The 114447-nt window shown below is 63.6% G+C and carries 101 protein-coding genes, 1 rRNA gene and 3 pseudogenes (1 of these 105 only partly in view); 50 read left to right on the top strand and 55 right to left on the bottom strand.

All coding sequences use genetic code 11. The features are described from left to right. Nucleotides 1–1639 carry the 5' portion of an Ig-like domain-containing protein gene (locus WH303_RS15075; protein WP_339519482.1) on the bottom strand. The gene continues 230 nt to the left of window position 1, outside the view, so the window shows 1639 of its 1869 coding nt (coding positions 1–1639); the start codon lies at nt 1637–1639; the stop codon falls past the left edge of the window. A gap of 447 nt (nt 1640–2086) precedes the next feature. On the opposite strand from WH303_RS15075, the gene WH303_RS15070 reads away from it, so the two are divergent. From WH303_RS15070 to WH303_RS15060, 3 genes are read left to right on the top strand one after another with little or no spacing between them, the layout of a single operon-like run. Beyond that, nucleotides 2087–2740, top strand: coding sequence for a TetR/AcrR family transcriptional regulator (locus WH303_RS15070; protein ID WP_021025220.1), 654 nt, complete (start codon nt 2087–2089; stop codon nt 2738–2740). Next, a complete protein-coding gene (locus WH303_RS15065; protein WP_339519481.1) occupies nt 2737–3417 on the top strand; it encodes a type 1 glutamine amidotransferase domain-containing protein in 681 nt (226 codons plus the stop codon). The genes WH303_RS15070 and WH303_RS15065 overlap by 4 nt, the downstream gene beginning before the upstream one ends. 11 nt (nt 3418–3428) lie before the next feature. Beyond that, complete coding sequence (locus tag WH303_RS15060) at nt 3429–4406, top strand: zinc-binding dehydrogenase (RefSeq protein ID WP_339519479.1); 978 nt, start codon at nt 3429–3431, stop codon at nt 4404–4406. Between the two features lie 15 nt (nt 4407–4421). Here the strand turns inward: WH303_RS15060 and WH303_RS15055 are convergent, their stop codons facing one another. The 6 genes from WH303_RS15055 to WH303_RS15030 form a co-directional block, all read right to left on the bottom strand. Beyond that, nucleotides 4422–5186: a DeoR/GlpR family DNA-binding transcription regulator gene (locus WH303_RS15055; RefSeq protein WP_339519478.1), complete on the bottom strand. Its 765-nt coding sequence runs from the start codon at nt 5184–5186 to the stop codon at nt 4422–4424. Nucleotides 5187–5253: 67 nt separating this feature from the next. After that, on the bottom strand, nt 5254–6150 hold the full coding sequence (locus WH303_RS15050; protein WP_339519476.1) for a dihydrodipicolinate synthase family protein: 897 nt from the start codon (nt 6148–6150) through the stop codon (nt 5254–5256). A 9-nt stretch (nt 6151–6159) separates the two neighbouring features. Beyond that, nucleotides 6160–7296 (bottom strand): iron-containing alcohol dehydrogenase, encoded by a 1137-nt coding sequence (locus tag WH303_RS15045; RefSeq protein ID WP_339519474.1) that lies wholly within the window; start codon nt 7294–7296, stop codon nt 6160–6162. A gap of 20 nt (nt 7297–7316) precedes the next feature. After that, nucleotides 7317–8315: a 4-hydroxythreonine-4-phosphate dehydrogenase PdxA gene (gene pdxA, locus WH303_RS15040; RefSeq protein ID WP_339519473.1), complete on the bottom strand. Its 999-nt coding sequence runs from the start codon at nt 8313–8315 to the stop codon at nt 7317–7319. Next, complete coding sequence (locus WH303_RS15035) at nt 8312–9667, bottom strand: four-carbon acid sugar kinase family protein (RefSeq protein WP_339519471.1); 1356 nt, start codon at nt 9665–9667, stop codon at nt 8312–8314. Before WH303_RS15035 ends, pdxA begins: the two co-directional genes overlap by 4 nt. 63 nt (nt 9668–9730) lie before the next feature. Further along, nucleotides 9731–10054: a hypothetical protein gene (locus tag WH303_RS15030; RefSeq protein WP_339519470.1), complete on the bottom strand. Its 324-nt coding sequence runs from the start codon at nt 10052–10054 to the stop codon at nt 9731–9733. On the opposite strand from WH303_RS15030, the gene WH303_RS15025 reads away from it, so the two are divergent. Beyond that, complete coding sequence (locus WH303_RS15025; protein WP_339519469.1) at nt 10053–11057, top strand: Bug family tripartite tricarboxylate transporter substrate binding protein; 1005 nt, start codon at nt 10053–10055, stop codon at nt 11055–11057. The genes WH303_RS15030 and WH303_RS15025 overlap by 2 nt on opposite strands. Nucleotides 11058–11318: 261 nt before the next feature. On the opposite strand, the gene WH303_RS15020 is transcribed toward WH303_RS15025, so the two are convergent. The 8 genes and pseudogenes from WH303_RS15020 to WH303_RS14985 all read right to left on the bottom strand — a co-directional run bounded on the left by WH303_RS15020 (nt 11319) and on the right by WH303_RS14985 (nt 24945). Beyond that, nucleotides 11319–12530: a S41 family peptidase gene (locus WH303_RS15020; protein WP_339519468.1), complete on the bottom strand. Its 1212-nt coding sequence runs from the start codon at nt 12528–12530 to the stop codon at nt 11319–11321. A gap of 35 nt (nt 12531–12565) precedes the next feature. Further along, a complete protein-coding gene (locus WH303_RS15015; RefSeq protein WP_339519466.1) occupies nt 12566–14023 on the bottom strand; it encodes a cryptochrome/photolyase family protein in 1458 nt (485 codons plus the stop codon). Between the two features lie 75 nt (nt 14024–14098). Next, nucleotides 14099–14689, bottom strand: a pseudogene (locus WH303_RS15010) (ABC transporter ATP-binding protein); the annotation flags it as partial. Nucleotides 14690–14881: 192 nt separating this feature from the next. Beyond that, complete coding sequence (locus WH303_RS15005; protein ID WP_158400442.1) at nt 14882–15715, bottom strand: ABC transporter permease; 834 nt, start codon at nt 15713–15715, stop codon at nt 14882–14884. Between the two features lie 14 nt (nt 15716–15729). Then, nucleotides 15730–18318: a phytanoyl-CoA dioxygenase family protein gene (locus tag WH303_RS15000; protein ID WP_339519463.1), complete on the bottom strand. Its 2589-nt coding sequence runs from the start codon at nt 18316–18318 to the stop codon at nt 15730–15732. Beyond that, a complete protein-coding gene (locus WH303_RS14995; RefSeq protein ID WP_158400444.1) occupies nt 18315–20717 on the bottom strand; it encodes a glycosyltransferase in 2403 nt (800 codons plus the stop codon). Before WH303_RS14995 ends, WH303_RS15000 begins: the two co-directional genes overlap by 4 nt. Nucleotides 20718–21032: 315 nt before the next feature. Then, a complete protein-coding gene (locus tag WH303_RS14990) occupies nt 21033–21968 on the bottom strand; it encodes a UbiA family prenyltransferase (protein ID WP_158400446.1) in 936 nt (311 codons plus the stop codon). Then, nucleotides 21961–24945 (bottom strand): hypothetical protein, encoded by a 2985-nt coding sequence (locus WH303_RS14985; RefSeq protein WP_339519461.1) that lies wholly within the window; start codon nt 24943–24945, stop codon nt 21961–21963. Before WH303_RS14985 ends, WH303_RS14990 begins: the two co-directional genes overlap by 8 nt. Nucleotides 24946–25336: 391 nt before the next feature. Here WH303_RS14985 and WH303_RS14980 point away from each other — a divergent pair, with 391 nt between their 5' ends. From WH303_RS14980 to WH303_RS14970, 3 genes are read left to right on the top strand one after another with little or no spacing between them, the layout of a single operon-like run. Beyond that, nucleotides 25337–26395, top strand: a complete 1059-nt coding sequence (locus WH303_RS14980; protein WP_339519459.1) for a UDP-glucuronic acid decarboxylase family protein — start codon at nt 25337–25339, stop codon at nt 26393–26395. Further along, nucleotides 26325–27239, top strand: coding sequence for a glycosyltransferase (locus WH303_RS14975; protein WP_158400448.1), 915 nt, complete (start codon nt 26325–26327; stop codon nt 27237–27239). The genes WH303_RS14980 and WH303_RS14975 overlap by 71 nt, the downstream gene beginning before the upstream one ends. Continuing rightward, nucleotides 27240–27842 carry a hypothetical protein gene (locus tag WH303_RS14970; RefSeq protein ID WP_339519457.1) on the top strand — a complete coding sequence of 201 codons (603 nt, stop codon included), beginning with the start codon at nt 27240–27242 and terminating at the stop codon, nt 27840–27842. Between the two features lie 33 nt (nt 27843–27875). Here WH303_RS14970 and WH303_RS14965 read toward each other — a convergent pair whose 3' ends face one another. From WH303_RS14965 to WH303_RS14940, 6 genes are read right to left on the bottom strand one after another with little or no spacing between them, the layout of a single operon-like run. Further along, the gene (locus tag WH303_RS14965) at nt 27876–28661 is read right to left on the bottom strand and encodes an SDR family oxidoreductase (RefSeq protein ID WP_339519455.1); all 786 of its coding nucleotides are present in this window, start codon (nt 28659–28661) and stop codon (nt 27876–27878) included. Between the two features lies 1 nt (nt 28662). Further along, nucleotides 28663–29700 carry an ABC transporter substrate-binding protein gene (locus tag WH303_RS14960; RefSeq protein WP_339519454.1) on the bottom strand — a complete coding sequence of 346 codons (1038 nt, stop codon included), beginning with the start codon at nt 29698–29700 and terminating at the stop codon, nt 28663–28665. A 40-nt stretch (nt 29701–29740) separates the two neighbouring features. Then, nucleotides 29741–30526: an ABC transporter permease gene (locus WH303_RS14955; protein ID WP_339519452.1), complete on the bottom strand. Its 786-nt coding sequence runs from the start codon at nt 30524–30526 to the stop codon at nt 29741–29743. Then, nucleotides 30523–31269: an ABC transporter ATP-binding protein gene (locus tag WH303_RS14950; protein WP_339519450.1), complete on the bottom strand. Its 747-nt coding sequence runs from the start codon at nt 31267–31269 to the stop codon at nt 30523–30525. Before WH303_RS14950 ends, WH303_RS14955 begins: the two co-directional genes overlap by 4 nt. 11 nt (nt 31270–31280) lie before the next feature. After that, nucleotides 31281–32783, bottom strand: a complete 1503-nt coding sequence (locus WH303_RS14945; RefSeq protein WP_445228294.1) for an acyl-CoA reductase — start codon at nt 32781–32783, stop codon at nt 31281–31283. Continuing rightward, nucleotides 32783–33865: a LuxE/PaaK family acyltransferase gene (locus WH303_RS14940; protein ID WP_339519448.1), complete on the bottom strand. Its 1083-nt coding sequence runs from the start codon at nt 33863–33865 to the stop codon at nt 32783–32785. The genes WH303_RS14945 and WH303_RS14940 overlap by 1 nt, the downstream gene beginning before the upstream one ends. 531 nt (nt 33866–34396) lie before the next feature. Here WH303_RS14940 and WH303_RS14935 point away from each other — a divergent pair. The 14 genes from WH303_RS14935 (at nt 34397) to WH303_RS14870 (ending at nt 49662) form a co-directional block, all read left to right on the top strand. Further along, on the top strand, nt 34397–35209 hold the full coding sequence (locus WH303_RS14935) for a class II aldolase/adducin family protein (protein ID WP_148293018.1): 813 nt from the start codon (nt 34397–34399) through the stop codon (nt 35207–35209). A 133-nt stretch (nt 35210–35342) separates the two neighbouring features. Further along, nucleotides 35343–36905 (top strand): ABC transporter substrate-binding protein, encoded by a 1563-nt coding sequence (locus tag WH303_RS14930; protein WP_445228293.1) that lies wholly within the window; start codon nt 35343–35345, stop codon nt 36903–36905. A gap of 130 nt (nt 36906–37035) precedes the next feature. Further along, nucleotides 37036–38010, top strand: coding sequence for an ABC transporter permease (locus WH303_RS14925; RefSeq protein ID WP_312530094.1), 975 nt, complete (start codon nt 37036–37038; stop codon nt 38008–38010). A 14-nt stretch (nt 38011–38024) separates the two neighbouring features. Further along, on the top strand, nt 38025–38924 hold the full coding sequence (locus WH303_RS14920) for an ABC transporter permease (RefSeq protein WP_339519442.1): 900 nt from the start codon (nt 38025–38027) through the stop codon (nt 38922–38924). A 38-nt stretch (nt 38925–38962) separates the two neighbouring features. Further along, nucleotides 38963–40621, top strand: a complete 1659-nt coding sequence (locus tag WH303_RS14915) for an ABC transporter ATP-binding protein (protein ID WP_339519627.1) — start codon at nt 38963–38965, stop codon at nt 40619–40621. Next, nucleotides 40618–41628, top strand: a complete 1011-nt coding sequence (locus tag WH303_RS14910; RefSeq protein ID WP_339519441.1) for a 2-hydroxyacid dehydrogenase — start codon at nt 40618–40620, stop codon at nt 41626–41628. The genes WH303_RS14915 and WH303_RS14910 overlap by 4 nt, the downstream gene beginning before the upstream one ends. A gap of 56 nt (nt 41629–41684) precedes the next feature. Further along, nucleotides 41685–43067: an aspartate aminotransferase family protein gene (locus tag WH303_RS14905; RefSeq protein ID WP_339519439.1), complete on the top strand. Its 1383-nt coding sequence runs from the start codon at nt 41685–41687 to the stop codon at nt 43065–43067. 8 nt (nt 43068–43075) lie between these two features. Next, the gene (locus WH303_RS14900) at nt 43076–44128 is read left to right on the top strand and encodes a histone deacetylase family protein (protein WP_339519625.1); all 1053 of its coding nucleotides are present in this window, start codon (nt 43076–43078) and stop codon (nt 44126–44128) included. Nucleotides 44129–44201: 73 nt separating this feature from the next. Beyond that, a complete protein-coding gene (locus WH303_RS14895) occupies nt 44202–45080 on the top strand; it encodes a DMT family transporter (RefSeq protein ID WP_339519623.1) in 879 nt (292 codons plus the stop codon). Further along, nucleotides 45070–45921, top strand: coding sequence for a GntR family transcriptional regulator (locus WH303_RS14890; protein WP_339519438.1), 852 nt, complete (start codon nt 45070–45072; stop codon nt 45919–45921). Before WH303_RS14895 ends, WH303_RS14890 begins: the two co-directional genes overlap by 11 nt. Next, nucleotides 45918–46949, top strand: a complete 1032-nt coding sequence (locus WH303_RS14885; RefSeq protein WP_339519436.1) for a histone deacetylase family protein — start codon at nt 45918–45920, stop codon at nt 46947–46949. The genes WH303_RS14890 and WH303_RS14885 overlap by 4 nt, the downstream gene beginning before the upstream one ends. Nucleotides 46950–47091: 142 nt before the next feature. Next, complete coding sequence (locus WH303_RS14880) at nt 47092–47787, top strand: hypothetical protein (RefSeq protein ID WP_339519434.1); 696 nt, start codon at nt 47092–47094, stop codon at nt 47785–47787. Between the two features lie 635 nt (nt 47788–48422). Beyond that, nucleotides 48423–49229, top strand: a complete 807-nt coding sequence (locus WH303_RS14875; protein ID WP_339519433.1) for a M35 family metallo-endopeptidase — start codon at nt 48423–48425, stop codon at nt 49227–49229. Then, nucleotides 49216–49662 (top strand): hypothetical protein, encoded by a 447-nt coding sequence (locus WH303_RS14870; protein WP_339519431.1) that lies wholly within the window; start codon nt 49216–49218, stop codon nt 49660–49662. Before WH303_RS14875 ends, WH303_RS14870 begins: the two co-directional genes overlap by 14 nt. 105 nt (nt 49663–49767) lie before the next feature. Here the strand turns inward: WH303_RS14870 and pdxR are convergent, their stop codons facing one another. After that, nucleotides 49768–51300, bottom strand: coding sequence for a MocR-like pyridoxine biosynthesis transcription factor PdxR (pdxR, locus tag WH303_RS14865; RefSeq protein WP_339519430.1), 1533 nt, complete (start codon nt 51298–51300; stop codon nt 49768–49770). A gap of 29 nt (nt 51301–51329) precedes the next feature. Here pdxR and WH303_RS23760 point away from each other — a divergent pair. The 4 genes and pseudogenes from WH303_RS23760 to WH303_RS14850 form a co-directional block, all read left to right on the top strand. Next, nucleotides 51330–51584, top strand: a pseudogene (locus WH303_RS23760) (2Fe-2S iron-sulfur cluster binding domain-containing protein); the annotation flags it as partial. 75 nt (nt 51585–51659) lie between these two features. Further along, on the top strand, nt 51660–53024 hold the full coding sequence (locus tag WH303_RS14860; RefSeq protein ID WP_445228292.1) for a M24 family metallopeptidase: 1365 nt from the start codon (nt 51660–51662) through the stop codon (nt 53022–53024). 577 nt (nt 53025–53601) lie between these two features. Continuing rightward, nucleotides 53602–54573, top strand: a complete 972-nt coding sequence (locus WH303_RS14855) for a ferritin-like domain-containing protein (protein ID WP_339519428.1) — start codon at nt 53602–53604, stop codon at nt 54571–54573. Between the two features lie 399 nt (nt 54574–54972). Continuing rightward, nucleotides 54973–56298 (top strand): Nramp family divalent metal transporter, encoded by a 1326-nt coding sequence (locus WH303_RS14850; protein ID WP_339519426.1) that lies wholly within the window; start codon nt 54973–54975, stop codon nt 56296–56298. A 104-nt stretch (nt 56299–56402) separates the two neighbouring features. Here the strand turns inward: WH303_RS14850 and WH303_RS14845 are convergent, their stop codons facing one another. The 4 genes from WH303_RS14845 to WH303_RS14830 form a co-directional block, all read right to left on the bottom strand. Next, nucleotides 56403–57455 carry a fibronectin type III domain-containing protein gene (locus tag WH303_RS14845; protein ID WP_339519425.1) on the bottom strand — a complete coding sequence of 351 codons (1053 nt, stop codon included), beginning with the start codon at nt 57453–57455 and terminating at the stop codon, nt 56403–56405. A 17-nt stretch (nt 57456–57472) separates the two neighbouring features. Next, the gene (locus tag WH303_RS14840) at nt 57473–58201 is read right to left on the bottom strand and encodes a right-handed parallel beta-helix repeat-containing protein (protein ID WP_339519423.1); all 729 of its coding nucleotides are present in this window, start codon (nt 58199–58201) and stop codon (nt 57473–57475) included. A gap of 150 nt (nt 58202–58351) precedes the next feature. Next, on the bottom strand, nt 58352–59524 hold the full coding sequence (locus WH303_RS14835; protein ID WP_339519421.1) for a hypothetical protein: 1173 nt from the start codon (nt 59522–59524) through the stop codon (nt 58352–58354). Nucleotides 59525–59627: 103 nt separating this feature from the next. Further along, on the bottom strand, nt 59628–60830 hold the full coding sequence (locus tag WH303_RS14830) for a serine hydrolase domain-containing protein (RefSeq protein WP_339519420.1): 1203 nt from the start codon (nt 60828–60830) through the stop codon (nt 59628–59630). Between the two features lie 145 nt (nt 60831–60975). On the opposite strand from WH303_RS14830, the gene WH303_RS14825 reads away from it, so the two are divergent. Further along, the gene (locus WH303_RS14825) at nt 60976–61908 is read left to right on the top strand and encodes a LysR family transcriptional regulator (RefSeq protein ID WP_339519419.1); all 933 of its coding nucleotides are present in this window, start codon (nt 60976–60978) and stop codon (nt 61906–61908) included. 74 nt (nt 61909–61982) lie between these two features. Here WH303_RS14825 and WH303_RS14820 read toward each other — a convergent pair whose 3' ends face one another. Further along, complete coding sequence (locus WH303_RS14820; protein ID WP_339519418.1) at nt 61983–62930, bottom strand: LysR family transcriptional regulator; 948 nt, start codon at nt 62928–62930, stop codon at nt 61983–61985. A gap of 109 nt (nt 62931–63039) precedes the next feature. Between WH303_RS14820 and WH303_RS14815 the strand changes: the two genes are divergently transcribed. After that, complete coding sequence (locus WH303_RS14815; RefSeq protein ID WP_339519417.1) at nt 63040–64002, top strand: DMT family transporter; 963 nt, start codon at nt 63040–63042, stop codon at nt 64000–64002. A 209-nt stretch (nt 64003–64211) separates the two neighbouring features. Here the strand turns inward: WH303_RS14815 and WH303_RS14810 are convergent, their stop codons facing one another. Together WH303_RS14810 and WH303_RS14805 are read right to left on the bottom strand one after the other, a co-directional pair. Further along, entirely contained in the window at nt 64212–64412 is a 201-nt protein-coding gene (locus WH303_RS14810; protein ID WP_312988968.1) for a hypothetical protein, read from the bottom strand. A 67-nt stretch (nt 64413–64479) separates the two neighbouring features. Next, entirely contained in the window at nt 64480–64653 is a 174-nt protein-coding gene (locus WH303_RS14805) for a hypothetical protein (protein ID WP_339519415.1), read from the bottom strand. Nucleotides 64654–65447: 794 nt separating this feature from the next. On the opposite strand from WH303_RS14805, the gene WH303_RS14800 reads away from it, so the two are divergent. Both WH303_RS14800 and WH303_RS14795 read left to right on the top strand, forming a co-directional pair. Further along, nucleotides 65448–66254 (top strand): glycine-rich domain-containing protein, encoded by an 807-nt coding sequence (locus WH303_RS14800; RefSeq protein WP_445228291.1) that lies wholly within the window; start codon nt 65448–65450, stop codon nt 66252–66254. Nucleotides 66255–66512: 258 nt separating this feature from the next. After that, nucleotides 66513–66881: a hypothetical protein gene (locus WH303_RS14795; protein WP_339519413.1), complete on the top strand. Its 369-nt coding sequence runs from the start codon at nt 66513–66515 to the stop codon at nt 66879–66881. A gap of 11 nt (nt 66882–66892) precedes the next feature. Here the strand turns inward: WH303_RS14795 and WH303_RS14790 are convergent, their stop codons facing one another. Continuing rightward, nucleotides 66893–67831, bottom strand: a complete 939-nt coding sequence (locus WH303_RS14790) for a DMT family transporter (protein WP_445228290.1) — start codon at nt 67829–67831, stop codon at nt 66893–66895. Between the two features lie 131 nt (nt 67832–67962). On the opposite strand from WH303_RS14790, the gene WH303_RS14785 reads away from it, so the two are divergent. Then, nucleotides 67963–68814 (top strand): LysR family transcriptional regulator, encoded by an 852-nt coding sequence (locus tag WH303_RS14785; RefSeq protein WP_339519411.1) that lies wholly within the window; start codon nt 67963–67965, stop codon nt 68812–68814. 73 nt (nt 68815–68887) lie between these two features. Next, nucleotides 68888–70252, top strand: coding sequence for a HipA domain-containing protein (locus WH303_RS14780; protein ID WP_339519410.1), 1365 nt, complete (start codon nt 68888–68890; stop codon nt 70250–70252). A gap of 12 nt (nt 70253–70264) precedes the next feature. Here the strand turns inward: WH303_RS14780 and WH303_RS14775 are convergent, their stop codons facing one another. The 8 genes from WH303_RS14775 to WH303_RS14740 form a co-directional block, all read right to left on the bottom strand. Next, complete coding sequence (locus tag WH303_RS14775; protein WP_339519408.1) at nt 70265–71548, bottom strand: cytochrome P450; 1284 nt, start codon at nt 71546–71548, stop codon at nt 70265–70267. Between the two features lie 17 nt (nt 71549–71565). Beyond that, nucleotides 71566–72339, bottom strand: coding sequence for an SDR family NAD(P)-dependent oxidoreductase (locus WH303_RS14770; RefSeq protein ID WP_027010856.1), 774 nt, complete (start codon nt 72337–72339; stop codon nt 71566–71568). Nucleotides 72340–72341: 2 nt separating this feature from the next. After that, nucleotides 72342–72599: an acyl carrier protein gene (locus tag WH303_RS14765; protein ID WP_021026678.1), complete on the bottom strand. Its 258-nt coding sequence runs from the start codon at nt 72597–72599 to the stop codon at nt 72342–72344. A 39-nt stretch (nt 72600–72638) separates the two neighbouring features. Continuing rightward, nucleotides 72639–74372: an AMP-binding protein gene (locus WH303_RS14760; RefSeq protein ID WP_339519405.1), complete on the bottom strand. Its 1734-nt coding sequence runs from the start codon at nt 74370–74372 to the stop codon at nt 72639–72641. Next, entirely contained in the window at nt 74365–75009 is a 645-nt protein-coding gene (locus tag WH303_RS14755) for a GNAT family protein (protein ID WP_339519403.1), read from the bottom strand. Before WH303_RS14755 ends, WH303_RS14760 begins: the two co-directional genes overlap by 8 nt. 44 nt (nt 75010–75053) lie before the next feature. Beyond that, the gene (locus WH303_RS14750) at nt 75054–75815 is read right to left on the bottom strand and encodes a SapC family protein (protein WP_339519402.1); all 762 of its coding nucleotides are present in this window, start codon (nt 75813–75815) and stop codon (nt 75054–75056) included. Between the two features lie 47 nt (nt 75816–75862). Beyond that, nucleotides 75863–78145 (bottom strand): autotransporter outer membrane beta-barrel domain-containing protein, encoded by a 2283-nt coding sequence (locus WH303_RS14745; protein WP_339519401.1) that lies wholly within the window; start codon nt 78143–78145, stop codon nt 75863–75865. Nucleotides 78146–78573: 428 nt separating this feature from the next. Beyond that, nucleotides 78574–79242: a GntR family transcriptional regulator gene (locus WH303_RS14740; protein ID WP_339519400.1), complete on the bottom strand. Its 669-nt coding sequence runs from the start codon at nt 79240–79242 to the stop codon at nt 78574–78576. Between the two features lie 333 nt (nt 79243–79575). On the opposite strand from WH303_RS14740, the gene WH303_RS14735 reads away from it, so the two are divergent. The 11 genes and pseudogenes from WH303_RS14735 to WH303_RS14685 all read left to right on the top strand — a co-directional run bounded on the left by WH303_RS14735 (nt 79576) and on the right by WH303_RS14685 (nt 89212). Beyond that, complete coding sequence (locus tag WH303_RS14735) at nt 79576–80697, top strand: phosphotransferase (RefSeq protein WP_339519399.1); 1122 nt, start codon at nt 79576–79578, stop codon at nt 80695–80697. Between the two features lie 21 nt (nt 80698–80718). Then, on the top strand, nt 80719–81969 hold the full coding sequence (locus WH303_RS14730; RefSeq protein ID WP_339519398.1) for an aspartate aminotransferase family protein: 1251 nt from the start codon (nt 80719–80721) through the stop codon (nt 81967–81969). A gap of 11 nt (nt 81970–81980) precedes the next feature. Continuing rightward, nucleotides 81981–82703, top strand: coding sequence for an SDR family NAD(P)-dependent oxidoreductase (locus WH303_RS14725; protein WP_021026670.1), 723 nt, complete (start codon nt 81981–81983; stop codon nt 82701–82703). Nucleotides 82704–82783: 80 nt separating this feature from the next. Further along, nucleotides 82784–83182, top strand: coding sequence for a hypothetical protein (locus tag WH303_RS14720; protein ID WP_339519395.1), 399 nt, complete (start codon nt 82784–82786; stop codon nt 83180–83182). Between the two features lie 75 nt (nt 83183–83257). After that, on the top strand, nt 83258–83605 hold the full coding sequence (locus tag WH303_RS14715; protein ID WP_339519393.1) for a hypothetical protein: 348 nt from the start codon (nt 83258–83260) through the stop codon (nt 83603–83605). After that, entirely contained in the window at nt 83602–85056 is a 1455-nt protein-coding gene (locus WH303_RS14710) for a TolC family protein (protein WP_339519392.1), read from the top strand. The genes WH303_RS14715 and WH303_RS14710 overlap by 4 nt, the downstream gene beginning before the upstream one ends. Nucleotide 85057: 1 nt before the next feature. Further along, nucleotides 85058–86443 (top strand): multicopper oxidase family protein, encoded by a 1386-nt coding sequence (locus WH303_RS14705; RefSeq protein ID WP_339519391.1) that lies wholly within the window; start codon nt 85058–85060, stop codon nt 86441–86443. A gap of 16 nt (nt 86444–86459) precedes the next feature. Next, nucleotides 86460–86955: pseudogene (locus WH303_RS14700) on the top strand (cupredoxin domain-containing protein). A gap of 26 nt (nt 86956–86981) precedes the next feature. Next, entirely contained in the window at nt 86982–87473 is a 492-nt protein-coding gene (locus tag WH303_RS14695; RefSeq protein WP_339519390.1) for a DUF411 domain-containing protein, read from the top strand. Between the two features lie 37 nt (nt 87474–87510). Then, entirely contained in the window at nt 87511–87879 is a 369-nt protein-coding gene (locus tag WH303_RS14690) for a copper-binding protein (RefSeq protein ID WP_339519389.1), read from the top strand. A gap of 109 nt (nt 87880–87988) precedes the next feature. Continuing rightward, complete coding sequence (locus WH303_RS14685; RefSeq protein WP_339519387.1) at nt 87989–89212, top strand: leucine-rich repeat-containing protein kinase family protein; 1224 nt, start codon at nt 87989–87991, stop codon at nt 89210–89212. A gap of 28 nt (nt 89213–89240) precedes the next feature. Here WH303_RS14685 and WH303_RS14680 read toward each other — a convergent pair whose 3' ends face one another. Both WH303_RS14680 and WH303_RS14675 read right to left on the bottom strand, forming a co-directional pair. Continuing rightward, nucleotides 89241–90077, bottom strand: a complete 837-nt coding sequence (locus tag WH303_RS14680; protein WP_116926979.1) for a MetQ/NlpA family ABC transporter substrate-binding protein — start codon at nt 90075–90077, stop codon at nt 89241–89243. Between the two features lie 250 nt (nt 90078–90327). Then, complete coding sequence (locus tag WH303_RS14675; protein ID WP_021026548.1) at nt 90328–90498, bottom strand: hypothetical protein; 171 nt, start codon at nt 90496–90498, stop codon at nt 90328–90330. A gap of 684 nt (nt 90499–91182) precedes the next feature. On the opposite strand from WH303_RS14675, the gene WH303_RS14670 reads away from it, so the two are divergent. From WH303_RS14670 to WH303_RS14645, 6 genes are read left to right on the top strand one after another with little or no spacing between them, the layout of a single operon-like run. Continuing rightward, nucleotides 91183–91950, top strand: a complete 768-nt coding sequence (locus WH303_RS14670; RefSeq protein WP_339519384.1) for an energy-coupling factor ABC transporter ATP-binding protein — start codon at nt 91183–91185, stop codon at nt 91948–91950. Then, nucleotides 91950–92543 (top strand): energy-coupling factor transporter transmembrane component T, encoded by a 594-nt coding sequence (locus tag WH303_RS14665; RefSeq protein ID WP_339519383.1) that lies wholly within the window; start codon nt 91950–91952, stop codon nt 92541–92543. Before WH303_RS14670 ends, WH303_RS14665 begins: the two co-directional genes overlap by 1 nt. Nucleotides 92544–92598: 55 nt before the next feature. Further along, nucleotides 92599–93195 (top strand): biotin transporter BioY, encoded by a 597-nt coding sequence (locus WH303_RS14660; RefSeq protein WP_339519382.1) that lies wholly within the window; start codon nt 92599–92601, stop codon nt 93193–93195. Beyond that, the gene (locus tag WH303_RS14655; RefSeq protein WP_339519381.1) at nt 93192–94685 is read left to right on the top strand and encodes an AMP-binding protein; all 1494 of its coding nucleotides are present in this window, start codon (nt 93192–93194) and stop codon (nt 94683–94685) included. The genes WH303_RS14660 and WH303_RS14655 overlap by 4 nt, the downstream gene beginning before the upstream one ends. A gap of 14 nt (nt 94686–94699) precedes the next feature. After that, nucleotides 94700–95896, top strand: coding sequence for a thiolase family protein (locus WH303_RS14650; RefSeq protein WP_339519380.1), 1197 nt, complete (start codon nt 94700–94702; stop codon nt 95894–95896). Between the two features lie 4 nt (nt 95897–95900). Continuing rightward, nucleotides 95901–97091 carry an AAA family ATPase gene (locus WH303_RS14645; protein WP_339519378.1) on the top strand — a complete coding sequence of 397 codons (1191 nt, stop codon included), beginning with the start codon at nt 95901–95903 and terminating at the stop codon, nt 97089–97091. 15 nt (nt 97092–97106) lie between these two features. Here the strand turns inward: WH303_RS14645 and WH303_RS14640 are convergent, their stop codons facing one another. Then, nucleotides 97107–97811: a nitroreductase gene (locus WH303_RS14640; RefSeq protein WP_339519376.1), complete on the bottom strand. Its 705-nt coding sequence runs from the start codon at nt 97809–97811 to the stop codon at nt 97107–97109. Between the two features lie 150 nt (nt 97812–97961). On the opposite strand from WH303_RS14640, the gene WH303_RS14635 reads away from it, so the two are divergent. Further along, nucleotides 97962–99086 (top strand): SLC13 family permease, encoded by a 1125-nt coding sequence (locus tag WH303_RS14635; RefSeq protein WP_339519374.1) that lies wholly within the window; start codon nt 97962–97964, stop codon nt 99084–99086. Nucleotides 99087–99159: 73 nt separating this feature from the next. Here the strand turns inward: WH303_RS14635 and WH303_RS14630 are convergent, their stop codons facing one another. Beyond that, the gene (locus WH303_RS14630; RefSeq protein ID WP_021025415.1) at nt 99160–99555 is read right to left on the bottom strand and encodes a helix-turn-helix domain-containing protein; all 396 of its coding nucleotides are present in this window, start codon (nt 99553–99555) and stop codon (nt 99160–99162) included. After that, the gene (locus tag WH303_RS14625) at nt 99552–99857 is read right to left on the bottom strand and encodes a type II toxin-antitoxin system HigB family toxin (protein ID WP_027010542.1); all 306 of its coding nucleotides are present in this window, start codon (nt 99855–99857) and stop codon (nt 99552–99554) included. Before WH303_RS14625 ends, WH303_RS14630 begins: the two co-directional genes overlap by 4 nt. Before the next feature lie 260 nt (nt 99858–100117). On the opposite strand from WH303_RS14625, the gene xth reads away from it, so the two are divergent. Next, entirely contained in the window at nt 100118–100894 is a 777-nt protein-coding gene (gene xth / locus WH303_RS14620; protein ID WP_339519371.1) for an exodeoxyribonuclease III, read from the top strand. A gap of 77 nt (nt 100895–100971) precedes the next feature. Here xth and WH303_RS14615 read toward each other — a convergent pair whose 3' ends face one another. From WH303_RS14615 to rrf, 12 genes are all read right to left on the bottom strand, one after another. Next, nucleotides 100972–102303 (bottom strand): dicarboxylate/amino acid:cation symporter, encoded by a 1332-nt coding sequence (locus tag WH303_RS14615; protein WP_312990328.1) that lies wholly within the window; start codon nt 102301–102303, stop codon nt 100972–100974. Nucleotides 102304–102707: 404 nt separating this feature from the next. Continuing rightward, entirely contained in the window at nt 102708–103634 is a 927-nt protein-coding gene (locus WH303_RS14610) for a hypothetical protein (protein ID WP_339519369.1), read from the bottom strand. Between the two features lie 131 nt (nt 103635–103765). Then, nucleotides 103766–105322: a nitrogen regulation protein NR(I) gene (ntrC, locus tag WH303_RS14605; RefSeq protein WP_339519368.1), complete on the bottom strand. Its 1557-nt coding sequence runs from the start codon at nt 105320–105322 to the stop codon at nt 103766–103768. 68 nt (nt 105323–105390) lie between these two features. Further along, nucleotides 105391–106464: a nitrogen regulation protein NR(II) gene (gene glnL, locus WH303_RS14600; RefSeq protein ID WP_052329739.1), complete on the bottom strand. Its 1074-nt coding sequence runs from the start codon at nt 106462–106464 to the stop codon at nt 105391–105393. A 30-nt stretch (nt 106465–106494) separates the two neighbouring features. Next, nucleotides 106495–107022 carry a hypothetical protein gene (locus tag WH303_RS14595; protein WP_339519367.1) on the bottom strand — a complete coding sequence of 176 codons (528 nt, stop codon included), beginning with the start codon at nt 107020–107022 and terminating at the stop codon, nt 106495–106497. Between the two features lie 266 nt (nt 107023–107288). After that, nucleotides 107289–108704 carry a type I glutamate--ammonia ligase gene (gene glnA / locus WH303_RS14590; protein WP_116927832.1) on the bottom strand — a complete coding sequence of 472 codons (1416 nt, stop codon included), beginning with the start codon at nt 108702–108704 and terminating at the stop codon, nt 107289–107291. A 400-nt stretch (nt 108705–109104) separates the two neighbouring features. Then, complete coding sequence (locus WH303_RS14585; RefSeq protein WP_339519363.1) at nt 109105–110019, bottom strand: EI24 domain-containing protein; 915 nt, start codon at nt 110017–110019, stop codon at nt 109105–109107. A gap of 82 nt (nt 110020–110101) precedes the next feature. Next, nucleotides 110102–111121, bottom strand: a complete 1020-nt coding sequence (locus WH303_RS14580; RefSeq protein ID WP_339519362.1) for a sterol desaturase family protein — start codon at nt 111119–111121, stop codon at nt 110102–110104. A gap of 67 nt (nt 111122–111188) precedes the next feature. Further along, complete coding sequence (locus tag WH303_RS14575; RefSeq protein WP_021024919.1) at nt 111189–112025, bottom strand: polysaccharide deacetylase family protein; 837 nt, start codon at nt 112023–112025, stop codon at nt 111189–111191. 49 nt (nt 112026–112074) lie between these two features. Beyond that, nucleotides 112075–113010, bottom strand: a complete 936-nt coding sequence (locus WH303_RS14570) for a YVTN family beta-propeller repeat protein (RefSeq protein ID WP_021024920.1) — start codon at nt 113008–113010, stop codon at nt 112075–112077. 164 nt (nt 113011–113174) lie between these two features. Beyond that, nucleotides 113175–113915 carry a 16S rRNA pseudouridine(516) synthase gene (locus tag WH303_RS14565; protein ID WP_021024921.1) on the bottom strand — a complete coding sequence of 247 codons (741 nt, stop codon included), beginning with the start codon at nt 113913–113915 and terminating at the stop codon, nt 113175–113177. A gap of 96 nt (nt 113916–114011) precedes the next feature. Beyond that, nucleotides 114012–114124: ribosomal RNA gene (rrf, locus tag WH303_RS14560) — 5S ribosomal RNA — on the bottom strand. Between the last annotated feature and the right edge of the window lie 323 nt (nt 114125–114447).

The following is a 114447-nucleotide window of genomic DNA, read 5'->3' as shown; positions in this document are numbered from 1 at the left end:
CGGGCGTGTAGCTGGCGGAGCCATCGGCGTTGTAGGCCACCGCACCATGCGCTGGCGCAGACACGCCTGTCGCCATCCCCCCCAGTGGCGCGCTGGTTGCGTCGCTGGAGGCATCATTGTCCAAAATGCGGATCGTCACGGGGGTATTGATCGCGGTGCTGGCTGAATCCGCCGTGGCAGTCACGCCCAATACCCTCACGGTCACGACTGCGGGCTTGCACTCAGAAGGTGCCGCCTCCAGACAGACCTGGTAGTCGAAGCTATCGGTGCCAGAAAAACCGGCATCGGGCGTGTAGACCATGTTGCCCGAGCCATCGACGCTCACGCTGCCATGGGATGGCTGCTGGCTGATGGATGGCACACCGATGCTCTGCGCGGCCGGCACCGTGGTGTCATTGGCGCGAACGTCGATACTGACAGGCTGCCCCTGTGTGGTGTAGGCCAGATCATTCACTGCACTCAACTCCGTCGGCCCGCTGACCGTCACGGTCGCTGTTGCTGTCGCGCAGTTATCAGGCTTGCTGATCTGGCAGTACTGGTAGTCCAAGGAATAGGTTCCCGGCGGAGTTGCGGGGCTCAGGCTCACGCTGCCGGTATTGGTATCCAGGACCATGGGAAAGCCCGCAGGGGACGTATTGGTCCCTGGCAGTTCCGCCATCGTCACGACGGATCCAAGCGTCGGCACCACCTGCCCATGCAAACCACCTGGATTCATATCATCGTTGGCCAGCACATTGCTGATGGCAATCCCTCCGGCCGCATCCATCGTGCCGGAGTCCTCCTGCGCAGCCAGCGGGGCTCGGCAGGCTGAGGGAGCCAGCAAAAACGCCTGCAGGTTCTTGATGACCTGCATGTTCGCATCGGTTTGGTTCGCTCCCCCTAGATTGCCGCCATCACCAAAATAAGTGATGCGTCCGGCATTGCCGTTCATATCTGCTTCGCCAAAGGCAGCCACACTGATCGGTGCCGCAGGATCGCTCAACGACATTTGGTAAGCCAGCCGATTCTGCGCAGGAATCGGGCCCAGCAACACACCGCCGTTATCAAACATGACCGAAGCACCTAACGAAAACGGAAAGGCATCGATATTCCCAATAGCCGCGCTGTTCACTGTCCAAGCACCACCATAAACCGAATTAGGCCCGGTTGCTATACTTCCACCGCCAGAGCCAGAGGCCACTCTGGCATTCATGACACCTACAGCCCATTCATTATAAAAATTATTGCCATAATCTTGGGTAAAGTGCACCCGGCCACCCCCGCCCAGGTAGGCGACCAATGCAGCGGCGTCCGCAACAGAAGGGGTACTCGCCGAAGAATAGGTTGCGTTATACCAATGCAGCCAGATGGCATCATACTGCGGCAAATTGGCGCTGGGGCCAGACAAGAAATTTGAAATAGCGGACGGCGAATTGGTGGGCACCACATTCACGCCATTGAGAATTAACGACTGCGCTGCAGGGTAGGTATTCAGACCATTGAACAATACCCGGCAAGCGGCAGCCTCTGCTTTACCCATGCCAGCCACGGCAACCAGCAAGAGTGCAGCAGCACCTGTAAATTTTGTCGCATTATTTTTATACATCATCATGGGCAAAGCCGTGTATTGATAATAAATAGCCGAACCAAGAGCATTCACGACATCTTGCCCATACGTCAAAAATCACACAGACCACCAGCAAGCAAACATCACCATACACCACAAATAGGGTGATAGGAATATATCCACTCTTCAGCCATTATCAAAAAATAGCCTCTTGATTCAGAAGAATGTCATTCCAGGCATGGAAAATTCAGCGGTAAAAAATAGCAGGAAGTCGCGTCCACCAATCTTAGCGGTGACAACTATAAAAATATTAATTAAAAAATCCAAAGGAAGATTTGTTAACAATTGTTTACATTACTATCCATTTGAAACATCGGGCAGATTTGTAGCGGTTTCTGCAGGATTCGGCTCAGACCAGCGTACGGTTGGGGCGCCGCAATTCGGGCGGATCACCAACGGTGAGCGCCCTAGGTTCAGGAACACAGGAACCAACACCCCGCCTTGTAGACGACCGGTCTATTTTTTACTACAATCGAGCCCATGACCTTGACCCCGAAAGCGCAAGCCACCCGCCAGCACATCCTCGACACCGGGCACCAGCTCGTGTTGCGCAAAGGTTTTGCGGCTGTGGGTCTGCAGGAAATTCTCAAGTCCTGCAACGTGCCCAAGGGCTCGTTCTACCACTACTTCCCGTCGAAAGAGGCCTTTGGCTGCGCGTTGCTGCAGCAGTATGTCGATGGCTATGGCCGCAAGGTGGATAGCCTGCTGGCAGCGGACGGCACCGGCAATGAACGCCTGATGCGCTACTGGGACGCCTGGATTGCGGCGCCCGGTGATGCGCACTGCGGCTGGGCCGAAGAATGCCTGGTGGTCAAGCTCGCGGCCGAGGTTGCTGACCTGTCCGAAGAAATGCGCCAGGTGCTCGATGGCGGCGTGCAGCGGCTGCTGGCCAGGATCGCTGCCGTCATTGACGAGGCGCGTGGCGATGGCTCGCTGCCCGCAGGCCCGCCGTCGCTCGTGGTCGCGCGCGTGCTCTACCAGATGTGGCTGGGCGCAGCGCTGCTGGCCAAGCTGAGCCAGGACCGATCGTCTCTGCTGCAAGCGCGGGCGGCCACGGTGCACCTGCTGACCTGCAGCGCATCGGCACCCTCCTCACCCCAACCCCTCCACCCATCCCTCAAGGAGTCCCCATGAAAGTTCTATTGGTACTGACCTCGCACGACCGTCTTGGCGACACAGGCCGCAAGACCGGTTTCTGGCTGGAAGAATTTGCCGCGCCCTACTATGCCTTCCAGGACGCAGGCGCCGACATCACACTCGCATCCCCGCTGGGCGGCCAGCCGCCGCTGGACCCCAAGAGCGATGAGCCCGATGCCCAGACCGCCGCCACCGAGCGCTTCCGCAAGGACCCGCAGGCACAGGCCGCGTTGGCAGCGACCACGCCACTGGTCCAGATCCAGGCCGATGACTTTGATGCCGTCTTCTACCCCGGCGGCCATGGCCCGCTCTGGGATCTCGCCAATGACGCCAAGTCGATTGCGCTACTGGAGGCCTTTGAGCGCGCAGGCAAGCCGCTGGGCCTGGTCTGCCATGCGCCGGGCGCCCTCATCCATGTCAAGGCCGCCGATGGCCAGCCCCTGGTGACAGGCCGCCGCGTGACGGGGTTTACGAACAGCGAAGAAAACGCAGTTGGCCTCACCGCCGTGGTGCCCTTTTTGATTGAAGATGAATTCAGCCGCTTGGGCGCTGACTACCAGAAGGGCCCGGATTGGCAGGTGCATGTCGAGGTCGATGGGCGCCTGGTCACCGGCCAGAACCCCGCCAGCAGCGAAGCGGTGGCCCAGGCCCTGCTGTCCATGCTCGCAAAATAAGGACAGTCACCATGCGCAGTGCCATTCACACCAGCTTCGGCGAGCCCGCCGAGGTCCTGAGCCTGGGCGAGCAGCCCATGCCCCAGCCGGCGGCTGGCGAGGTTCGTATCAAGACCTTGCTCGCCCCCATCCACAACCATGACCTCTGGACCATCCGGGGCCGCTACGGCTACAAGCCCGAGCTGCCGGCCATTGGCGGCAGCGAGGCCGTGGGCCTGGTCGATGCGCTCGGCGCTGGCGTCGAAGGCGTCACGCTGGGGCAGCGCGTTGCGGTGGCCGGCGTCCACGGCACCTGGGCCGAGCACTTTCTGGCGCCCGCGCGCCTGCTGGTGCCCTTGCCCGAAGCCATCCCCGATGAAGTGGCCGCCCAGCTCATCGCCATGCCGCTCAGCGCCTTGATGCTGCTGGAGTTTTTGAACGTGCAAGCCGGGCAATGGATTGCGCAGAACACGGCCAATGGCGCCGTCGGCAAGACCCTGGCCATGCTGGCCAGTGCGCGGGGTGTGCAGGTGCTCAACCTGGTGCGCCGCGATGCGGGTGTCGAGGAGCTCAGCCAGCTGGGCATTGCCAACGTCCTGTCCACCGCGCAAGCGGACTGGAAGCAAAGCGCCAGCGCGCTGCTTGGCCCCCAAGGTGCTTACGCCGCCGTCGATTCGATTGGCGGCGCATCCAGCGCAGCGCTATTGGCCTTGCTGGGCGAAGGCGGCACCCTGGTGTCGTTTGGCACCATGGCCGGCGAGCCGATGCAGATTGACTCGGGCGCGATGATCTTCAAACAGGCCATCGTCAAGGGCTTTTGGGGCAGCAAGGTGAGCGAGGCCCTGTCCGCACAGGACAAACGCCGCCTGATCACTGAGCTGATCCAACGCATTGTGGGTGGTGAGCTGAAGCTGCCGACCGAGGCCATCTATGACCTGGGCGACGCCGCCCAAGCGGCCGCAGCCAGCCTGCAGCCGGGCCGCAAAGGCAAGGTGCTGCTCAGGCCTTGACGGGGGCCCATGCCCTCAGGCGACCGGCACCACCGTCACAAAGGGGTGGTTGCCAAAGGCCTGCACGGCATGGCTTTCGGGTGCGGCATCGGTGATCAGGGTCCACTGGCGGTGGATGGGCGACCAGTTCATCTGCGACTTGCGGCCCAGCTTTTCAGCAGTGGCCAGCATATAGACCTCGCGCGTGCGGCGGAACAGCTTTTCCTTGAACCAGGCCTGCTCGATCGAGCCTTCGCAAACGCCAAACTCGGCATCGATGCCATCGGCGCTGCAAAACACCTTGTCGAATGTGAGGCGCTCGAGCGCCATGTCAGCGAGCGACCCGTACACACTCATGCTGCCCCGGCGCAGGTCGCCGCCGATCAAGGTGACGGGGATATCACGGCTGCTCAGCGTGTTCAGCGCCAGCAGGTTGTTGGTGATGATGCGCAGCGAATCGTCCTTGGGCAGCAGGCGCGCGAGCGCATCGGTGGTGGTGCCGCCATCGATAAAGAGGGTGTCGCCCGGCTCGATCAGGCTGATGGCCTTGCGCGCAATCGCGGCTTTGGCCTCGCCGTCATGCACCTTGCGCAGCTCCAGCGATTCTTCGGGCTCATGCCGAATCGGCGCCGCCACGGCGCCACCGTAGACGCGCAGCAGCCGCCCGTCCTGCTGCAGCGCCTGCAGGTCACGGCGCACGGTGGCCTCGGAGATGGCAAACCTCGCGCACAGCGCGGCCACATCGGTCATGCCCGAATTCACGGCATGCAAAATGGACTCTCTACGGTTGGCGACCTTCATGGGATGCGTGGGCTGGCTACAGCGCAATAGCGATAACGGATAAGAGCTTAACCGAGTCAGCAACGCCTCAACCCGATATGCCATGGGCCTGCAGGATTTCGCGCATCTGCGCCTCCTGCTCGGCGCTGATGCGCACGGGGTACTTGCTGTTGCCCACGTGGTAGCCCAGCAGTTGCACCGCGCGCTTGACGGCGGCCGGCGCAAAGCAGACCTTGTAGAGCGTCTCGCGCAGGCTGGTGACGGTCTCCTGCTGTTGGCGCGAGCCGGCAATGTCACCCGCGGCAAAGCGCGTCCAGATCGCATTGATCTCGCGCGGCGCGGCATTGGCCAGGCCCGATACGGCGCCGGCGCAGCCTTCGACAAAGCCCTGGTGGATCAGGCTGTCGGGCCCGTTGAACACGACAAAATCAGGCACTTCCTTAGCGACCTTCAGAAAGCCGCTCAGGCTTTCATGGCTGCCGGCGCTGTCCTTGATGCCGGCGATATTGGGGTGCGCGGCCAGGCGCTTGGCGGTCTCTGGCGCAATGGTGTTGCCGGTGCGCGCGGGGATGTTGTACAGATAGACGGGCACCTCCAGCGCATCGGCAATCGCGCTGAAATGCCCATGCAGCTCATCCTGCGACAGCGGCACAAACCAGGGCGTGATGGCGGCAACCGCATCCACGCCCAGGCGGGCAATCTCACGGCCGGCGCGGATGCATTCTGCCGTCGATACCTCGCCCACATGGCCGACCACGCTGGCGCGCCCAGCGACTTGCTCCATCGCAACCTCGGCCACGCGACGCTTTTCGCCCTCGGTCAGTGCAAAGAATTCGCCATTCGTGCCGCCGCAGAAAATGCCATTGCCCGCCTGGATCTGGCGGTCGATCTGCTCGCGGAACGGTGCCTCGGCAAAGCGGTCCTCCGCGTCCATGGGGGTGATGATGGCCGTCAGAATGCCTTGGAGTTTTTGCGTGTTTGCCATGGTGTTGTCTCAGTTGAACAGCTTCAGGTAGACCTTTTCGATATCGGCGCCCGTGACGGCCCCGGGCACATTCTTGATGAGGCGCTGCACATCGAGCGCGGCCTTCACCAGATCGGGCAGGTGGTCGCGGCCAATGCCCAGCTCTTGCAGGCTGGCCGGCAGGCGCAGGCGCTTGACCAGATCGGCAAAGTAAGCGACCAGCGCATGCGATTTGCCCTCGTCGTCCAGTGCCAGATTGGCACCGGGCACCAGCTCGTAAGCGCGTGCCAGCTTGGCAACGCACAGCGGGCGCAGCCACTCAAAGCAAGGCGCGAGCAAGATGGCATTGGCAACGCCATGCGGGATGTGGTACTTGCCGCCCAGCGGGTAGGACATGGCATGCACCAGGTGCGTGCCGGCATGGGCAATGCAGGCGCCGCCGTAGTACGAGGCCCAGAGCATGTTGAGCTTGGCTTCGAGGTTGTCGGGTTCGGCCACCGACAGCTCGATGTTTTCGAACAGCTTTTTCATGCCGATCATCGCGTAGTTGTCGGCGACCGGGTTGGCAATGCTGGCGGTAAAGCACTCGATCAGGTGGCAGAGCGCATCGACCCCGGTCGAGGCCGCAATCTTGTGCGGCATGGTTACCGTCAGCTCCGGCGCCAGCGCCACATAGTCGGGCAGCAGCACCGGCGAGATGATGCCCTGCTTGGTCTCGCGCGCAGGGATCGCCAGGATCGCATTGGGCGTCGCTTCCGAGCCCGTCCCCGCCGTCGTCGGCACCATCAGCGCCTTGACCCGCTGCGTGACCTTGGTGCCCGCCAGCAACTCGGCCAAGCTGGGCGACTCCGGGTGCGCCAGTGCCGACAGCAGCTTGGCCACATCCAGCACACTGCCGCCGCCTACGCCCACGACAAAATCCACGCCGCGCAGATCGCGCTCCTGCAGAATGCGCTCCACATCGGCATCGGATGGCTCGGGCGGCACATCGTCGACCACCAGCACCTCGGCCGCCGCGCGCCGCAGCTGGGCCAGCAGCGCCTGCACGCCTGCGATGCCGGAGATGTTCTGGTCGCTGACAAACAGCAGCTTGTGTTTGCCGCTTACCAGGTAGGGGATGTCGTCGAGGACCTTGTGGCCGCTCAGGACGGTGCTATGGATATGCATGTCTTTGTCTCCCGGATTTTTTAGATGCGCGTTGCGAGTTCTGCGCCCTGGCGCAAAGCCTCCAGCAGGCTGCGCTCATCGGCAATGCCCTTGCCGGCAATGTCAAACGCCGTGCCATGGTCCACCGAGGTGCGGATCACATCCAGCCCCACGGTGATGTTCACGCCCGCATCCAGGCCCAGCACCTTGACGGGGCCATGGCCCTGGTCGTGGTACATGGCGACCACCAGGTCAAAATCACCGCGCCCGGCGCGGAAGAACAGCGTGTCGGCCGGCAGTGGGCCTTCAATGTCCATGCCCCTCTCGCGCAGCTTCTGCACGGCGGGGATGATCTTTTCTTCTTCCTCGCCATAGCCAAACAGGCCGTTCTCACCGGCATGCGGGTTGATGCCGCACACTGCAATCCGTGGGTTGGCGATGCTCGCCTTGCGCAAGGTGTCGTAGCCGCGCTGGATGGTGCGCTCGACCAGGCCCGGCTCGATCTTGCGGATGGCATCGAGCAAGCCGATATGTGTGGTCACATGGATCACCCGCAGATTGGGCGCAACCAGCATCATCGAGACCTCTTCCACGCCCGTCAGGTGCGCCAGCATCTCCGTGTGGCCGGGAAACTTGTGGCCACCGGCATGCAGTGCCTCCTTGTTCAGCGGCGCGGTGCAAATCGCATCGATCTTTCGGGCCTTGGCCAGCTCCACCGCACGCTCGATAAAGCGGAACGCCGCATCCCCGGCCACGGGCGAGAGCTTGCCAAAGGCCAGGTCATCGGGGATCAGCTGCAGATCGATGCAGTCGATGACGCCCCGCTCAAAGGCGGCATCGGCAATGTCCTCTATGGCCCGCACACGCACCTGGGTGCCCAGCAGCGCATTGGCCTTCTGCAGCCGCTTGGCGTCGCCAATGACCACGGCTTTGGCCAGGCTGTACAGGCTGTCGTTCGCAAAGCTCTTGACAATGATTTCAGGGCCCACGCCGGCAGCGTCTCCCATGGTGATTCCGATGACGGGCAGAGAATGGCTCATCTTTGCTTGCTTTCTGTAGGGAGTGGGTCGGTGTGGCCGCCTGGGGGTTGGGCAGCCAGCAATGAATGGATGGCGCGGCTTGCGCGCTGCAGCGATGCGGGATGGCCAAAGGCTCCCGCCTTGGTGGCAATCCACTGGCACCGGGTGTCTTGTTCGATATCCTGGTTCTCGGTGATGCACAGCACCACACCGGGTTCGCTCTCGGAATGCACACGCAGGCTGCGCAGTTGCAGTTCTTCCAGTACCGCCCGGGCCGTCTCTCCACCGGTGATGACCAGGCCCGCTGCCGCGGCCATGGGCGCGTGCAGCAAACGCGCCAGCTGCCGGGCCAGCATCGGGCCTTCGGCCGGATCCGTCTGCGCGTCCGCTCCGAGGCTGACCACGACATCCAGGCCCTGGGCCACTTCGTCGCTGATGGTCTGTACCAGCGTCTGCACCAGCGGCTGCACCAGGGTCTGGCCTTGGGTCGTCTGCACGTCGCTGCGCAAGCAGCCAGGTGGCACCACATGCAGCCGCGTGCGTGGCTGCTCGGCCAAATACGCCAGCTGCTGCTGCGCAATCGCCGACATGCTGCCAACGACGGTGACCACACTGGGCAAACGCCCAGCGGCATGCGGTACATCCAGCGATGCGGCCAAGGCAGACACTGGCTGCACCTGCTGCGCCAGCGCATGCGAGAGGCCGGCAGAGCACACGCAAAAAGCCTGCTCTATCTGCAGACTGGCCTGGGCCAAGGTCTGCAGGTGTTTGTCAGTCAGCACATCAAACACCAGTGCCTGCACGCCCTGCTCACGTGCATTGGCAATTGCTTGTGCGGTCGCTTCTGGGCCGGCATCGAGCACGCTGGCGGGCAGGTTGTCGCAGCGCAGTCCTGCGGCCTGCAGCTGCTGCGCCGCGCGGTCCTCGCGGTCCGCATGCTCCAGCTGCCAGGTCGCGGTATCGGCCAGGCGCACGCCGTGCACATACACCACGCCGCCCTGCATCGTGCGGCCCATCTGCGGGAAGGCCGGAGCCACCAGCGCAATGGCATGGAGCGCAGCTTGCAACGCAGCCACCTCCTGCGCCCAGCCGCCCCGCAAGGTGGAATCGATTTTCTTGAGCACCCGGCGGCCCTGCGATGCCGGCGCAGCCAGCACCGCCTGCAGCTTGGCAGCAGCCTCAGCCGCCGTATCGCGCCGGCTGTTGGTGTCTACCGTGAGCACCGCCACATCACCCTGGGCACCAGCGCTGGCTTGCGCATCCAGCAGCACGCTCGTGGAGAGACCGGCGCTCGCAAACCCCGCAGCGCAGTCGGCTGCGCCGGAGAGGTCGTCGGCGACAACCAGGTAGTGCGGAAGGGAACGCGGGCTCATGCGGGGCTTTCGGTCGACTCAGTCATCACACCAAGCCTTAAAATTGATTGATTCAATCATAATTCATTCAAAGCGGGATAAAACAAGGGTTAACCCTTGATTCAACGCATCGAAAATGATCGATTTGATCGAGAAAGCAGTTAGTTTAGGTCGAAACCCACTACATCTAGCCCCCATACGCACCGCCAGTGTGCAGCGATTCCGCACGATGGTGCATGCACCAACTCGGGGAAAGTCCTGATTGGAGACTTTGGCAAAAAGAGTTCTGATCGAAGCGTTCAAAAAATTATCAATTTTGATTGTTTTGATCAAATAACCACCAAAAACCATTCCGTCTTCAGCCCTGAAGTCATTTCTGAACCACCAGCCCTTGAGGTGTCCCACCATGTTCGCTTCCAACCCTGCTTCTGCCGCCACGCGCCGCCGCTTCCTCCTTGCCAGCAGCCTGCTGCTGGGCCTCGCTCCGCTGGCCAGCCAGGCGGCAGATGCCGCCTATCCTGCCAAGCCCATCACCTTGATCGTGCCCTACCCGGCCGGCGGTGCCAACGATGCGGTGGGCCGCATCGTGGGCCAGAAGATGGGGGAGATCCTCAAGCAGTCCGTCATCGTTGACAACCGGGGCGGCGCAGGCACCACCATTGGCACCGCGCTGGCGGCCAAGGCGCCCGGTGACGGCTACACCCTGGTGCTGGGCTCCCTCTCCAGCCATGCGATCAGCCCGCACCTGTACCGCCAGCCAGGCTATGACGCGATCAAGGATTTCGCCCCGGTCGGCATGATCGGCGAAGCCCCCATCGTGCTGGAAGTCGCCACCAACTCGCCATTCAAGGATGTCAAGCAGGTCGTGGAACAGGCCAAAAAGACGCCGGCCACCCTCACCTACGGCTCGGCCGGCAATGGCTCGCCGCTGCATTTGAGTGCCGAGCTGTTCAAGCGCGCCGCCAATGTGGACATGACCCATGTACCCTACAAGGGCGGCAATGCCCACACCATGGACCTGATGGGCGGCCGCATCGACATGATCTTTGACACGCTGACGAGCGCCACGCCACTGATCACCTCTGGCAAAGTGCGGCCCCTAGCCGTTGCCAGCACCGAGCGCCTGCCCGAGCTGCCCAATGTGCCCACCTTTGCCGAGAGCGGCTACCCCAACTTTGTCGTGAACGCCTGGTACGCCCTCTACGCCCCCGCCAAAACCAGCCCCGAGGTGCTGGCCAAACTCCACCAGGCGCTGAACGAAGCCCTGGCCGATGCCGACGCCAAGGACCGCCTGACCAAGCTGGGCGTGCGCAGCAAGGCCAGCACCCAGGACGAGCTGGCCAAGTTCACCAAGGCCGAGCTGGACCGCTATGGCTCGGTGATCAGCGCGATTGGCTTGAAGATTGATTGATGGTTGAGTGGTTTTGTGTGGATCCCACCGGCATGGCGGGCTCTGCACGTCTATTCCGTTCGGGTTTTATGGCATTTAGACATGGTCATTGACTGGTTGATGGTTATATCGAACCCTTGCTGGAATCTCCGATATTTCCTCACTAACCTGGGCAATTGCGCGAAGCTGACTGGCCTACTACTGCTGCATCCTTCGTCTAGCTGGAAGCGCGACGAAAATCGAGTGAGAAGGACCTGTAACTCTGAACCCCTGCAAACCGAATCATTCTTTCCCTTGCTTTAGTTCTCTCAGTGCAACACGCATTGTGTCGGGTGCAGATGCATCTTCGACAATGTGGTCAGGGATTACTCCGACGCCCTGTATCTTGCGACCACTAGGCGGAAAGTAGTATGAACTGGTGAACTTGATACCGCCAATTTGCAAAGGCTGCACAGTTTCAATGCTGGCCCGCCCGAAAGTCGGACGTCCAATGATCACCGCCCTGTTGTGATCCTGCAGCGCGGCTGTCACTATCTCTGCACCGGATGACGTGGCGTTGTCGACCAACACTGCGACGGGCATGGTATGGACTTCTGTAGGCAAGCCAACCAACGGATCGGGGCTCCCTTTTCTTAGGTAGAACGCGGGAGCTGCCAGATAGGTGATGTTTGACTCAGTGCTAGCGCCTTCCGTCCGCACCACCATGGCATCTTTTGGCAAGAACATGGCAGCAAACCCCACCGAGGAGTCAAGGAGACCACCCGGACATCCGCGCAAATCGAGAACGATCGCCTGAAACGGCTCAGTTTGCCAAGCTGCCTTTAGAGCATCAGCTGCTTCCTGCAGGGAGGAAGCTGTGAAATGGGCAACGCGCAGGTGTACTACATTTGCCGCCAAGCGGGAAAGCTGGGCGCCTCGCACGGTAAAAGCTTTGCGCTCTACCTGGAAAGTGTGCACGGAAAGCGTGGATTCACGAAAAACGGTGAGCGCAACAGTGGTTCCAGGAGGTCCTGCTAGCTTCTCTGCCACCAGAGACGCATCGAGCCCCTTGATCCGAACACCATCAATTGCATACAGCTGGTCCGGGAACACAATTCCTGCCTGAGCCGCTGGACTACCCTCCAACGGTGCAAGAAGATATCGGCCATCTCGAAATTTGACTTCCGCACCAATTGACTCTAGGTTCGCTCGCCTAGGCTGACGATACGCTTCAAACTCGTCCGCGGTAAAGTATTCACCCGAATCCGGGTCAGCACCCCGAAGCATGCCCTTTGTGGCCGCGACAATCAGCGCGCGATCGTCTGGCTTCACCACCAGGGAGCGCTGGAGCACACCATATGCGGCAGAGAGAACCAGTAACTCTTCTTTCGGAAGAGGTCCAGCAGGCTGAGCGAAAGAACTTGCGGCTGCGAGTGTCCACAGCAGGGACCCTACTATCGAAGCTCGAAATGCAATCTTCAAAGTAACCACCTCTTTATCGTTGAATAGCTTCATTTAGTTAAAGGTGATGCTGCCAACCAGCAGCTCCCTCAATCCGGATTCTTCATAAAGTGAAACCGCATCAAGGTCCGCTCGCGCGCCCGGCCGTGGTCCACCACCGGCTGCGGGTAGTCGCGCCCCAGCTGCAGACAGCAGGCTTGTTGCTCCAGCGGCTTCATCGCAGCGGGAAAGTGGATATACCGGCCGGGCACCTTGGCGAGTTCTGGCAGATAGCGGCGGATGAACTTGCCATCTGGGTCAAAGCGCTCGGACTGGGTGATGGGGTTGAAGATGCGGAACCAGGGCTGGGCGTCGCAGCCGGTCGACGCCGCCCACTGCCAGCCGCCATTGTTCGATGACAGGTCATAGTCATTGAGGTGCTGGGCAAAAAAGCGCTCGCCCGCGCGCCAGTCAATGCCCAGGTCCTTGGTCAAAAAGCTGGCGACGACCATGCGCAGGCGGTTGTGCATATAGCCGGTCTGCAGCAGCTGGCGCATGGCGGCATCGACCAGCGGGTAGCCGGTGCGTGCCTCGCACCAGGCCTGCCACAGCTCGGGCGCATCGTCCCACTGCACCTTGTCGTAGATGGGGCGGAACGACTGGGTCACCACCTGCGGGTGGTGCCAGAGAATCATCGCGTAGAAGTCGCGCCAGGCCAGCTCCGACAGCCAGGTCTGCGCGCCCTCGCAGCCCGTGCGTGCCTGCGCAACGGCCAGGGCGGCCAGTTGGCGGATCGACACGGTGCCAAAACGCAGATGCACCGACAGGTAGGAGACGCCCTTGACCGCCGGAAAATCCCGTGCGTCCTGGTAAGCCGCCATGCGCGGCAAAAAATCCTGCAGCAGTTGCTGCGCGCCAGAGCTGCCGGTGGGAATCTTGAGCGACGCCAGATTGCTGGGCTGAAAGCCCAGATCGGCCAGCGACGGAATCGCTTCGCCCTTGGGCAATGCCGCCAGATGCCCGGCATAGCACGCCACCGGGTAGGCTTTGCACTGGAAGGCATCGAGCTTTTGCAGCCAGGCGCGCTTGTAGGGCGTGAACACGCTGTAGGGATGGCCTTGCTGGGTCAGCACCTCATCGCGGTCCAGCAGCACCTGGTCCTTGTAATCGCTAAAGGCAATGCCGGCCGCTTGCAAATCACCGGCCACGCGCGCATCGCGGGCAATGGCCTCGGGTTCGTAGTCGCGGTTGGTCAGCACCTCTTGCACGCCCAGCGCCTGCGCCAGCTGCACCACCTCCTGCGCAGCCGACCCATGGCGCACCAGCAGGCCCGCGCCGGTCGTTCCGCTGCCCGCTGCCAACTGGCGCAGGTCCTCGTCCAGCGCGAGCACACTGGCATGGATAAAGTCCACCCGCCGGTCCTCGCGCGTGGGCAACAGGTCCAGGATGTCGGTATCAAAAACGAAGACGCAATACACCTGCTCGAAGCGGCGCAAGGCATGGAAGAGAGCGGCATGGTCGTCGCAGCGCAAATCGCGACGCATCCATACCAGGGCGCGGCTGGCCATGGTGATCGGTTTCCTTGTCTGGCTATTTATTCGGAAGTAGGACAGCCGCAGCGTACAGCTAGCGCCGTCTACCACTCAGGAGTTTGCATGGTAGAAATCCAGGCACTCGTCGACGGTCCCCCGGTGCACTATTGTGCCTTGGTGCAGCACCAGCGCATGCGAGCAAAAGGACCTGAGCAGCTGTTCGTTGTGACTGGCCACCACCAGAATACTCACCCGAGACATCAGGTCATGCAGGCGCTTTTGCGCCCGCTCTTGAAACTTGGCGTCTCCAGCCCCGATAATTTCATCCATCAGCAAGATATCAGGCGTAATGGCGGTGGCCACAGCAAACGCCAACTTGAGCAGCATGCCGGTAGAGTAGGTGCGCACCGGCATATACAGCCGCTCGCTCAGCTCGGTAAAGGCGCCCATCTCTTCTACCCAGTCACCCGCTTGCCGTTTGGACAGCCCCATGACTATGCCGCGGGTGATGATGAAATCCAGGCCCGAGGCCTCGGGATCCATGCCCAGCATGATGTCGGTCAGGGCCGAGACGCTGCCGTGCTGGCGTACCTCACCCCGCACCGGCTCGTACACCCCGGAGAGCACCCGCAGCAAGGTGGATTTGCCCGCGCCGTTGTGGCCGATCAAACCGATGCGGTCGCCCGGCTGGAGCGACAGGTTAATGCCATGCAAGGCCTGCACCGAGCGCATCGGCGCAGGGCCCGCAGCGCGCCTGCCATGCAGGCCACTAAAGCGCACCAAGGTATTGATGAGGCCCAGGCTTTGGGCATCAAACACCGGGAACGCAATGTCGACATCACGGAGCTGGATAAAGGGTTGCATGCTGCCTTAGCTTGGGTTGTCTGGCAGGGCTTAGAGCCAGTAATTGATTCGCCGACGCGCAAACAGGTAGGTGAGACTGCACATCACCAGCAACAGCGCCAACACCAGCCCGGCCGCCAGCCAGGTACTGGGCGCTGGCGCAGCTCCCAGCAGCGGTTGGCGCATCAGATCCAGCCAGACGGCCAGCGGGTTGAGGGTCGTCAGCAGCTGTGCCCGGTCGCTGCTCAGTTGGCTGGCATGCCACATCACCGGGGTCACAAAAAACGCAATCTGCAGCACACTGGCCACGACCATGGGCACATCACGGTAGCGGGTGGCCAGCGCCGCCAGCACGGCCAGCACCAAGGTGGCACTGAGCACCGTAAGCGCCAGGCCCGCCAGCCAGACCAGCCACAGCGCTCCACCCAGGTAACCGCCATACCAGAGCACCACCACGATCAGCGGCAGCTGGTGCAGCAGCATCAGCAAGCTGCGCCACATCACCCGAAACACAAAGCTGAACTTGGGGTAAGCGGCTTGCTTGAGGAAGGCCGCTGCCTCGATGTAGGTGCGGCAACCCTCATTGAACATCGTCGTCAGAAAGCCGAAGAACACGTTGCCCAGACAGAAGTAAGGCACATAGGTTCTGGGATTTTGGTTGAAGAGCTGTGAACCGATCCAGCCAAAGGCTGCGGTGAATATCGCCATGTTGATGGCAATCCAGGCCGGCCCCAGAAAAGACCGGCGGTACTGCCGCAGCAAATCCTGCCAGCCCAGATGCATCCACAGCGGCCACTGCCGCAGCGACTGGGACAGGTCCTGCAGCAGCAACTGAGCCTGACGCTGCCAACGGCCATCGGGGGCCTGGCGCTCTGTGGGGGGCATGCTGTGGGGGGCCATCAGCGTTCCGAGCGCAGTATCAGGCGCTCATACAAGCGGCGCAGTGGCGCGGTGATGCGCCAGGAGGCCGATTGGTGCAGCGCCTCGATGCTGGCATTCAGATCAGCGACCTGCTGGCGTAAGCGCGCCACTTCCTGGCCGCCTCCACCGCCCTGCTCATATGCGGTTTTGAGGGCGTTGTTCAAATCCAGAATCTCCTGGCGCATCTGCACCACCGCAGAACCTGCGCGCCGCCCCTCTTGCGCTGCGCCGCCGCCTTGCTGCCAACGCGCCAGCTCGGCCTCCAGGCTACGTGCGTACTGCGTCGCCTCATCGATCATCGCCTGGCGCTTGTCATTGGTCGCCAACAGGTCCTGGGCATAGCGCTCCGCATTGCCAAATCGCTCGGTCTGCGCGGCAAGGTCCGCCTGCAGTTGCTGCACATAGGCATCGGGCACGCTGGGCTGCGAGCCGTACACCACCGGAAACTGCGCCCCGGTCAGCAGGTTGCGCGTGCGGGCATCCATGCAGCACATGGTGAAGGCGCGCCGGGGCGTGGGCGAGGTGTTGAGGCCCGAGCGGTGGATCAGCCAGTTGTGCATCAGCAGCGCATGCCCGGCTTTCACTTCCAACGGCACGGTCAGTTCGGGCGGGCAATGCGCACGCACCGCGTCTTCGGTCAAGGTGCTGCCCTGTGTGCTGAGCAGACCCAGCCGGTGCGAGCCCCGGATCGCATCCATGCAGCCATTGGCGGTATTGGCATCGTCCAGCGCCACCCAGATGGTGACCAAGGGATCGCGGTCCAGCTGCCAGACGGCGCCGCCATCCTGGTGCCAGGGCAGCAAGGTGCCGTGGCCGGCAGGCTTGTTCATCACCATCGCCCGAAAAATCGATACCGCCGCATGCGCGCCATACATGCCCGCGCAGATAGTCTTGAAGACCGGCTGGTCGATCAGCTGTGCATACAGCGGGTCATGCTCCAGGCCCTGGATTTTGCGGTAGCGCAGCGTGCCCTCCTCAAAGCGCTCGACGGCCCCGGGCAGCTCCTCGTAGGCGCCCCCGGTATCGAGCTGCATCTGCACCGCCGGGTTGTACACCTCCCCCAGCGCCAGCGCATCGGCACGCTGCCGCAATGCCTCCAGCGCCTCTGGGGCAAGCACCTGGCCCAGGTGCAGATAACCGTCTTGGGCGAATTGTTGCCAGTCGGCCTCGGTGACCATGGAAGACCTCCTTCGGAAAGCATTGGGAGACAGGAGCCGCGAGCTGGGCGTCTCCGAAGCGGGCTTGTCGACTGCAGCAGCCGGGGCCTGGCCAGCCTGGATGGCAGAAATCGGTACCTCGGGCATCTGCCCCGTTATCAGCAATGTCGCAAGCGCCTGTTGCCTGCGCGCTTCGTCGTCGACCAGCATCCGGCCCTGCGCGGCCAGGTAGGCCTGCCAAGCTTGGCGCCCCTGCCATAGCGCTGCGATGCGGCGGCTCAGCCGACCTTCGCGTACTTCCTGCACGCCACAGGCGGCATGGGCGCTTCCATGGTGCGCCAGCGCCCCTTGCATTTTGGTGCGGGTGTAGTGATCGCTCCAGATGCCCAGACAAGGCTTGGCTGCCGCCAGCCCAAACACCAGCGGGTGGTAGCGCGAGCTGACCACCAGATGAGCCTGGGCCGTGAGCCATGCCACCTGCTCGGGCAGCATCACCGGCAGCAAAACCACAGGGGTATGGCGCATGCGCGCCGCCACAGCTCGGCCCATGTCAGCATCTGACCAGGGCGCGCCATGTGCACCATCTGCCCTGGCATGCGGGATGAATACAGGCGCGCAGCCCGTCAGCTGCGCCACCTGCTCCAACTGCTGGGCCAGGCTGTCGAGCAAGGGATCGCTGCCATTCGGATCGCATAAAGGATGAAAGCTCAGCGCCATCCAGGGCTGGTCCATCGCAAACGGCATAGGCAAATAGGACTCGCGACTGGGCTGCTGCCCGAGGCCATGGGCATCGTCGAGCTGCAGAGACAGCCGGCTGGCATCCACACCCAGCGCCAGCGCCAACTGGTAGCTGCGCTGCTCTCGCATCCCGACCCATGTGGCCATCGCGAGCAGCTCGGCCAGCATGGCGCGGTGGCGGTCAGTCAACTCCGGGCCCAGGGTCTGGCCTAGGATCGCGACGGGTGCACCCAGGCGCTGTGCCTGGCGCGCCAAGGCCAGGCGTTCGTACAAAAATGCCGGCCAGATGCTGCGCAGATTGCCACCACCTGAGATGAGCAGGCCATCGTGCGCATCGCGCAAGGCCTCCATCGCCGCAGGCCTGCGCTGCGTCCAATGGGCATGTGACGGAGCGCAGAGCTGCGCCAACAGCGCTTCGCGCTCGGCCTCATTCGCGCAATCGGCAAAGCCCAGGCGCGGCACGGCCGCGATGCCGTAGGTGGCTGCCGTGAATGCCGGGTCCCGCGAGACGGCCACGCGCTGCGCTTGCGGGCACAGGCGCTGCAGCAGTTGCAGATTCGCAGCAAACATGGCCTCGTCACCGACATGGAACTGCGCCGCGCCGCCGATATCGCCAACGACCAGCCAGCGCCGCATGCCGGTAGCTGCTGTGGCGCTGGCCTGCTCCGTCATGCCGCCTCTCCCAGCCGCTCACCACCGGCCAACAACGCAGCGAGCCGGCGGCGCAGCCGCTGGGAGGTGGCATCTGCGCCAAATTCCGCCTCCAGCCGCGCACGCGCATGGCTGGCACGGCGCGCGGCCTCGGCCCGGTGCAGGTAGACCTGCCGCATCTGCCAGGCGGCATGCACCACATCCGGCTCGGCCCAGACCTGCCCCTGGTGGTACGGATAAGCACCTTCCGGTACGGGGACCAGCTTGCAGGCCACCGGCCATCCGGTGGAGGGAGAAACAAGTTCGGTGGTGGCCGAATAGTCAGTCGCGACCACGGGCAGCCCCAGCTGCATGGCCTCTGCCACCAACAGGCCCAGTCCCTCGCTGCGGTGCAGCGACACCACGGCGTCACAGCAGGCCATCAGCTGCAGGCTCTGAACCCGACCCAGCAGTTGGTCGACCAGCACCACGCAGGGATCGCGCTGCAGCGCTTCCAGCAAAGCCTGGCTGTGCGCGCCGGCCCGGTGGCCGTTGAGCGTCTTGATCACCAGGCAAACTTCTGCAGCGCCTTTAGATGGAAAGGCCTCGCGGAACGCGCGCAGCAAGGCCAGTGGATTTTTACGCTCGACAAAGGACAGAAAATCAAACGCAAAGAAAAACACAAAGGCCTGCTCAGGCACGGCCCACTGCGCGCGCGGTGCCGGCGGCGGCGGCACAAAGCTCAGTTGCGGCGGCATGTAAAGCACCGGCTTGTTCAAGCGGTTGACCAGCATTTTCTGCACATAGCGTGTCGGCGCCCACACCTCGTCCACCAGGTCGAAGGCCGGCATCCAGTCATCGGGAAAATGCTCCAGCTCCCAAAACGGCACCACCGACCGCCAGCTTTTGCGTGGCAAGCGCCCTCCCAGGTCGCGGATCACTGCGGGCAACTGGTCGGCATTGACGTTGAAGATCTGCACCTGGGCGGCCTGCTCCTCACTGATCCAAGGCGCCAGCTCCGCGTCGACTGCCTCGGGCAAGGAAGGCGGACGGATCGCCAGGCCCTGCGCGCGAAAACCCGCATGCACCGCGGCCCGCAGCGTCTGCCGCCCGGCCTCCCCAACGCCCGATGCCACCTGCAGGTAGCCCACCACGGTCAGCTGTGCCTCACCAGGCGCAGCCGGCGCTGGCAAGCGCGCTGGCGGCAGCGCATCAGACACGCGCGCCGCCCGCAGCTGCACCGGCTCCACCAGGCGTGCATCGCCCAGCTGGCTGCGGGCATGCAAACAGAACCAATCAATATAGGCAGCGACCCCTTGCGTCGAGCGCAGGTCAAAGGTCTGCTGCAACCAGGCCTCGCGCGCATGCAACTCGGCCATCAGCCGCGTGACATAGCCCCTGCCACTCAGGGGACTGCTGGGGCTGGGCAGTTGCAGGTAGGCCTCATAGGCCTCAAAAGGATCGCCGCCTGACCAGCAGCGATGCCCATCCCGGAACATGCGCCGCACAACCTCTGGAATCAGCGTGCCCGAGGCAAACCGCCCATAGACATAGCTGGCCGCCGGCACGCGGCCATGGCCATGAGCCAGCACCTGCCGGGCATAGCGCCGCATCAGGGCCGCCAAGGGCGGCGAGATGGCACCGAGGCCAAAGGCCGTGGTGTATTTGGAGAGCTGCCGCAGATCGGCCGGGTCAATGCCGCTGAAGTGGAAAAACCGCAGCGGCTCGCCATCCACCGTCCAGCCGTCGCCCTGCATCTGCAGGTCACGCTGGTGCAAGTTCCAGTACGCCAGGTTGTAGCCCGGCTCGCGCAGAATGCGCGCATCGGCGGCAAAGCCAGGTACCAGGTCCATGAACTTCTGGTCGACAAAGATGCCGCGCTCGGGCTCGTTCACACACTGGTACTGCAGCCGCCCACCCCACCAGGCGATGATACGCTCGGCCTCCGGGCATGCGCCCACCGCCAGAAAGCCCAGGTTAAAGACCCCCGCACGCATGATGCCCACATCGTCCGGAAAGGCGTCCCGCTCCGCGGGCTGGGTCAGGTGCGGGGTCAGCACCAGAGAAGCGCCATCGTCCAGCAAGGCAAAGACATGGTCCAGCGGCGCCAGCACCTCGATATCCGGATCGAGGTAGACCATCTGGGCATAGCCCTGCGCCATCAGGTGGCGGAACATGAACGGCTTGACCGCCGTGTTGAACTCCATGATCCCGTAGCGGAACGCGAACTCCTGAAAGTCGGGAATGCCCAGCGCGTCTGCAGTGACGACCCTGAAGTCGCCCGCATAGAAATCTGGTTCGTCGAGCAATGCATCGGCCAGGCAGAGATAGATATCCGCCTCGGGGTGCTGTTGGCCTGCACTTTGTAGCAACACCCTGGCCATGGGCAGGTAGTTGTTCGAGCAGATGGTAAAGATGGCAGGTGCGCTGGACGGAATCATGAAAGAGCCAGAGGATGCCTTGGCAAACACACCCAGCATCGCGCCCCTGCGACCGTGCCAGCATCAGCTGTTTACCAGATTCACTTTGTGAAACATCGTGAATTATCGTACAGGATGCTGGATCGGAGGGTGTTGGAAATGGGGAGATCGCGAAGTGTTGTGCTCAACATGAAGTGATCTGGACCCAGACGCACAAGCCAGCCCCCTTCCACTCCTTTGAACGCAAAACTATGCTTGTACAAGAGGGTAGTGGATGCAGAGTTGGCATGGCTGGCGTGCCCTTCCTACTTCCAAGTCCCAGGGCGACTGAAGGAGTCACCATGCAAGCCGCTCCCACAGCACCGCCCCAAAAATCAACACCCCCGTCAGTGCATACATCGCCCGGTAGCACTTTTGCAGACGCAGCAGGCTGGGGTAGCTCAGTTGCTGCTGGTAAGCCTGCCAGGTTGCCCAGACATGCAGGGGGTAGAGACAGACCGCCAGCAGCAGCGCTCTGGGCAGCAGCTGCAGCAGGCACAGAACCGCCAGCAATAGGTAGGCAGCGCTGAACAGTACAAAGGCGGCTACAAAGCAGCGCTTGGCGCCAAAGCGAACGGCATTGGTCTGGATGCCATTGAGCCGGTCGCCCTCCAGGCCCCGGGCCTCATGCACCAGGTGGCCGGCTGCAAACACCAGGCCAAAAAACACGCTGATGGCGAGACTCGTGCCATGGATGGGCACAAATGCCACCCAGCCCAGCAGAAAGTGCAGGCTGCCACCCAGCAAATGCATCAGCGAGTTCCACAGCGGCCGGCCCTTCAGCTGCCAAGGAGGCAGCGAGTACAGTGCGCTGACGGCGCAGAGCGCCAGCCCCAACAGCAGCGCCGGAGCACCCAGCGGAAGCAGCGCCAGCATGGCGCCTATAAACAGGCCCACACCCAGCCATCCAAATGGGCACCGCCCCACGCCCTGGTTCACAAAGGTATGGCCACGGCGTTGGGGATCGCGCAGGTCCGCGTCGATGCCGGCCCAGTCGTTGGCGACAAATACATGCGCCACAAACAGCAGGTTGGCGACCACCAGCCACAGGCCTTGCCAGCCTACGGCCCAGAAATGCCATTGCGCCAGGCTGCCCAGCGCCAGGATGGCGCCCATCAGCGGGGTGCCTTGCAACACCAGCACCTCCCCCAGCCTAATGCTGGCCAGCAGGCGCAGCCATCTTGGCCGCAAAGGCCGGCGGTTTTCAGCGACTGGGTGGTGCGCCTCAGCCATGGAGCCCGCCTTGGTCTTCGTTGCCAGAGCGTACTGCGCCGGTTTGCGCCTGCCCCAGGATCTCGTAGTAGAGCCGCAGCCATAGCGCATAGGCCATCTCTTGCGACCAGTAATAACGGCTGACCGTGGCAGTCAGGTCGTTGTGGTAGAAGAGCACCGGGTCTTGGCGCAGCGCCGCAAAGCCATCGGCGGCCAGGCTGGCCAGCAGCTGCGTATCGGCGGCGCGTTGCGCTGGCGAAGGCTGCGAGCGCTGCGCTGGGCTCTGACGATGGATGCGATCGATAAGCTCCAGCCAGCGCTGCTGGCCGGGGACTGAGGTTCTCAGGGATGCCTCAGGCAATGGCAGCGGGCAGCCGGAGCGCTGCAAGCCATCCCGCGACCAGCGCACCACCGCCGGTGCCCGCCGGTAGTACACCCACAGGCCGACATCTCCCGCCCGCTGCTGCAGTGCCTGGCACAGGGCCTGGGCGGCAGGCGACTGCACCTGGTACAGCCAGCGCAGCACATTGATCTGGATGCCGATATCGACCGGATTGGGGTCCTTGCCCGGGTCAATGCACTCGTAGTCTTCGCGCCGGGCCAACCAGGTTTGGTAGAGGCCATCGCTGCGGCGGAACTGGCGCAGCGTCGCCAGGGCCTTATCCTGCAGCGCGGAATCGTCCAATGGCGCCAGGCGCCAGACCAGGGCTGTGTCATCGGCATCCGGCGTGATCTTGCAGCCCAAGCTGCCATGGGTCGGCAGCGCGGGGTTGCCGTGGTAGCGCACCAGGCCGGTGCTTTCAATCTGCTGCTGCAAAAAATAGCGCGTGCGCTCCAGCATTGGCTGCATGGCAGCTGCCGCCGCCACGGGCGCCAGAATGTCGATGACCTGCGCATTGGCAAAGATATTCAGCTCTGGCGCGGGCTGGCTGAACACGGCAGCCTGCGTGTGCTCGGTCAGCCAATAGCCACCCTCTTGCTGCCGGTAGGCCAGCATCTGGGCCGCGTAGCGCGCCGCTTCAGACAATGGGCTACCCTTGGGAGGCGCCACAGGAGCCGGCCGGGTCACCTCAAATTCTGCACTGGCCGCCAGATAAGTCGGTGCGCCCGATACCGGCGTCACCAGCGCACGCAGCCGGTGCTTGCCCGCTGCCAAGGCACCCACCGGAAAACTCAGGCGCCAGCCTGCTGCATTCAAGGTGCCCAGCGACTGCACCACATCCGGGCGCGTGAAAAACGCCGAGCTGCTTGCCTGCACCTGGCCGCTGTCGAGCAATACCTCGACCTGCGCGGGGGTCTGCGCATCCACTAAAGCCCAGCCCGCCACATCGACGACATCGCCTGCGATCACCCGGGCCGTGTCAATCGAGCCATGCGTTCCCGGCAACATGACAACAGCCTGCGGTGTTGCGGACAGGCTGTGCACAGCGGTGGGCAACACCCGAGGTTGGGTATCTGCGCTGGCCCGCACCAGGGCGCTGAACGCGTGCTCGCCCACTGCCAAGCTGCCGCGCGGAAAGGTCAGCAACCAGCGACTCGCAGGCGCCCGGCCTGGCTCCGTATCTTGCCCCTTGGGCGGTACAAACTGGGACGTGGCAGCAGGCCAGGCCTGGCCATCGACGAGCAGGTGCAAGTCATACGGTGTGTGACCCCCAGCCAATGCCCAGCCTTCCACCACCACCTGGTCGTCATTGCTGAGGCGCACCTGCTCCACCCCACCTTGCAGCAGCCAGCCCAGATCATGCACCCACTTCGGGCGGCCGAGAAACGGCGAGTTCTGCAGCTGCCAGGCCGCACGCTTTTGCGCGGCAAAACTCTCGGCCACGGTGCTTGCACCCTGGCGTTCGATATAGGCCGCATGAGCCTGCCCGGTGTAGCCAAAGGCCCCGATGGCTTCGGCGACGACCGCTGCCGCCACCGCTAGCGTGAATGCCCTCCTGCCCCAGCCAGACAGACCCAGCAACGCGGGAGGCAGCAACCAGACCAGGATGGGCAGCATGTCGGTCAAAAAACGGCTGCCCCAGCTGATGCCCTGGATCCAGTGCGCAGCGGCATAGAACAGGATCTGCAGTACCACGGCCACCACCAGCACCATGGCCAGCAGCGGCCAGCGGCTCTCGCGCCAAATGGCCAACCCACGCAGCGGCAGCAGCAGCAAAAATGGCGAAAACACCAACAGGCCATAGACAGGACTGAACAGCAAGGCGAGCACTCCTTCGGGCAGGCCCAGCCAGGAGGCATCCGTGCTGTGGTTGACCACATAGACGTAGTAGCCGCCCATGTATGAGCCCACCCACCACAGGTTGTAGGCCAGGGTCAGCAGCGCCGGCGGCAAGGCGCCGGCCAGAAACAGCCGGTAGTGCCCCCGGGCCCATACCAGCGCATAGGCAGCAAAGCCCAGCGCAAGCCAAGTGTCGGGCTGGCGGTTGCAGGCGATCAGGCCGCATACCAATCCGTAGGCCCAGGCCCGCCTGGGGGTGCAACGCTCGCTGGTGGCAATCCACAGCGCACAAGTCACCAGCAGCTGGGCCACGCCATGCATCCACAGTGCCTGGCTGCTGATCACCCAGGTGCTGGTGCCAAAAGCATAGGCCAACGCCAGCCCCAGTGCCAAGCGGTCACTGCACTGGCGCAGCAGCAACAGGTACATCAGCATCACCGAGGCCGATGCGACGAGCGCCGCCACGAGCTTTTCCATGATGCGGGCCACCGAATCCACATGCGCAGGGGCCCAGTCCCGGTGCGACAAATACAGCGCAGCGGGCAGGTACAGGGGCGCTACCAGCAGGGGTGTGACGATGGGGTAGAGCGAGACCAGATGTCCTTGCGTGCCCCGCACCACCCAGCCAGCTTCGCCAATCTCGCCGGGCTTGCTGGGCAGCCTGCGCCCTTGTGCCACCAGGTCAGCAACGGGGTTCAGGTCCAGGCTGGCGTTTTTCCACAGCGACAGCGGCAGATAGCGGGCTGGATAGTTGTCACCAGCGCCGATTGAGCGCATATTGGCGTTGTAAACCCCAAAACAGAGCAGACCGAGCAATGCACAAACCCACATCTGCTGGCCTGAGACTGGCCGGGGCCGAAGACTGGGAACAGCTAGCGGTGCCAGGGCTGCCAGTGCCTTCGCAATCAAGGTGCGAATGGAGTCAATACGCATACATGGCCGCCGCTTTAAATGCTACTACACGTTACTTTTTGCAAGCATAATTCTAAGCATGAACGTCAGTGTGCACCCACTGTGATCGGCAAATCTTAGAAGAAGATAGCTTAATACCGCACACTGAACTTCAAACCATTGAGATTATTCAGTTTAATTATTCATTTACCAACTGGTTAGTTTTATTTTTTAACTCTGCGCTTTCTTGGCCCACCTCCTCCACTTGCGTCCGCCCATGACAACCACGCCATCCCCCAAGCGCATTCTGGTCACCGGAGGCGCGGGTTTTTTGGGCTCCCACCTGTGCGAACGCTTGCTGACTGAAGGCCACCAAGTGGTTTGTCTGGACAATTTCTCCAGCGGATCGCCGCACAATATCGCTGCCCTGCTTGGCCACCCCGCGTTCAGCCTGCTGCAGCAGGATGTGGTGGACCCCATTGGTCTGCTGCAGATCGACCAGATCTACAACCTGGCCTGTACAGCCTCGCCGCAGCTCTACCAGCGCAACCCGGTGCAGACCCTCAAGACCAATGTGCTGGGCGCCATGCAGGTGCTTGATCTGGCGTTGCGCTGCCGCGCCAGGGTGCTGCAGGCCTCCACCAGCGAGGTCTATGGCGATCCGCTGGTGCATCCGCAACCCGAGGGCTATCTCGGCAATGTGAACCCGATTGGCCCACGCGCCTGCTATGACGAAGGAAAGCGCTGCGCAGAGACCCTGTTTGCCGACTACCATCGTCAGCACGGCCTGTCCATCAAGATCGTGCGCATCTTCAACACCTACGGGCCGCGCATGCTCCCCGGTGATGGCCGGGTTATCAGCAGCTTCTTTGCGCACGCGCAGCAAGGCACGGGCATGGCCATTTATGGCGATGGCAGTCAAACACGCAGCTTCTGCTATGTGAGCGACATGGTTGACGGTTTGCTGCGCATGATGAACAGTGATGTCACCATCACCGGCCCGCTGAACCTCGGCAACCCCGAGGAGATCGATGTGCTCAGCCTGGCCCGAAAGATTGCCGCGCTGGCGGGAAGCGCTGCAGCGCCGGTTTTTAGCCCCCGTCAGCCGGACGACCCGCGCCAGCGCAAACCCGATATCTCCCTGGCCTGGCAGCAGCTGGGCTGGGCCCCCCAGGTCTCGCTTGACCACGGACTCAGCCAAACCTATGCCCAGTTGCAGCGCACAGCCGCCCCTGCCACCGATACCGGCCCAGACCCTGGTGCTGATGCCCTACTACGAGGACACCCTGGCCTGCCAATTTTTGCTGAGAGCGCTGCAAGCACAGCTCGGGCCTGACTGCTTTGTGCTCTTGGTCGATGACTGTTCGCTGCAACAGCCGCTGACCGCCAGCGTACTCTCTGGCGCAGGACTGCCCGGCCGCATTCTGCGCTTGCGCCACAACGCCGGCCACCAATATGCACTGGCGCTGGGCTTGCAGTATCTGGCCCCAGGCCTGCGGCCCCAGCAGCAGCTGGTGCTGATGGATTCGGACGGCGAGGACGCGCCAGAGGCTATTGCCGGTCTGCTAGCCCAACTCTCACAAGGGGCCGGCGCCATCGATGCTGTCGTCGCTGCACGGGGAAAACGCCGCGAGCGCTGGACCTTTGTCGTCTTCTACCGCGCCTACCAGCTGCTCTTTCGCCTCAGCACCGGGCGGGTGCTGGATTTTGGCAACTTCATGGTGCTGTCTGCGTCCGGCGCGCAGGCCCTCGCCACCCGCCCCAGCTTGCCCCTGCATATTGCCGCCAGCCTGCTCGCCAGCGATCTGCGCCTGGGCCGCCAAACCGTGGACCGGGCCAAGCGCTATGCCGGTGCGTCCAAGATGAACCTGTCTGCGCTAGTGGGCCATGGGCTGCGCGCCATCCGGGTGTTCAAGACCCGCCTGCTGCAGCGCCTGTGCCATGCAGCGCTGCTGCTGGCAGGCTTGGCAGCAGTATTGGCCTGGCTCAGCACCGGGCTGGCAGGCTCAGGCCTGGCGCTGTTTGGAGCCTGGGTCTGCACGGCGATGGTCCTGCTCTGCGCGTTGCTGTATGGGCTGCTGGCATCGAAGCTGGGAAACAGCTACCCCCAAGCCGACATGGCCATGGTCGCCGCCGCCATTGACGTGCCAGCACCTGATTGCAAGGCACCGGAGGCCTGAATGAAAAAGCTGTGGTTCGCGCTCCTGTCCTTGCTGGCCTACCCGCTGCTGGCAGCCCTCAGTTATCTGCTCTACATCCGGCTGCTGGCGGTCGATGTGGTGCTTTACGCCGCTCTGGCGGCTGCAGCAGTTGCGCTGGTGCTGCAGGCACTGCTGCTGTACTGCTTTCCGGCCTGGAGGGCCTTCAGCAGCCTGGAGAAATGCCAGCATCTGCTGGTTTGCGCGCTGATGGGCTACACGCTGGCCCTCAGCGTGCCCACGGTGATTGACCGCTCGTTGTCGTTCTACATTCTGGAGAAACTGCAGCAGCGAGGCGGCGGCATCGCGCGCAGCCAGATGGATCTGGTCTTCAAAGACGAATACATGCGTGAGCACCGCCTGATCGACATCCGGCTCACCGAGCAACTGGTATCGGGCACGATACGCATCGATCACCAAGGCTGCGTGCTGTTGACGCCCCGGGGCGAGCGCCTGGCGCATTTCAGCCGACTGTTCCGCCGCTATGCCCTGCCGCGCCAGCGCCTGATTGCGGGCAGCTACTCTGCCGATCTGGTCGACCCTTTTGCCCACAGCCAGGCAGCGCCCGACTACCGCTGCCATTGAGTGGATTAAGCGGCTTGGGTTGCCCTCGACCGGTCAGCGCATGACCAGCCCCCCATCCACCAGCAACACCTGCCCCGTCATAAACCGGCTCAAATCCGATGCCAGAAACAGCACCGGCCCGGCCACATCGTCGGGGCTGGCCAGGCGGCGCAGCGGGGTGGCGGCCATCAGCGATTCGCGGAAGGACTCGCGGGTTTGTGCGCTGCCCTGGGTGGGGTAGACGAGGCCCGGGGCAACGCAGTTGACGCGTATGCCAAAGGGCCCCAACTCACTGGCGAGGTTGCGGCTAAAGCCCACCAGCGAGGCCTTGGCCGTGCTGTAGTCGTGGTAGGCGACGACAGGGTGCTCCACCAGATTGCTGCTGATATTGACGATGCTGCCCCGGGCGCGCTGGCGCATCTGCGGCAGCACCGCGCGGCAGACATGGAAGGCGCCGCCCACGGCAGCATCGAACTGCGCCTGGTAGTCGCTCCAGGCCAGTGCATCCAGCGGCTGGCGGCGCTCCGGGTCAAAGGCATAGGGGCGCAAGGCGTTGTTCACGACGATGTCGATGGGCCCGGCCTCTTGCGCAATGGCCTGGGCCATCGCATCCACCGCAGCCGGCTTGCCCACATCGGCCTGCACGGCCCAGGCATCGCCGCCGGCGGCCTGGCAGGCGGCCACGGTCTGGGCGGCGGCTGCCTCATTGGCCAGGTAGTTCACTGCCACCGTGGCGCCTTCGCGCGCAAAGGCCTGGGCGATGGCCGCTCCAATGCCCCGGCTGGCGCCGGTTACCAGCACCACCTTGCCGCGCAGATTCAAAGCACTGCTCCCCAGCATCTCAGGCCCCTGGCAGCCAACGGCTGTCCACCACATCGGCCACCCGGATGGGCTGCTGCACCATGCCCAGCGCATGGTAGGCATCAGCCCCCTTTTGCAGCGCAGCCAGGTCAAAGCTGCCCAGCGGCGCGACCTTGCCCTGCACCCGCGGCGTGGGCTGGGCCGATGCATTGCGCAGGCCGATCACATCGAGGTTGATATCGCGCTGGGTGCCATCGATCGCGCGCTTGGTGGCCAGGGTCGCGGCCTCTTCGGGCTGGGCGATCATCCAGGCCGCGCTGTCGCGGTAGCCGCGCAAAAAGGCCTGCAGCAATGCCGGCTGCTGCTCCAGCATCTGCCGGCGCACCACAAACATGTCGCTGGACATATTGAGGTAGTCGCGCACGGGCATCACCTGCACCTCGCCCATGCCCTTGCGCAGGCCCACGGCCAGGCCGGTGTCGGTGGCGGCGGTCGCGTCGACCTGGCCTTGCATCAGCGGTGCAAAGTTCAAGAGGCCGGTCACCACAATACGCACGTCCGATTCCTTGAGCCCCGCCTGGTGCAGCATCACCAGCAGGTTCTGGCGCGTGCCGCTGGCGAGGCTATAGACGCCAATGGTCTTGCCCTTCAGATCCGCCGGTGTACGGATGCCGCTGGAGCGCAGCGACACGACATTGAACACGTTTTGCGGGTAGATGTCGTAGATGGCGACCAGCTTCTCGCCCTTGTCCAGCGCCATAAAGAACGAGCCCGGGTCGGTAAAGGCCACATCGCCCTGCCCGCTCAAAATGTTGCGGATCGCGTCGCCACCGCCCGCACCCGGCAGGTAGGTCAGGTCCACGCCCTGGGCTTTAAAAAAGCCCTTGTCCGGCTCGGCCAGGATATTGGTGATTTCGCTGATCGGCTTGCTCCAGCCGGCCAGGCGGACCTTGCCGCTGACCGGCGCGGCAGCGCCCGCTGTGGTGCCCGTGCCCGCCAGGCCCAGGCCCAAGAGGCCGGCAGAGGCGCCCAGCCAGCGGCGGCGCGAGAGGGAGGAGGTCAGAAAAGGTGCAGACATAAGCGGTCCATCCAGAAGCAATCGAGCAAAAATCCAAAAATCAACGGCGCGGGCCTGCCGGGGCGCCAGCGACGGCATGGCCACGCAGCAATCTGCGCTCCAGCAGCAGGCAGGCCTGGTACAGCAGCAAGCCCAGCGCCGCAATCAGCAAGAGCGTGGCAAACATCAAGGTCGTGTCCATCATTCCCTGGGCGGCAATCACCACGGCGCCCAGCCCTTGGCTGGCACCCATAAACTCTGCGACGACCGCACCCACCAGCGCCAGCACCACGGCCACGCGCAGGCCCGCCAGAATGGCGGGCAAGCCTGTGGGCAGCTTGAGCCGCACCAACGTCTGCAGCCGGCTCGCCCCCAGCATGCGAAACAGCTGCAGGCGCTGCGCATCGACCTGGCGCAAGCCCGTCAAGGTGTTTTCCATCAGCGGAAAAAAGCAGACCAGCGCCGTGATCAGCACCGTGGGCAGCATGCCAAAACCAAACCACAGCACAAACAGCGGCGCCAGCGCCAGCTTGGGCACCACCTGGCTGACGACGACATAGGGCTTGAGCACGCGCTCCAGCAACACCGACTCGGCCAAGGCCATGCCCGCCAGCAGCCCAAAGGATGCGCCCGCAGCCAGGCCTAGCAGCACTGCCTGCACGGTGGCTGCCACATGCGGCCAAAAGTAGCCTGACGCAAGCCCCGTCCACAAGGCCTGTAGCACCGCCGACGGCACCGGCAGCACCAAGGCGGAGATATCGCCCAGGCGGCCTGCGCCCTCCCACACGGCCAGCAGCAGCACCAACAGCGCGGCGGCCCAGAGCCGGGCTTTGAGGATCGGGTTCATGCGCTGGCCCCATCCATCGCGGCACGCACCTGGGCCGCATAGGCGTTAAAGGCTGCGCCATGGCGCATGGCCTGGGTGCGCGGCGTGGGCAGATCAATAGCGATATCGGCCACCAAGCGCCCGCCATGCATCAGCGCCACCCGGTCGCCCAGGTACACGGCCTCGTTGATGTCATGGGTGACAAAGAGCACGGTGGTGCCCCTCGCGCGGCAGCTGCGCAGCAGCTCATCCTGCAGCTCGGCACGGGTGATGGCATCGAGGGCGGCAAAGGGCTCGTCGAGCAGCAGCAAGGCGGGCTCACGAATCAAGGCCCGCGCCAGCGCCACCCGGCTTTGTTGTCCGCCAGACAACTGGCCCGGATGTTGGTGAATTAACGCAGCCAGCCCCAGCTGGGCCAGCAGCTGCTCGGCCGCCTGGCGGTCCCGCGCGGTGGGCTTGCGCTGCAGCGACAGCGGCAGCAGCACATTGTCCAGCACCGTCAGCCAGTCCAGCAAGGTGGGCGACTGGAACATCACCCCCAGCTGCGGGCCGGGTGCTACCAGGCTACCGCCAGCCCGCACAATGCGGCCCGCCTGGGGCTGCAGCAGGCCGGCGACCAGCTGCAGCAAGCTGGTCTTGCCGCAACCACTGCGGCCCAGCAGGCAGTGGAAGGCGCCTTGCGCCATCTGCCAGCGCACGCCATCCACGACCGGGGCCTGGCCCGGGTAGGCAAAGCTGAGGTCCTCAATATCAATCCATGCCATCGCGCCGCCCTTCAGTCTGCGTAACGCGCCAGCGGCTGCGCAGCGGCCTCGGCAGCGGCATCGATCTCGGTCATCCGCACCAGGTCGAGCAGGCTAAAGCGTCCGTCATGGTGCCAGCCGGCCTCGGGCACGCCCATGGCGCCCAAGGCGCTGATGCGGGTAACGCCGGCGGCGCCCAGCAGGCCCGCCAAACGGTACAAATCCTCGGGGCCCACGGCCAGGCCGGCGGTTTGCAGGTAGTCGCGCTGTGCTGCTACCAAGGGCACAACGTCGTCCAGGCTATCCACCCCCACCACAACAATGCTGCGGTAGAGCGCCGTGGGCGCCAGCGGCTCCAGGCTGTCGCTGTAGGCCACGCTCCAGGGCGCATCGGCCGGGCCAATCAGCTGCGGGGCGGCGCCATCATCGGCGGGCGCACGCCACTCCAGCGACTGCTGCCAGCGGGCCATGCCGGCGCCCTCTTCCAGATCCAGCGGCCGGCGCGCAAAACGCTGCTGCAGGTTGGCGAGCTCGGCTGCCAGGTAATCGGCAAAGGCGCGGGGTGTGACGGTAGCGCCCCGCTCTACATAGAACACATGGGGCGAGTAGCAGCCCTGCTGGTCGTAGCGCATGACATCCCAGGCTGCCAGCCGGGCATGGGCCGGCGCTTTGACGGCATCCAGTGCGGCAGCGCCCACCATGCCAAAGCCCAGCTTGTGGCCATGGGGCAAAAATCGCGTGGTCACCGGCAACTGCTGGCGCAGCGCGGCCAGGGTCTGGTTGCTGCCATAGGCCATCACCGTATCGGCCTCGGCATACAGCACTTGCGCGCCTTCGGCGCTGTCGCCCGTCTGCGCGCCGCCGGGCCACCAGACCACGGCCAGGCAGTCGGCCAATGGGGGATGTACTTCCGCCAGCAAGCGCGCAAACCAGCCGGCAAACAGTGGCTCGGCACTGGCCAGCTTGCCCAGGCTGGGCGCTTTGACAAGCAGGCCGCAGACGAGGCTCCACAGCGACAGCGCCGGCACATTGCCGGCCCAGCTGTGCAGCAGCAGGCCCGGGCCATAGGCGCGCACGGCCCCACCCTTGGCGGCGGGCACAAAGCCGTCAAGCACACCAGGGTTGGCAAAATCCTCGGCCACAAAGCGCCACAGCTGGGGCGCCCTGAAAGTCTTGAACAGGCCGTTGAGCCCCAGGCGCACCATCGCCGCGTCATAACCGCAGACCAGCGGCAGGCAGGCGTCGATCTGGCGGCGATAGGGGTCGGCGGGGTCCAGCAGGCGGGCGATGGCGCGGTCAATCGCCGCCACAATCTCGGCCAGTGGCATCGGCTGCAGCTGGCGCTGCGCGGCGGCGCGCACCCGCTCGGTGAGGGCCTGCATCTGCGCGCCGGTCAGCACCGGCACCTCGACCTCCAGCTGGGCGCCCGCGCGCTCATACACCAACACCTGCCAGCGCACCCGGTTGTCATCCATGCCCGGCAGGTAGCCGGCCCGCATGCGCCCGGCCATGCGCTCAGCGGCTTGCGGCTCCATCATGCGCGCGCCGCTTGTACAAACTCATCGACGGCCAAGGAGCAGCCTTTGGCAGCGGCCCCTTCGGCCCGGCCCAGCAGCAAAAAGCCGTCATCGGCCCAGAGGCCCACGTCTTCGGTCAGGATGGTGCTGACCGCGTTGTAGTTGGCCAGGTCGCAGTGCACCAGAATGCCGCGCTCACCCGGCGCCACGCTGCGGCCGCTGACGGGCTCGACCAGGCGCGAGCGAATCCAGTGCGGGCCGGATTTGACCGAGGGCAAGCTGGCATTGCCGTTGTCGTAGAACTGGGTGCTCAGCTCGGTCATGCCGTACATGTTGATGCACAGCTCGGGCGGCACGCCCAGCAGCTCGGTGAGGCCCGCATAAAAATCGGCCAAGGGCAGCTCACGCGACTGGCCCTTGTAGCCACCGGTATCCAGGATGCGGCTGCCCGCTGGCAGATGAAAGCGGCGACCCTGGGCACGCAGCGCATCCATCACATGCACGAGGCTGAAGCTGGCGCCCAGCAGCGCATAGGGCTGGCCGCTGCGCTCAGCTTCTTCCAGCACGGCGCAGAGCCCGGCCATATCCAGGCCCTCCGGCCCCAGAAAATAGCGGCTCTCCGGCGTACCAAAGCTCGACTTGGCCAGCGCCAGGTAATGCGCCAGCGACGAGTTGGGCATGGCCGCCTCATCAGGGAAGAGGATGCCCATCGGCATGCGCGCTGTGCCCTGCATGAAGCGGGTGGCGAAGTGCTGCTGCATCGACAGGTCATACACCTGCAAGGCCGGATGAAAATGCCGGCCCCGCGCAGCGCGGCCGGTGGTGCCGCTGGTCATGAAGACGCGCTCGGCCTGCGATGGCGGCTCGCTGCGCAGCTCCAGCGCCTTGAAGGCATCGATGGGCACGGCCGGGATATCGCTCCAGGTCTTGACCGTGCGCGGGCTGGCGCCACGGCGCTGGCAAAAGCTGCGGAACGGCGTATTGGATGCGTATTGGTAGGCAAAAAGACGCAGCGCGAGCTGGTCAAACTGGTCATCGGTGCAGCCATCCATTGCGATGAATGCAAGCAGGTCTGCGACCAGCGTATCGGCCTTGTCCATGGAATTCCTTCGAGAGCGGTGAGGTCATGCTCCGAAGGCTCCCCCCATGCGCGCAAGGCGCCCCTGGCAGGGAGTTGGCTCTTCTTCCGCCGGAATGACCCGGTTCAAGTTCTCGGGTGTAGATCTCAGCACTGGCGTGCACCCCGGAGCAGGCGCCATCTTACCCCAGGGCTGCTGGGTTACCGCCATCCACACTGTCAAGCCAAGGCCTGCACCACGGTCAATCCAGCCACCGGCGCCAAGCCCAAACCAGGGAAAACACCAGGGCCACCGCGATGGTGCAAGCCGCCGACGGCGCAGTCGCGCATGCACCAAGCCAAGGCATTTTTTGCGGATTCCTGCACCATATCCAGGCAACGCGATAGCCACGTAACCCATTGTGGTGCTTTGCAAATTTTCTGCGCCAGGTCAAAGCGCGCATGCTGGAAATCACCTAGTCCACAACCCTTTCCATCGGCGATTCAGTCTGTTAACTTATGTCCTGTCGACAGACGACTGTCGCTAGACGACATAAATTTAACGAGGACAACAATGCTTGCAATGGCTGATGCCGACGTCCAATCCGGCTACGACAAACCGCATACCGAGAGCGAACAGCGCGTTCGCGAAGACCTGGCCGCCGCCTACCGCCTGATGGCGCATTTCGGGATGGACGACAGCATCTACACGCACATCTCGGCGCGGGTGCCAGGCCGCACCGACCAGTTCCTCATCAACCCCTTTGGCACCCTGTTCAAGGACATCACGGCCAGCTCGCTGGTCAAGATCGATGCCGAAGGCCGCATCGTCGAAGACACGCCCTACGAGGTGAACCCCGCCGGCTTTGTGATCCACAGCGCCGTGCATGCGGCCCGCCATGACGCCGCCTGCGTCGTGCACTCCCACACCGAAGCGGGCGTGGCGGTCTCTTCACTGCAATGCGGCCTGCAGCCGAGCAACCAGTGGGCGCTGCAGTTCTACAACCGCGTGGCGTACCACACCTTTGAAGGCATCGCACTGGATCTGCATGAGCGCGAGCGCCTGGTCGCCGACCTTGGCAGCACGGCCAAGGCCATGGTGCTGCGCAACCACGGTCTGCTCACCTTGGGCCACAGCGTGGCCGAGGCCTTCATCCTGATGCTCAACCTGGACCGCGCCTGCCGCGTGCAGCTGGCCATCCAGTCCAGCGGCCAGGCCATCAACCCCGTGCCGCCCGAGGTCTGCGAGCTGACCGCCCGCCAGTACGAAAGCGGCGACACCGATGTGATGCCTGGCCAGCCCAAGCGCGCCGACCCGCATGAGCGCGAATGGCAGGGCCTGCTGGGCTTTTTGCAGCCGCCGGGCCGCAGCCACTACCGTGATTGACAGGCGCGGCTGAGCAGCGACTGAACCGCGACTGAAGCCAACCGAGCCTTGCATGCCGCCGCCTTTGCGGCCCCACCGCCGCAAGCCCAGCCGGGCCAGGCACCCCTCGATACCAAGACAGGAAGCAACCATGATCAATCGGCGTGAACTCATCTCCTACAGCCTGGCGGGAGCCGGCCTCAGCATCGCGGGCGTGCCCATGGCGGCCCTGGCGCAGCAAACCAAGGGAACGATCAATGTGATGGTGCAGCCCGAGCCCTCGGGCCTGATGCTGGGCATCGTTCAAAACGGCCCCACCCAGCTGGTCTCCGGCTATATCTACGAAGGCCTGCTGCGCTACGACGAGAAGCTGGAGCCGCACGGCCTGCTGGCGACTGCCTGGAGCCGCTCCGACGACGGCCTGACCTACACCTTCAAGCTCAAGTCCGGCGTCAAGTGGCATGACGGCAAGCCCTTCTCGGCCGATGATGTGGTGTTCTCGGTCGACAAGTTTCTGCGCAAGACCCATGCCCGCCTGCGGGCATCGCTGGAGCCGCTGGAGAGCGTGCGCGCCATCGATGCCAACACGGTGGAGTTCAAGCTCAAGTACCCGTTTGGCCCCTTCATCAGCCTGTTCGACACCGGCTCGATGCCGATGATCCCCAAGCACATCTACGAAAACACCGACTACGCCACCAACCCGGCCAATGCCAAGCCCATTGGCACGGGCCCCTTCAAGTACAAGGAATGGGTGCGGGGCTCCTACATCCAGCTGGTGGCCAATGAGCTCTACCACACCAAGGGCGAGCCCATGGTGGAGAACCTCTACTTCCATATCATCCCGGATGCGGCTTCGCGTGCTGCGGCGTTTGAATCGGGCAAGGTCGATGTGGTGCCAGGGGGCGCGGTCGAGTTCTTTGATGTGGCGCGCCTGGCCAAGCTGCCTGGAGCAGCGGTCACCACCAAGGGCTGGGAGTTCTACTCGCCCCATTCCTGGCTGGTGCTCAACAACCGCAAGGCCCCCTTTGACAACCCCAAGTTCCGCCAGGCCGTCATGTATGCGATGGACCGCGAGGCCATGGTCAAGGTCGCCTGGCAGGGTTTTGCCAAGACGGCTGCCGGCCCCTTCAACCAGCATGTGAAGTTCGCCTCGGGCGACGTCACCAAGTACCCGCGTGATCTGAACAAGGCCAAGGCCTTGCTCAAGGAAGCCGGCTACAAGGGCGAAACCGTCAAGCTGCTGCCGCTGCCTTATGGCGAATCCTGGCAGCGCCTGGCCGAGATGATCCGCCAGAACCTGATCCAGGCCGGCATCAAGGTAGAGACCACCGGCACCGATGTGGCCGGCTGGAACCAGCGCACCGCCGAATGGGATTTCGACATGGCCATCATCTATGTCTACCAGTACCCCGATCCAGCATTGGGCGTGGCCCGTACCTACACCAGCCACACGATTGCCAAGGGTTCGCCCTTCAACAACATCGAAGGCTATGTCAACCCCAAGGTGGATGCGCTGTTTGACGCCGGCGCCAAGGCGCTGACCGATGCCGACCGCGCCAAGGCCTATGCCGAGGTGCAGAAGATCCTGACCGAAGAAGTGCCCGTGGCCTGGTTGCATGAGATCAACTTCCCCACGCTCTATCGCACCAAGATCAAGAACCCGATCAGCTCTGGCGTGGGCTTGAACGACAGCCTCAGCCGTGCCTCGATAGGTTAAAGCGGTCGCTACCCGCTGCGGCCCAGCGCCGCAGCATGGTTTTCTTCTTTGCTGATTTCTGCATGCTGCCAGCCCCCGCTGGCGCGTGCGGGATGGCTACGCTTTTGTCTCGCTCCAAGGTCTCCCCGCTATGAACCGCCTCCGCTACATGTCCGTCCGGGTGCTCCAGGGTCTGCTGGTACTTATGTGCATAGCAACCGTCAACTTCATGCTGATCCGCGCAGCGCCCGGCGACCCGGTCGCGGTGATAGCGGGTGAAGCAGGGGCATCGGACCCGCAGTTCGTTGCCCAGCTGCGCGAGCAGTTCGGCCTGGACAAGCCCGTCACCACCCAGCTGGCCAACTACCTGGGCCACATCACGCAGCTGGACCTGGGCTTTTCCTACCGGCAACAGCGCCCGGTGCTCGAGCTGATTACCGAGCGCCTGCCCGCCACCTTGCTGCTCACCGGTAGCGCTTTTGTGATGTCGCTGATCTTTGGCGTGGCCTTGGGCGCCACGGCCAGCCGCCATGTCGGCAAGTGGGTGGACAGCGCCATCACCTTTGTGGCGCTGGTGTTCTATGCCACGCCGCTGTACTGGCTGGCGATGATGGCGGTGCTGGTGTTCTCGGTGCAGCTGAGCTGGCTGCCCGGTTTTGGCTACTTCACCGTCGGCAGCGATGCCACCGGCCTGGCCCGCGCCTGGGACATTGCCCAGCATCTGGTGCTGCCCTCGCTCACCCTGGCGCTCTTTTATATGGCGGTCTATGCCCGCATGACCCGGGCCTCGATGCTCGAAGTCGCGCAGATGGACTTTGTCAAAACCGCCCGCGCCAAGGGCGTGCGCATGGGCCGCATCCAGCGCCAGCACATTCTGCGCAATGCCTTGCTGCCCATCGTCACCCTGGCGGGCATCCAGGCCGGTGGCCTCATTGGCGGCGCGGTGCTGACCGAGACCGTGTTTGCCTGGCCCGGCATTGGCCGGCTGATGTTTGATGCCCTGCTGCAGCGCGACTACAACCTGCTGCTGGGCTGCTTCCTGGTCGCAGCCGCCGTGGCCGTGCTGTTCAACCTGATCACTGATTTTGTCTACACCCTGGTCGATCCCCGGATCGAGCTGGGCTGAAACGGAGCCTTGCGATGACTGCTATTTCTGAGCCGGCCCTGGCGGCCGCTACGCCCCCCGCCAAGAACAAGCACCGATCCACCTTCTGGAGCCGCTTTTGCCGCAACCGGGGCGCCCTCTTGGGCCTGGCCATCTTGCTGCTGGTGGCGCTCTTGGTCTGCTTTGGCCCGCTGCTGGCCGCGCACAACCCCTGGGACATGGTCGAGCAACCCTTTTTGCCGCCGATGGAGCGCGCAGGCTTTGCGATGGGCACCGACACCATGGGCCGCGACATTCTCTCGGGCCTGGTGCTGGGCGCCCGCATTTCGCTGCTGATCGCGGTGATCTCGACCTTGGTGTCGCTGCTGATTGGCGTGGGCATTGGTGCCATCTCGGGCTACTTTGGTGGCTGGGTCGATGCCAGCCTGATGCGCTTTACCGAAATGTTCCAGTCCGTGCCCAGCTTTGCGCTGGCTTTGGTGCTGGTGGCCATTTTTGAGCCTTCGGTCAACTCCATCATCGTGGCCATTGCGCTCGTGTCCTGGCCACCGGTGGCGCGCCTGGTGCGCGGCGAATTTTTGACGCTGCGCCAGCGCGACTTTGTCGCCGCCGCCCAGCTGGCTGGCCAAAGCACGCCCCGCATCATCCTGGCGCAGATCCTGCCCAATGCCGCCTCGTCCATCGTGGTGATGGCCTCGTTGATGGTGGCCACCGCCATCCTGCTGGAATCAAGCCTGAGCTTTATGGGCCTGGGTGACCCCAACCTGATGAGCTGGGGCTACATGATCGGCTCGGCCCGTACCGTGCTGCGCCAGGCCTGGTGGATGGCCGTGTTCCCCGGCGTCGCCATCTTGCTCACCGTGCTGGCCTTCAACCTGGTGGGTGAAGGGCTGAACGACGGACTCAATGCGCGCCAGGACGGGAAGACACGATGAACGCCTACTCACACGAAGCCCTGCATATGCTTGCACAAATGCCTGACCAGTCCGCCACCCCTGAGCCGGTGCTGACCGTGCGCGGCCTGGACATCCGCCTGCCGCTGGGCGCCGACCGCGCCTTGGCCGTCACCCAGGCCAACCTGCAGATCCTGCCCGGCCAAACCCTCTGTGTGGTCGGTGAATCGGGCTCGGGCAAGTCGATGATCGCCAACGCCATCATGGGCCTGCTGCCCCGCCCCAAGGTCGAGCCGGTGGCCGGCGAGATCCTGTTTGATGGCAAAGACCTGCTGAACCTGAGCGAAGACCAGCTGCGCGAGCTGCGTGGCAGCCGCATGGCGATGGTGTTCCAGGAGCCGATGACGGCGCTGAACCCGGTGATGCGCATTGGCGACCAGATGGCCGAGGCGCTGGATGCCCACCTGCAGCTGCCCGCTGCCGACAAGCGCCGCCGCATCATCGCCGCGCTCACTGATGTGGGCCTGCCCGAGCCCGAGCGCCTGATTGACGCCTACCCGTTCCGCCTGTCGGGCGGCCAGCGCCAGCGCGTGATGATCGCCATCGCGATGCTGCTCGAGCCCAGCCTGCTGATCGCCGACGAGCCCACCACCGCGCTGGATGTGACCACGCAGGCCCAGATCCTGCAGCTGATGCGGGCGCTGCAAAAAAAGCGTGGCATGGCCATGCTCTTTATCACCCATGACTTTGGCGTGGTGGCCGAGATTGCCGACCATGTGGTGGTGATGCAGACCGGTGTCGTGGTCGAAGCCGGCCCGGCCGGCCAGGTGCTGCGCAACCCCCAGCACCCCTACACGAAGAAGCTGCTGGCCGCCATTCCGCATGGCAATGTGCGCGAGACCCAGGCCAGCACGGCGCAGCCGGTGCTGCAGGTCAAGGACCTGTGCAAGGTCTACCGCACGGGCGGCGGCTTTTTGCGGCCCGCGCGCGAGGTGGTAGCTGCCGAGCGCATCAGCTTTGAGCTGGGCCGTGCCCAGACCCTGGGCGTGGTCGGAGAATCGGGCTCGGGCAAGTCGTCGCTCGGCCGCTGCATCGTGGGCCTGGCGCCGTTTGACAGCGGCGATATCCTCTTCAACGGCCAGCGCCTGAGCTCCGGCGCCGCGCTGCGCCGCCAGGCCAAGGGCAAGATCCAGATGGTCTTCCAGGACCCCTATGCATCGCTCAACCCGCGCCACAAGATAGGCGCGGCCATTGCCAGCGGCCCCATTGCCCAGGGTGTGCCCAAGGCCGAGGCCCTGCGCCGCACGATGGAGCTGCTGGAGCTGGTCGGCCTCGGCCCCGAGGCGGCCGAGCGCTACCCGCATGAATTTTCTGGCGGCCAGCGCCAGCGCATTGGCATTGCCCGCGCGCTGGCGATGGAGCCTTCGTTGCTGGTGGCCGATGAGCCCGTCTCTGCCCTCGATGTGTCCGTGCAGGCCCAGGTGCTCAAGCTGTTTGCCGAGGTGCGCGAGCGCTTTCAGCTCAGCATGGTCTTCATCACCCATGACCTGCGCGTGGCCGGCCAGATGTGCGACCACCTGGCCGTCATGCAGCGCGGCCGCATTGTGGAATACGGGCCCACCGCCCAGGTGCTGGGCAATCCCCAGCACCCCTATACCCAGACCTTGATCGACGCCATCCCCTCGCTGGAGCACCGCAGCGACGAGGCCACCGCCGCAGAACACCGGAGCCGCGCATGACCGCCATGCCCAGCACCCACGCCCCCACTGCCGCGCCCCGCAGCATTGCCTTTTTGAGCAAGAGCATTGCGATGGACTTTTTGCTGCCCGCCTACCAGGCGCAGTTCCCCGGCAGCCGGCTGCTGCTGGGCGCCGAGCTGCAGGCGCTGCTCGACGCCGGCCAGCACGGCGAAATCGAGGTAGCAGTATGCTGGCACCCGCCCGCCGCCCAACTCGCGCAGCTGACCCAGGCCGCAGGCCTGCAGCTGGTGCAATCCATTGCCGCCGGCATTGACCATATCGACACCCAGGCCCTGCCCGCCAGCACCCCCGTGTGCCGCATTGTGGACAGCACCATGGGCTATGGCATGACAGCGTTTGTTAGCTGGGCCGTTATCCACCGGCAACGCCATATGGACCGCTATGTGGCCCATGCGGCGCAGCACCAGTGGCGCGAGGAGCCTATCATTGCGCCCAACCGTCACCGGGTTGGGATCGCAGGCCTGGGCACCCTGGGCCAGGGCGCTGCCCGCGCGCTGCTCGCCATGGGCTACCAGGTGCGCGGCTGGAGCCGATCAGCCAAGCAGGACTTGCCCGCTGGCTTGGAAGGCTTGCAAACCTTCCACGGCCAGACACAGAAGGCGGAGTTTTTGAGCGGCTGCGACACCTTGGTGTGCCTGCTGCCGCTGACCGATGAGACCCAAGGCTTTCTCGATCTGGCCTTGATGCGCCAGCTGCCGCGCGGCGCGCACCTGATCAATGTGGGCCGGGGCGCACACCTGGTCCAGGACGATTTGCTGACCGCGCTGGCCGAGGGCCAGATTGGAGCAGCCACCTTGGACACCTTCAGCGCCGAGCCGCTGCCGGCCGACCACCCTTTCTGGCAGGACGAGCGCATTCTGGTGACCCCGCATATCGCCACCCGCACCGATCCGCGCGTGATCGCCCAGCAGACGGCCCACAACTTCAGCCGCATCCGTGCAGGCCAGGCCGCCGAGGTGGCCGTGGACCTGGGGCGTGGCTACTGACGCCCCTGCACCCAGCCACCGCGCAAGAACACACCCACCCGCAAGGAGATTTGGACATGAACGCAGCAGACAACACCCCCAAACGCAGCGCGCTGGACGCCCAGGACATTGGCGCCCACCTGCACCCCTACACCAACTTGGCAGCGCATGAGGATGTGGGCCCGCTGATGATCACGCGGGGCGATGGCATCCATGTGATTGACGAACAAGGCCGCAAGTACATCGAAGGCATGTCGGCGCTGTGGTGCAGCTCGCTGGGCTTTAGCCACCCGCGCCTGGTGCAGGCCGCCATCGATGCGCTCAAGACCTTGCCCTACTACCACACCTTCAACCACCGCTCCAACCCGGCCGTGGCGCAGTTGGCCGACAAGCTGATCCAGCTGGCCCCGGCACCGATGGCCAAGGTCTTCTTTGCCAACTCGGGCTCGGAAGCCAATGACACGGCCATCAAGATCATCTGGTACTACCACAACGCCATTGGCAAGCCCGCCAAGAAAAAGATCCTGGCGCGCCAGCGCGGCTACCACGGCGTGACGGTAGCAGCCGCCAGCCTGACCGGCCTGCCCGCCAACCACCAGGACTTTGACCTGCCCATTGCGCGCATCGGCCATGTGGAATGCCCGCACCACTACCGCTATGCCAACCCCGGCGAGAGCGAGGCCGACTTTGCGACCCGCCTGGCCGATGCGCTGGATCAGCGCATTCTGCAAGAAGGCCCCGATACCGTGGCCGCCTTTATAGCCGAGCCGGTGATGGGCGCCGGCGGCGTCATCGTGCCGCCCGAGACCTATTTTGAAAAAATCCAGGCCGTGCTGCGCAAGTACGAGGTGCTGATGGTGGCCGATGAGGTCATCTGCGGTTTTGGCCGCACCGGCCAGATGTTTGGCTCGCACAGCTTCGGCATCCAGCCCGACATCCTGACCTGCGCCAAGGCGCTTTCTTCGGGCTATGTGCCGATCTCGGCGGTGATGGTCGCCCCCAAGATCTACGAGGCCATGGCCGCCAACAGCGGCAAGATCGGCACCTTTGGCCATGGTTATACCTATTCCGGCCACCCGGTGGCGGCCGCTGTGGCGCTGGAGACGCTCAAGGTCTATGAGGACGAGCAGATTCTGGCCCATGTCAACCAGCTGAGCCCCATCTTCCAAGGCCGGCTGCGCGGCTATCTGGAGCGCGCCTATGTGGGCGAGGCCCGGGGCGTGGGCCTGATCGGCGCTATTGAACTGGTGGCAGACAAGGCCACGCGCCAACCCTTTGACCCGGCGCTGAAGCTGGGCTACCGCCTGGCCCAGTACGCGCAGGAAGAAGGCCTGATCGTGCGCGCCATGGGCGACGCCGTGGCGCTGTGCCCGCCGCTGATCATCACCGAGGCCGAGATGGCCGAGATGTTTGCCCGCCTGGACCGCGCGCTGGACAAGCTGCAGGCCACCCTGCCATGAGCGCCACCATGCAAGCCTTCTACAGCCCCGATCAAGCGCTGCACCACCCCAGCCAGTTCATGCGCCTGGGCAAGCTGGTGCCCGCGCCCGATCTGCCCAGCCGCGCCGAGACCCTGGCCGATGCGCTGCAACAGGCGGGCCTGGCCGTCAGCGCGCCGCCCGACCTGGGCCGCGCGCCGCTGGAGGCCGTACACGCCCCGCATTACCTGGACTACCTGCAAACCGCCTGGCCGCGCTGGCAAGCGATGCTGGCCAACGGCGCCAATGCCGGCCCCGAGGTGATGGCCAACCTCTCGCCCTACGCCGGCGTGCCCGCCGGCCAGCGCCGCCCGCCCTGCCCATCGCCCGCACTGATACCGCAGACCGGCTACTACCTGGGTGACCTGTCTTGCCCGCTGGGGCCGGACAGCTGGCAGTCCATCCTGCGCTCGGCCCACAGCGCCGTGGCTGCGGCCGATGCGGTGATTGCTGGCGAGCGCATGGCCTATGCGCTGTGCCGCCCCTCGGGCCACCACGCGCACTGGGACCGGGCCAGCGGCTTTTGCTATGTCAACAACAACGCCTGCGCCGCTGCGCGCCTGGCCGCACATTTTGGCCGGGTGGCTGTGCTCGATGTCGATGCCCACCATGGCGATGGCACGCAGAGCATCTTCTACGCCCGGGACGATGTGCTGACGGTCTCTACCCATGCGGAGACCAGCAGCTACTTTCCGTTCTACACCGGCTACGCCCATGAGCGTGGCGCCGGCGCCGGCGAAGGCTACAACCTGAACCTGCCGCTGGCCCATGGCAGCGGCAATGCGGAGTTTTTGGCCGCAGTGGACACCGGCTTAGAGGCTGTGCGTGCCTTTGGCCCGCAGGCCGTGGTGCTGGCACTGGGCTTTGACACCTTCAAGGACGACCCGATCAGCGTGCTCAAGGTCGACTTTGAGGCCTACCGCGCCGTCGGCCAAAAGCTGCGTGCGCTGGAGCTGCCCTTGGTGGTAGTGCAGGAAGGCGGCTACCTGGTCGAAGCCATTGGCCCGGGCCTGCAGGCCTTTTTGGAGGGCCTCCATGGCTGAGCAGGCCGTGCAGCCCAGCAACCCGGCAGCAGCACTGCGCGAGGCCGATGCCACGCGCCGGCTGCGCCAGGGGATGGGCCTGTTTCTGGCAGCGCTGCTGTGCTTTGCCTGCTACGACGCCTTTGCCAAGCACATGCTGGCCCGCTACCCGGCCACGGTGATGAATCTCTCGCGCTACACGGCCATCGGCGTGCTGGCCTTGTGGGTCATGCACCGGCATGGCGACTGGTCTGCGCTGCGCTGGGGGCGCCTGCGCAGCGGCAAGTTGCTGCTGCTGCGCAGCCTGATGCTGGCCATTGTGGCCACCTGTTTTATGACGGCGCTGGCCACCATGCCGCTGGCCGAGGCCACCGCCATCTATTTCACCGCACCGCTCATCATGGTGGCGCTCTCGCCCTGGCTGCTGGGCGAGCGGGTGGGCCGCGTGCAATGGGTGGCGGTGCTGCTGGGCTTTGCCGGCATGCTGCTCATCGTGCGCCCGGGCAATGCCTTGCCACTGGCCGGCACCGTGCTGATGGCCATCTCGGCCGTCTGCTATGCACTGTTCCAGGTGCTCACACGCAAGCTCTCGGGCCTGGTGCCCACGGCGGTGCAGTTTGCCTATATGGCGCTGTTTTGCCTGGTCATCACCAACCTGCCGGCCCTCTTCCGCCCGATCACCGAATGGCCCGATGCGCCGCAGCTGGCCTTGCTGCTGGCGGGCGGTTTTGTCAGCGGTGGCGCGCAGTTGCTGCTGCTGCAGGCCTTCCAGCGCGCCTCGGCCTCGACCCTGGCGCCAATGAATTATGTACAACTGTTGCTGGCGGTGTTGATCAGCACCTTCTGGTTCCAACGGCCGCCAGACATCCTGGCCCTTTATGGCATGCTGATGATCAGCGCTGCCGGTGTGTACCTTGCATGGCCCCGGCGGCACAAGTACACCGCTCACCAGGCATCCCGACATGACATCTGAGACCCTTACAAAGACCATCGCCCTGCAGGGCGAGGAGACAGACAACCCCGGCTTTTCGTCGATCCGGGTGCCCGACCTGGTGGAGCTGGTGGAGCGCCAGCTGCTGCAGGCCATTTTTGAAGGCCGGCTGCCACCGGGCTCGCGCATCGTCGAGGCCGAGCTGTCGCGCCAGATGGGCGTGAGCCGCGCCCCGCTGCGCGAAGCGGCGCGCCGGCTGGAGAGCCAGGGCGTCATCGTCTCGACGCCGCGCAAGGGTTTTACCGTGCGCACCTTCAGCCCCAAGGAGATCCAGGACCTGTTCCAGGTGCGCCTGGGCCTCGAAGTGATGGCCGCGCGCCTAGCCTGCGAGGTGGCGACCGACGCGCAGCTCGCAGCGCTCAAGGCCTATGCCGATGACATGCTCGAGCGCGCGCCGACCCTGAGCAATATCGAGCGCGTCACGATGGACCTGGGCATGCACACCGCCATCTCGCGCCTCTCGGGCAACGAATACCTGCAGCGCATCTTTGCCAATATGCAGGCCGAGATCCGCATCTGCCAGGGCTTTATCGAGCGCCAGTACCGCGACCCGGTGTTTATTGCGCAGTCGCACTTCCCGGTCGTCGATGCCATCTTGCGCCGCGATGCCGACGCTGCAGAAAAGGCGCTGCGCGTGCATCTGGTCGATGCCCAGGACAAGGCCCATGCCCAGGTGCTGCACGGCGACCAGGCCCCGCACGCTGGTGCTGGCGCCGCACCCACACCCGCACCCGCACCGATATCCGCCACCCCAGCCAAGGCCAAGCCCGGCGCCACCGCCGCCCCCGTTTCTTCCTCCCGACGAAAACCGCCAAGACCATGAAATTCATCTACAGCCACGAGCACCGCAGCCACGACCCGCAGCAATTCATGGTGCGTGGCCAACTCAAGCGCAGCAACGAGCAACCCGAACGCGCCGAGATCCTGCTGCGCTCCGCCCAAAAGGCCGGCCACCAGCCGATGCTGGTCGAAGACTTTGGCCCCGGCCCGCGCGCAGCCGTCCACACCCCCGAGTACCTGCACTTTCTGCAAACCGCCTGGCAACGCTGGCAGGCGCTGCCCGATGCCTCGCTCGAAGTGCTGCCCAATGTCTTCCCCTTCCCCGGCCAGCCCTTTACCTACCCCGACCATCTGGTCGGCCAGGCCGGCTACCACATGGGTGACTGCGCTTGCAGCATTGGCGAGCACACCTGGCACGCTGCGATCAACTCCGCCCACTGCGCGACCCATGCCGCCGAGCTGGTGCTGCAAGGCGAGCAAGCGGCCTACGCACTGTGCCGCCCACCCGGTCACCACGCCTATGTGGACCGCGCCAATGGCTTTTGCTACCTGAACAACGCCGCCATCGCCGCCCAGCACCTGCGCAGCAAACATGCCCGCGTGGCCGTGCTCGACATCGACGTGCACCACGGCAACGGCACCCAGGGCATCTTCTGGCGCCGCAACGATGTGCTGACCGTATCGATCCATGCCGATCCACATTTCTGCACCCCCTTCTTCACCGGCCATGCGCATGAGCGCGGCGAAGGTGAAGGCCTGGGCTACAACCTGAACCTGCCCCAGCCCAAGGGCACCACCACCGACCAGTACATGCGCGCCCTGGAAACCGCCCTCACCACCATCCGCCACTACGCCCCCGGCGCCCTGGTGCTGGCCCTGGGCCTGGACGCCCACGAACACGACCCGTACCAAGCCCTGGCCATCGACACCCCCGGCTTCGCCCGCATCACCGAAAAAATCGCGCAGCTGGGGCTGCCGACGGTGATCGTGCAGGAAGGCGGGTATCTGAGTGAGGATTTGGGCTTGAACCTGGAGAGTGCGTTGCGGGGGTTTGAGCTGGGGACGCAGTAATTTCGGCATTCATGAAGAGATACGGCCTGATTGCGCTCTTTTGGCATCCAGCTGCCGCTGCCATACAGCTGCCGGCGTCGAAGCACAAGAGCGAAGTCAGGCCAGAATCAAGCGATCTCAACGATTAACGGGCGCCTTCGCCATGCAAGCAGACCTCCATGAACACGCGGCCCTGGCGGGAAGCGACGACTGGTTCAAGCACATCGTCAAGACGGTCCAGGCCAGTCACACCCAGTTTCCAGGTCACTGTCCGGACAGGTATGCAGGCCTCATCGCCGACTTGGAGGGAAAGGCAGACTGGTCAAATGCAGCCCGTAGCAATCCAGCCATGCGCCCAGCGAACCCATGCGTTCTGCTGGTCATGGAATCGCCGCACATTGACGAATACAGCGCCAAGTTCTTCTACACGCCATGCCCCGCTAACGGCCCCACTGGTAAGCGTATCCGCCAGCGCATCGCTGCTGCAGACCTACCGATCACCGCAGATACCGGCCTGGTGTTGATGAATGCCATCCCCTTTCAGTGCTCTTTGGGGATAAGCCCGATTGGGAAAGATCGCGATGCCGTATTCAGGCTAGCTTGGGAACGCGGAGGTCGAGGCTTCTTCCAAAGCCGGCTGATGCACTGGTACCGTGACGGAGACCTGGTGGTCAACGCATGCACGGTGGGCAAAGATGGCGGTCGGCCACTGCGCGACGAAGTAGAGGACGCTATCGCGGACGTAGTGCCCCATGCTCTTCGATTCAGGCGATACCACCCTTTCAGCTGGTTCAATTCAGCAAGGGCTTCCAGCACTTGGGAGCCCAAGGCAGGCACCCCGCAGCCCCCGAGAACCTAGGAACGAGCCGCCTCGCGTCGACAGCTACGCCAGCTGCCTGCTGCCTGCTGCCTGCTGCCTGCTGCCTGCTGCCTGCTGCCTGCTGACCAAGATTCACGCAGGTATCGACGCTGCTTCTACGGTAGATGAACCTTGAACACTGATGCCTTGGCTGCTTCGCGCTCGGCCATCTGGATCAGTGCAGCGACGGTGCAGGTTTAGCTTGCGCCTGCAACCCAACCCTGCTTCACCGATTTTCCCTCTCGACAAGCCACATCCCGATCGTGCGCCCTATTCGGCCATGGCGACAACTCACCGGCGTCCCTTGCTGATGCGAGCGACCTATTGCATATCTACAACCACGGATAGCCCATGATGCTTGCGCCATGTGTAAAATAGCTATTGATTTTATTATTTAGATTGAATAAATTAATTTATAGAATGATAGCGTGTTGATGCGAACACCACTCAATTACGCAATCGCGAGAAACACACTGGAAATACGGCGCGGGGACAACGGCACTGAGATCGATTTTCCGCAATATCCAGCCCAAAGTTAAATATATGCTGCATGGGCGAAATTCTAAGTAAGTTCAGATTTATTAGCAAGGGAATAAGCAATGGTACTTTTCATAAAGCCAGGTCCACTCAACGGAATGGAAAACAGAACCGAGTATGGTTGTGGGACCTCTGGAGTCCGAGCCCAATCACCGCTACAACCGCTGCCGGAACCAATTACTTTTAATAAGAACTTTTTCTCAGCAGACGAACATTACTTTCGCTCGTTAGACCAGTGGTCGGACCAAGGACGCTTCTTAGGTGGTGAAGCACAGCAATTCAAAAGAAGCTATCCGCCCTTCCCCTCTCCTGAATCCACGGAAACCATCGATGATCGCATCTGCGCGAACATGACAAATAAAGAGTTCGTTGAAGAGTTCAACGAAATCAAGGGAAAATTAATAAAGATACTTACTAAAGATGTCATTCCATCCGTCCGCCAATGGGGGCCCACCACCCGTGAGCGAGCCATACATTGGTTTGGCACTGACAGTGAGAAGCTTAAAAGAATTTTGCTAAATGGTTATCCGAAATGTGTCTCAGTGATAAAGCAGCTGTCGGGAGAGAATTTTGTCAAGCCAGCCACTGGCATGCTATACGGATGCGCACCTAGCCTAGACCATGATGGAGTGCATGCAGCTGTCTGCCCCATCGACGGCGGACATCATATTGCCATCTATCCCGGCTACTGCAATAGTAGAACTTATTCGAGCGACTACAGTTCAAAAATTGGAACTATTCTGCACGAGGTATGCCATTTCCAGAGCACTTTTACATCCTTGGATTATGTCTATGATGCGAAATTATCTGAAAGGCTCGCCAGGACGGATCCGTCTAAAGCAATTAACAATACCGACAATCTCGTTTTGTTCGCACTACATGGAGTCATCTATGGCAATTTATAAAAACTTAGCATTTGCTGCTTTAATTTTCTCCTTGCATACCTCAGCCTTTGCATGCAGGTATGTAAGCGCGGTGGATCTTTTTTACGAAAGTGGAAAAACCACTCTATCTGAAGCTGAAAACAAGAAGCTGCAGGATTGGTTTCAGTCCACATTGAAAATGTTTCCCGCAGTGGGCAGCCTAGGCATCGAAGCGAATGCCTATGCGCCAAACCTTGAAGAGGCCAAGGCATTGGCAAAAAAGCGGGGCGAGGCCATAAAGCATTTACTCTCCCAACAACTTCCTGCCGATACCCCCACTAGAGTGGTGTTCTATGGGCATACCAAGCCCAAGCTGGATGTGCTTCCCTCCACAGACGTTGTATTCATCGATATCACGCCCGACGTTGAGAAGCTGAAACTGCCGTCTTGTTTGCCTGTACCCATTGCACGCTGATCAAAGACCAGCAGAAGTCCAGCAGGCGGTATCCATGGCATGGTCGCCATTCTGCGTAGTTGCTATCACCAGCTATCCAAAGCGACGAGCCAAGCAGGTAGATGTTCAAGACCCGCTCGGCAAATCAACCCGCACAGCAGCAATCGCCTCACGCAATCTCGCCAGGGCATCATCCAGACCTTCATCGCTCAAAGCGCTATCCCCCATGAGAATACCTGGCGGCATCCGGCTGCCGCGGCAATGGTCGGCGACGATATCGATGCGCAGGCCGCGAGCAGTTGCCTGCTGCCAGAGCGCAGCGAGCGGAATGCATTCCGGCAACCACCACACAAAGTGAAAACCTCCGTGCTCACCGCTGGTGTGCAGCGGGAGGGGCGCGACCGCGTCGCGCAGTAACGCCAATACCCGGTCTCTGCGGCTGGCATAGACGATGCGCGACCGCCGTACATGCCTTGCAAACCCACCGTCCTCGATAAAGCTGGCCAACGCCCGTTGTTCAATCACGCCCACCGATGGCCCCATCGCCCGGCAAGCCAGCGCGAAGGCCGGCAGTAGCGCATGAGGGACGACCATATAGCCAATTCTCAGCTCCGAGAACATGGTCTTGTTGAAGCTGCCGCAGTGGATCACGCGGTCGTGCTGGTCCAGGTTCTTGAGGGCGGGAAGGGGTGCACTGCGGTAGTTGAATTCGCTGTCGTAGTCGTCCTCCAGCAGCCACACCTGCTGTTCCTTCGCCCAGTTGAGCAACTCCAGGCGACGCGCCACCGGCATGGTGACGCCGGTGGGCGATTGGTGTGCAGGCGTGATGTGTGCGGCCCGCGCATCTGCATGCCGGCGCGCTTCGGCCACGGAAAACCCAGACGCATCAATGGCCACCGGCACGATGCTTTGCGCATAGGGGGCAAAGATGTCCGAGGCGAGCACATAGCCGGGGTCCTCCAGCAGCACTGTGTCGCTGGGCGTCAAGAGCGCGCGCGCTGCCAGATGCAAAGCCTGCCGGATACCGGTCACGATCACGATCTGCGCCGGATCGCATGCAATGCCCCGCGCCGCGCCCAGGTAGCGGGCAACCTGGCTGCGCAGTGACAGCGAACCGAACAGCTCGCCACCCATAAGCTCATGCATGGGCAGGCTGCGCGCAGCGACCTGCAGGTGCCTGCGCCAGGTGGCAAGCGGAAAAAGCGTTGGGTCAGCAATGCGCGCAACAAAGGCAGCATCCAGGCGACTCGGCCGCAGCGTTGCCGATGCCGAGACATCGACTGATCCCGCATGCGGGCCAGGAGACTTACGCACGGATGCCTGCGAAGCCGCTCGCAAAAACTGATCGGGCAGCGCCGCGCTGACATAGGTGCCCGAGCCGACCACGCCACTGACATAGCCTTCTGCGCGCAGTTGGTCAAAAGCGACCTCCACCGTTGACCTCGACACCTCCAGCTGCTTGGACAAGGCCCGGGAAGACGGCACCCGCATGCCCGCCTGCAAGGAGCCACGCAGGATGGCCTCACGCAGCAAACGGTAGACCCAGGTCTGGCGTGTCTCTGTCTCCAGCAGCGGAAGTACCGGGAGATCAAACGTGGCGGTGGCAGTCGGCTTGGCTGAAAGTGGCTTGGTCAAATTCTTGGAAATGGCTATTTTCACAAGGCCATAGTGTACGTATCTTCCAGGCGATGAAGAATCCAATACCTAGCACCCCACTCTCCACGGACATCTGCACGCTGCTCCCCCAGGGAGCGCATCTTGCAACCGGCGCTGAATCCAGCGTTGTAGATGCAGCGCTCGCCGCAGCTGTGTCCGTGCCATTCTCTTGCCAGCGCGGCGCCTGCGGGTCCTGCGCTGCCATCGTGGTCTCGGGTGACTATGCACCGACGGCCCATGCAGCGGCGAACGCCTGTGACCCCGGTCCGGGGCGGGTGCTGATGTGCCAGGTACGTGCGCTTGGTGCGCTGGTACTGGAGGTTCCAGACTGGACGCCGCAGACCTTGCCGCAGCAATACCGCATGCAGGTGCTGCTGCGGGAGTCGCTGTCCAGCGATGTGGTGCGCGTCGTGCTCGATCCCGGCGGCGCATTGGCTACGCAGCCGGGCCAGCACCTGCGTGTGGGTCTGGAGGGCGATGACCATCGCTGCTTCTCGATCGCCAACCGCCGCAGCCACGAACGCGACCCCATCGAGCTGCAAATTCGACAAGTGGCCAACGGCCGCTTTTCCGATGGGGCGCTGCGCAGGCTGAAGGCCGGTGACAGCCTGCAGGTGATGGCGCCCTTTGGCGCAGCCGACACCATCGAGGCAGGGGCAGCACTGGTGCTGCTTGCGACAGGAACCGGCTATGCGGGCGTACGTGCGCTGATCGAGACGGCGCTGGCAGATCCCGCCGTTCCTTCCGTGATCCTGTACTGGGGCGGCCGCCATGCCGCAGACCACTATGCCAGCCAGGAGCTGGATGCCTGGGCGGCAGCCGACGCCCGTCTGCGATGGACTGCCGTCGCTCCCGAGGCGACGAAAGGACATGCCGGCAGCGATGCCGCGCTACAGCGCCATGTCCAAGACTATGCCTTGAACGGAGGGCACGACTGGCGCCGGACCCGCGTGCATGCCTGCGGCAACCCGCATATGCTGCGCGACGCCCGCCAGGCACTGCTCGATGCCGGCCTGCCCGCCACCCATTGGAAGGCCGACGCTTTTGTACCCAGCGGCCGCGACGATGCGCCGAACGACTGGGAACGCACCAGCCCCCGCTTCGAGCGCTCCGGCATTCTGGCGGCGCGTGAGCGCTCGATTGCAGCGGTTCAGTACATCAGCGAACGGCTGACCCCGGGCATGAGTTCGGCAGAGGCGCGGGCGCAGGCCGACACCTGGTTGCGCGAGTTGGGCGCCGAACGGAACTGGCACCCGACCATCATCCGCTTTGGGGACGATACGACCTGCACCTCGCGGGACCTGGGCGATCCCGAACGGCGGCTGAAAGAAAACGACATCGTCTTCATCGATATCGGCCCGGTATGGGACGGCTACGAGGGCGACTATGGCGACACCTTCGTTTTCGGCGACGACCTCGTCCACCAGCGCTGCGCACGCGCTGCCCGGGCGGTCTTCGATGAAACGCGGGAAGCCTGGTTGGGCGGCGCCGATGGCATCGCCCTCTACGCATTTGCTGAAACTGCCGCCCTGCGCCATGGCTGCACCTTGGTGCACGAAATGGCCGGCCACCGCATCGCTGACTTTCCGCATGCGCTCTATGGCCGCCACAAACTGGCGCAAGCCGGATTCGCGCCTGGCGACGGTCTGTGGGTCCTCGAGATCCAGCTGCGTGACCGTGAGCGTCCGGTTGGGGCTTTCTTTGAGGATGTTTTGCTACGGGGGTAGTAGCAGGCGACATCCGCTGCCCCCTTCGCCTACATCACCGAGAAAATGCCGCAACCGGGGCTGCCTTCATTGATCCTGCAGAAAGGCGAATATTTGAGTGCAGGTGTGGGATTGAACTTGGATATCGCGTTACGGGGGGTTGACGTGGCGGCAGTAGGTTTTTTGGATGTCATGCGGGTTGGCCACTATCGCTTGCGGTTCTGTGCGACCGCAGCAGATCTTGCCATTCCGCTTGCTACTAACCAACGCCAACATCGCTAACAGCTGCTGGTATTCATAAAGGCCATATCGAGCAAAGCCATACCTGATATGTCTATCAAAACCCCAAACCCCTTAGATATTTCAGCAGGAATCCATCCCAACGATTTAGAAATTACGTCGAATTGTAAAGATCCTAAAAATACTGAATCCACCTGTCGATCCGCTGCGTACACCGCAAGTAGCAAGAGCCCACGTCATCAGTCTCCACTGACAAGGCTTTTGTGCTGAGCTGCTTCTTGCTGCACCGTGTGCCCTCCTGGTGAAGGCGCATTCCTGTGTAGGTAGGCGCGTTAAGCGCAACTCGAAAGGAAATCACATGTCTGACGAATCAGTGTTGATAGGTGTATTGCAACAGCGGGCCAAGAAATTGGAAGACCGGCGTCAATTCTTCAGAAAAACAGGAGGCATGGCAGCAGGTATGGCGGGCGGGGCCATTTTGACGGCTTGCGGGGGTGGCGGCAGTGATGCCAATGCCCAGAACAACGGCCCGACGGATGTCGAGATCCTGAACTTTGCGCTGAACCTGGAATATCTGGAATCGCAGTTCTACCACTACGCCGTGTTTGGCACGGGGCTGCCTGCCAATATGCAGTCGGGCACGGGCACGCAGGGCGGCATCACCGGCGGGCGGGCGGTGGCTTTCAAGGATCCGCTGGTAGCGCAGTACGCCAAGGAGATTGCCCAGGACGAGGTGGCCCACGTGGCCTTTTTGCGCAAGGCGCTGGGCTCGGCAGCCGTGGCGCAGCCGCAGATCGACATCGGCGGCACCGACCCCAACGGCGCCTTCTCGGTCGCAGCGCGCGCAGCCGGTCTGGTGGGTGCGGGCGTGGCTTTCGATCCCTATGCCAGTGATGAGAACTTTCTGCTGGGCGCCTTTATCTTCGAGGACGTGGGTGTGACAGCCTACAAGGGTGCCTCACCGCTGATCACCAACAAGACCTACCTGGAAGCTGCTGCAGGCATTCTGTCCGCCGAGGCTTACCATGCAGGTCTGGTGCGCACGGTGCTCTACGCCAAGGGTCTCGCCACCCCCGCGCTGCGCTCGGCAGCCGGTGCCATCTCGGATGCGCGCGATAGCCTCGATGGCTCCTCCGATGTGGACCAGGGCATTGTGGGGGATGACAGCACCTCCAACATCGTGCCCCTGGATGCCGACGGCATTGCCTACAGCCGCTCGCCAGGTGATGTGCTGAACATCGTCTACCTGACCAAGGACTCTGCCACCAAGGGCGGGTTCTTCCCAGCCGGTGTGAATGGTGCGTTGGTGATGAGCTCGGCCTTCGCCTAAGTCGTAGCAACATCCTGCCCCGCTCTGGGGCAGGATTTCTACAAGACGGGCCCGAGACAGCTGTTTTTCTGCGAAGGAGTTGCGATGACGTCCTTTTTGCCCCCATCCCCGCAAGCATGCGACCGCAGCAAGACGCGGCGGCTGAAGCCCGCCGCTTTGGCGCGTCGTTGTGTAGGGAGCTTTATTGTCTTGGCAGGTCTGGCCATCGTCACCACGGATTTACTGGCACTTTTAAACGGCGGCGACATCACTGCGGGGCCAGCGGCAACACCCCCCTCCGCTGCGCTGCACCAGGCAACAACCGCAAGATAAAGCGCGTTTATGCCGCCGCCCGCCTTCAGCACACAAAGCCCCCTGATCAACCCAGCGTGCGGCTCACCGTCCAAATGTCCGGACGCCATGGAACCAGACAACGAGAGACTTGCCGTCCCCAGCCTGCCACAGGTTCACCGCAGCATTGCGGTACCGCAAGGCAGCAGCCGATCGGCCAATGCAAGGCGCATGCTGGCATTTGCCGGGCCCGGTTATTTGGTGGCAGTAGGCTATATGGATCCCGGCAACTGGGCCACCTCGATAGCCGGTGGCTCGCAGTTTGGCTATTCCTTGCTGGCGGTGATCTTCGTATCCAACCTGATGGCGATGCTGTTCCAAGCGGCTGCTGTGCGCCTGGGCCTGGCCAGCGGCCGCGATCTGGCCCAGGCCTGCCGCGAACAGTTTCCGCCGCGCATCAACCTGATGCTCTGGTTCTTTTGCGAGATTGCCATCGTGGCCTGCAACCTGGCCGAGGTGCTGGGCATGGCCATCGGCCTGAACCTGCTGTTTGGCCTGCCACTGATCGTTGGCGTCTGCATCACCGTGGTCGATGTGATGCTGATTCTTGCGCTGCAAAGCCGGGGGTTTCGCGCGCTGGAATCGGTCGTCATCGGGTTGGTGGCCTTGATCGGCATTTGCTTCGGCGCCCAACTGATGTGGCTGCATCCCCCGCTGGCCACCGTGCTAGCCGGGTTCATTCCGCGCTCCGAGATTGTGACCAACCCGGAGATGCTCTACCTGGCCGTCGGCATCGTCGGCGCGACCGTGATGCCGCACAACCTGTACCTGCATTCGGCCATCGTGCAGACGCGTGAACACTGCAAGACTCCGGAGGGCACGCGCCAGGCGATCCGATTCGCCACGATCGACTCGACCGTCGCATTGGGCTTGGCGCTCTTTGTCAACGCCGCCATCCTGGTCGTGGCAGCTGGTGCTTTTAATCGCCCGGGCACACCTCCCGTGACCGAGCTGTCAGACGCTTACCATTTGCTGTCACCTGTCTTGGGCGTTGGCATTGCCAGCGCCGTGTTTGGCACCGCCCTGCTCGCCTCGGGACTCAGTTCTTCGGTGACGGGCACCCTGGCGGGCCAGATCGTGATGGAAGGCTTTTTACAGATTCGCCTGTCGCCCACGATGCGGGCGCTGCTGACCCGGCTCATCGCCATCGTGCCCGCCGTCATCGCCACCGCCTGGTATGGCAGCGAAGGCGCCACGGCGTTGCTGGTGTTCAGCCAGGTGGTCCTCAGCATGCAGCTGCCCTTTGCCATCGTGCCGCTGCTGATGTTCACCACCCGCCGCAATGCATTGGGCGCGCTGACTTTTGGCAGACCGATGGCCATCCTGTTGTGGAGCTGCGCCATCGTGGTGGTGTCGCTCAACCTGTGGATGCTGCAACGGCTTTTATGGGCATAAGGGCGGAATGAAAGGCAAGGGCCGACTGCAATACTTTCTGCCTCGGTATCAACATGTTGACAATACGTGTTCATCCCCTTAGGCGAGGGTTTTGCAGAGGATCTCTAGCGCCGTAGCAGGCGGGCAGAGCGCCCTCGGGAACCGTAAAACAAGCCGCCCAGCATCAGCAGCGATGCCAGCAAGGTGCTGGCGAAGCTCCAAGCAGGCACTGCCGCTGCTGCTGCCGTCGTCGAACCCGGAACGCTGATGGGTGGGCTGCTAGGCCCGGTGCCCACGTTGGTCTGTGCTGCAACCGTGCAGGTGTAGCTTGTGCCTGCCACCAAACCAGATACAGCGATGGGCGACTGCGTTCCGGTGGCGGTGACGGTGTCACCCCCGCCTACGGGCACGCAACTGGCTTGGTAGCCCGTCACGGTCTCCGTTGGCGTGGATGCCACGGGTGGGAAAGTCAAGGTGACGGTATTGCCTTGCCGGACCGCGCCAACGCTGGTCGGCGGCGTGACATCGGACGAGATGACGCTGATTGCATCGACCCCAAAGAACAGGCTCTGGCGATTGTCCACCTCGGCAAGCCGCAGACGAATGGTGCGTCCTGCATAGGGCGTCACATCCAGCTGAACGCTTTGATACCCGCTAGCGGCAGCGCCACCCGGCCATTGGAAGACATTGGCAAGAACACCAGCGCCCACATCGTTCCAAGCGGCAGCCGGATCCATGATGTCGATACGTGCTTGCTGGTTGGGTACCGTCAGAAAATCCAAGGTGGCGGGTGCTGCAGAAGGAGGCGCTGCGCTTTGCAGGTAGACCTGTGCGCTCAACGTCGCACTTTTACCTGCGGGAATGGCGATGTCCTGGTACAGCGCGTGCGAGCCAGGGCCAGGCTGATCGGACATTGCCGCAAACGTGCCTTGAGGCGGCGCGGCGACAGTGACGGGCGTCAGTGCACTTTGGGTGCCCTGCTGCGCATAAAAGCCCCCCTGCGATCCCGGTTGGGACATGGCTTGCCAGCCCGTAAATACGAGTGAACCCGCGCCTGCATTTTGCTCAAAGCCACCGTTGACCACGAGTTCCGCAGCGCGGGCCAGCGGGGTCAGGGTGCAGGCCAGCATCAGCAGCGCAATGCTGCTGCCAAGCCGGTAGTGTGGATGGCGTGTCATCGCTGATCCTATGCTGCTCAGCGCTCGTAAAGGGTCGCAGTGGGCGTGCTGGGGCTGGCATTGCCTTCCAGGCGGTTGTTGTTATAGGTGGTCACGTTGCCTGCGCTGATGTTGAACGCGGTGGCATTGCCAAACAGCGATGAGTCAGAGAGGTAGAGCTTGCTATTGGCATCGCCCATCGAAATGGCCGCTGTGCGGTTGTTCACGATGTCGGCGCGTTGGACCAGCAACTGGGAGTTAGCGCCGCTCGCTACTTCGATGGCACTCTGGAAGCCTTGAATCTTGGCATGGTCGACCAGAACCTTGGATGCGTGGAGCACTCGAATCCCTGACAAGCCCGTTTCGAGTCCATCAATATTTAAGTGACGCAGAACCACCGTAGCATCAGGATAGGTACCCGAATCGATATCGATGATCATCGCATGGGTGCCGCTGACAAGGACACCAGCTGTGCCTGCTGCCGCCCCATCAATCAAGATAGGTTTGGTGATAGTGACCGCTCCAAAGCCAGCGGGATCCAGGACGTTGATCTCACCCCGTGGGGCAGTTTTAGAAATGGCTCCAGCAAACGTCTTGCAGGGTGCCGTTCTGCTGCAGGGGTTTGCGTCGTCACCCACGCCAGACACCCAGGTCCGCGTTGCCTGTGCAAAAGCCGAAGGCGCCGCTATAGCGCCTGCGAGTGCCACCAGCGATGCGGCCAATAGCGGAGTCCCGCGAAGATGGATCCGGCTCAGATGGATACGCATGGTTGCCTCGTTTGCAAGTGTTGATAGGTTAACGGAATGTAAAACAGAGTCCATCTGTGCAGGCAAGTATTTACCCTTACCCCAAACCGTCAAAGTGGCTGTTCACACCGCAGCCTCACCGATCTCGCTTCTGAAACACTTAGCTCTTCTTCAACGCTCATGCGTGGAGACAATCCGCCGGTATGCATGCCCAGGAGACGAAGCTCTGCGATGGTCGCTCAGTGTGAACACACATTGCAGGTAGGTGCTGGCATCCGCCCATTTGGCACCGTCCGCATGTAGCTCAAACAGATTTCGCGTTACCTCAACAGCTTCGGGCCATCGCTGCTGAGCGTCAGCCGCCATAGCCTCTCGACTGTCGTCATGGTCGTGCAGGGCTCCGTCTTGAGAACCATAGGCATGAAACTCCACGATCCGAGCAGGTGTCGTGAAAGCGGTGCCCTCGCATTGCTCAGCAGTCTGGTGAGGCTCTCGCTCAGCATGGGCTGCGGCAAAGGAGTCTTGAACGGTATGCAAGACCGAGCCAAACGCAATTTCACGGATTTGGGTAATCAGGCCGCTGCCGGCATCCTGGCGCCCCAACAAATACAGATCAGCAATGGTCCATTCGGTGCAACCAAAATGCTGTTTGATCGTAGGATTGTCGATAGTCTTCAGCTGAGTCTGGGGCCCGATCTCCTTGGACGATACCTTCCAGGCAAACTCAAGCCACTCCAAAATCTGAACCCTGGTCGAGACAGGATGAATATCGGCCGCATTGGCCATCCCGTGCAGGAACTGGAGATCACCGAAATGCGACCGGGTCATCAGGTTGCCTTGAATGCTGTTAGCCGTTCTATTGCAGCCCACAATCGATTTGGACTGGGCCTTGCGCTCGGCATCCTTGAACAGGCAATACCAGCACGCAGGCTGGGTAGAAAAACGAATGGTCTGGTTGCGGCAGACATTTTTGCGACCTAGGTAATCGCAGTTGCCTTGTCCTTCCTCAAGCCGAAAAGGAGGCAGGTCGTTCCAGCGCACTCCGTAGATGACATAGGGGGACGCAAACCCGACATCGCGACCACTGCAATAGGTGTCGGAGGCAAGATGGGTTCGCTCGACGGAGCACCACTTACCAAGGTGGGTGATTTCTTCGTGAACCGGAGCCTTGACCAAAACGCCTAACCTGCCTGCGATATCGGCCAGCGTCGAGTTGGATTCATTGGTTAGGCGCTCTTCGTGTCGGGTGCCAAGAGGTCCAATCTGAAAAGCAGCGCTCCACCCCCAAGACAAGGCCAGAGTTCCGAGCGCTATCCACTGCAAAAATACCTTTGAAAAATTCATGCTGTCCCCCCTCGGCGAGCATTATGGAGAGTGCGCGCCGAAGGAAACAAGGGAGGAATTACCGAGATACTCAACCAGCACTTAGCTGCCGCATCCCAAACGGTCATTGAACCCCTCGATACACGGCATCCCGCAGCTCCGCCACAAACCGCCCCGACATGCCCTCGTACAAGGTATTCGTCAGCGCCACCACCGTCAGCCCTCGGGGCCGGTCCACCCACCAGGCATGGCCATAAGCGCCGCCCCAGCGCCAGGTGCCTGGCGATTCAGGCGACTGCGCCAGCGCAGGATCGCGCAGCACCGAGAAACCCAAGCCAAACCCCAAGCCCGGGCCAGCCGCCAGATCTTGGCCCTGGGTTTGGTCGCGAGCCATCTCGGCGATCAGCTGCTCGGGCAGCCAGCCATCTTGGCCAGTGCGCAATGCTTCCAGCAGGCGCAGCACATCATCGGCCGTGCCGACCATGCCGGCGCCGCCGGAGGGAAAGGCGCCTGCATCCAAAGCGCGGGATGGGCTGTAGCGGATGCCCACCGTACCGTCAAAGGGGGCCACTACCTCGCCCTCCTGCAGGCGATGGGACACTAGGCCGCCATTGACATAGGGCGTTGCCAGGCGCTCGGCATCGCGGCAGACAAAGCCGGCATCGGCCATGCCCAGGGGCTGCGTGACCAGCGCTTCCACAGCCAGCGGCAAGCGGGTATTGCACACCGCTTCGACCAGGGCGCCCAGCACATCCACCGCCAAGGAGTAGCCCCAGCCGGTGCCGGGCTCGTAGAGCAGCGGCACGCTGGCGATGCGGCGCAGGTTCTCCTGCAGATCGATGCCGCTGGCATCCATGCCATCGGACACACCGGCTTGGGCATACGGCCCTTGGTCGTCTGCCTCAAAAAAGCGGTAGCCCAGGCCAGCGGTGTGGCTCAGCAACTGGCGCAGGCTGATGCGCGCCTCGCGCCCACCGGGCAAGCGGGGACGGAAGGCCGGCAGCCAGGTGGTGATGGGCTCGTCCAAGCCCAGGCGCCCATCGGCTACCAGCCGCATCACAGCGCCACTGACGACGGGCTTGCTGACGGAGGCCCAGCGAAACAGGGTGTTCTCGGCCATCGCGGTGCGCGCCTCCCGGTCTGCCCAGCCTGCTGCGATGCGGCACAGCGCCTGGCCATGCTGGTAGACCAGCACCACGGCGCCCACCAGGCGCTGCTCGGCCAGAGCCCTATGCAACACCTCGGCAACCGGCGCCCACGGCCCAGTCAAGCCAATAACTCCCTGCTGCACACCACTGCCGGGTGCGCCAGAAACTGACAAATCCATAGCATCGCTACCTTGGTTGAAACACAGCCATTAGCTTAGGCAGCCTGCGATCCCAGAAAAACCAGGATAGAGTTCCATACTTTCAGGACATTGATGTCCGCAATGACACCAGGCCAAACGGGCCGAGAAACGCAGGTGAGAACCCATGGATAGCCTCAACGCATTTACGGTGTTTGTGCAGGTGGCAGAGACGCGCAGCTTTACGGCAGCGGGCCGGTTGCTGGGTATTTCTGCCTCGGCCGTGGGCAAGAGCGTGGCGCGGCTGGAAGACAAGCTGGGCGTGCGCTTGTTCCACCGCAGCACGCGCAGTATTACGCCGACGGCCGAAGGCCTGCTGCTGCTCGAGCGCAGCAGGCGCATCCTGGCGGAGATCGAAGCGGCGCAAACGGAGCTGTCGCAGGCCTCATCGGCACCCCGGGGACGGCTGCGCGTGAGCCTGCCCTTAGTAAGCACCTTGGTGCTGCCGGTGTTGGCCGATTTCATGCGCGACTACCCCGATATCCAGCTCGACCTGGATTTTTCTGACCGCCTGGTGGATGTGGTGGAAGAAGGCTTTGATGCCGTGGTGCGCACGGGCGAGCCTGCCGATTCGCGCCTGGTGGCCCGCAAGCTTGGCCATTTCAAGATGCTGCTGGTGGCGTCGCCAGACTACCTGGCCGCCCACGGCACACCCCAGAAGGTGCAAGACTTGGCCTGCCACCGCTGCATGCATTTCCGCTGGCCCTACAGCGGCAAGCTGGAGGCCTGGCCGCTTCCCGCAGCGGACGATGGCGAGCCCGTCAACCTGCCGGTGTCCATGGTCTGCAACAACATTGAAACCCGCGCTTGCTTTGCGTTGCAGGGGCGCGGCATCGCCTGCCTGCCGGACTTTGCCATCGGCGACGCGCTGGCCGATGGCAGGCTGGTGCAGGTCATGCCCGGGCTGGCCGAGCGCACAGGGGTGTTCCACATTCTGTGGCCTGCAGGCCGGCATGCATCGCCCAAGGTCAGGGCGCTGGTGGACTATCTTTGCGCGCGGATGTTTGCGGCTGCGGATACGAAAACGCTGCCCGGCGGGGCTGGCCAACGGCACGCTTGATCGCTGATGCGCTGCGCGGCCTTGCCCCGATCGCCCTCGCATGCCCATGCCCATGCGCATGCGTTGCGCTGTGCTTATGCGGATACGGAGACAGACGCGTCCTGGCTCTGCAAATAGTCCAGCATCGCACGCAATTTGAGCGGTATGTGCGGCCCCGGGGCATGCAGGGCGTAGGCCATGCGCGGGGCGTAGCTGCCGGCCAACTGCCAGTGGGGCAGCACCTGGACCAGGAGGCCATCCGCCAGATGGCTACGCGCGACAAAATCGGCCATCAGCGCGATGCCAGAGGCAGCGCCGTGCTGCAAGGCATTGAGCAAGCCCTGGCTGCTGGCAATGGTGATGGGGGTGTTCAGCCGCAGCTTGGTGGCAACCGTATTGGGCGCATCGGCTGGCACCAGCTCCACCAGGTTTTGGAAGGGGCCGTAGCCCAGGCTCATGCAAGGGTGGGCAAGCAGATCCTGTGGTTGGGCGATCGCCTGCCGGGATTGCAGATAAGCGGGATGCGCCACCAGGACATAGCCCACGCGCTGCAGCGGCCGGGCCACCATGGCGGGCGGTAGCGCATCGGCCGCAGTGATGCGGATCGCCAGATCCAGCCCTTCGGCGGTCAGGTCGGCCATGGTGTCGCTCATGCTCAGTTGCACCTGCACGTCGGGAAAGCGCGCGCAAAAGCCGGGCAGCAGCGGCGCCAGCCACCAATCGCCAAACACCAAGGGGGCGTTGATGCGCAAGATGCCCTGCGGCTGCTGGCGGTGGGCCGTCGCACGCGATACCGCCTGCTCGGCGCTTTGCAGCATCAGCAGGCAATCGGCATGCACGGCCGCCCCCACCTCGGTCAGCGACAGAGACCGCGTCGTGCGGTGCAGCAGCTTGACGCCCAGTGCCGACTCGAGCCGGCCGACGCTGCGGCTGACAGCGCCGGTGGTGAGGCGCAACTGCCGCGCCGCACCCGCAAAGCTGTGCTGGGCGACAACCTGGACAAAGACCTGCATATCGGCAAGCGGGAGGGTATCGGGGCTCATGGCATCTCAGTGTTGATTTACAGACAATAATAAATTGAATCAAAGCCGTATTGTTTAATGATTGCGCATGCATGACCATCGGAGCCATTGACTCCAGCGAGATACCGCAATGCACTCCCCCAGCGCAGCAGCCATGCCCCAAGCGGCAGCCAACCCCACCCACAGCCGCAGTAGCGGCGGCACCTGGCGCATGGTCGCCGCCATGGTCTTGTCGGGGACGATTGGCCTGGCCGTCATCGAGAGCGGTTTGCCGGTGGAGCGCGTGGTGCTGCTGCGCTGCTTGCTTGGAGCACTGGGCCTGGGGCTGTGGCTATGGTGGCAGCGGGCCTGGGTGCGGCCGGACCGGCGGGCCTGGGCGGCGATGCTGATCGGCGGCCTGGCTTTGGTGGCCAACTGGGTGATGCTGTTCCACGCCTATGCCTATGTGGGGATTGCGATTGCCACGGTGGTCTACCATGTCCAGCCCTTCATGCTGGTGCTGGCCGCCGCCTTAGGGGGCGAGGCCATGGGCGGGCGCAAGCTGCTGTGGATGCTGCTGGCACTGGCGGGCGTGGTGCTGAGCAGTGGGCTGGGCAGCGAGGCCGCTGCCACCATCGCCGCGCAGGCGAGCGCGCCGGTCTGGGGCATTGTGCTGGCGCTGCTGGCCGCCGCCCTCTACACCGTGACGGTGGTCAGCACCCGGCGCGTCCAGGGCATTGCACCGGCGCAAATTGCCATGGTGCAGATGCTGGTGGGAGGCGCTGCACTGGCCCTGTGGTCGGCGCCGATGTTGATGCAGGTCGCGGGGCTCGGCGCCCAGCTGCCATCAGCTAAGACGCTTGTCTGCGTGCTGGTCTTGGGCCTGCTGCACACCGCGCTGATGTACGGGCTGATGTATGGCGCCTTTCAGCGCCTGGGCCCGGCCGCCATTGCGATGCTGAGCTTTATCTACCCGGCAGTGGCCCTGGCCGTGGACTTGCTCTGGTTTGGCGCCCACCCCAGCACGTTCCAATGGTGGGGCATGGGCTTGATTGTGGCGGCGGTACTGGGCTTTCGCTGGCAGGATCTGCGGGGCAGAGAACGATCCATATAGATGCTTGCTTGGGACTGAATCCAGACTCGTCCGATCCGCCGCACTGTCTTCGCCGGCAAGAGGTCAGGCTCGCTCTCAAACGACGCCTTTGGCCCCATCCCCATCCGCTGCCAGCTTACGGAGCAAGAGTTTTGCAGAGACTGGTGGGTACCGCCGGGTCCATATAGTTGGCTGTTCACTCCACCAGCCCCATCGGCAGCCAAGTCTTTTCATCCATGGCTTTTGAGGGTAATCAAGGTCTTTTTGACCTGCCCCCGGTAGGACAGCTCGTCGCCGTCATAGGCTGGCCGCTCCTTCCAGGTCTGGCGGGCTGGCGGTGCGTCTTCCGAGTAGGAGATGCGTTCAGTCTCCAGCCGTGATTTCTGGATATCCGACATCTTGGAGGGCTTGGCCTTTAGGTTGAGTTTCATGACCCGTTGATCCTGTTCAGTGCGGGGGTAGAGAGTCCGTATCGCGGGTATCTCATCGCCCCCGTCTTCATTCCGTAATGAAATAGATTTCGTGCAAGCGCTCTGCCACACGCCGCTCGGCCTGCAGGCGATAGCCTTTCGCTTTCCAGATATCGACCTCTACTGTGGTCTGATTTTTGGCAACCCGCCGCGTGTTTCTGGCGCCCAGTCGGCCCAGATAGATGTCGTAAAACGTCTCCATCCCTACTCCTATAAAAAGGCAAGTGCCGATGCTGGCAGGCGGGCTGAGAATGGGAACATGCAGACCTCCGGCCTCGTGGGGCACACCAGGAAGGATTGCCTCGCCCCACGGTACTCCTTTTAATGACCTTAAACCGCACAACCCCAAAATCTCTTGCGGGCGCGGGCAATCCTACCGTCCGATTCCGTCCTGGCCTGGACGGAGGAGATTGCTTTTCGGCTTGTCGCACTTGGTTTTCTCGCCGCTCCATGCCCGGCAGAAACGGCTGATTGGAAAGCGCTAATCACCGCCGGAAATGCCGAGTTTGGCGGTGCATCTAACAGTGCTGAAAGCAAGAAATGCTGCTATGAGATCTCACCAAACGTCCATGGACTCGCATCTGCGCCCAGCTCCCCCGTAACCAGGCATTCCCTGCCTCCAGCCGTGGCCTGAACGCGGGCTTGCGCAATCCGCTCGCCCTCCTTGGGTGGAATAAAGCGGCACCCGCGGCCATGCCACAGCCCCGGGCTTTGCCGCCATCGCGGGATTATTGAAAATTATTGACCCGCATCAAATGCCACATCAACCGCATCTACCGCGATGCAGGCATTCATCATAAAAATCTCTTATTCTCTGAGAACCGCTTCACCCCTATGGATATTCACTTAATTAAATTCCAGATAGCCATTTGATTGGAATTATCCAAACTAAGATATTCGTTACCGCAGTAATGCAAGAAATATGCATTTTTCTGCTGCGATTCTTTTTGCTTTGCGATATAAGTGGCGTGTCCGCATTTATTTTTGAGGAAATTTATGAGCTTGCTATCCAGAAATATGGCCTACGCCGCGTGTGTAATGGTGGGAGGGCTTGCAGCAGCCCCCGCTTGGGCGGCTGATTGCGTCAGCGGTATCAATACCGCCAATTGCAGCGTACCGGCAGGTTCAAGCTCGGTCGTGATCGAAGTCTGGGGCGCTGGGGGTGGATCGGGAGGCGGTGATGTTGGCATCGATGGCGGTGGTGGGGGTGGCGGTGGCGCCTATTGCAAGGGCAGCTTCAGCTTGGCCGCAGGCGCGGAGCTGACCATCAGCACGGGCACGGGTGGCACTAGCAGCGGCCTCGATGGCACCGCAGGTACAGCATCGACTGTCAGCTGGACGGGCGGCTCCATCAGCGCCGCCGGGGGCGAAGGCGCGACAGGATCGACCGGAGGCGCGGGCGGAGCGGCTTGTAGCGGTGCAGGATTGACCGGTTTCTCTGGCGGCGCAGGCGCAGCGGGCGCCCCTACGCCCTCCGTGGAAGGCGGCGGAGGCGGCGGCTCTGCGGGCTCCGCCGCCGATGGCCAGCCTGGCCTGGGCTATGTTGGCGGCATCGCCGTGGCCGATGGTGGCAGGGGCGGCAATGAAGAAGCCCCTGGCAGCGCGCCCGGCGGCGGCGGCGGCGGCAGCCGCGTGGGCATCGGCTTTGATGGCGGTGCCGGTCAAGTCAAGCTGAGCTTTGTCGCTGCTCCCGTGGCCAGCCCTACTGCCGTATCCACCCTTGGCCAGTGGAGTGTTCTTGCACTGAGCGGGACACTGGCCGTCGCCGGCTTGGCAGGTCTGGGCCGCCGCAAACGCCAGTAAATCCTGGACAGGAGGCAGCGGGCAGCGCGGCGGCTGCCCCTCCTCGCGAGGGAACAGGCGCCGGCTGCCCTGCATCCTCGGTGTGGCGCTCGCCACGCTCTTGAAAAAGAAATTTATCGAGCACCGTAGTGGGCAAGCAACTCAGCGCTCCAGACAAGCCAGTGGAGACGCCAGAATGCTGTCGATGCGCTTCAAGCCTCCGCCCTCGATGGCCTGCGAGGAAGGCGAGGCCATATAAAACACCACTACGGTAGAGAGATGCTCTTCAATATTGACCTGAAAGCGATTCTGATTGCATTTGCCGTGAGTTACGGCGCAGTCACGCTGCTGCTGCAAAACATCACATTTGCGCTACTGGCCGCGTTGTTACCCGATACCGCCCTCTATGGATTCGCCCCACTTTTTCTCCTCGCGCTGTTCCTGCTGTTTACCCCCGTGCTCTCGGGCTATGTCGTGGCCAAGTTGGCTCGCAACCGGCCGCAACTCCATGTGTTGCTGAGCGCGCTGCTGGGTGCCGCGTTGTATGCGATTTTCAGCAAATCTCATTCCCTGGTCTGGGCCTCTATCCCCTTGGTCTTGACCTGGCTGGGCCTCGCCCTCCTGGCCTGGAAGAACAAGCGCCACTAGTTATGCACGCCTCAAGATGGCCTTTTTTTGCCAGAGGCCCCGCGCTCGGCATACACAATGGCCAGCCCCATCACCACCACGCCCACCATCTGCAGCGCTCCCAGTCTGTGGCCAAAATACTGCCAGTCCACCACGATCGCGATTGCCGGGTAGACAAACTGCAGCACCGCAATGCGCCCCGTCGGTAGCCGGGCCATGCCGGTGTAGATCAAGGCATAGGCGGTGGCGGTATGCACCAGGCCCAAGGCAGCAAGCCATGCCCAGGAGGCACCCCAGGCCGGCCAGCCTTGCGTGGCGGGCGCCAGCCACAGCACGGCGCTGCCGATGGCGCATTGCCACCAGGCCAGCACACCGGCCGGCATGACACGCAGGCGCCGTGCGATGACGGTGACCGCTGCAGTCAAAAATGCACCCAGCAAGCACATGCCCACACCCCACCAGTACTGCGGCTGGGCGCCCTGCTGCGATGCGGCCTGCTGCAAAACACCGGTGGCCAGCACCAGCCCGAGCATGGCCAGCGCGACTGCGGCCACCCTGTGCCTGCCCGGCTGCTCGCCCAGGCACAGCGCGCCGAGCAGCAACACCCACATCGGCTGCATATGGAACAGCACCACCGCGACCCCGGCGGATATGCGCTCCATCGCCGCGAAGAACAGCACCCAGCCGAGCACCATCAAGGCGCTGGCCAGCAGCACCCAGCCCGCCGTGCTGCGCGCCAGCCGCAAAGCATGCAGCTGCCGGCGCCACAGCAGCCAGGCCGTCAGCCCCAAAAGCCCGAATGCACAGCGGAACCAGGTCGCCGTCAGCGCCCCGGCCTGGGCCATGTGTACAAAAATGCCGATGCTGCCCAGCAGCGCACTGCCCAGCACAAAGGGCAGCAGGCCGCCGAAGGCCTCGCCTGTCGTGGCAGATGCCGTGCGTGACGATGGGTTCATGTTTGCAGCGGTCATGCGCGCTGGCTGGGGATATTGGCTCATGGCCGCCAGTGTGCTGCGCGGGCAACTTATCGAAAAGCGCATAATTCATGCATCAGCTATTCGTTCATCGAAACACTATGCCAGCAAGCTCGCAAGACCTTCAGATGGATTGGCTCAAATGCTTTGTCGCCGTGGTCGATACCGGATCGCTCTCGGGCGCAGCCGGCGAGGTGCACCGCTCCCAGTCTGCGGTCAGCATGCAGCTCAAAAAACTGGAGGCCGCTGTCGGCCACTGCCTGCTCGAACGCGACAGCCGCAGCCAGCAACTCACCGGCGAAGGCCAGCGGCTGCTGGGCTATGCGCGGCGCATTCTGGATCTGCACAGCGAGGCACAGTTTGCGCTGCAGGGCGATGCACTGAGCGGCAGCGTGCGCCTGGGGGTGCCCGATGACTATGCGGCCAGGTACCTCACGCCCGTGCTCAGGCGCTTTGCCCCCCGCCACAGCGGCGTGGAGATCGTGCTCAGCTGCGAGCAATCGACCGCACTGATCCCCCGTGTGGCAGCTGGCGACCTGGATCTGGCACTGGTGTCGCGCGACCACGCACGCCGGGGCACCCTTCTCTTTCATGAGCCCATGGTCTGGGTCGGCTCCGAGCACTTTGCGCTGTGGCGGCGGGACCCGCTGCCCATCGCGGTGTATGAAGAAGCCAGCCTGGCGCGACGCGGCGCGCTGCACTCGCTGGCCCTGCAAGGGCGCCAGCACCGCGTGGTCTACAACAGCTCCAGCCTGGCCGGGCAGATTGCGGCGGTGGAGAGTGGCCTGGCCGTTGCGGCACTGACCCAGTGCAGCGCCCCGCCCCATCTGCAGGTGCTGGGCAGCAAGCACGGGCTGGGCCCCTTGGCACCGATGGAGGTCGCCGTCTACCGCAGCAAGGAATCACGGCGCTCCAAGGCGGTAGACAGCCTGTACCAGCTGCTGGTGCATACGCTGAGGCAGGCGCAAGGGCCGGGGTAGTCCCAGCCAAGTGCCGTGGCGAGCGATGAATTGGGAATTCATATAAAATTCACGAACTATTCTGAATCACGCAATGCCCAGCACCTCAACGCCGCCATTGAACGATCTGCACCAGGCCATCGAGCGCGCGCTGGCTGCTGGCCCGCGCTCTGGCCAGCAGCTGGTGGAGGCGCTGGGCATCAGCCAGCCAACGCTGTCCCGAGCTATTCGCGAACTATCGGCCCGCGTCACCATGTTCCGCGAGCCGGGCCAGCGCACGCCCCAGTACGCCTTGCTGCGCAAGCTGCCATTGGGGCTCAAGCCGCGCCAGCGCGTGTACCGCTTTCTCTCCAGCGGCCACATCGTTCCCTATGCGGATCTTGAATTTCTCGTGGGTGGCGGCACGCTCGAGCGTGGAGATGCGAGCGCCATTCGTCTCTACGAAGGCCTGCCCCCCTATATGCTGTTTGCTGCGCCATCGGGGTTTCTGGGCCGGCAGCTCGCACAAACGGCAGCCCTGCAGCAGCCCTTCCCCGCCAGCTTGCGCGACTGGAGCGACGACCACCGCATTGCGTTTCTGTTCACCCAAGGGATGAATCTGCCGGGCAACCTGATCTTTGGCGATATCCCTTTGCAGCGGGAAATGGATTTGCTGCGCCAGCCCCGTCCAGAGGCGCAAGACAAGCTCGACGTGTATGTCGCGCTGGCGCAGCAGCTCAAGAACGAATCCTATGGCTCAAGCGCCGGTGGCGAGCAGCCCAAGTTTCTTTGGGTGGCCCAAGACACGGGATCGGTGATCGTCAAGTTCGCGCGCAGCGGCAGCCGCATGGCAGAGCTTTTGCCGCTCGAGCACCTGGCGCTGGCATCACTGGCCAACGTGGGTGTGCCCACTGCCAAGACCCAGCTGCTGGTGCGCGGCGAGTTTGTGTTTTTGGAAGTGCAACGCTTTGACCGCGTTGGCAAGCAAGGGCGCCTGGGCATGCTCTCGGCCGGCGCCGTCGACGACGAGTTCTTTGGTGCGCGCGATACCTGGCCCGAGTTCGCCGCACGCTGCGTGAACGCAAACTACTTCAGCACCCAGCATGCCGAGCATGTGGCCGTGATGGCCGCGTTCAGCGAGCTCATTGGCAATACCGACCGGCATTTCGAGAACATTTCGCTGCTGATTGGCGACGATGGCGAGTACCTGGGCATTGCCCCGGCCTACGACATCCTGCCGATGCGCTACGCCTCCATCGGCGGCGGGCTGGACCCCGAGCTGGTACCGATCGAGCCCAAGGTCAGCACCATTGGCGCCATCCCCAAGGTGTGGAGCCTGGCCGCACGTGCGGCCGATGCCTTCTGGAAAGCGGCGAGCGATACCCAGCTGGCAGCACCGACCTCGGCGGCCATGCGGGCGCTGGCGCTACGCAACCGCGAGGTCGCACGGGCGTTTGCAGCGCCGCTGTTGCCGGGCTAAGGCCCTGGCAGCTCAAGCCCTGCTGGTCAACGTCAGCAAATGCCCGCCTTTGCGGCGCATCTGCCCTACCCACTCATAGACGATGGGCTCCTGCCGGGACACCTGAACCTCGAGCTCGACAATCAGCACGCTGAGCACGGCGGCAAGCTCAACCAGCGCAAAGCTGCGCCCGCCGCAAACCCGCTTGCCCCAGACAAAGCTGGAGATGCTGCCGGTCCCCATGCCAAACCCCTCCTGCAAGGCCGCATCCAGGTCCGGCTTCCAGGGGTCGGGCCGCTCCAGCGCCTTGTGGTTGACGCCCACCAGCGAGACCACCACCACATCCCCGGGCTCAACCTGCAGGTCGGAGAGCTGGTCGCCCTCCTGGGCCAGGCGGGTGATGAATGGCAGCGGCGGATACAGCCGCAAGAGTTCGGCCACAAAACTGCGCAGATCGGCATGCTGCGCGATGGCGCTTTGCAGCGCCTGCCGGTCATGGCCATGCTGGGCGTACACCTGGCGCAAACCCAGGTGCAGCCGCTCTTGCACCTCAGGGTGCGTGGCCAGCAGGTGCAAAGCCCAGCCGACCGAGTAGGACGCGGTGTCGGTACCTGCGCCAAACAGCATGGTCAGCTCTTTTTCAAACGAGAAATCAAAGCCGGGGGCCGTCTCTGCCTGCAGCATGGCCGCCAGCATCGGGCTGCGCGGCACGCTGTCCCCGCGCAGGGTTTGCAAGGCCGCGAAGATGGTCTTGCGCAGCTGCAGGATCTCGCGAATATGCGCCTTGTCGCCCCCCAGGCCCTCTTGCCCGGGTGCCACAAAGGCATAGGCCGAAGCCAGCTCGATCAGGCGCGACGCACTGCCATGGGCCATGGGCAGGCTCGACAGCTCCACGTCCAGGAACATTTGCGTAAAGATGGACAGCATGCCCTGGTGGATGAGCGCCTCATCGAGCACTTGTGACTGGGGTGCCAAGGCCAGATGGCGGGCGATGTGCTGGCCATGCAGGGTGCTGAGGGCAAAGGCACGGCTGGCATCGTATTTGCCCAGAAAGGGCTGCGAGAGTTCCTGGCGAAACCGCCAGGGCTCGCCATCATCGGTGAGCCGGGAGTTGCCCGCAACCTGGGTGAACCAGCGAAAGTTCTTCAGGTAGTTGTCGGCATTGCGCCGCATCACCCGGTCCGCGTCATCCAGGTTCTGGATCACGAGCATGCGGCGGCCATCGTGCTGCGGGCGCACGGTATTTTGCCGAGGCCGCTCACGCGCCAGCGCGTACAGATCCTGGCAGAACTGGGAGGAAATATCGCTAGCGCTCATCACCGTGGTGGCCTCGTTTACACCGGCAGTTCAACAATGGCCTGCTTGCCAAAATGCGGACCATCGAGCACCTGCAGCACCGTTTGCGCGGCCTGCCCGGCACTGCGCAGCCGGCCGGCCAGGTGCAGCTGCCTGAACTGGTCGGCGGCGGGAAAGCGCTGCGCAGCCGTCTCGCGCATCTGCAGCTGCATGCCCGTGTCGATCACCCCCGGATGCAGGGCGCAGACCCGGGCACCATGGGCCTTGGCCGCCTCTTCTTGCGCCAGGCAGCGCGTGAACTGGTCCAGGCCCGCCTTGGCCGCGCTGTAGGGCGCCATCGAGGCCACCGCCAGCCGCGCCAGGCCCGACGATATATTGAGCACCTTGCGAACAACCCCCTGGGCAGCGCTGGCCTCGGTGGCCTGCAAAAACGCCGCCGTCAGCAGCATGGGCGCTTCAAGGTCCACGCGCAGCACCTGGCGCAGCGACGATGCGGCCGTCATGGCCACTGGCGCAATCTGCTCGGCCTGTACCGCCGCGTTGTTGATCAATCGGATTTCACGCCAAGGCCTTTGCTGCTCGCCCAACCACTGCGCCAGCTGCGCTGCCACCGGCTGGGCATCGGCCAGATCGGCCTGCCATTGCCACAGGCTTGCGCCCTGCGCGGCGGCCGCTTGTGCCAAGGGCTCGCTGGCATGGCGGGCGATGTGCAAAACGCCGGCCTGCGGCTGCGCCAGCAGCTGCTCGGCCATGGCCTGGCCTAGCCCACGGGTGGCGCCGGTGATGATGGTCAGCACATCGCAAGCGGCCACAGCTAGGCTCCTGCGCGTTGCGCTGCCTTCAATTGCCCCAGCAGATCGGCCAGGTCCCCCACCGTCTTGGCGGGCATGAGGCTGACGGGGTCGATGGCCTGGCCCGACTCCGTCTCCATCGCCACGATGATCATCTCGAACGACAGGCTGTCGATATTGCGCAGGCTCGCAATCGGGTCTTCCAGATGGATGCTTTGCGCAGGAATCAGCAGACTCTCGGCGATGATGCGTTGAATGGCAGCAAGCTGGGGATGGGACATGGTGGCGGAGCCTTTTGGGGTGCTGTTGGGAAAATCGAATCAATCGGGTGCGTCGGAGTCCGCGAGTATCGGAATCAGCCCTTGCTCAAAACGTCGCTGGGTGGCTGCCCGGGCCTTCTTGCCTGACGAGGTATGGCCAATCGATCCATTGGGAACCATGCAGGCGCGCACTGCCGCACCGGCCGCAGCCGTAGCCGCTGCAGCGGCGAGCTTCAAGGCATCGGGCTGGCGCGACTGGCGCAGCGCCTTCTCGTGCACGAGCAGCACCAGCGCAGGCAGTCCGCCGGTCAGTTCACGGCATTGCAGCATCAGCATCTGGTCTGGCGCAATCTCCGCATTCTCGCTCGCTGCCGCCTCCACATCCAGGGGCCATACATTGCGGCCATGGATGACCATCAGGTCTTTGCTGCGCCCGCTCACATAGAGCGCGCCATCGGCCAAGACAAACCCACGGTCGCCCGTCTCGATGGCTTGGTCGGCAGCAACAGCGCGCAACTCGCCCGCGCTGAAAAACCCCGACAGCTGCGCCGGCCCTTGGAGCCAGATATCGCCCTCTGTTCCGGCGGGCAAGGGCTGCCCTGCAGCATCGCGCACCTGCAGGGTCCAGCCTGGCAACGGCCGCCCGCAGTTGACCATGGGCTTGGCGCGTGCGTCAGCCACTGGCAGTGCATGCACCACCTGCCTGTCGTCGATGTGGAAATAGCCGCGCAAGCGCTCAAAAGGCGCATCGCTCATCGTCACGGCCAAGGTCGCTTCTGCCAAGCCGTAGCTGGGCTTGAAGGCATCAGGCGCAAAGCCCTGCGGCGCAAACGCCTGGGCAAAGGCCTGCAGTGCTGAACCATCCACATAGTCGCCCCCCACCCCGGCAATGCGCAGCGCATGCAGCCGGGCACCGGGCTCCAGCAGCGCTGCGGACTGCGCCGCCATCTGCCACGCAAAGTTCGGCGCATAGGTAATGATGCTGCCCCGCGCAGCCATCAAGCCCGGCCACAGATGGGGCCTGCGTGCAAAAGCCGATGGCGCCAGATAGTCCACGCTGACCTGCCCGCACAGCGGGGCCAGCACAAAGCCCACCAGCCCCATGTCGTGGTAGTACGGCAACCAGGAAAAAGCGCGGTCTTCCGCCGTGAGGGCCATACCGGCCTGAAGGATCGCGTCGATGTTTTGCATGAGCGCCGCGTGGGAGATGGCCACCCCCTTGGGCTGGCCGGTAGAGCCCGAGCTGAACTGCACATAGGCAATCGCCTCAGGCGCAGGCACTGGGGGCAACGGCAGCGCAACGGCTGCGGCATCTGCAGCTGCTGCCGCCAGGTCCTCAAAGGCCAGCAGGGGTAGCGCCAGCTGGCCCTCCGACTGCAGCTGTGCGAGCAACTGCTTGGGCCCCATCAGCAGGCCAATGCCTGCCGCCTGGCACAGGTTGCCCAGCGCCTGGGCATAGCGCGTCACATCCTGCAGCGGACTGGGGGCGGGCAGCGGACATGGCACGCCACCCGCCCACTGGCTGGCACACAGGAGCGGCAAGAAATCGGGCCCGGTGGTGGCCACAATGCCCAGCCTCGGCCCCATGCCATCCGGGCGCGCGGCGGAGCGCTCCAAGTGCTGCAGCAGTTGGGAGGCATAGGCACGGGTTTGCTGAAAAACCTGCGCATAGCTGCGTGTGTGCTGCAGCTGGCCCTGGCCATCGAACCAGCTCAGCTGCTGACCGGGAAAGGCTGCCGCATAGACCAGCGCCTGCAGCAGATGCGCAAAACCGCCAATTTGCCGCTCAGGCATGGTGGGCAGGAGCCGGGCTCGCTTTTTTGGGCCGCAGGCTCAGGTCCTTGAAGCAGGACAGCACCATCACATCCAGGCGCTTGCCATCCTTGCCGGCAATCTCCTGCTTCAGCGTGGCTTCGTAGACGAAATGCTCGGTGTCGATCAGCGCAAACAGCAGCTTGCGGTTGGTGGTCAGCACGCGAGAGGTGATCTTGTCGATACCGCGGTGGTCAAACATCTCATCGCACAGCGGGAACCAGGACTCCCAAAAAACCTCACGCCCGATCTTGATGTGCGGGTCGGCGCCCAAGGTCAAGGTCGCCACACGGTGCTGGGGCGCGACGCTGAAGTTGTAAAAGCCCAGCAGCTGCCCTTGCGGTTTGCTGAAGATGCCGATCAGAAAATGCTGGACATTGTCGAAGCTCGCGACAAAGGCACGCAGGCCATCGACCGAAAAGTTCAGCGGCGCAAGATTGAGGCCCTGGAGCATCTGCGCATCGTTGAACCACTGGGCAAACTCAGGCGTGACATCGGAGGCCAGCAGGCTGCGGGTCACCAGATGCGGGGTCTCGATATGCACCCGCGCGGCGGGAGATGCTTGCGCAGCAGCGGGCTGCACGCCGTGCAGCGGAATCCGAAAACCACCTGTACTCATGCCACCACCTCACATGCGCCGTTCAAACCAACCACCGCCTTATCTTATCCATTCTGGCTGCGGTGCAAGACAAGCAGCCGCTCCCAATTCTGCTGCACGGAGATATGGTGCAAGGCCACCAGCGATGCCCATCCCTTGCGCACCCAAGAGGCCAGCACCGCATCGGGCAGGCGGTGGTAGGCATCCATGTCGACCATCCGAAATCCACCCAAGGTATAGGGCTTGCCGGGTAGCAGCTCCACCGTCGCCTGGCGGTCCACCAGCAAGCGGTGGTGTTCCAGCGCCTGCATGAAGGCATAGCTGTGGTTGGCATCGTTTTGGCATTGCTGGCAAAACTGCACGATCTGAGCCAGGGTCTGGTTGGGGTTTCCCTGGTAATCGAAAAGAGGCCGGGCATCGGCATCTTCATGCAATGGCACCAGCTGCTGCGCATGCGGGTCGAACCAGAAACTGGCGTTTTGGCCATCCGGGTCGGGCTGCATCCAGAACGGATAGCGGCGCAGCCATGCCGGCACATAGCTGCCGGCCAGCCATTGCCCTGCAGCATCGACAAACAGGTTGCGCCCCTCCACCAGTGCCGTGATGGCGATGGGGAACCCACTGGCACCGGCTGGCCCGAACACGATGGGGTAATGGGCGCTGGCATGCCAGAACTCCCCCACCCCTAAAGGCACGGCATTGGCTGCAGCCGCGATAGAGAAATGGGCTTGACCACGCAAGCCCCAGCCCAGATGAAGGGCTGGATCGAGCGCGGTCAATCCGCGGTAGAACATGGGCACAGCGGGCTGTGTGATGGCTGGGGTCATCAGTCAATGAGGGCGATAGGCCAATACCAACCAGGCAGGGTGGATGCTTAGCCCTGGTCTGACGCACGCCGACGCAGCAGGCGCGATGAGAAGGCGGCAAGCAGCCCCCCCAAGCCCAGCAATCCCAGCCAGGACATCGCAGGCACCGCCGCCGGCGCGATGGGAGGCCCCACATAAGGGATGGATGCCAGGTACCAGTTATTGCCCACTTGCTTGAGCTGGTACTGGAAGCCGCCCACGATCACCGGCGCGGCCAGCGCAAAGCTGTTGGCAAGGTTGGCGCTATCGGCCTGCACCACCAAAATGCCGTTGCCCGTGGTCTGCGCACCTGCACCACCCAGATTGCTGATTTGCAGCAAGGTCGTGCCGCTGATGGTACCGGCAATATGCAGCTTGTCGCTGGCACTGCCATCGCCAGCCAATACCGTATCGAGTTGCACCGTACCGCCGCCTCCGGCCCAGGTACTGGCATTGGCCGTATCGGTGGCACCAGGCACACTGCCCCCGACCAGCTGCAGCACACCACCGGTCTGCGTCACGGCCCCCAGGTTTTGGTTGGTGCCGCCTTGGGCCAGGGTGCCGCCGGTGATCTTGGTGCTCGTCAAGGCAGGCAGTACGTTCGTCGCGGGCAGCTGCAAAATCCCTCCACGCACATCCAAGCCGCCCGTAAAACCGGACTGGTCTGCCGGATAGCTCGCAGCGACTGCAGGAACGCAGGGTGCCTGGCTATCAAACGCCCAGACGGCCGGGTCGAGCGCTGGCAGGCCCGCCAAGCTGGGCGAGATCACGGTCGTTCCCGCTTGCTGCACCAGTTGGCCATTGCCAAGCAGCGGCAGGTTGAAATTCACACTGCTGGTATGGTTGAACCTCAATTGGGCCGTCGACGCTTGCAGATGAATCTGTGATGCCTCAATCTTGCCCGGCGCGACCGCCGTTGCCGACTCAGAGCCATAGACCACATTGCCAGAGCCCGCAACATTGATCGGGCCCAGACCGCCCTGGAAGGTCTGGGTAAAGTACTGGCCGCCGCCAGATGGCGAGTTGGAATACAGACGGCCCACACCGACTTTCACGGTCGCATCGACCGCGGTCACCAGCGTGCCGCCACTGCCGATCTGCACCTTGCCGATGGAGTGTTCCTGGAGAAGGTTCACCGCAGTGGAGTAGTAGTCGTTGCCGGATTTACCAGCCACGAGAAGCTGTGTACCACTTCCCGTAGCCCGAACTAAGCCCGTTGCGGCATTGTCCGCGCTGATGAGTAATGACGCAGGTGCCAGCGGATACCGCGTAGGATCAGTGGCTTGACAATACCCTTCCGTGCCAGAATAAGTAGCGCCATTGGTCACCAACGATTTGCCACCCTCCAGTACTGTCAAGGCGCCATTGCCGCTGCTGCTTCCCACCGCCAAACCAGTATAAAAATTTGCCCGGTTGGCAAAACCACTGACCGTCGGCTCTACCGTGACTGTGCCTACCCCACTGTCTTTGCCGATAAAGCTAAACGGAAGTAGAGCACCCTTCTCGGCTGCATTTCCATAAACGGGGTTGCCGGATGCCAGCTTTCCGTTGCCCAGAATATCTACTGAGCCAATGCCAGCAGGGCCATCACCCACCGCAAAGTGTTTGACAGGATCGGGGGAGGTCGGGTAATTCGCATCCCCCGTCTGAAAGACCAGACCAGCGCCCTCGATCTTGACCTGGCCTTCACCACCGCTTTGGCCGAACACTGTATTTTGCTGAGGTGAACCAAATAACACGCCATTGGGCGAGTTGTATCCGAGCTGCTCCGCCGTCTTGCCCGCCCCCAGCACATCGACAAAACCAGAGCTACCAGCACCCAGCCCCACACCCAAGCCCGTTGTACTCGAGTGCAATCTACCGCCAGATGCAGACACGGGAGGCGCGCTCAGATCAATCGTCAGTGTGCCTGCCCCCCCTGCATCCCCCACACGGAAAAGCGGATCGTTGACCGTCAATGCAGGCATGTCTGGATCAGCGCTGGAGCCAATTCCTAGATACATGGTTTGGAGATCAGCGGTGGCGGTGATATCGAAAATACCTCCGGCGCCGGGCCCATAGCCCACATAAAAGCCGTGAGAGGTGTAGAGGTTTTGGTTGGCGCTGGTTGCATTCCAACTTGCGGCGGGCGACGCCGAGTTGATGACATTGGCACCACCCGCATCAACAGTGCCAAAAAACCAGGCTGCATCCTCAGTGACCTGACCAGGACCGACCCATAAGTTGGCAGCCGCCTGCACCTGCGCAGCACATGTCATCGAAAAGACAAGCATCAACGATTTGCTTATCAGCGTTGGCTTGTGTTTAGTCATGCGTGATGTTCGCATCTGGCATCCCCCCACCCACACATTGAAAAAACATTGCTTGCAAATAGACTTTCTGGACGCAACCAGCACTATCCACACAATGAATATCAGCAGAGAGTACGATACAAAACGCTACGGGTCAATGATGTTTATCTCGATCTACACCCGTACCTTGATAAATGTCAAGAAGCTAATAACTCAATGTTTTATCTGCAAATTTTTTTGTAGCTGGATGGTCTAAAAAACAGGCAGCTATAGAAGCCAGTACCTTCAAAAGACCCTAATCTCGGGCGAAATCAACAATTTTTTAACACTATTTTGCATTTCAATCCAGGGGTCTATGGAAATGCTCCCGGGGCAAAGCTAAATCCTAAAAATACCCCTGAAACTGCGGTGCGGCCAAGCGGCCAAGCGGCCTTGCCCTGGCCCCACGGCTACGTGGGCCCATCCCGCCCAAACCGCTCATAAATCGACTGCCCCCCCGACAGCAGATCGGTCTGGATCGCTACGCGCGCCGCATGCGGGTCATTGCGGCGCAGGGCTTCGACTACGGGGTAGTGGTGGTCGATCATGCTGCGGCCCCCTTCGCTGTAGCTCTGGGCGATCAGCGGGCCCATCTTCAGCCACAGGCCGTACAAGATATCGGACAGCAGCGGCATACGGGCCAGCTGGCACAGCGCAAAGTGAAAATTCTGGTTCAGCGCAATCGCCTGGGCAATGTCGCCGCGCCGCACCGCGTCCTCGTTGTGCTGCACCTGCTCGGCCAGGCGCTGCACTTCGTCCGGCGTGGCGCGCACGGCGGCCTGGCTGGCGGCCATGCCTTCCAGCTCCACGCGGATGTTGCGGATCTCCAGGTACTCGTCCAGGGTCAGGCGCCGCACGCGTATATCGCGGGGGCTGAGCATCACCAGCACGCCGTGCTGCACCAGGCGCAGGATGGCATCGCGCACGGGCGTCACGCTGGTGCCCATTTGCGCGGCCAGCTCGCGGATCTTGAGACGCTCGCCTGGCAGCAACTGCCCTTTGACCAGCGCCTGCGCCAGCTGGGCATAGATCTGGTCGCCCTTGCTCTCGGTGTTGACGCTCTCGAACCTGTCTGCCATCTGCCATTGCTCCTCGCGATGCTTGTTGTGACTTCGGTCTGCAAAGGTGGTGCGGAGCGCCCACCGTTTCATGCATCAAGATGCATCATAAGCGCTCATTGCCACATGCAGGTTTACCCCAATGCCATAGATAGCAGTTGCTGTTTAAATCCTTTCATTCAATTTATGATGCATCAAACATCACATAGAGGTGCACGCTGCGTTGACCGAACTGATAGCCATCTGCCCCAGTTCCGACACAGCAGCGCGCCCTTGCACCACCGGCCGCCGCATTCCATGAACAGCTCCCCTTCCGCTCCTACATCCCTTGCCCCAGCAGATGAACCGGATGCCTTGGCCCAAGCCAGTCAGGCCTTTTTGACGGCCGTGCCCCAGGTCAGCGCTGAACAGGCGCAGGCATTGGCCTGGGAGGCCTATGGCATCCAGGGCAATGCGCAACCCCTGTCCGGAGAGCGGGACCGCAACTTTCTGGTCCGCACAGCCGATGGCAGCGCCGTGACCCTCAAGTTCATCAGCGCGGCCGAGTCCTTGGCAGAAACAGAGATGCAGATAGCGGTGCTCAAGCACCTGGCAGGCCGCTGCGCCGTGCCGGTGCCACTGCACCATCCGCTGCGACTGTCCACTGCTACCCAAGCCGGGGCCAGCGCCCACACCCGCCCCCCCACCAGCCCCGAAACCGGCCACGAAACCAGCCCCGATTGGCTGGACTGGCGCAGCCCGGCAGGCGAGCATTTGCGCGTGCGCTGCTACAGCTTTCTCGATGGCAAGGCGGGCAGTGATCTGCAGCGCAGTGGTGCCGCCTGGCAGGCCTGGGGCTTGGCGATTGCCCAGTTGCATGGGGCCTTGGCCGACTTTGCCCACCCGGCCACCGAGCGCCCCTTTTTATGGGATGCACGCCGCGCACCGCTGCTGCGGCCCTGGCTGGAGGTGGTGGACGATGCCCAACTGCGCGCGCAGATTGCAGCATTCTGGACCGTGTTTGAGCAGCGGCTGGCACAGCTGGGCCCGCAGCTGCCCACGCAGACGATCCACAATGACCTCTCGCCCAGCAACCTGCTGGCGAGCGACGACGGCCTGGGCATTGCCGGCGTGCTGGATTTTGGCGACATGCTGCTGGCCCCGCGCGTGGCCGATCTCGCGATTGCCGCCTCTTACCAAATGCCGCTAACCGATGCACCCGATGCCACGCTGGCCGCCATGCTGGCCGGCTATGAAAGCCTGCAGCCACTGACGGCTGCCGAGCATGTGCTGCTGCCCGATCTGATCCTCGCGCGGCTCACGCAGCGCATGGTGATTACCGCCTGGCGCGCCCGCCTCTACCCCGACAACCGCGTCTATATCCTGCGCAGCCAGGCCACGGCCACGGCCTTGTTCCGCCGCATGATTGGCGGCTGGCTGCAAGCCCATGGCGCGCAGGCCGACCACCGTGCCGACACCCACCCCACCGCCGCCTGACCCCACCTGGAGCACCACCCGATGCCAACCCTCTCCGCCGACGACCAGCGCCTGCTTGCGCGCCGCCAAAGTGCGCTGGGCCCCTCTTACCGCCTGTTCTACGATGAGCCGCTGCACCCGGTGCGCGGCGAAGGCGTCTGGCTGTTCGATGCCGATGGCCGACGCTATCTGGACGCCTACAACAATGTGCCGGTGGTGGGGCATGCCAACGCAGCGGTCAATGCAGCACTCATCGCGCAAAGCCAGCTGCTCAATACGCACACCCGCTACCTGCATGACAACGTGGTGCAGCTGGCTGAGCGCCTGCGTGCGCTCTTCCCGGCAGCGCTGGACACCTGCGTGTTCACCTGCACCGGCAGCGAGGCCAATGACCTGGCCTTGCGCGTGGCGCAAGAATTTACCGGCCGCCGGGGCCTGATCATCACCCGCCATGCCTACCATGGTGTGACCATGGCACTGGCCCAATGCTCGCCCTCGCTGTGCCCGCCAGCAGACCATGTCGAAGTCATTGATCCGCCCGCGTTCCAGGGCGTGGATGCCCAGGCCGCTGCAGCGGCCTTCGCCCAGCGGGTCGATGAGGCCGCCGCCGCGCTGGAGGCGCGTGGCACGCCGGTCAGCGCCCTGCTGCTCGACACCGTGTTTGCCAGCGATGGCGTGCATATTGATGCCGCACCTATTTTGCAAGCCGCCGCCCAGGCGGTGCGCAGGCGCGGGGGCCTGTTCATTGCCGACGAGGTACAAGGCGGTTTCTGCCGCACCGGCCGCTGGTGGGCCTTTGGCCGCGAATCCGTGGTGCCCGATATGGTCACCATGGGCAAACCCATGGGCAATGGCCACCCGATTGCGGCGCTGGTGCTCAAGACGCCGCTGATGGAGGTGTTTGGCAAGCGCTGCCGCTACTTCAACACCTTTGGCGGCAACACGGTATCGGCGGCAGTGGCCCTGGCGGTGCTTGATGAGCTGGAGCGCATTGATGCCCCCGCCCATGTGCGCCGCGTGGGCGGCCATCTGCAGCAGGCGCTGCAGTCGCTGGCAGCGCAGCACAGCGCCATCACCCAGATCCGGGGCGAAGGCCTGTACTGGGGCGTGCAGCTCGAGAGCGGCAGCCTGGCCAGCACCGTCGTCAACCACCTGCGCCAGGCCGGCGTGCTGATCAGCACCAGTGGCCCATTGGGCGATACGCTCAAGATCCGCCCGCCCTTGCCCTTTGAGACCGAACACGCCGATCTGCTGGCCGGCGCGCTCGATGAGGCCTTGCGGGCCCGGGTCTGAGGGTGCTGCCCATGCCCAGCGCAAGCACACCTGCCTCATCGCAGCCGGTGGCCCTGGTCAGCGGCGCCGGGCGCGGCCTGGGCCTGGCCATTGCGCAAGAGCTGCTGGCCCATGGCTGGCGCGTCAGCATAGGCACACGCCAACCAGTGCCGCAGCTGGCGGACCATGCGCCTGCGCAGCTGCAGCGCAGCCACTTTGATGCGCTCGACGCGGGCAGCGAAACCCGCTGGATCGCCGAGGCCGCCGCGTATTTTGGGCGCATCGATGCCATCGTCCACAACGCTGGGGTGCTGAGCACGGACAGCGTTTTGACGGCGAGCGATGCGGAGTTTGACCGGTTGATGGCCATCAATGTGAAATCACCGATGCGGCTGACGCGCCAGGTCTGGCCCTATTTGCAGCAGTCGCCCAATGGCAAGGTCGTCGTGATGGCGTCGCTTGCCGGCAAGCGGGTGCGGGCGCCCGAGGGCTCGCTCTACGCCATCAGCAAGCATGCGGCCCTGGCCTTGGCCCATGGCATACGCCATTGCGGCGGGGCCGACCGCATCCGCTGCACCGCCATCTGCCCGGGTTTTGTCGACACCGACATGGCCGATGGCGTGCAGCCTGCGCTGCGCGCCCAGATCAGCCAACCGGCCGACATTGCGACCCTGGTGCGCACGGTGCTGGAGCTGCCTGCCAGCGCCAGCGTGGCCGAGATTGCGGTGAGCTGGCAGGTCGAGTCGCAGTACTAGCTTTGCCTCAGCGCGCCGTCCAGCTGCGCTACACTCAGCCGCTGCGGAACTTTCTGCACCCTGCCCAGTCTGAATCCACCATGCGTGCCTGTCTGTCCCTGTTGCTGATGCTGATGCTGGCCCTGCGCGGCCTCATGGGCGACGCCATGGCAATGGGGCTGGTGGCGCCGGTCATTCCGGCGGCCGTGGCCGAACACCACGCCAGCAGCATGGCGGACCATGCCGACATGGACACAGACCATGTGATGGCATCCAGCAGCCACGGCGGCAGCGGCAGCCAAGTCAGCGACCACAGCCAGCACGACCCGGCCCAGCATGGCGCCAGCTGCTCGGCCTGCGGCATCTGCCACTCCGCTGTGGATCTGTTCAACGGCGCGGGTTTTGCAGCCCTCGCCGCCCCCTCGCTGGCGCGCGCCAGCGGCAGCGCGCCCTTTGCCAGCGCCCTGCTCGCCCAAGCCTCCAAACCACCCATTTCCTGATCGCTGACACCCGAGGTGCGTCCGCATGGCAGCTGCCGTGCAGGCGTCTTTTGACCACGCTTTCAGGAGAGTCCTATGCGCCCTGCGCATGTCTTGCGCTGCCTTGCCGGCGCGGGCGGCCTGGCTGTTACCAGCTGGCTATCTGCCCAAACGGCGACCCCGGCCGCCACCGACCCCAACGCGCCCACATCGGCGCTCCAGCACCGGCCCCTGGCCAAGAGCGGCCGCATTGTCGACGAGCCCGGCGATTGGCGCCAGGCCAATGCAGCGGTGGCTGCCTTTAGCCGTGGCCATGCCGACGTCATCGCCTGGGAAAAGGCCCAGGCGGGCCCCGGCGGCGCCCAGGCCATGCCGGCCAGCCGGGTGGATGCCCACCGCCATGAAGCGCATGGCGATCACAGCGCGCAGGGAGGCCAGCAATGAAGCGCCTGAGCCTTCGCCTCTCGTCCCTCGCCAGCGCACTGCTGCTGGCCGGCTGCGCCAGCGTCTCGCCCGATGGGCTGCGCAGCGACGTGGCAAAACAACTGGAGGGCCGCCTGCCCGCCCAGGCCCAGCTGCCCGCAGCCGATGCACCCAGCCAGCAGTCGGCACAGACGAAAATCGATGCCTGGCTGCAGCAGCCGCTGGATGCCGATACCGCCGTGCGCATTGCGCTGTTGAACAACCCGGGCCTGCAGCTCCAGCTGGCACAGCTGGGCATTGCCGATGCCCAGCGGGTGCAGGCCATCACCCTGCCCAACCCGAGCCTGACCTTGGGCTGGTTTCGCAACGGCCATGAGCGCGAGATCGAGCGCAAGCTGGGCTTTGGCCTGGTCGATCTGCTCACCCTGCCCTGGCGCAGCCGCTGGCAGGGCTGGCAGGTGGAGCAGGCCACATTGGAGGCGGCGCAGCAAACCTTGCTGCTGGCCGCAGACACGCGCCGCGCCTGGTTGAATGCCGTCGCCGCCGAGCAGGCGCTGGCCGCCCACACCCACATGCATGAAGCTGCTGCGCTGGGCGGCGAGCTGGCCCGGCGCATGGCGGCCGTGGGCAACTTCAGCAAGCTCGACCAGGCGCGTGAGCTGGCCCAGCAGCAGCAAGCGGCCGCGCAGCTGCTGCGGGCCGAGCTGGCAGCGCAACAGGCGCGCGCGCAATTGGCCCAGCGCATGGGCCTGTGGGGCCCGCAGCTCGATTTTGTGCTGCCCCAGGCCCTGCCGCCGCTGCCCAAAACCGCCAGCGATTTGCGCAGCGGCGACGATGCCGAGGCCACCGCGCTGCGCGAACGCCTGGACCTGGGCGCACTGCGCCACAACCTGGATGTAAGCACCGATCGCCAAGGCTGGGCCGCCTTGGGGGCCGTGTTTGGCGACATCGGCGCCAGCTACAGCCGCGACACCAGCACCGAACGCGAGAGCGGCCACCAGGACCGCACCCGGGGCTGGGAGCTGGATGTGCCCTTGCCGCTGTTCGACTGGGGGTCTGCCGCCAGCAGCATGGCGCGCCACCAGGTGCAAGCCAATGCGGCGCAGCTGCGCGAGAGCGCCATCCGTGCGCGCAGCGAGGCCCGCAGCAGCTGGCGCAGCTACCGCGCCGCCTGGGACCTGGCCCACCAGCAGCAAAGCGAAGTGCTGCCCTTGGCGCAGCTCGTGCAGCAAGAGACCATCTACCGCTACAACGGCATGTTGCTCAGCATCTGGCAGCTGCTGGCCCAGGCCCGCAGTACCACCCAGGCGGTGCTCACGGCAACCGAGGCGCAGCGCGACTTCTGGCTCGCCGAGACCGATCTGCAACTGGCGCTGAGCGGCACATCGCCGCAACCCGCAGCCGCCAGCGCACGCGCTGCCCGCAATACCGCAGCGCCTGCCGCCCCCGCAACCCAACCACAGGGCCACTGATATGCAACGCCGTCAATTCTTCTCCGGCGCCGCCTCGGCCGTGGCCGCTGCCGCCGTCAGCCCGGTGGCCATGGCCGCCCTGCCTGAGCCCGTCATCCAGACCAGCGCCGATACCGCCGTGCCACTGGCACCGCCCAATGGCCGGCCCTACCAACCGGTGGTCACCCTCAACGGCTGGACCCTGCCCTGGCGTATGAACGCCGGCGTCAAGGAGTTCCACCTGGTGGCCGAGGCCGTGGTGCGCGAGGTGGCACCGGGCTTTTTTGTCAACATGTGGGGCTACAACGGCCAGTCGCCCGGCCCCACCATCGAGGTGGTCGAAGGCGACCGGGTACGCATCTTTGTCACCAACCGCCTGCCCGAAGCCACCACGGTGCACTGGCATGGCCAGCGCCTGCCCAATGGCATGGATGGCGTGGGCGGCCTCAACCAGCCCCACATCCCGCCGGGCAAGACCTTTGTCTACGAGTTCGAGGCGCGCCGCCCTGGCACCTTTATGTACCACCCGCATTCGGACGAGATGGTGCAGATGGCCATGGGCATGATGGGCCTGTGGATCACCCACCCCAAGGGCCGCCACCCGCAGATTGCCGAGGTGGCGCGTGACTACGCCTTCCTGCTCAGTGCCTATGCGGTGGAGCCCGGCGCGATGACGCCCCGCGTGGCCGAGATGACGGACTTCAACATCTGGACCTTCAACAGCCGGGCCTTCCCCGCGATCACGCCGCTGGTCGCAGGCCTGGGCGAGCGGGTGCGCATCCGCGTGGGCAACCTCACCATGACCAACCACCCCATCCATATCCATGGCCATGAGTTTGAGGTGACTGGCACCGACGGCGGCCCGGTGCCGCGCAGCGCGCGCTGGCCCGAGGTGACCACCGATGTGGCCGTCGGCCAGATGCGCCAGATCGAGCTGATCGCCGACGAACCTGGCGACTGGGCCTTTCACTGCCACAAAAGCCACCACACCATGGGCGCCATGGGCCACGATGTGCCAACGATGATTGGCGTGGACCACAAAGGCCTGGTCGGCCAGATCCAGAAGATCGTGCCCGACTACATGCTGATGGGCGAGCGCGGCATGGGCGACATGGGCGCGATGCACATGCCGCTGCCCGACAACACCTTCCCGATGATGACCGGCAAGGGCCCCTTCGGCAATATCGAGATGGGTGGCATGTTCACCACCTTTAAGGTGCGCCGGGGCCTGGCTGCGCAGGACTACCGCGACCCCGGCTGGTATGCCCAGCCCCAGGGCACCGTGGCCTACGAGTGGCAGGGCGCGCCGCTGGATGCGCAAGCGCCGCGCCAGAGCCTGCCCGGCACGGCGCCCGGCGCGCCCAGCGTCCACAAGCCCGCCGCTGGCAGCGGCCATGCCAACCATTGAACCCCGGAGTGATCCCATGAACACCATCCCAAAAATACTGGCCTGTGCGCTGCTCGCCAGCGCCAGCAGCGCCTTTGCCCATGGCAGCGAAAGCCATGCAGCCACCGCAGCAACCGCCCATGCCACCCTGGCGGCCACCAAGGAACAAAAGGACTGGGGCATCGGCGGCGATCCCCGGCAGGCCACGCGCATCATCGCGCTGAACATGGGCGATGACATGCGCTTCTCACCCGCGCACTTCACGGTGAAAAAGGGCGAAACCCTGCGCCTGCGCGTCGTCAACCAGGGCCAGGTCATGCACGAGGTGGTGCTGGGCACCAAGGCCTCGCTTGCGCAACACGCGCAGATGCCCCGGCATGGAGCATGCCGAGCCCTACATGGCCCATGTGGCGCCGCAAAAAAGCGAGGACCTGGTCTGGCACTTCAACCGCGCCGGCAGTTTTGACTTTGCCTGCCTGATCCCTGGCCACTACCAGGCCGGGATGACCGGCACCTTCACGGTCACCGAATGATGATGCGCAACAGCCAAGGACCAGCGATGCCCAGCCCCCACAGCTACCCACGCCGCCAGGCCCTGCAGATGATGGCCGCCGGCCTGGCGACGGCTATCGCCGCCCAGCCCGCGCTGGCAGCCACGCCCATGGAAGTCTGGAAAGACCCGAACTGCGGCTGCTGCAAGGACTGGATTGCGCGGATGGAACAAGCCGGTTTTAGCGCCACCGTGCACGTCAGCGGCAACCAGGCAGTGCGCGCCAGGCTGGGGCTACCCCAGCGACTGGCTTCCTGCCACAGCGCCCTGGTAGGCGGCTACCTGGTGGAGGGCCATGTGCCGCCCGCCGATGTACGCAAGCTGCTGCAGCAAAAGCCCAAGGCCCTGGGCATTGTCGTGGCCGGCATGCCGGTGGGCAGCCCCGGCATGGACGGACCCGCCTACGGCAGCCGCAAAGACCCGTTTGATGTGCTGCTGGTCAGCAAAACCGGAGCGGGCAGCGAGGTGACAACGCGCGTTTTCAGCAGCTACCGCGACTGAGCACACCACCATTTTTTATAGACATTTGGAGCACTGAATGAACACCACCATTTCTACCCTCGCCGCCTTCACGCTGGCTTGCAGCCTGCTGACCCCAGCGCTGGCCCAGAACCATGCCGACCACGCCAGCCATGGCAGCGCAGCACCGGCCACCGCGCCCGCGGCGGCCGCCACGCCCGGCGCGGTGATGACTGCCGGCGAGATCACCCGCGTGGACAAGCGCGCGAGCAAGCTGACCATTCGCCATGAGGACATCAAGAACCTGGACATGCCGGCCATGACCATGGTGTTTGGCCTCAAGGACAGCACGCAGGTGGCGCAGTTCAACCCGGGCGACAAGGTACGCTTTCATGTGCAGGACGAAGGCGGCAGCCTGACGATCACCCGCATTGAGCGGGCCGAATGATCGCTGCTGGCACTATCCGGCCCCGTCTGGCCCTATCTGACCCTATGGCACCCCAGATCCAGCCAGATCTGGGGCTGGCCTGCGCTGCCAGCACCTACACTGTGCAGCCATGCAAAGCCTCCAAGCCTTCCAAGCGCAGCTGCACAGCGGCGCGCTGCGCGGCGCCCGCCAGATCAAGCTGTCGGCGGGTCTGCCCGAGTTTCCACGCGAACTTTTTGCGCTCGCAGACACCCTCGAAGTGCTCGACCTCAGCGGCAACCAGCTCGCCAGCCTGCCCGATGACCTGAGCCGCTTTGGCCAGTTGCGGGTGCTGTTCGCATCGAACAACCCGTTCACCGAGCTGCCACGCGTGCTAGGCCGCATGCCCCGGCTGGAGATGGTGGGCTTCAAGGCCTGCCAGATCCGCGCCGTGGCGGCCGATAGCCTGCCCGCGCAACTGCGCTGGCTGATCCTGACCGACAACCAGATCACCGAGCTGCCCGATACCCTGGGCGAGCGCCCGCGCCTGCAAAAGCTGATGCTGGCCTGCAACCAACTGCAGGCTTTGCCGCGCGGCCTCGCCCACAGCCCCCGGCTGGAGCTATTGCGCCTGGCCGGCAACCGCTTTGCCGCGCTGCCGCCCGAGGTGCTGGCCATGCCGGCGCTGGCCTGGCTGGCGATGGCCGGCAACCCGATGACCCAGCACAGCGAGCAGCAGGTGCTGCGGGCCCAGGCTCCACGCGGCTGGCGCAGCCAGGATCTGCAGCGGCATGAACTGCTGGGGCAAGGGGCCAGCGGCCATATCTACCGCGCCAGCCCTGTGGATGGTGCTGCCGATGTGGCGCTGAAAGTGTTCAAGGCGGGGCAGACGAGCGATGGCACGCCCCAGTCAGAAATGGCCGCAGGCCTGGCAGCTGGCGAGCACCCGCATTTGCTGACTCCGCTGGCGGTGCTGCAGCCGGATGCGGAGGCTGAAATGGACACCTCCACGTTGGCGATGGTCCTGCCATTGCTGCCCCCCGGCCTGCAGCCCTTGGCCGGCCCGCCCAGCCTGGCGAGCTGCACGCGCGATGTCTATGCCGACGGCGCCCGCTTCTCTCTTGCTGCCGCGCAACGCCTGCTCGCGCAGGTGCGCAGCGCCGTCGCGCATCTGCATGGCCGGGGCATGCTGCATGGGGATTTGTATGCCCACAATATTTTGTGGAACCCGGACACCGGCGACGCGGTGTTGAGCGATTTGGGCGCAGCATCGATGCTGGGCGAATTGCCAGCGGCGCAGCGCCTGCAGCTGCAGCAGATGGAGCTGCGCGCGCTGCAGCACCTGCAAGCCGAGGTGCTGGCGCGCACGCGGTAAATACGCCGGGCCTGCCCGGCGCAACGCCTTACTTCAGGAAAGCAGGCTTGGCGTAGCCGGGGAACTGGCTGTCCACCACGGCCTTGAACTCGGGCGAGCGGTAGGCGGCAGCCAGGTCCTGGGCCCAAGCGCTTTTCTCATTGCCGGTCTTGACGGCGACCACGTTCAGGTACTGGTCGGGCGTGTTCTCCAGCACCACGGCTTCGCTCAGCTTCAGGCCCGAGGAGACGGCAAAGTTGCCATTGACGACCACGTAATCGGCGTCTTCGAGCACGCGCGGCAACTGGGCGGCTTCGAGCGCCACAAACTTGAGCTTGTGCGGGTTGGCCGCCAGGTCCAGCTCGGAGATACGGGCCGGGTTCACACCCTCTTTCACCTTGACGAGACCTGCTTGCTGCAGCACCAGCAGGGCGCGCGCCAGGTTGCTCGGGTCATTGGGCAAAGCCACCTTGGCGCCGCTTTGGATATCGGCCAGGGTCTTGTGCTTTTTGCTGTAGACGCCCATCGGTGCCACCGGGCCTTGCACGATGGCTGTCAACGCCAGCTTGCGGTCGGTGGTGAACTGGTCAAAGTAGGCGCGGTGCTGGAAGAAGTTCGCGTCGAGCGAGCCGTCGGACAGCGCCAGGTTGGGCTGCACATAGTCGTTGAACTCGATCAGCTTGATCTGGTAGCCCTTTTTCTCCAGCTGCGGCAGGATGCCCTTTTGCAGCAGGTCGTAGTTGGAGCCGGCAGTGGCGCCAATCTTGAGGCTCTTCTTGGCCGCATCCTGGGCCATGGCAGGCAGGGACACAGCGGCAATCAAAGCCAGGGCAGCGCCAGCCACCACGGCACGGCGCCCAGCGGCGAAGGAAAAACGAGCGGACATCAAAAACTCTCCAGGCAATCCGAAAACGCAGCAACCAGATCCGAGCCTTTCCAAGCCCTGTGTGGACGGCGCCGCAGCAAACCCGCAAGTATGAACCTGCCAGCGGCCCTTCGCTCAGAAATTATCGATATCAGCTCATGCCATTGGGATCTATAAGCGCACAGCAAAAAGCCGCCCTATGGCCCACAGGACGGCTTGTGGTGTGTGTAGCGGCTTGGCTTGCACGAGCCGCAGCAGGGAACGGTCAAGCTCAGGGACGGCACCAGACCTGGATCACGCCCTGCATCATGTGCGCCAGCGAGTCGGCTGCGGCTGCGCTGGAGACCGGCCAGATGGTGAGGATAAAGGCCACCAGGACGGCGAGGACCAGGGCGATAAAAGAGGCTGCGTCAAACCAATGGCTGTGGTGGTGCTGAAACATGGTGAACCTCCTTTCCACGGAGACTGGTGTTACTTGAACCTGTGCCTCTGCCACCCCAACGCGGGATGGGAACTGTGGAATGTCTCTATTGCACCATGGAGCGTGTTTGCTGTCTGTCAGAAAACGTCTGTGCTTATACAGTTGTTTGTTGAACAAATTGCCCCGGAATCCGCCGGATAACCCCACAGCCAGCTTGGCACTTTTTGGGAATCGATCTGCACGCCAGAAGTCGATCATCCACAAGCCCTTTATTCATCGCATTTATTGCTATCCTTTTTGATAGTGGCTCGGGGCTTATCGGCAGGCGGGGTGGCTGTGAGAGCCTGCATGTTGCCGCAGTGTTAAGCGAACTTGCAGACATCTTTACGTCAACGTCTGGCAACTACCCGCAAAGCAGTGGCCAAAACAAGGTGGCTATCGCTGGCTTCAGCCCTGGTCCAGCCCTGTCCCTGGCCAGCGCTTGGTGCGACAATACGGCCCAGCCCTGCAAGCTGGCCGCAAGCCGCGTCTGTATGGGCTTTGCCAGCCATGAGCGGTTGGCTCGCCCGCTTGTCGCCCAGCCATCACCGCCACCGGATATGGGGTACCAAACCTGCCACTCCGCTGGAGCCATGGTCGCGACATGCAACTTGTATTTTTTGAAACCAGGCGGCACCGCATGCGTCGTTGCCTTTAACAGCTGACATGACCCTCCCTTTGGCCCAGCCCCTATCCACTGCAGACATCCGCCTGAGCGATGTGCACCTCAACCGGGGTGCGCAGACGGTGTTTCAGGGTCTGAGCCTGCACTTGACGCAGCAGCGCATTGGGCTCATCGGCGACAACGGCGCGGGCAAGACGAGCCTGTTCAGGCTGCTCTGCGGGCTCGAGCACGCCCACCAGGGCAGCGTGCAGGTCGCAGGCTGCGATGTGCAGCGCCAGCGCGAGCAATTGCCCGGCGTGGTGGGCCTGATGTTCCAGAACCCCGATGACCAGATCATCTTCCCCACCGTGGAGGAAGAGCTGGGCCTGAGCCTGCAATACCGTGGCGTGCCCCGCAAGGCCGCCATTGTGCAGGCGCGGGAGTTTTTGGCGGCGCGGGGCCTGGCCGACTGGGCGCCGCGCGCCGTCAGTGGCCTGAGCCAAGGCCAGCGCCAGCAGGTCTGCTTTTTGGCAATGCTGATGGCCGCCCCGCAGGTGATGCTGCTCGACGAGCCTTTTGCCAGCCTGGATCTGCCCGGCCAGGCACGCCTGGCGCGTGAGCTCGATGCCGCTCCCGCCCAGGTCATCATCTCCACCCATGTGCTGGACCATGTGCGCCAGTTTGAGCGCGTGCTGTGGCTGGACCAGGGCCAGCTGCGCGGCGACGGCCCGGGCGCTGCCGTCTGCGCGGCCTATGAGGCCGATGTAAAAGCGCGCATTGCCCAGCCACTGGATACGGCAGCCGCCGCCACCACGCCAGGGGCGCCGTGATGGGTACGCTCTACAGCGAAATCCCCAGCTGGATGCACCGGCTGCCCGCCGGGCTCAAGCTCTTGCTGCTGGCCCTGAGCAGCATGGCCTTGCTGGCGCTCAGCGATCTGCGTATACAGGCGCTGGCCTTTGCTGCGATTGCCTTGCTTTACGCGAGCCTCGGCGCGGCCTCGCGCCCCACGCGCCGGCTGGTGCTGGTGGCCCTGATTGCGTCGGCGCTGGTGGGTGGCCTGCATGCAGCCACCGGCCAGCCCTGGCTGGGCCTGGCCAGCGGCCTGCGCCTGGTCAGCACGACGATGCTGGGCGCGATGCTGACGGCGACCACCCGTTTTGGCGATCTGCTGGGCGTGGCCGAATGGCTGCTGTCGCCGCTCGCGCGCCTGGGTCTGCCAGTCGAGCGCCTGGCTTTGCAGCTGGGCCTGATGCTGCGCTTTGCCGAGCAGTTCTTTGTGCAATGGCAGCGCCTGGCCGATGCCTACCGGGTGCGCACTGGCCGCCCGGGCGGCTGGCGCTTGCTGGCACCGCTCACCATCCATATGCTCATCACCGCCCGCAAGGTGGCCGATGCGCTGGCCATTCGCCTCAAGCTCTAAGCCGCCAGGCGCCCCTCACCACCACCCGACACCACTGGAAACCACGGACATGCACATGACCACCGATCACCGCACCGAAACCCGCGCCCAGCGCATTGCCATGGTGGCGCTGTTTGCCGCGCTGCTGGCCGCCTTTGGCCTGATTCCCAAGATTGACCTGCCACTGGGCGTGCCCATTACCGCGCAGACCACCGGCGTGATGCTGGCCGGCTGCATGCTGGGCGCGCGCATGGGCTTTCAGGCCATGGTGCTGTTCCTGGCCGCGGTGGCGCTGGGCCTGCCGCTGCTGTCGGGCGGCCGGGGCGGCATGGGTGTGTTCTTTTTGCCGTCCGCAGGCTACCTTGTCTCGTACCCCGTCGCCGCTGCGGTCGCCGGCCTGGTGATGCGCGCCTTGGCGGGCAAGGGCCCCTCGTCGCCCGCGCGGCTGGCGGGTTGCGCCTTTGTGGCCTCGGTGGTGGGCGGCATTGTCGTGGTCCACGCCTTTGGTGTCGTGGGCCTGGTGCTGCTGGCCAAGCTGAGCTTGGTGCAGGCGGCCGTGGGCACCCTGGTGTTTGTGCCCGGTGACCTGGTCAAGTGTGTGCTGGTGGCGCTGATTGTGCACACGGTGGCACGCGGCCTGCCCGACTGGCGCTTTGGCGGGCGCCGCCTGTGAGCGGCTTGCAAGCGCCACTACCGCAGTTGGCCCCCTGGCAGCGCCTGGTGCATGGCCCGCTGGCCCATTGGGCGCAGCAGCGGCCCGATGCCATCGCCATTGATGATGGCGTGCAACGCATTGGCTTTGCCGATCTGCATGCCGCTGTAGCGCAGCAAGCCCAGGCCCTGGAGGCCCGGAATGCGCCCCACACGCGCCTGCTCGATGCCAGCCAGTCGCCGGCGGCGCTGATCAGCGATTTTTTGGCCACCAATGCCAGCGGCCGCTGCGCCGCGCTGGGCGACAGGGCCTGGTCGCCCGCCCAGCAAGCGCAGGCGCAGCAATGGGTAGACGCGCTGGCCGCCACGCCCCGCAACCACCAGGCCGATGCCGCATTACAGCCCTTCTACATTGGCTTTACCTCGGGCAGCACCGGGCTGCCCAAGGGCTTTCGGCGCCACCACCAGTCCTGGAGCGAGAGCTTTCGCGTGTGCGTCGATAGCTTTGGCGAGGCCGCCAACGGCTGCGTGATGGCCCCTGGCAGCCTGTCACATTCGCTATTCTTGTTTGGCGCGCTGCAAGGCATCTGGACGGGCGGCGGTATGCAGCTGCAGCCACGTTTTTCTGCGAGCCAGTGTCTGGCGACCTTGCGCGAGCAGGCCACGCCTTGCCTCGTGGCCGTGCCCAGCCAGCTGCTTGTGATGCTGCAGCTGGCCGAGCGCCGTGCGATCGCGCCGGTAGAGTCGCTCCAGCTGCTGATGATCAGCGGCGCGCGCTGGATGCGCCAGCACACACCGGCGCTGCAGGCGCTGTTCCCCCATGCGCGGATTGTCGAGTTTTATGGCGCCTCGGAATCGAGCTTTATCGCCTGGATGGATGCCAATGCCGAGGCCTCGCCGCAGGTGGTGGGCCGGGCCTTCAGCAATGTGCAGCTGCAGATCCGCGATGCAGAGATGCAGCCACTGCCCAGCGGCAACGTGGGCACCATCTGGCTCAAGAGCCCCATGCTGTTCATCGACTATTTGGGTGCGCAGGCCGATGCGACAGCTGCCCTGCGCGATGGCGACTGGCTCAGCGTGCGCGACATGGGCAGCCTGGATGCACAAGGCATGCTGACCCTCGTGGGACGCGAGAAGCGCATGATCGTCACCCAGGGCAAAAACCTGTTCCCCGAAGAGGTGGAAGCGGTGCTCTGCGAGCACCCGCGCGTGGCCGCTGCATCTGTGCATGGCGTTGATGATGCGCTGCGCGGCAAGCAGGTCTGGGTGGCGCTGCAATTGCGTGATCAAGCCAGCCCCTCGCCTGCACAGCCGCCATTGCAGCCGCTGGCCGATGCTGCGCTGGCCCGCGAGCTGGCCGCCTGGTGCCGCAGCCAGCTCGAAGCGCACAAATGCCCACGCCGCTGGTTCAGCGCCGCGCCCTGGCCGCAAACGGCCAGCGGCAAGACGGACCATCCCAAGCTTGCACAATGGCTGGCAGATGCGCTGGCCAGCGCCGACAAACCCGACTGATCGCGCAACACCACATGCCCACTCCACCCGTCTTTATCGCCAGCCATGCCCGCAGTGCTGTGGTGCCTGTCGGCGGCGCCTTCAAGCATCTGCAAACGCATGAGATGGCCGCGCCCGTACTGCAGGCCTTGCTGCAACGCGCGGGGCTGCCCACCGATGCGGTCGATGCCGTGGTGCTGGGCAATGCCCTGGGCGCCGGCGGCAACCCGGCACGCATGCTTGCGCTGGCAGGCCAGCTGCCGCTGCACTGCGCCGCCTACACGGTCGATACGCAGTGCTGCGCCGGGCTCGACGCCATCGCGCTGGGCGCCAGTCTGGTGGCCAGCGGCCAGGCCGAGGTGGTGGTGGCCGGCGGCGCTGAGGCCTGGAGCCGCGCCCCCATCCGCGCCACCCGGCCGCTGCATGCAGGTGACAGCGCCGTACCCTATGAGCGCCCGCCCTTTGCCCCGCTACCGCATGAGGATCCGGATCTGCTGCTGGCCGCCGCCCGCTATGCCGCCAGCGCCGGCTACAGCCGCGCCGCGCAAGAGGGCTATGCAGCCGCCAGCCATGCATGCGCGCTGGCGAGTGCCGCTGTGCTGGCCCGCGAGATCATCCCCATCGCGGGTGTGGTGCAAGACGCCTTTCCGCGCGCCTTGCGCCAGCGCCAACTGGACCGCATGCCCGTGGTCGCGCAGACCGATGCCGACCTGGCCGATGAGGCGCGCCGCGACCATGCCGTCAGCACCGTCGCCATCTCGCCCAAGGCTGATGCAGCGGCACTGGTGCTGTTGGTCAGCAAAGCCGCCTGCCGGCGCTGGGGCCTGTACCCTGCCGCGCAATGGCTGGGCCACCAGTCGCTGGGCGGCTCGCCTGCGATGCCGCTGGTGCTGGCCTTTGAGGCTGCCCAGGCCTTGCTGCAGCGAGAGGAACTGGGCTGGTCCCAGCTGGCCGCCATCGAGCTGCACGATGCCTTTGCGGTGCAGGGCCTGCAATGGCAGGCGCTGCTGCAAGACCAGGGTGCGAATGCCAGCCTGCTCAACCGCCATGGCGGCGGCATCGCGCGCGGCCACCCGATTGGGGCATCGGCTGCGGTGGCTCTGGTCCGCGTGCTGGCTGATCTGGAACAAGCGAAAACGGGCACATCCGCAGCCCTGGGGCTGGTGGCGGTAGCCGGTGCCGGCGGCCTGGGCAGCGCGGCGCTGGTGCGTCAGACGGCGCTGCTATATTGACGGGATGCTCAGCACCTTAGCCATTGCCAACTACCGCTCCTTGCGCCAGCTGCTGGTGCCGCTGGGGCAGCTCACCGTCATTACCGGGCCCAATGGCAGCGGCAAAAGCAGCGTCTACAAGGCCCTGCGCCTGCTGGCCGATATCGCCCATGGCGGCGTGGTGCGCTCCTTGGTGCGTGAAGGCGGCCTGGCATCCACCCTCTGGGCCGGGCCCGAAGAAATCACGGCGCGCATGCGCCGTGGCGAAGTACCGGTGCAAGGGACGGTGCGGCGCAAACCGCTGCAGCTGCAACTGGGCTTTGCGTCAGATGATGACGGCTTTGGCTATGCCATTGACATTGGCATGCCGGTCCCCAACCAGGCTCTGCAGGCCTTTGCACACGACCCCGAAATCAAGCACGAGGCGCTTTGGGCCGGCCCAACCTGGCGCCCCAGCGCCACGTTGGTGGAGCGCCAGGCTGCCCAGCTGCGCCTGCGCGGTGATGGCCGTGGCGCGGACTGGCAGCCGGTCGAGCGCCCTATCCCGCGCTGGGCCAGCATGCTGACCGAGTTTGTTGACCCCGTTGCCGCGCCCGAGATGCTGACCGTGCGCGAGCAGCTGCGCTCCTGGCGCTTTTACGACCATTTCCGCAGCGATGTGGATGCCCCTGCGCGCCAGCCGCAGCTGGGCACCTACACGCCGGTACTCAGCAACGATGGCGCCGATCTGGCAGCGGCCTGGGAAACCATCCATGCCATTGGCGACCATGAGGCGCTGATGGCAGCGGTGGACGATGCCTTTGCCGGCGCCACCATCTCGGTACACCAGGATGGCAGCCGCCTCGCGCTGCTGATGCACCAGCCCGGCCTGCTGCGCCCGCTGCATACCAATGAGCTGTCTGACGGCACCCTGCGTTACTTGCTGTGGATTGCTGCGCTGCTGACACCGCGCCCGCCGCAGATGCTGGTGCTCAACGAGCCCGAAACCAGCCTGCACCCCGACCTGCTGCCTGCCTTGGGCCGCCTGGTGGCTGTGGCGGCGCGCCAGACCCAGGTGATCGTCGTCACCCACGCCAACCGCCTGCTGGCCGCGTTGGAAGACGCCGCCGCCGAGCTGGACTACCAGGCCATCCATTTGGAAAAGAATCTGGGCGAGACCCATATCGCCAATATCCCAGCGAGCGAGCTGCCGCGCTGGCAATGGCATGAGCGCTAGACCCAGGTGCCTGCCTCAATCGAGGCGTTTGAAGTAGGCGTCCAGTTCCGCGCGCGCGGTCAAGGTCTGGTTCACCGGCGCTGCCATATCCTCATAGCCAAGCGCCATGCCGCAGACTACCGTTTGCGTGGCCGGCAGCGCCAGCGCATCGCGGATCAGACCCGGGTACGAGGCCATGGCGCCAATGGCACAGGTCGCCAAACCGCGTGACTGCGCCGCCAGCATCAGTCCGTAGATGGCCATGCCCAGGTCCATATAGCCGCCCGGCCCAAAGCCACTGTCGATGGTGATGATGAGGGCCACGGGGGCATCAAAAAAGCGAAAGTTGCGCCCAAACTGCGCGCCCCGCCCGGCTGCATCGCCCCGCTCCACGCCCAAGGCGCCATACAAGGCCTGGGCCGCTGCTACCTGGCGCTTGCGCAGCGACAGCGGCAGAGGGTTGGGGAAATAGCCATAGTCCTCGGCCTCTTGCTCGCCCGCCGCATAGGCCTGCTGCAGGCGGCTGGAGAGCTGGTCGCGCCGCGCGCCGCACACCTGCCAGAAGTAGCCGGGCTGCAAATTGGCGCCACTGGGCGCACGCCGTGCCTCCTGCAGGCAATCGTGCAGCAGTGCATCGGCGACAGGCTGCGAGCTAAAACCACGCACCGAGCGGCGCAGCTGCGCGCTGCTGGCTGCTGGGGCGGCCGTGCTGATAAGGTAAGGAGAAAGAGGCTTGTTCATGGCAGTGGCCGCCATTGTAGTGAATGGGCGCTTGTATTTGCCATCCAGCCGCCTCGGGCCACGCGGGCAGCGCCGCGCGGGCAGTGCCGACTTGCAGCACAATCCATCCACTTCTCCGCCGTGGCGGAGCGTTCTCCCTCGCCCTCTGCTATGTCGACCTCATCTCCCTCTTCTGACGCGCCGCAAGATGCCCCCAGTGGCAATACGCTGCTCTGGATCCTGTTGGCGCTGGCCCTAGGTTTCGCCGTCTGGCAGCCGCGCAGCCCGCAGGCCACCATGGCGCTGGTCGATTGGCAAACCATTGGCGCCTTGGCCGGCCTGCTGGCGATCACCCAAGCGGTCGAGCGCAGCGGCATGCTGCAGGCCACCGCGCAGCGGCTGCTGACGCGGATATCGACCTTGCGCGGCCTGGCACTGCTGCTGACGGCCACTGCGGCGCTGCTGTCGGCCCTGGTGACCAACGATGTCAGCCTGTTTCTGCTGGTGCCGCTGACGGCCGTGCTGGCCGCCCAGGCCCATTTGCCGTTGGCGCGCCTCGTGGTGCTGCAGGCCTTGGCGGTGAACGCCGGCTCCGCCCTCACCCCCATCGGCAACCCGCAAAACCTCTACCTCTGGCACCGCTCTGGCGAGAGCTTTCTGGGCTTTATGGCGATGATGGGCCCGACCGTCGCCATCATGCTGGCCTGGCTGCTGGTGGCAGTGTGGTGGCTGGTGCCGCGCACCGCCATCACGCTCAAGCCGGCTACTGCAGCCGTTGCCGTGCAGCCGCGTCTGCTGAGCATCGCGGTGCTGCTGTTTGTGGCCTTTGTCATCGCACTGGAGCGCCACTGGACCCTGGCCGGCCTGGGCCTGGTGTTTGGCGTGTTTGCACTGGCAGCGCCCCGGGTGCTGCGCGGCGTGGACTGGGCCTTGCTGGCCACCATTGCGCTGATGTTTGTGGTGCTGCGCCAGGTGGCAGAGCTGCCTGCGATGCAAGCGCTGCTGCTGCAGTGGCCGATTGCCGAAGGCTGGCGCGCCTACCTGGCCGCCATTGTGGCCTCACAGGTCATCAGCAATGTGCCCGCCACCATTTTGCTCGACGGCGCCGTACGCGACCTGCCCGCCCTGGCCGCTGGCGTGAGCGTGGGCGGCTTTGGCTGCGTGCTGGGCTCGCTCGCCAACCTCATCGCCCTGCGCCTGGCGCGCCTGCCCAATGGGCTGTGGGAGTTTCATCGCATCAGCATTCCATTCTTGCTGGTGTGCGCGGCCTCGGCGGCATTGTTGCGCTTGCGGTGAAGTGGCACATGCGATGGCGCCATATTTTGCCAAAGCAGTTGAAGCCAAACCTCAGCGAAGCTGCCACACCCGGCTAAATCCTCGCGGGGCTTTCCCCAGTCTCGCGGATCAATGTCTCAGCAGGAATGCCAAGACCTCGATGCAGGCTACGAATCATGGTCAAAGAGAGCGGGCGCTTGTGCGCTAGCACCTCATAGACCCGATTGGTCTGCCCGATCATCGGCACAAGATCCTTCACTGACAGTCCTTGTTGATCCATTCGAAACTTAATGGCCTCAATAGGGTCCGGTGGGTCTATGGGATAGTGCTTCCGCTCATAGGCCTCAATCAGCGTAACAAGCGCGTCAAACGCTGCCCCTTCTTCACTGTCTGGATCTGGCTCGGTTGGTGCATCAAAGAATGCCTCAGCCGCTTTCAAAGCGGCTTGGTAGTCAGCCTCTGTGCGAATCGGTTTGAGTTGGAATTTCATGCTTTATGCTCCACAGTTTCGACGTCAGCCTGGTCATATTCCTCATGGGTGCCAACGAACTTGATGAACATGACCCCAGCTTTGTAAACCACCGCAACGACGATGCGATAGTCATTGCCCTTGATGTTGAACACAACACGGTTGTTTCCAACAAAGCTTGCATTGCGGTACTGAGCCTTGATCTCAGCCGGTGTTTTCCATTCTGCACTGGAAACCTCTTGGTACCAACCCTGCAAAGGAGCCATCGCGAGTGGATGCTTCTCCCAGAATGTGCGCAACGTGGACAGGGCAATGATTCGCATAGGGTGAATTTTAGTCCCGAATTGGGACTGATACAAGTGACTGTGTAGTTTGGCTCTGCTGAGAAGCCAAAATAATGCCAAGGAGGTTTTCCTCAAGTACGCCGCAGCTGGACCAAGGCAGATCTGACCACCAGCATGCAGCAAAATGGAGCCTAGCAAGAATTCCGATGGTGCGAAGGACTGGTAGCTGTGTTGGTCGCTAGCGCATTTCTGGCGGCCAAACGCCTCCACACATCATTGATTAATAGAAAGATATTTTTATGCGCATAGCCACTTGGAACGTCAACTCCCTCTCCGTCCGTTTGCCGCAGGTGCTGGAATGGCTGGCGGCCAACCCGGTCGATGTGCTGGGCCTGCAGGAGCTCAAGCTGACCGATGACAAGTTTCCACATGAAGCTTTGGCAGAAGCCGGCTACCAGGCAGTGGCCTTTGGCCAGAAGACCTACAACGGCGTAGCCCTGCTCAGCCGGGGCGAGCTCAAGGATGTGGTGCGCGCCAACCCGCAGTTTGCCGATGAGCAGTCGCGCATCATTGCCGGCACGGTGGCCAGCCCGGCTGGCGATATCCGCGTGATCAACTGCTACTTCGTCAACGGCCAGGAGCCGGGCTCGGACAAGTTTGCCTACAAGCTGCGCTGGCTCAGCGGGCTGGAGGCCTATGTGAAGGCCGAGATGGCCTTGCACCCGCGCCTGGTGCTGGTGGGCGATTTCAATGTGGCGCCGGAAGACCGCGACAGCTACGACCCCGATGGCCTGCGCGACACCATCCACCATACCAAGGAAGAGCGCGATGCCTTCCAGGGCCTGCTCGCGCTGGGCCTGACCGATTCTTACCGCCTGTTCGAGCAGCCCGAGAAAAGCTACAGCTGGTGGGACTACCGCATGCTGGGCTTCCAGAAAAACCGGGGTCTGCGCATTGACCATATCCTGGTGAGCGACGCACTCAAGGGCGCGGTGAGCGCCTGCACGATTGACCGCGCACCGCGCAAGAACAAGCAGCCCAGCGACCATGCACCGGTGGTGGTGACCTTGGGCTGATCTGGCCTTCGGCCAATGCAAAAACGGGCCGCAGCCCGTTTTTTTGTTGTCTGTACCGCGCTGAGCGCAGCCCTCAATCAAGCCTTGGGATCTGTCTCCGGCAGCGCATGCATCGCCAGCGCGGCCTCGGCATCGAGCTTGCGGCTCAGGGCTTCGGCGTCTTCTTCGGACAGCAACTCTCCCTCCCACTTCGCGACCACAGCAGAGGCCAGCGAGTTGCCCACGGCATTGGTCGCGGAGCGCCCCATGTCCAGGAAGGTGTCGATGCCCAGGATCAGCAGCAGACCTGCTTCAGGGATATTGAAGTGGCTCAAGGTGGCGGCAATCACCACCAGCGAGGCGCGCGGCACCCCGGCAATGCCCTTGGAGGTGAGCATCAGCACCAGCAGCATGGTGATCTGCGTGCCCAAGGACAGCTCGATGCCATAGGCCTGTGCGATGAACAGGGTCGCAAAGGTGCAGTACATCATCGAGCCATCGAGGTTGAAGGAGTAACCCATCGGCATCACAAAGCTCGAGATCTTGCGCTTGACGCCAAAGCGGTCCAGCGCGTCGAGGATCTTGGGGTAGGCAGCTTCGGAGCTGGCCGTGGCAAAGGACACCATAAAGGCCTCCTTGATGAGGGTCAGCAGCTTGAACACGCGCTTGCCCAGGAAGGCCATGCCGGCCAGCACCAGCAGCGACCACAGAATGAACAGGCCCAGGTAGAACTCGCCCATGAACACGGCGAACTTGAGCAGAATGCCCAGGCCATTGATGGCCACGGTCGAAGCCATGGCCGAGAGCACGGCCAGCGGCGCGAGCTTCATCACATAGCCTGTGATCTTGAGCATCACGTGTGACAGCTCATCAATGGCGGCCAGAAGCGTCTTGGCTTTGTCGCCCAGCGCGGCCATGGCCACACCAAAGAACATCGAGAACACGACGATCTGCAGGATCTCGTTGTTCGCCATCGCTTCGGCAAACGACTTGGGCACGGTGTGGTTGATGAACTCGCGCAAGGTGAACTTGCCGGTGGCCAGGTTCGTGGCCGCGCTCACATCGGGCAGCGGCAGACCGAGGTTGGCGCCGGGCTGCAGCACATTGGCCAGCACCATGCCCAAGAGCAGCGACACGAGCGATGCGGTCAGGAACCACATCATCGCCTTGAAGAACACCCGCCCCACCGAGGCGGCATCGCCCATGTGCGCAATGCCCACCACCAGGGTCGAGAACACCAGCGGCCCGATCAGCATCTTGATCAGGCGCAGGAACACATCCGAGACGATAGCGATATAGCCAGCAATATCCTTGGCAGCGGCTGCATCCGCAGCGCCTGCATTGACTGCGTAGCCCAGTGCAATACCGGCCAGCATCGCCGCCAAAATCCACAGCGCCGACGAAGAGCCCTTTTTGCCCGTGAGAGCCATAACCAATACCTTTGATGTCTGTGATTTATGGTGCTGTCCAGGGCGATCTGGGCCTCGTATGCGGCACATCAGCAAGGCGTTCATGCTGGACTGTGTGCGCTTTTTCCAGCCCGGGCAGGCTTTGCTGCCGGGAGCAAGCGGCGGTTCGGCCGCAAAAGGGAAGAGCGATGAGGCTGCCTTGGACGGCAGGATTGCAGGTTCTGCGGGCCCGATTGTAGCCGCAAGTTTTTACGGGTAAACGCGTACGCCTTGAGAAAGTGGGCGCCTACATGGTAATTTTTTCCCAATTCACGGGAAATATTACAAAGCTGCCAGGCAACTTACGGCGCAGTGCGGGCGGCTTCACAGGCAGTCTGCCCGCTCTCGTATAGACGTCTTGCAACAGCTTATTCAGAACGCGCGCTCTAGCGCGCGCGGGCGTCCTGCATATGCTGCAGCTCATCGGTATAGCGGCGCAGCTGCTGCGCCTGGCCTTGCAGCAGCGGCCGCACATCCAGCGGCAAGGCCGATTCCAGCACGCGCTGGTAGCGCTCTGCCACCAGCACCAGACTGAGGTTGCACTCGGCAATCAGGTCGCGGTCGCTGTGGAGGTTGGCGCGCTGCTTGAACTCGGTCCAGCGGCGGTGCATGCGACCAGCGGCGCTCAATCCTGGCCGCTCGACCAGCGGGCTGGGCTCGGCCAGTTGCAGCTGCACATCCTGCAGCTGCCAGTCCATGGCGCGGAACTGCTCGGCTAGCGCATACAGATGGCTGCGCAACGCAATCGCCCGGGCTTGCTCGCTGCCCGCGACCAGGCATTCCTCGCAATCGGCCAGTCCTTGCTGCAGCACGCGCACCGCGTGCTGCACCTGGGCGGCAGACAGCTGTTCGCCTTGCAGGCCGCTGATCGCATGGTCATAGGCAGCGCGTGCAATGGTCCTCGCCTCGGGCCAGTCCATGGGGTTGCTGCCGCGCACATGCTGCCACTGCACCTCCAGTTGGGTGGCCAGCGCATCAAAGCCCGAGGGGTTACGCTGCGCGGCATACCAGCCCAGCGCCAGCGCCGGGCGGTAGGCCTCGAAGGGTTGGCCCGCCACATAAAAATCCATGCTTTGGTAGTGGCTGCGCCAGTAGCTGTCTTCGCGCGCTGGGTTGCCCCACAGGGCCTTGGCCTTGGGCGGCAGGCCGCCGGCCATGGCGCTGTGCAGCGCGTCGCCCGCCAGCTGAGCCATGCCATTGGCGGTCGACGCTGCCAGCCGCAAGCTATTGAGCAGCGCCGAGCGCTGGCGGCCAATGCGTTCGGGCGAATTGCGGTACGCCTGGGCCGAAAACACCGAAGTCATCTTTTGCATGGATTGCACCACCGGACAGACAGGAATAGCCCATTGTGGCACGGTTCAAACCGTATCGATGGCGGGCCTCTGTCAGCGAAACCGCCGCTTTGAAAGGCGGCGGTTTTTCTAAAGATCGGCGCGCTTACGCATCAATCATCGCTGGCCGACAGCCCCAGCTCCTGGATCTTGCGCGTGATGGTATTGCGGCCAATGCCCAGGCGCTGGGCCGCTTCCATGCGGCGGCCATGGGTGGCGGCCAGTGCACTCTTGATCAGCTGCGACTCAAAGCGGCGGCTGAGCACATCCCAGACCTCGGTGCTGCCCGATTGCAGCAGCACATCGGCCTCGCGGGCCAGATCGCCCTCCCAATCACCGCCCTGCGCTGCGCCATTGGCCACGCCATGGACGGGTATGGACACGGCAGGCAGGCTGGCTGGCACCTCCGCGGCAGCGGGCCGGTAGCTGTGCTCTTGCGGCGCAGCCTGCACGGCTTGCGCTGCGCTGGGCTGGCTGGGGGTGACCGGCGGCGCAGCAGGCGTGGCCTGCAGCACTTCCGGTGGCAGATCCTGCACGGACACCCATTGCGCGGGCGCCATGACGGTGATCCAGTGGCAGATGTTCTCCAGCTGCCGCACATTGCCCGGGAACGCAAACTGGGCCAGTTGGGCCAGTGCCGCTTCCGACAGCTGCTTGGGCTCCACCCCCAGTTGCTTGGCGCTGGCAGCCAGAAAATGCCGCGCCAGCATCGGAATGTCTTCCTTGCGCTCGCGCAGCGGTGGCAGGCGCAGGCGGATCACATTGAGGCGGTGGAACAAGTCCTCGCGGAACACGCCCTTGTGCACCCGGTCTTCCAGGTTCTGGTGGGTGGCCGCTATCACGCGCACATGCGACTTGACCGGCACATGGCCGCCCACACGGTAGAAATGCCCGTCAGACAGCACGCGCAGCAGCCGGGTTTGCAGGTCAAACGGCATGTCGCCGATTTCGTCCAGAAACAAGGTGCCGCCCTCGGCCTGCTCAAAGCGGCCCCGGCGCTGGGTCTGCGCGCCGGTGAAGGCACCGCGCTCATGGCCGAACAGCTCGCTCTCGAGCAGATCCTTGGGGATGGCCGCAGTGTTGATGGCGACAAAAGGGCCGCCCGCTACCGGCGAATGCTTGTGCAGCGCGCGCGCGACCAGCTCCTTGCCCGAGCCAGACTCGCCCGTCACCATCACCGTGACATTGCTTTGCGACAGCCGGCCGATGGCACGGAACACATCCTGCATCGCAGGCGCCTGGCCGAGCATCTCTCCGCCGCCAGCGGCCTGCGATAGCTCGGGCGCCTGGCTTTCGCTCTGCTGCACGGCGCGCTTGATCAGCTCCACCGCCTTGGGCAGGTCAAAGGGCTTGGGCAGGTATTCAAAGGCTCCGCGCTGGAAGGCCGAGACGGCGCTGTCCAGGTCCGAGTACGCGGTCATGATGATGACCGGCAGCTGCGGATGGTCTTCGTGCACCTGTTCGAGCAACTGCAGGCCATTGCCGCCCGGCATGCGGATGTCGCTGACCAGCACCGACGGCGCCAGCGCCTGGTCGCTCACATTGTCAAAGGCTTCGAGTACTTCCTTGGGATGCACAAAGCTGCGCGTGGGCAGCTGCTCGCGGGCGAGTGCCTTCTCCAGTACAAATCGGATCGACGGGTCATCATCCACTATCCAGATTGGTTTCATTGTCGCTATCACCCTACCCTTACAGTTCTACATACCGTGGTCCTGCAGCAAGGGAAGCCAACTGCCCCCTAGTCTGTCAACGGCAGCATGATGCGGAAATCCGTGCGCCCGGGCTCGCTCTCGCATTCAATCAGGCCTTCATGCCGTTGCACAAAGGTCTGCGCCAGCGGCAAACCCAGGCCCGTGCCACCATCACGTCCGGTCACCAAGGGGTAGAAGATCCGCTCCTTGATGTCCGGCTCGATGCCAGGACCGTTGTCGATGACATGCAATTCCAGTGCCAACTTGTGCCGCTTGCGGCCCAAGGTCAGCTGCCGGGCAATGCGGGTGCGCAAAGTAATGCGCGCATTGTCCTGGGCCATTTGCGGGACCAGCACCTGCGCAGCATTTTGCACAATGTTCAGCAAGGCCTGGATCAGCTGCTCGCGGTCACCACGGATCTCGGGCAGCGAGGTGTCGTAATCGCGCTCGATGCGCAGGCCCTGCGGGTACTCCAGCAGCACCAGCTGGCAGACGCGCTCGCAGACCTCGTGGATATTCACATCCCCCACCGTGTGCGGGTGGCGGTGCGGCGCGAGCAGGCGGTCCACCAGGGCCTGCAAGCGATCGGCCTCGTGGATGATGACGTCGGTGTATTCCTTGAGCTGGGCATCGGGCAGCTCCAGCTCCAGCAGCTGGGCCGCACCCCGTATGCCGCCCAGCGGGTTCTTGATCTCGTGGGCAAGGTTGCGGATCAGCTCCTTGTTGGCCAGCGCCTGCTCGCGCACACGCTCCTCGCGGTCCTGGCGCACCTGCTGCTCCAGCGGCCACAGCTCCACCAGAATGCTCTCCTCCTCCTCCCACCAGGAGAGGTTGGCATGCACGGGAAAGGCGTCTTGCAGGCTGCGCCGCAATTGCGCCTCAAAGCGCAGCGAGGAAAAGCGCTGCGCGCGCGCATCCACCAGGGCCTTGTGGATCAGCTCATCGTCCTGGAAAAATCCACCAAAGTAGTGGCCCAGAATGCTTTTGCGCGAGACGCCCAGCGCATTCTCCAGCGCCGCATTGACCCGCACGGCGGCGCCATCGAGCCGTATCACGGCGACCAAGGTGGCGATGTGTTCCAGCGCCTGCCATTCGCGATCCATGGCACGGAGGTCAGACATGGGATATGCCCCAAAAGGTAGAAGCTTTGATTATGGGGCCGGCAGGCGTTGGAGCTCACGCTGGATGCCGGCGATATCGCTGTCGTTGCGCGTGATTTCCTGCTTCAGATCGGCCACGCGCTTGGTGTAGAAGGCAGGGTTGCGCATCTCCAGGGCGTTTTTCTCGGGCTCGCCGTTGTTGTACTCGCGCGCCAAAGCAAGCTTTTTATCCTGGGCCTTTTTCAGCTCGGTCTCGAGGATGAGGCGCGCATCGGAATCGCGGGCGCGGCCATCGGCCGTGGTGGAGCGTGGCGCGGGGGTGGCAGCGGCGGGCGCGCGCGCGGGGCGCGGGGCAGCTGCGGGGGCATTGGGGGAGGGCGCCGGGCTGGCAGCAGGCGTGTGCGGGCGCGTGCCTTGCACGATGGTGACATTGGCGCCTTCAACCACGGCGCAGCCCTTTTGCCGCGCCTTGGCCACATCGTTGGTGTATTCATTGCCACAGCGATAAATGCGATCCTGCGCCACCGCGCCTTGCGCACATGCCACTGCCACCATCAAAAACAACAACTTTGTATGCATAACCCCGTTTCGCCCGTTCACTCCACTTTGCCCGTATGTCCGTGACAGCCCGTTAGCGGCTTTGCACGATGGCCCCTCTCTGCAACCTGCAGTGTAGCTACAAAGGAGGCCGATCATGCCGAACAGTTCCTGCTGTTACAGATTCACCCCTGTCCGGGCATGCCCCCTGCCCCGAGAGCACGCATAAAAAAAGGCCTGCCACCTTCGCAGGTCGGCAGGCCGTTTTGCCCAAAGGGCCAGGCCACAAGGGCCTGGCCAGCAGGGGCTTACAGCGAGTAGTACATGTCGTATTCGACAGGGTGCACGGCTTGGCGGAAGCGGGTCACTTCGCCCATCTTCAGCTCGATGTAGGCGTCCAGCATGCTGTCGCTGAACACGCCGCCCTTGGTCAGGAACGCGCGGTCGGCATCCAGTGCTTCCAAGGCCTGGTCCAGGCTGTGGCACACGGTAGGCACCAGCTTGTCTTCCTCTGGAGGCAGATGGTACAGATCCTTGGTGGCAGCTTCACCCGGATGGATCTTGTTTTCCACGCCGTCCAGACCGGCCATCAACAGCGCTGCGAAGCCCAGGTAGGGGTTCATCAGGGGATCGGGGAAACGTGCTTCCACGCGGCGGCCCTTGGGGTTGCTCACGTAAGGAATACGGATCGATGCCGAGCGGTTCTTGGCCGAGTAAGCCAGCTTCACAGGCGCTTCGAAACCAGGAACCAGGCGCTTGTAGCTGTTGGTGCCAGGGTTGGTGATGGCGTTCAGTGCACGGGCGTGCTTGATGATGCCGCCGATGTAGTACAGCGCGAAATCGGACAGACCGGCATAGCCGTCACCGGCGAACAGGTTCTTGCCGTCTTTCCACACGGACTGGTGCACGTGCATGCCCGAGCCGTTGTCGCCCGAGTATGGCTTAGGCATGAAGGTCGCGGTCTTGCCGTAGGTGTCTGCCACGTTCCAGATCACGTACTTTTGCACCTGGGTCCAGTCCGCACGTTCCACCAGGGTGGAGAAACGGGTGCCCAGTTCGTTCTGGCCAGCGCCCGCCACTTCGTGGTGGAACACTTCAACCGGGATGCCCAGCGATTCGAGCAGCAGGGACATTTCAGCGCGCATGTCCTGGGTGCTGTCAACAGGAGGCACGGGGAAGTAGCCGCCCTTGACGCGTGGACGGTGGCCACGGTTGCCGTTGTCGAACTTGGCGCCGCTGTTCCAGGGTGCTTCGTACTCTTCGATGTCGAAGAAAGGGTTGTTGGGTTCGGTGCTCCAACGCACGCCGTCGAAGATGAAGAATTCTGGCTCTGGACCGAAGTAGGCGGTGTCGCCCAGGCCCGATGCCTTCAGGTAGGCTTCTGCGCGCTTGGCCACCGAACGTGGATCGCGGTCATAGGCCTTGCCATCACCGGGCTCGATCACGTCGCACTGCAGGAACATCGTGGTTTCGTCAAAGAACGGATCGATGTTGGCGGTGTTGGGATCGGGCATCAGCAGCATGTCGGATGCTTCGATACCCTTCCAGCCAGCGATGGAGGAGCCATCAAACGCGTGGCCCGAGGTGAACTTGTCTTCGTCAAAGTGCGAGATAGGCACCGTGACGTGCTGTTCCTTGCCACGGGTGTCGGTGAAACGCAGATCAACGAACTTGACCTCGTTCTCGTCCAACATGCTCATCACATCTGCAACGCTCTTGGCCATCTAATGCTCCAAAGAAAATCGTGAATAAAAAGGGCTGTGCCAAGACTAAAGCAGTTTACGTGCCAGTTTTGTGACATGCCCATGCCGACCAGAAAATGCGGGCCCGCCAGAACGCGATCGCAGCCGGACTGTGCCCAATGCCAGACTGTACCGCGCTTTTGGCCTGGGCCTCCGAGGGGCGACGAGGATTTTGCATCCCACCGCCCAGATCCGTGCAGACCAGGGCCTGCATTGCCGAGCAAGCACCAAGATGGTGCAAAACTAACAGCACTTTATGCGGATGGCGCACATGCACCAAAATAGTTATTTATGCACCACATTGGTGCGTAGGCGGCTGAGGCACTGGCCGAGCCCATTGGCACATGCCCTGCTCCGCGCCCTTCCCTCTTTGAAGAGGTTCTTACTTGGGCTCCGTGCCATCGGCCAGCAAGCCGGCATCGGATGTATCGGCCACGAGCGGCTCCGCCACCGGCGGCTGCGGCTGCGCGCCCAGGTCGCCATTCTCGATCCGCAGCTGCTGCAGCGCGGCCAGGCAGAAGTGGATGAACCACAGCGAGGAAAACGCAAAGGTGATGGCATAGATCCACACGGCAATGGGTATCAGCACGACAAAGCCAATGGTGAACACCATGCCCGAGGCCCAGACAACGCTGGGCGCAATGCCGATATAGCCCGAGATGATGCCCATCAGCAAGAGCGGCCAGCGGTGGCGCTGCAGCAGCGTGTCGCGCTCAGCCTTGCTGGCATGCTCGGCAAGGGCATCCACACTCATCACGCGGTAGGTCAGCCAGCCCCAGATGACGGGCGGCACAATCAGCACCAAAGGCGGGATCAGCCACAGCGGCATGGTGACGACAAAGGCCACAATGGCCACCGCCGAGGTGCTCAAGGCCCAGAGCACGCTGGTGACCAGACCCATGCCCTGCTTCTTCTCCAGCCGGGCAAAGCGCTGCTCGGTCACCATGTTGACCAGGGCCGGCGTCATCAAAAGCGCAATCACCAGCAGCGCGACCACCGCTGCCACCGGCGTGATCAGGATCAGCACCACAAAGGGCGCAATGCCGGCCGCAAAACCTTCGGTGCCACTGCTGCCAAACCAGCTGAATACCGTGCGCAGCCAGCCAATCGTCTCCACCCAGTGCTGCATCGTCGCCACGGCGCCCGACCAGTAAAAATAGCTCCAGCCACCCAAGGCCACCAGCATCACCACCAGTGGCAGCACCGACAGCAGCATGACCCGGGGCCGGAAACAATAGGCGGCGGCACGCCAGAAGGCATCAAACATCAGGCGGGAGCCCGCAGACGCGAGGGGCATGGGGTGAACTCCTTGTGTATCTGGGCGGGTGGCCAGGCTGGCGGGCCGCTCAGTGATTCGGTATCAAGCGGGTGTGCCGCACCTAGGCGCGGCCCAAAAGGCGCAGTACCCCACGCCATTGCTGGCTCCAAAAGCCGCGCCCGTAATCACGCAGCTGCCCTTGCCGGTTGGGCTGCACCTGGTCACGGATGCCGGTGGGGTCATAGCGTAGCTCAAAGTTGGCGGTGCCAAAAAGCATATCCCACCATGGCAGCAGCACACCAAAATTGCAGCCCCCCAAGCGGGTGCGCGGGGCAGCCTCGCCGGCTTTCACAGCGGTTTTGGGCGCGGCATTGTTGGCAGGCGACTCATGGCCGATGCCGATCGCATGGTGACGGCGGTGAAAACGCGGGCTGATCCACAGCCGCTCACCCAGGCGGCCAAACCACAGGCGCAGATTGGCATGCTGCAGGCTTTCGCTCAGCTGGGTGATCGCGACAATCGCCACAAACTGGCTGGGTGCGACACCGATCAACACGGCGACAAACACCAGAATACTGTCATGCACCAGGTCATCGAGCAGGTGGTTGCGGTTGTCGCTCCACATCGTCATCTGCTGCTGCGAATGGTGCAAGGCATGCAGGCGCCACCACCAGACAAACTGGTGCTGGCCCCGGTGGATCCAGTAGGCGACAAAGTCGAACACCACCAGGTAGATCAACAGGCTGACCCAGCCCAGGTCGGTCACGCCAGGCCAGAGCGCGTCCAGGTGCCAGGTCTCAAAGCCGCGCACGCGCAGCGCGCCCACCACCATGTCCCACAGCGGATCGATGGTAAAGAACAAGGCCAGGCGGAACAGGCCCAGGCGATGGATAAAGGTGTAGAGCATGTCCACACGGATCGCATGCCGGTCGGTCACGGCCTCGACCGGCCGCCAGCGCTGCAAGGGCGCAATCACCAGCACCATGACGAGGATCTGCAGGCAGCCTACGAGGAACCAGCCCGCTGCCGTGTAGCCATCTTCCAGATAGCTGGCCAGGCCGAGGTTGAACAGCAGCGGCTGCAGCAACTGCTCAAACAGCCACTGCTGTGCGTTGTCAAAAAGCGTGCTGAGAAATTCCATGGCAAACCATTAGTTCAAACCGGGCCGCAAGCCCTGCAGCCGCCAGTGTGCGCTACGACAAGCGCTCTCAGCCACCATGCTGACGAATCCAATCTTGGTACTGCGGGTGCTCACGCAAGGTGGCAAAACAAAATCCCTTGGCCTGCAAGCCTTCAATCAAGGGCTGCAGCACGGCGGGTGCCCAGGGGTCCTTGCGGTCCCAGATGCCCAGGTGGGCCAGCAAGATATCGCCGGGGCGGATGTCGCGCAGCGCCTTGTCCAGCAACTGCTGGTTGGGGTACTTGTCGCTGGGCAATTCATCGCCCAGAAAGCCCGCTGGCGACCAGCCCACATGGGCATAGCCGCAGCGCCTGGCCGCCGCAATCAGGCTGGGCGAGGTCTTGCCGCCGGGCGCGCGGAACAGCGGCAAAGGCTTGACGCCGGTGATCTTGGCCAAGCGGTCTTCAGATTGCTGGATCTGCGCGCAGTACTGTGCGGCCGACCATTCAAAACGCTGCCCGGCCTGCGGGCCTTGCGAAGGCTGCACCTTGAAGCGGGGCGCAGCACCTGCCGGCACTTTGATGTCGCCACGCCAGTAGGTATGGTCCCAGGTGTGCGAGGCAAAGACATGGCCTTCTGCAGCACGCGCGCGCCACCAAGGGGCCCAGTGGTCACCCAGGCTGCCATCGCCCTCCTTGGTGCGCTCATTGGCGGCAAAGAAGGTCACCTTCACCTGCGTCTTGCGCAAGACGTCGGCGATCTGGTTGGCCACGCCCATGTGGCCGGTGTCCAAGGTCAGATAGACAGGCTTGCTGCAGCTGCCTGCCGCAGTGGCTGCAGCGGCAGGCGCTGGAGCAGCAGGCTGGGCAAAGGCAGCTGCGCTGCCCCAACTTGCGGCCAGAAGCCAGAAAAATGTGCTGCGCATGGCGTGGAGATCCCCTCTGCTACTGACTCAATAATGCACGGGCCATGCACTAGCGCGGTGCGTGGTCCAGCACCCAGATGCCATGCGGCGACTTGCCCACCTTCACCTGGTTGACCACCTTGCGCTCGACCGTATCGATCACGCTCATCTTGCCCGCCCAGCGCGAGCTGAGGTAGATATAGCGGCCATCCGGGCTCACATCCATGCAGTCAGGGCCGCTGGGGCCGGGATAGCGGTCAACGACCGTCTGGCTCAGCATGTCGAGCTTGCTGATGGTATTGGCCACCCGGTTGCTGACAAAAAGATGGCGGCCATCGCCGGTCGCGCGGAAGGCGTGTGCACCCTTGTCGGTCTTGATGGTCTTGACCAGCTGGGGCTCTGCGCCGCTCACATCAAACACCTGCACGCCGTCGCTGCCGGTCAGTGCGACAAAAACGAATTTGTCGTCCGGGCTGCCATACAAGTCAGCGGGCATCTGCCCCGTCTTGGTGCGCCATTTCAGGGTCTGGGTGGCGATGTCGATCGCGACCAGCTCATCGCTGTCCTGCATGGTCGAGTAGATCGTCCGGCTCTTACTGTCGATCCACAGGTGGCTGGGCGTCTTGCCGGTGGCAATGCGCTTGACCAGCTTGGGCTCTTGCCCATCCCAGCGGTAGATGTCGATGTGGTTGAGGCGGTTGGCTGCCGTCACAAACCACTTCATGTCGGGCGAAAAACGCAGATGGTAGGGGTCGGAGATGCCCTGAATCACGCGCTGCACCTCGGCCGTCTTGGGATCGACAAAGGTCAGCGAGTCACCGGTCGCATTGGCCACAATCACCGACTTGCTGTCCGGCGTCAGGTACAGGTGGTGGGGCTCCTTGCCCGTAGGAATGCGCTTGACCTCTTTCCAGGTCGTAGGGTCAATCACGCTGATGCTGGCATCCAGCGAATTGAGCACCAAAATGGGGTTGGCAGCATGCACCGCAGTGGCGGCAAAGGCCATCACCGCAAGCAGAGAACGGGCAAAAACGAAAGGCTTCACAAGCGATTCCTACTAGTAACGCAGCGAGTGTAGCCGCCCGCGATAAATTGCAGCACGACGCAGGGGCGATTGGCGATGTAAATAATCGTTGAACTTGCGCCAAAGCTACAGCAGGCCCAAAACCATCAGGGCTTGAGCAGTGCCAGCTCGTCGGCCTTCAACCAGCGCCACTCGCCCGGCTTGAGCTCATCGCTCAGCACCAGGCCACCAATCTGCGCCCGGTGCAGGCCCTCCACCCGGTTACCGACCGCTGCCAGCATGCGCTTGACCTGGTGGTATTTGCCTTCGGTCAAGGTCAGATCCAGCGTGTTGTCACCCGTCTTCACGCAGGCCGCAGCCTTCACTGGCTTGGGGTCGTCATCCAGCACCACACCGGCCAACAGACGCTCGACCTGCTGCTCGGTCACCGCATGCTTGGCCGTCACCTGGTAGCGCTTGGGCACATGCTTCTTGGGCGAGCTCATGCGGTGGATGAACTGGCCATCGTCGCTCAGCAGCAGCATGCCAGTCGTGTCCTGGTCCAGGCGGCCGACGGCCTGCAAACCCTGGATGGCGTTCTTGTTGGGGCGCGTGCGCAGCGGCACCGGCAGCAGGCTGTAGATGCTGGGATAGGCCGAAGGCTTTTGCGAGCACTCGGTGCCGGCTGGCTTGTTCAGCAGCACATAGCCCAGCGCATGGTATTCCCACTCCACGCCCTGCACCTTGAAGCGCAGGCCCTCGGGCTCTATGTCGGCGGTCGAATCCGTCTCCGCAACCCATTCGTTCGCCTGTGCATCCCACAACTGCACCCAGCCTTGTTGCACCAGGCCCGAGCACACGCGGCGCACACCAAAACCCTGCGAATACAACATATCCTGCAACTGCATCCCAACCCCTTCACGCCAGCCACAGACCGCTGCTGCAGCGAGATAAAAAGAAAAACCCCTCTACTCGGTAGAGCAGAGGGGTTGATCAGTATAAAAGCCTGACGATGACCTACTTTCACACGGGAATCCGCACTATCATCGGCGCGAAGTCGTTTCACTGTCCTGTTCGGGATGGGAAGGAGTGGTACCAACTTGCTATGGTCATCAGGCATAACTTTTTGCTCCTTGGCGGCTTTGCGCTGATCGGTCGATCAGGGCATTGCTGCTTTCGAAGCGAATTCATAGAGTCGGCATCAAGCTTTGGGGCTTGGTGCTATCAGCGTTTAATTTGATTGCGCCGACCTGAGCCAGTGATTGTAACACGCTGTGGTGTTCATCATGGTCTGATCTCAAGTCTTTGGCATAACTGCAGTTGCAGTGTTCTTTGCATTGGGCCCCATCTAAGGGAAGGGCCCATCAAAGTTATAGGGTCAAGCCGCACGAGCAATTAGTATTGGTTAGCTTAACGCATTGCTGCGCTTCCACACCCAAC

The organism is Comamonas sp. MYb69 (genome assembly GCF_037479315.1).
GTDB lineage: Bacteria > Pseudomonadota > Gammaproteobacteria > Burkholderiales > Burkholderiaceae_C > Comamonas.
Note: the sequence above shows the minus strand (reverse complement) of the source record. Positions and strands in the feature narration are given on the sequence as shown.

Excerpts from the sequence above, each read along its gene's own strand:
- WH303_RS14995 (WP_158400444.1), bottom strand. The coding sequence starts at position 20,717 with ATGATTCCGTCCAGCGCACCTGCCATCTTTACCATCTGCTCGAACAAC.
- WH303_RS14880 (WP_339519434.1), top strand. The coding sequence starts at position 47,092 with ATGCAAGCAGACCTCCATGAACACGCGGCCCTGGCGGGAAGCGACGAC.
- WH303_RS14730 (WP_339519398.1), top strand. The coding sequence starts at position 80,719 with ATGCCAACCCTCTCCGCCGACGACCAGCGCCTGCTTGCGCGCCGCCAA.
- WH303_RS14910 (WP_339519441.1), top strand. The coding sequence starts at position 40,618 with ATGACCGCCATGCCCAGCACCCACGCCCCCACTGCCGCGCCCCGCAGC.
- WH303_RS14615 (WP_312990328.1), bottom strand. The coding sequence starts at position 102,303 with ATGGCTCTCACGGGCAAAAAGGGCTCTTCGTCGGCGCTGTGGATTTTG.
- WH303_RS14820 (WP_339519418.1), bottom strand. The coding sequence starts at position 62,930 with ATGAGCCCCGATACCCTCCCGCTTGCCGATATGCAGGTCTTTGTCCAG.
- WH303_RS14625 (WP_027010542.1), bottom strand. The coding sequence starts at position 99,857 with ATGCGAATCATTGCCCTGTCCACGTTGCGCACATTCTGGGAGAAGCAT.
- WH303_RS14610 (WP_339519369.1), bottom strand. The coding sequence starts at position 103,634 with ATGCAAAAGATGACTTCGGTGTTTTCGGCCCAGGCGTACCGCAATTCG.
- WH303_RS14945 (WP_445228294.1), bottom strand. The coding sequence starts at position 32,783 with ATGGAGCCGCAAGCCGCTGAGCGCATGGCCGGGCGCATGCGGGCCGGC.
- WH303_RS15015 (WP_339519466.1), bottom strand. The coding sequence starts at position 14,023 with ATGGCCAGCCGCGCCCTGGTATGGATGCGTCGCGATTTGCGCTGCGAC.
- WH303_RS14630 (WP_021025415.1), bottom strand. The coding sequence starts at position 99,555 with ATGAAATTCCAACTCAAACCGATTCGCACAGAGGCTGACTACCAAGCC.
- WH303_RS14725 (WP_021026670.1), top strand. The coding sequence starts at position 81,981 with ATGCCCAGCGCAAGCACACCTGCCTCATCGCAGCCGGTGGCCCTGGTC.
- WH303_RS14745 (WP_339519401.1), bottom strand. The coding sequence starts at position 78,145 with ATGACTAAACACAAGCCAACGCTGATAAGCAAATCGTTGATGCTTGTC.
- WH303_RS14850 (WP_339519426.1), top strand. The coding sequence starts at position 54,973 with ATGGAACCAGACAACGAGAGACTTGCCGTCCCCAGCCTGCCACAGGTT.
- WH303_RS14980 (WP_339519459.1), top strand. The coding sequence starts at position 25,337 with ATGACAACCACGCCATCCCCCAAGCGCATTCTGGTCACCGGAGGCGCG.
- WH303_RS14690 (WP_339519389.1), top strand. The coding sequence starts at position 87,511 with ATGAACACCACCATTTCTACCCTCGCCGCCTTCACGCTGGCTTGCAGC.
- xth (WP_339519371.1), top strand. The coding sequence starts at position 100,118 with ATGCGCATAGCCACTTGGAACGTCAACTCCCTCTCCGTCCGTTTGCCG.
- WH303_RS14940 (WP_339519448.1), bottom strand. The coding sequence starts at position 33,865 with ATGGACAAGGCCGATACGCTGGTCGCAGACCTGCTTGCATTCATCGCA.
- WH303_RS15025 (WP_339519469.1), top strand. The coding sequence starts at position 10,053 with ATGTTCGCTTCCAACCCTGCTTCTGCCGCCACGCGCCGCCGCTTCCTC.
- WH303_RS14710 (WP_339519392.1), top strand. The coding sequence starts at position 83,602 with ATGAAGCGCCTGAGCCTTCGCCTCTCGTCCCTCGCCAGCGCACTGCTG.
- WH303_RS15020 (WP_339519468.1), bottom strand. The coding sequence starts at position 12,530 with ATGAAGCTATTCAACGATAAAGAGGTGGTTACTTTGAAGATTGCATTT.
- WH303_RS14905 (WP_339519439.1), top strand. The coding sequence starts at position 41,685 with ATGAACGCAGCAGACAACACCCCCAAACGCAGCGCGCTGGACGCCCAG.
- WH303_RS14580 (WP_339519362.1), bottom strand. The coding sequence starts at position 111,121 with ATGGAATTTCTCAGCACGCTTTTTGACAACGCACAGCAGTGGCTGTTT.
- WH303_RS14825 (WP_339519419.1), top strand. The coding sequence starts at position 60,976 with ATGGATAGCCTCAACGCATTTACGGTGTTTGTGCAGGTGGCAGAGACG.
- WH303_RS14950 (WP_339519450.1), bottom strand. The coding sequence starts at position 31,269 with ATGGCATGGATTGATATTGAGGACCTCAGCTTTGCCTACCCGGGCCAG.
- WH303_RS14670 (WP_339519384.1), top strand. The coding sequence starts at position 91,183 with ATGACCCTCCCTTTGGCCCAGCCCCTATCCACTGCAGACATCCGCCTG.
- WH303_RS14800 (WP_445228291.1), top strand. The coding sequence starts at position 65,448 with ATGAGCTTGCTATCCAGAAATATGGCCTACGCCGCGTGTGTAATGGTG.
- WH303_RS15005 (WP_158400442.1), bottom strand. The coding sequence starts at position 15,715 with ATGCCCCCCACAGAGCGCCAGGCCCCCGATGGCCGTTGGCAGCGTCAG.
- WH303_RS14920 (WP_339519442.1), top strand. The coding sequence starts at position 38,025 with ATGACTGCTATTTCTGAGCCGGCCCTGGCGGCCGCTACGCCCCCCGCC.
- WH303_RS14765 (WP_021026678.1), bottom strand. The coding sequence starts at position 72,599 with ATGTCCCATCCCCAGCTTGCTGCCATTCAACGCATCATCGCCGAGAGT.
- WH303_RS14845 (WP_339519425.1), bottom strand. The coding sequence starts at position 57,455 with ATGACACGCCATCCACACTACCGGCTTGGCAGCAGCATTGCGCTGCTG.
- WH303_RS14890 (WP_339519438.1), top strand. The coding sequence starts at position 45,070 with ATGACATCTGAGACCCTTACAAAGACCATCGCCCTGCAGGGCGAGGAG.
- WH303_RS14755 (WP_339519403.1), bottom strand. The coding sequence starts at position 75,009 with ATGAGTACAGGTGGTTTTCGGATTCCGCTGCACGGCGTGCAGCCCGCT.
- WH303_RS14990 (WP_158400446.1), bottom strand. The coding sequence starts at position 21,968 with ATGGCTGAGGCGCACCACCCAGTCGCTGAAAACCGCCGGCCTTTGCGG.
- WH303_RS14650 (WP_339519380.1), top strand. The coding sequence starts at position 94,700 with ATGCCCACTCCACCCGTCTTTATCGCCAGCCATGCCCGCAGTGCTGTG.
- WH303_RS14680 (WP_116926979.1), bottom strand. The coding sequence starts at position 90,077 with ATGTCCGCTCGTTTTTCCTTCGCCGCTGGGCGCCGTGCCGTGGTGGCT.
- pdxA (WP_339519473.1), bottom strand. The coding sequence starts at position 8,315 with ATGAGCCATTCTCTGCCCGTCATCGGAATCACCATGGGAGACGCTGCC.
- WH303_RS14875 (WP_339519433.1), top strand. The coding sequence starts at position 48,423 with ATGGAAAACAGAACCGAGTATGGTTGTGGGACCTCTGGAGTCCGAGCC.
- WH303_RS14885 (WP_339519436.1), top strand. The coding sequence starts at position 45,918 with ATGAAATTCATCTACAGCCACGAGCACCGCAGCCACGACCCGCAGCAA.
- WH303_RS15050 (WP_339519476.1), bottom strand. The coding sequence starts at position 6,150 with ATGGCAAACACGCAAAAACTCCAAGGCATTCTGACGGCCATCATCACC.
- WH303_RS14740 (WP_339519400.1), bottom strand. The coding sequence starts at position 79,242 with ATGGCAGACAGGTTCGAGAGCGTCAACACCGAGAGCAAGGGCGACCAG.
- WH303_RS14695 (WP_339519390.1), top strand. The coding sequence starts at position 86,982 with ATGCCCAGCCCCCACAGCTACCCACGCCGCCAGGCCCTGCAGATGATG.
- glnA (WP_116927832.1), bottom strand. The coding sequence starts at position 108,704 with ATGGCCAAGAGCGTTGCAGATGTGATGAGCATGTTGGACGAGAACGAG.
- WH303_RS14915 (WP_339519627.1), top strand. The coding sequence starts at position 38,963 with ATGCCTGACCAGTCCGCCACCCCTGAGCCGGTGCTGACCGTGCGCGGC.
- WH303_RS15070 (WP_021025220.1), top strand. The coding sequence starts at position 2,087 with ATGACCTTGACCCCGAAAGCGCAAGCCACCCGCCAGCACATCCTCGAC.
- WH303_RS14870 (WP_339519431.1), top strand. The coding sequence starts at position 49,216 with ATGGCAATTTATAAAAACTTAGCATTTGCTGCTTTAATTTTCTCCTTG.
- WH303_RS15035 (WP_339519471.1), bottom strand. The coding sequence starts at position 9,667 with ATGAGCCCGCGTTCCCTTCCGCACTACCTGGTTGTCGCCGACGACCTC.
- WH303_RS14840 (WP_339519423.1), bottom strand. The coding sequence starts at position 58,201 with ATGCGTATCCATCTGAGCCGGATCCATCTTCGCGGGACTCCGCTATTG.
- WH303_RS14660 (WP_339519382.1), top strand. The coding sequence starts at position 92,599 with ATGACCACCGATCACCGCACCGAAACCCGCGCCCAGCGCATTGCCATG.
- WH303_RS14775 (WP_339519408.1), bottom strand. The coding sequence starts at position 71,548 with ATGAGCGCTAGCGATATTTCCTCCCAGTTCTGCCAGGATCTGTACGCG.
- WH303_RS14785 (WP_339519411.1), top strand. The coding sequence starts at position 67,963 with ATGGATTGGCTCAAATGCTTTGTCGCCGTGGTCGATACCGGATCGCTC.
- WH303_RS14570 (WP_021024920.1), bottom strand. The coding sequence starts at position 113,010 with ATGGCCTTTGCCGCCACTGCGGTGCATGCTGCCAACCCCATTTTGGTG.
- WH303_RS14935 (WP_148293018.1), top strand. The coding sequence starts at position 34,397 with ATGCTTGCAATGGCTGATGCCGACGTCCAATCCGGCTACGACAAACCG.
- WH303_RS14985 (WP_339519461.1), bottom strand. The coding sequence starts at position 24,945 with ATGCGCTCAATCGGCGCTGGTGACAACTATCCAGCCCGCTATCTGCCG.
- WH303_RS14780 (WP_339519410.1), top strand. The coding sequence starts at position 68,888 with ATGCCCAGCACCTCAACGCCGCCATTGAACGATCTGCACCAGGCCATC.
- WH303_RS14830 (WP_339519420.1), bottom strand. The coding sequence starts at position 60,830 with ATGGATTTGTCAGTTTCTGGCGCACCCGGCAGTGGTGTGCAGCAGGGA.
- WH303_RS15055 (WP_339519478.1), bottom strand. The coding sequence starts at position 5,186 with ATGAAGGTCGCCAACCGTAGAGAGTCCATTTTGCATGCCGTGAATTCG.
- WH303_RS14640 (WP_339519376.1), bottom strand. The coding sequence starts at position 97,811 with ATGAACAAGCCTCTTTCTCCTTACCTTATCAGCACGGCCGCCCCAGCA.
- WH303_RS14860 (WP_445228292.1), top strand. The coding sequence starts at position 51,660 with ATGCAGGTGCTGCTGCGGGAGTCGCTGTCCAGCGATGTGGTGCGCGTC.
- WH303_RS15030 (WP_339519470.1), bottom strand. The coding sequence starts at position 10,054 with ATGGTGGGACACCTCAAGGGCTGGTGGTTCAGAAATGACTTCAGGGCT.
- WH303_RS14815 (WP_339519417.1), top strand. The coding sequence starts at position 63,040 with ATGCACTCCCCCAGCGCAGCAGCCATGCCCCAAGCGGCAGCCAACCCC.
- WH303_RS14965 (WP_339519455.1), bottom strand. The coding sequence starts at position 28,661 with ATGCTGGGGAGCAGTGCTTTGAATCTGCGCGGCAAGGTGGTGCTGGTA.
- WH303_RS14970 (WP_339519457.1), top strand. The coding sequence starts at position 27,240 with ATGAAAAAGCTGTGGTTCGCGCTCCTGTCCTTGCTGGCCTACCCGCTG.
- WH303_RS14900 (WP_339519625.1), top strand. The coding sequence starts at position 43,076 with ATGCAAGCCTTCTACAGCCCCGATCAAGCGCTGCACCACCCCAGCCAG.
- WH303_RS14715 (WP_339519393.1), top strand. The coding sequence starts at position 83,258 with ATGCGCCCTGCGCATGTCTTGCGCTGCCTTGCCGGCGCGGGCGGCCTG.
- WH303_RS14960 (WP_339519454.1), bottom strand. The coding sequence starts at position 29,700 with ATGTCTGCACCTTTTCTGACCTCCTCCCTCTCGCGCCGCCGCTGGCTG.
- WH303_RS14595 (WP_339519367.1), bottom strand. The coding sequence starts at position 107,022 with ATGCATACAAAGTTGTTGTTTTTGATGGTGGCAGTGGCATGTGCGCAA.
- WH303_RS14675 (WP_021026548.1), bottom strand. The coding sequence starts at position 90,498 with ATGTTTCAGCACCACCACAGCCATTGGTTTGACGCAGCCTCTTTTATC.
- WH303_RS14835 (WP_339519421.1), bottom strand. The coding sequence starts at position 59,524 with ATGAATTTTTCAAAGGTATTTTTGCAGTGGATAGCGCTCGGAACTCTG.
- WH303_RS14805 (WP_339519415.1), bottom strand. The coding sequence starts at position 64,653 with ATGGAGACGTTTTACGACATCTATCTGGGCCGACTGGGCGCCAGAAAC.
- WH303_RS14760 (WP_339519405.1), bottom strand. The coding sequence starts at position 74,372 with ATGCCTGAGCGGCAAATTGGCGGTTTTGCGCATCTGCTGCAGGCGCTG.
- WH303_RS14565 (WP_021024921.1), bottom strand. The coding sequence starts at position 113,915 with ATGCAGTTGCAGGATATGTTGTATTCGCAGGGTTTTGGTGTGCGCCGC.
- WH303_RS14645 (WP_339519378.1), top strand. The coding sequence starts at position 95,901 with ATGCTCAGCACCTTAGCCATTGCCAACTACCGCTCCTTGCGCCAGCTG.
- WH303_RS14575 (WP_021024919.1), bottom strand. The coding sequence starts at position 112,025 with ATGCGCAGCACATTTTTCTGGCTTCTGGCCGCAAGTTGGGGCAGCGCA.
- WH303_RS14795 (WP_339519413.1), top strand. The coding sequence starts at position 66,513 with ATGCTCTTCAATATTGACCTGAAAGCGATTCTGATTGCATTTGCCGTG.
- WH303_RS14925 (WP_312530094.1), top strand. The coding sequence starts at position 37,036 with ATGAACCGCCTCCGCTACATGTCCGTCCGGGTGCTCCAGGGTCTGCTG.
- WH303_RS15060 (WP_339519479.1), top strand. The coding sequence starts at position 3,429 with ATGCGCAGTGCCATTCACACCAGCTTCGGCGAGCCCGCCGAGGTCCTG.
- glnL (WP_052329739.1), bottom strand. The coding sequence starts at position 106,464 with ATGTCTGACCTCCGTGCCATGGATCGCGAATGGCAGGCGCTGGAACAC.
- WH303_RS14665 (WP_339519383.1), top strand. The coding sequence starts at position 91,950 with ATGGGTACGCTCTACAGCGAAATCCCCAGCTGGATGCACCGGCTGCCC.
- WH303_RS14635 (WP_339519374.1), top strand. The coding sequence starts at position 97,962 with ATGTCGACCTCATCTCCCTCTTCTGACGCGCCGCAAGATGCCCCCAGT.
- ntrC (WP_339519368.1), bottom strand. The coding sequence starts at position 105,322 with ATGAAACCAATCTGGATAGTGGATGATGACCCGTCGATCCGATTTGTA.
- WH303_RS14685 (WP_339519387.1), top strand. The coding sequence starts at position 87,989 with ATGCAAAGCCTCCAAGCCTTCCAAGCGCAGCTGCACAGCGGCGCGCTG.
- WH303_RS14810 (WP_312988968.1), bottom strand. The coding sequence starts at position 64,412 with ATGAAACTCAACCTAAAGGCCAAGCCCTCCAAGATGTCGGATATCCAG.
- WH303_RS14855 (WP_339519428.1), top strand. The coding sequence starts at position 53,602 with ATGTCTGACGAATCAGTGTTGATAGGTGTATTGCAACAGCGGGCCAAG.
- WH303_RS14705 (WP_339519391.1), top strand. The coding sequence starts at position 85,058 with ATGCAACGCCGTCAATTCTTCTCCGGCGCCGCCTCGGCCGTGGCCGCT.
- WH303_RS15000 (WP_339519463.1), bottom strand. The coding sequence starts at position 18,318 with ATGACGGAGCAGGCCAGCGCCACAGCAGCTACCGGCATGCGGCGCTGG.
- WH303_RS15065 (WP_339519481.1), top strand. The coding sequence starts at position 2,737 with ATGAAAGTTCTATTGGTACTGACCTCGCACGACCGTCTTGGCGACACA.
- WH303_RS14790 (WP_445228290.1), bottom strand. The coding sequence starts at position 67,831 with ATGACCGCTGCAAACATGAACCCATCGTCACGCACGGCATCTGCCACG.
- WH303_RS14975 (WP_158400448.1), top strand. The coding sequence starts at position 26,325 with ATGCCCTACTACGAGGACACCCTGGCCTGCCAATTTTTGCTGAGAGCG.
- WH303_RS14585 (WP_339519363.1), bottom strand. The coding sequence starts at position 110,019 with ATGCCCCTCGCGTCTGCGGGCTCCCGCCTGATGTTTGATGCCTTCTGG.
- WH303_RS15045 (WP_339519474.1), bottom strand. The coding sequence starts at position 7,296 with ATGCATATCCATAGCACCGTCCTGAGCGGCCACAAGGTCCTCGACGAC.
- WH303_RS14895 (WP_339519623.1), top strand. The coding sequence starts at position 44,202 with ATGGGCCTGTTTCTGGCAGCGCTGCTGTGCTTTGCCTGCTACGACGCC.
- WH303_RS14955 (WP_339519452.1), bottom strand. The coding sequence starts at position 30,526 with ATGAACCCGATCCTCAAAGCCCGGCTCTGGGCCGCCGCGCTGTTGGTG.
- WH303_RS14720 (WP_339519395.1), top strand. The coding sequence starts at position 82,784 with ATGCGTGCCTGTCTGTCCCTGTTGCTGATGCTGATGCTGGCCCTGCGC.
- WH303_RS14750 (WP_339519402.1), bottom strand. The coding sequence starts at position 75,815 with ATGACCCCAGCCATCACACAGCCCGCTGTGCCCATGTTCTACCGCGGA.